The organism is Pantoea sp. DY-5 (genome assembly GCF_019795955.1).
GTDB classification, from domain to species: domain Bacteria; phylum Pseudomonadota; class Gammaproteobacteria; order Enterobacterales; family Enterobacteriaceae; genus Pantoea; species Pantoea leporis.
Window position 1 is genome coordinate 230,686 of record NZ_JAIMIE010000002.1, and the last position, 114,602, is coordinate 345,287.

Below are 114,602 nucleotides of genomic sequence, written 5' to 3' on the forward strand. Positions count from 1 at the left end.
ACTGCGGATACGGCGTAATGGCCGCCCGTTCTCATCAAATTCTGGGGTGATGACGTCATTAATCATGTTGAAGCCTGCTGGTTAGCCTGTTCTGGGAAACGGGCATTATGCAAAGTTAGGAAGCAGAAGCAAGCCTTTGCAATGTTCCGGTTTACACCCTGAGGTCTCTGTGCTGGAATTCCTGCCTGATTGTAGAGTAAACACGGAAAATTTCCTTCTTATGATGCAAGCGCCGACGTTCGCGCAACAAGTGCTGGATTGGTATCAGCGCTTTGGTCGCAAAACCCTGCCGTGGCAGCAGGAGAAAACGCCGTACAAGGTATGGCTCTCTGAAGTGATGCTGCAGCAAACCCAGGTTGCTACCGTCATTCCCTATTTTGAACGCTTTATGGCGCGCTTCCCGACGGTGGCCCATCTGGCGGCTGCACCGCTGGATGAAGTGCTGCATCTGTGGACCGGACTCGGCTATTACGCGCGTGCGCGCAATTTGCACAAAGCCGCGAAACAGGTGGTGGAGATACACGGCGGCGAGTTCCCGCGTAACTTCGACGATGTCGCGGCGCTGCCGGGCATTGGCCGTTCTACCGCAGGCGCGGTGTTATCGCTGTCGCTCGGGCTGCACTTCCCGATTCTGGATGGCAACGTAAAACGCGTGCTGGCGCGCTGCTACGCGGTGGGCGGTTGGCCGGGTAAAAAGGACGTCGAAAAACGGCTGTGGCAGATCAGCGAAGAAGTGACGCCAGCGGCAGGCGTCAGCCAGTTCAATCAGGCGATGATGGACCTTGGCGCGTTAGTATGTACTCGCTCACGCCCGAAATGCGAAATCTGCCCGCTCAACGGCGGATGCGTCGCTTATGCCAACAGTAGCTGGGCTGAATATCCCGGCAAGAAACCCAAGCAGACCTTGCCAGAACGTAGCGGCTGGATGCTGATGATGCAGGATGGCGATGACGTGTGGTTAGAGCAGCGCCCGCCGGTTGGCCTGTGGGGCGGACTGTTCTGCTTCCCGCAGTTTACAAGTGAGCAAGCGCTAACTGACTGGCTAACTGAGCGCGGCATTCATGTTAAACCGCAGCAGCTCACCGCATTCCGCCACACCTTCAGCCATTTCCACTTAGACATTGTGCCTATGTGGCTCGCAAAGCCTTCCGCTGGGTCGCTGATGGATGAAGCGGGCGGTCTCTGGTATAACTTAGCGCAACCACCGTCAGTGGGTTTGGCGGCGCCGGTTGAGCGCTTGCTGCATGAATTGCGCCATCCCCAGCAGCTTACGCGTCGAGCAGACGTGACCGAAGAGGAAGAGTAATGAGCCGCACCATTTTTTGTACTTATCTGCAACGCGACGCTGAAGGTCAGGACTTTCAGCTCTATCCTGGCGAATTGGGTAAGCGCATCTTTAATGAGATCTCCAAAGAGGCCTGGCAGCAGTGGATGTCCAAGCAAACCATGCTGATCAATGAGAAGAAATTGAGCATGATGAACCCGGAAGATCGCAAAGTGCTGGAGAAGGAGATGATCAATTTCCTGTTCGAAGGCAAAGATGTGCACATTGAAGGTTACACCCCGCCAGAAAAATAACCGTTCAGGGCTTCCCTTTGAGGCCCTCTTTTTCGATTCAGGCACGCATTAACAATGAATAAAAAACTGATAGCGCTATTGGTGATTGCACCACTTTTGGTCTCCTGCTCCGGACAAAAAAAATCGCAGTTTCATGAAGAGTGGGTCAAGGACACCAACGGTTTCGATATTTTGATGGGTCAGTTTGCCCACAATATTGAAAACATTTGGGGAATCAATGAAGTTCTGATCGCCGGACCGAAAGATTACGTCAAATATAGCGACGGCTATTACACCCGCAGTCACATCAACTTTGACAGCGGTAGCATCACCATTGAGACCATTTCCGGCACCGATCCGATGGCCAGCCTGCGTCAGGCGATCATCACCACGCTGTTAATTGGCGAAGATCCGGGCAATGTCGATCTCTACTCCGATGCCAACGATATTCAAATCAGTAAAGAGCCGCTGCTGTACGGCCAGGTGCTGGATAATACCGGCCAGCCGATTCGCTGGCAGGGCCGCGCCGGCAGCTTTGCTGATTATCTGATTCAAAACAAACTGCAGAAACGCACCTCCGGATTGCACGTCATCTGGTCGGTTACCATTCCGATGGTGCCAAACCACCTCGACAAACGTGCGCACAAATATCTGCCGATGGTGCGTAAAGCCGCTGAACAATATGGCGTGGATGCGTCATTGATTCTGGCGATTATGCAGATTGAATCGAGCTTTAACCCATATGCGGTGAGCCACGCTGATGCGCTGGGGTTAATGCAGGTGGTGCAGCATACCGCCGGTGTTGATGTGTTCCGTATGAAGGGCAAAGGTGGCAAACCGAGCCGCAGCTATCTGCTTGATCCTGAGAATAATATTGATGCGGGCACCGCGTATTTGTCGCTGCTACAGAGAAGTTATTTAGGTGGGATTCAGGATCCGACTTCACGACGTTATGCGGTAATTACCGCCTACAACGGCGGTGCGGGCAGCGTGCTGCGCGTGTTCTCCAGCGATAAGGATCGCGCGTTCTCGTCGATTAACGGTATGTCGCCAGCGGAAGTTTATCAGACGCTGACCACCAACCATCCATCGGCAGAATCACGGCGTTATCTGTATAAAGTGAGTCAGGCGCAGCGGAGTTATCGTCGGTTTTAAGATAAGGTATTGATTTAAAAAGGTGGGCATTTATGCCCACCTTACGTGTAGGGTCGCCATTCATGGCGACCTTTTTTTAATGACGAATCAAATCTCACACCATCATATTCGCCACCAGATGCTTACGCCCGCTCTCATCTTCCTCGGTGTAAACCCCTTGCAGCTCTGGCGAGAAGCCCGGCAATAAATTAATGCCCTCTTCCAGCGCGAGGAAATAGCGCTGCACCGCGCCGCCCCACACTTCGCCTGGCACCACGCACAACACGCCCGGCGGATATGGCAACGCGCCTTCGGCCGCTATGCGCCCTTCAGCATCGGCAATCTTCACCAGCTCCACTTCGCCACGAATATAGGCCTGATGCGCATCCTGCGGATTCACTTGCACCGGTGGGAAACAGGCTGAGCGGAACATCGCTTTCTGCAGATCCTTAACGTCAAAACTTACGTAGAGGTCGTGCATCTCCTGACACAAGCGGCGCAGCGTGTAGCCTTTGTAGCGCTCAATATTCTTGCGATACACGCTCGGCAGCACTTCCGCCAGCAGTGCATCCTCGCGCACGTGCTGCTCAAACTGCACCAGCATCGCCACCAGATGCGCCATCTTCTCTGGCGTTTCCGCTGGCGTCAGCAGGAACAGAATCGAGTTGAGGTCGCACTTCTCCGGCACGATGCCATTCTCGCGCAGATAGTTGGCCAAAATGGTGGCTGGAATACCGAAGCTGGTGTACTCACCGCTGGCAGCATCGATGCCGGTGGTGGTGAGCAGCAGCTTGCAGGGATCAACCAGATACTGTTGCTGCGCGTAGCCTTCAAAACCGTGCCACTTCGCGCCCGGTTCAAGGCTGAAGTATGCCGGATCGGCGGCGATGGCTTCCGTTTCCGCCGCTTGCCACAGCTTGCCGTGCACTTTCTCCGGCAGGAACGGCTGGATCAACTCGCAACGTTCCAGAATCGCTTTACGCGCATCAATGCCGATGGTGACGCACTCGTGCCACATGCTGCGCCCCGCCTCGCCTTTGTGCATGCGGGCGTTGATATCCAGTGCAGCAAACAACGGATAGAACGGGCTGGTTGAGGCGTGCAGCATAAACGCATTGTTGAGGCGCTTGTGCGGACAGAAACGCTGCTGCCCACGGATGTGATTGTCTTTCTTATGGATTTGCGACGTCTGTGAGAAACCGGCCAGCTGCTTGTGTACCGACTGCGTGACAAAAATGCCCGGATCGTTCTCGTTCAACTCCAGCGTCAGCGGCGAACAGCCGGCCATCAGCGGAATAAACTGCTCGTAGCCAACCCACGCCGAATCAAACAGGATGTAATCGCACAGATGTCCGATGCGATCGACCACCTGACGCGCGTTGTACACCGTGCCGTCGTAAGTGCCGAGCTGAATAATCGCCAGGCGGAATGGACGTTGATCGTTGGCACGATCGGGCGCCACTTTGGCAATTTGATCACGCAGATAAGCATCGTCAAAACAGTGCGCATCAATGCCGCCGATAAAGCCAAACGGATTACGCGCCGCTTCCAGATACACCGGCGTGGCGCCCGCCTGAATCAGTGCGCCGTGATGGTTGGATTTGTGGTTGTTGCGGTCAAACAGCACCAGATCGCCGCGCGTCAGCAGCGCGTTGGTGACCACTTTATTGGCGCTGGAGGTGCCGTTAAGCACGAAGTAGGTTTTGTCGGCGTTAAACACTTTCGCCGCGAACTTCTGTGCATCTTTGGCTGAGCCTTCGTGGATCAGCAGATCGCCGAGCTTGACGTCGGCGTTGCACATATCCGAACGGAAGACGTTCTCGCCGTAGAACTCATAGAACTGACGTCCCGCCGGATGTTTGCGGAAGAAGGCACCACCCTGATGTCCCGGGCAGGCAAACGTGCTGTTCTGCATATCGACGTAGCGCGTGAGCGTGTCGAAAAATGGCGGCAGCAACTCGGCTTCATACGCCTGCGCGGCGTCCTCAAGCGCGTCCCACTCTTCTGGCGCGCCGTTGATTTCGCCGGTGACGCCCGGCAGCTTCAGCACTTCTTCATCGAACGCATTGGCGACAAACACCGGCAGATTAAAGCCGACCTTGCGCAATAGCGTCAGCACGCCACTGCGCGTGTCCGACAAGGTGATCACGACCGCAGCGACATCGGTAAAGTCGGTATTGTCCAGCGTCACCACGTCGCGCGCAGTGTTGAGACTAAGGGTTGGCGCTACAGCAACGCTGGCAGCAATTTTCAATGGGTTCATAACACAAATCCCTGAGAGAGGATGAGTGGGTGCCGATGGCACAGCAATGAGGAGGTTTCCTCGGCGAAGTCAATCTGGGAGTTGAACACTAACTGGGGCGCAATCATGTCATCTTTTTTTTGCCGGAACAACCCGCGGCGGGTAGGGGTTGGGTAAGGGCAAAAAAGGAGTACTATTACCCCACTTTCCTCAACCAGCCGGAGGCTGCATGTTCAAGGCATTGGTCATTGAAAATGATGAACAGGGATATCGCACATCCCTGAAAGATCTGTCAGAAAAACAACTGCCCGATCAGGATGTCACCCTCGAAGTAAGCTACTCCACGCTCAACTACAAAGACGCGCTCGCCATCTGCAACAAAGGCCCGATTGTGCGGCAATTCCCGATGGTGCCGGGCATCGACTTTGTTGGTCGGGTGATCAGCAGCCGCCATGCTGAATGGCAGCAGGACGATGTGGCGCTACTCACCGGCTGGGGCGTAGGCGAAAAGCATTGGGGCGGACTGGCGCAGAAAGCCAGCGTCTCGGGCGACTGGCTGGTGAAAGTGCCGGCTGCACTTAGCCCGCTACAAACCATGGCAATTGGCACCGCGGGCTTCACCGCCATGTTGTGCGTGCTGGCGCTGGAAAAACAGGGCATCACGCCACAGCACGGCCCGGTTTTAGTCACCGGCGCGAGCGGCGGCGTTGGCAGCTTCAGCGTCAGCTTGCTGGCACGTCTCGGCTATGAGGTGATTGCTTCCAGCGGTCGCGCCAGCGATAGCGATTACCTGATCAACACGCTGGGCGCGACGTCGATTATCGATCGCGCAGAGCTGAGCGAGCCGGGCAAACCGCTGGCGAAAGAGCGCTGGGCGGCGGCGATTGATAGCGTCGGCAGCCACACGCTGGCCAATGTGTTAGCGGGCATCAAGCGCGATGGCGTGGTAGCGGCGTGCGGCATGGCGCAAGGTTTGGATCTGCCGACCAGCGTCGCGCCGTTCATCCTGCGCGGTGTGGTGCTGGCGGGCGTGGATAGCGTGATGTGCGCAAAACCGCTGCGTCAGCAGGCGTGGCAGCGCCTGGCGGAACTGGTGGATGGCGACCTGCTACAGCAGTTAACCAAGGTGATTCCGCTGAGCGAAGCGCGTGAAGGTGCTGAGCAGCTGCTGGCGGGTAAAGTACGCGGCAGATTGATCGTCGATTGCCGCTGATGTTTTCGTAGGGTCGCCATTCATGGCGACCTTATACACATCAATCACGGCCAGGTGGGCATAAATGCCCACCCTACGAAACATTATGCACGTAATTGAATCTGCGGCCTGCCCTTCTCATCCTGCACCACCACATCCAACTCCGCCTGATACCAGCGCGTCAGCGTGTGTTCGGTCATCACCTCATTGGGTGCGCCTTCCGCCACCAGCTTGCCCTGATGCAGCAACAGCACGCGATCCGACCACAGCGACGCGAGATTAAGATCGTGCAGCACGGTGCAGACGCTGAAGTGTCCGTTGCGCGTCAGGCGATGCAGCAAACGCAAACTGTGCTGCTGCCAGAACAGATCCAGCGCGGAAGTGGGTTCGTCGAGAAACAGCCAGCCGCGCGGGCCATCATCGTGCCACAGCTGAGCCAGCACGCGCGCCAGCTGCACGCGCTGCTGTTCACCACCGGAAAGCGATCGGTAATCACGCTTTGCCAGCTCAAGGCTGCCGGTAATCTGCATCACCTCGTCGACAACCGCTTTGGATTGACTGCGCGGCCAGGGCGCGCGGCCCATCGCCACCACATCGGCGGCGGGCAGCGGAAAACTGACGCTATTTTGCTGACGCATCACCGCGCGGCGCTGCGCCAGCGGTTCGCGCGGCCAACTGTTTAGCGGTCGATCGCCGAGCCAGCACTCGCCCGCTTGCGGCGTGAGAAAGCCGGTCAGCAAGCGCAGCAGCGTGGATTTCCCCGCGCCGTTGGGGCCGATCAGCGCGATCATTTCACCAGGCTGCAAAGTCAGGGAAACGTCGTCGATCAACGCGCGTGAGCCGTGGCTAAATCGCAGCCCGCGCGCCTGCATGCAGTCATTCATTCATCCCCCTTTGCTCACGCAGAATCAGCCAGAGAAACCACGGGCCGCCCAGCAGGCTGGTTAACAGGCCCACCGGCATTTCCGCCGGCACCACCACGGTGCGCGCCAGCGTATCGGCCAGCAGCAGCAAAATCGCGCCCGCCAGCGCCGAACCGGGCAGCATCCAGCGATGATCGCTGCCGAGACAGAAACGCATCAGGTGCGGCACCACTAAACCGACAAAGCCGATAATGCCACTCACCGCCACGGCGGTGCCTACCAGCAACGCGCTCAACACCAGCAGCTGACGCTGCGTGCGCTTAACGTCGATGCCCATGTAATGTGCATCCTCTTCGCCGAGTTGCAGCAAATTGAGACGACGCGCGCGCAGCTGAATCGCTATCAGCGCCGGCAGAATCAGCACCGCGCACACCGCCAGGCTCGGCCACTGCGCCGCGCTCAAACTGCCCATGCCCCACAACGCCAACTGACGCAACTGCTGATCGTTACTCAGCCACGACAGCACGCCGACCGCCGCGCCGCATAAGGCATTGATGGCGATACCAACCAGCAGCAAGCGCGACAAATTGCCCAGCGCCAGACGGCTAAAGCTGAAGATCAGCAGCGTCACCACCAAACTACCCATAAAGGCGGCGAGTGTTGGCAGCCACAGCGCCAGCAGCGGCGGCAAGCCGAGCGGGATAACGATCGATATCGCCACCGCTAAACCCGCTCCGCTGCTAATGCCGAGCAAACCGGGATCGGCCAGCGGATTGCGAAACAATCCCTGCATCACCGCGCCGGACACCGCCAGCGCCATGCCGAGCAGCACCGCCAGCAGCACGCGCGGCAGACGGATGTTGATCCAGATTTGCCACGCCATATCGCTGAGCGGCGCACGCAACAAAGTGCGCATTGAAAGCGGCATCGCGCCGAAGTTGGCCGCCATCAGCATTAATATCAGCGTGCTGATGGCCATCAAACCGAGCCAGCGCATTACGGATGTATTCGCCATATTTTTCCCCTAAATAATTCAAGGTGCAGGAAGGCAGCAAGTGTTCGAATCCCCAGGAGCTTACACAAGTAAGTGACTGGGGTAAGAACACGCAGCTAACGCGCCTGCGGCTTGAAGTATGACGGGGAAGCCGCTTCGGCTGCGTGGCGCAGTTTGATAATCGCGCCCGGCGTATCAAGGCCAAAGCTCAGCAGCGCCATCTCATCCACCACCAGCAACGCGCGATGCTGACCGGCTGGCGTCAGTGCCAAACCGGGCAGCGACCACACTTTCTCTTCGCCGCCCAGCGTACGCAGGCCATCTTCACCCACCACGATCAAATCCGGTGCCGCCGCAACCACGCCTTCCTGCGACAGCTGCTGATAGTGCGGCACCGCTGCCATCGCGTTGATCAGACCCGCGCTGCGAATCGCGCCGTCCGCGCCAGTTTGTGCGCCCGCCGCCTGAGTGCGCATGCCGCCGTGCGCCATGATAAACAGCACTTTGATCGGCAACGGTTTTTGTGGGATCTGAGCGCGCTGCTTGTTGACCTTCTCGATCAGCGCGTTGGCTTCCTCTTCACGATGCAGCGCATTACCGATGGTGGCGATTTTTTCCGCGATGGCGTCGAGGCTGTTTTTGCCGGTGACATCCACCACTTTTACGCCAGCTTGCGCCACTTGCTGCAGCACCAGCGACGGTTTTGCCAGCTCGCTGCTCAGCACCAGCGTCGGTTTCAGCGCCAGAATCCCTTCGGCATTCAACTGCCGCATATAACCAACATTCGGCAGCTTGTTGGCCTGCGCCGGATGCTGGCTGGTGCTGTCACGCGCTACCAGATCCTGCTGCGCATCCAATGCATAGATGATTTGCGTGACGTCACCGCCAATCGAGATCACCCGCTCGGCCGCAACAGCGGGCAGCGCCAGCGCAGTTAGCAGCAACAGAAGTTTTCTCATGCTAACGCCTCCAGCGACATCACCTGCTCGCGCCAGCGCGCCTGCTCCGGCGTGCCTTCGCTGCGCTGACCGTACAACTGCGCGATCTGCGTGCCGTCGGCGGCAAACAGTTCCAGGCTGGTGACAAAGCCGTCGCCGCTCGGTTTGCGCGTCACCCAGCTTTCGCTGATGTGATCCGCCATCAAATGCAGCGTGAAGGTGGGATTGAAGATGTTGATCCAGCTATCCATCGGCATCAGTTTCTGCACTGCGCCGGTGAAGATCTGCGTGCAGCCACGGTTGCCGATAAAAATCATAATTTCGTTGCCATCCTGCTGCGCCAGATCCAGCAGCTGCGCCAGCGAGTCATTGCTCACCTTACGCGCCAGATCGTCCGCCACCGCGCGGAACGCCTGCGGGCGCGAGATGTTGTGGCGCTTCAGCAGACCAAAGAACTGATGCACATCGGTGATGGCGCGCCATTCGGCTTCCACTTTGCTGGCATCAACCGCACTGCTGTATTGCGGCGCGCTGGCGGGCTGCGGATCTAACACCGCTGCGTTCTCCAGCACAAACGCCGCAATCAGCGCATCCCACGCGGCGAAATCGGTGTTGTCGGTGGTGTAGATTTTCAGCACCGCATCAGCGTGGCGATCAAAAATCTGGATGCTTTGACGTTCACCGTGGGCGCTCTGCTCACGCAGGAAGAACGCGCTGTGCCACTGATGCGGGAACAGACGCTGATCGAGCGCGCGCGGGTTGAGAATCAGTCCGGCGTGTTCGCCGAGGTGCAGGTTTTCATATTTGCCCACCTGCTCGTGAACCGCATATGCATTGCGGGTGATGCTTTTGGTTTCACCTACTGCCGCCAGTGCTGCCAGCAGCGCAGGGAAATCAGCTTTTAACGCCTTTGCATCCTGGCCGACACGCGCTTCACACAGCTGCGCTTCGCCAATGCCCATCAGCGCGGCGAGATCGCGCGCGTACTTTTTCGGATGCTCGCCTTTCAGCGCCAGATAGTGATCGTAACGTGAGTTCATTGCCTTGCTCCATGAAAATGCCCTGCGCTGCCGCAGGGCGAAAAGGGATTAGAAATCGACGTTCACACCCAACTGGAAGGTGCGGCCTGGCATCACCGCCAGGTTGATGTCGTTGCGTTCCTGGGCGTTGCTGCTGGTCAGCGTGCGGCTGCTGGTGTAATCCCAGTATTTGCGATCGGTAATGTTGTAGATACCGCCGCTCAGCTTGACGTTTTTCGTCGCCTGCCAGTAAGCCGTTGCATCCACCATGCCGTAACCTGGCACGCGCATATATTCCGTGGTGGAATCGGTGATCGCCGTGCCGGTGTTGGTGTAGCTTTCGCGGTTGGTCGCCGTAGCCTGCTTGCCTTTCACGAAGGTGGCGGTCAGCGCGGCGCCGTAGCCGCGCGTTTTGTCATCCCACGCCAGGCCAACAATCGCTTTCAGTGGCGCGACGCTATCGAGATCGATGTACTTGTCACCGGCGTAGCTGGACTTGGATTTACCTTCGTTATAGCCCAGCGCAAAGGTGCTGCTCAGGCCATCGACCTGCGGGAACCAGGTGCCGTAATTCACTTTGGTGGATATCTCAGCACCATAAATGTAGGCCTTATCGCGGTTTTCAGCCTGATAGCTGGTGTAGATGTTGCTCGGGACGTTGACGAACATCTCCGGATTGGTGGCGCGGCGATAGCGGGTGTAGGCGATGAAGTTTTTGTACTGGTTATAGAACACCGAGGTGTTGACCGTTACGCCTTCTGTCGCCTGGCCTTTCAGGCCCCACTCGAAGTTGTTGCTGGTTTCGGTTTTCAGATCGGTGTTACCAATCAGCGCATACTGCGCGCTCCCCGCATAGCTGGAACCCAGGTTCCATGAGCCATACAGCTGGCTGGTGGTGGGGAACTGCACGCCGCGTTTGTATTGCAGATAGGTGGTCAGCGCTGGCGTTAAATCGTACTGGAAGGTCAGCGATGGCAACACCTGCGTATCGGAATTGGTTTTGCCGTACAGCGCATCAACCTGCTCTTCGGTCAGCACCGTGCTGCCGGTGGTGAGATCGCCGAGATTTTTCGGCTTGGTGCTTTGATACATTACGCGCACGCCGGGAATGACCGCGAAGTTGTGGCTATCAAGATCGAAATTGATCTTATCTTGCAGGTATCCTGCCACCGCGAAAGTGCGGCTGTCAGACTGCGGTTGGGTGATGGCGCTAAAGGCGCTCGGCGCTGGTTCCTGGCGGAACGGACGCTCGCTGTTGTCCAGGCGCGCATTGACACCGGCACTCAGCTCGTGGCGGCCCAGCGTTTTGGTGCCGCGCGTGTCGAAGCCATAGCTATCGACGTTGAAATCGGAATAGACAAAGCCGTACTGGCTGGCGCTGGTCGGCAGATAGGTATTGTCGTGCGCCTGAGTTTGCTGCCAGTAAAGGCGCGTGGTCAGCGTATCGATAAAGTCGTTGTACGGCGTCCACTCATCCGCCAGATTGATGCCCCAGCGGCGCGTATCGCTCTGCTGCTGCGCGGTGCCCCAAACGGTGTTGCCGCTGGTGTCCCAGGTATCGTAATGGCTGTGGTTGGTTTTGTGATAGTAATCAAAAGTGGCGCTCAGCTTATGCTGATCGTTCGGCTGCCAAATACCGGACGTCATAAAGGCGTCAGAGTGCCAGTTGGCCGGATAGGCCTGTTTCACATCGCTGTTGTTGCGGGTTTCCTGGCCGTCGCGACGGCTGTAAACAAACAGGCCGCGCAGCCCATCATCGCCAGCGGCGGCGGTGATGCCGTTATGCCAGCTACGATTCGATGAGTCGTAATCGCTCTGGTAACCGAAATAACTATTTTTGTCGCTGCTAAGGTAATCGTCAGCGGTTTTGTTGTGGAACGAGACGTTACCACCAATCGAGGTATTCGGCTGATCCACCGCCGTGGCACCCTTCTCAATATCAACGCTGCCGAACAGGTAGGGATCGATGTAATCGCGGCCAATACCAAAGGTGTTGTTGCCGGTGCGGCTAACGTAAGGGCGGCCGGTGGCATCCGGAATCGGAATGCCGTCGATATCCATGCCGACGCGATTACTCTCCAGACCACGAATGTTGTAACCGGTGTAACCCGCGCGGTCGAAACCGCTTTTGCCGGCAGAGGATCCGCCGCTGGATCCGGTGGCGCTGATCAGCGGCTCATAACGCATGATCGAACCGAAATCGTTCGCACCGCGTTTTTGCAGCTCTTGTGCTGTGATGGTGGTTTTATTGCCGGCCTGCTGTTTTGGCGCGGTGACGGTGAGAACCGGTTCATTGCTGGTGCTATCGCTGGCGGCAAAGCTGCAAGCGGCATGAATAGCTGAAGATAAGATGGCAACTTTGAAAAGACGTTGCTGGGCTTTTCCCTGAAAGAGTGAAGACATGCGCGAAATACCTGGTTAATTGTTAGTATTCGCTCACTTGCTTGCTGCCGGAAAGTACGGACCTTGGTTAAAAGACCGTAAAAATTATGGACTTATTTTTTGTAATAAATGATGTCGAAAGGAATGTAATGCAAGTGGTAATCATTATCAACTAGCAGTAAGCTAAGATGTATCTTGGACCGCACATTTTGTTAACTTCATTATCTAAATGAGACACGTTATGTCACAGAAACCAGCGATTACCATTCATTACTGCACACAATGTAACTGGCTGCTGCGTTCCGCCTGGATGGCGCAGGAGTTGCTGCATACCTTTGCCGAGGATTTAAGCGCGGTAACGCTACAGCCGGGAACCGGCGGCGTGTTTGAGATTACCATTGATGGTCAGGTGATTTGGGAGCGTAAGCAGGAAGGCGGATTCCCGGATGCGGCAGCGCTGAAGCAGCGCGTGCGCGACCTCTGCTGGCCGGATCGCGCGTTGGGGCATGTGGATAAGAAGAAGAGTTGATTTGGGTTGGTGCGGTTTTCTGGACGGTCGCCATGAATGGCGACCCTACGTTCGACCTTCTAACTTTTAGCGATCTTTTCCGCCGCTTCATGCAGCGCGCTGATCACTATCTCCAACGCCTCATCCGAAATATCTTCCTGCGCCAGACGATGATTCAGGGTGTGTTTGATCAGATGAATCGCCTGCTCAACCTGCGGAATGCTGCGGTTATTCACCAGAATCGCCAGCGAGGTTAAGCGCTCGATAATCGCATTCACATTGTCACGATTCTCCGCCAGCAGCGCCTCGCCGCCTTCATTCAGCGCATAGGCTTTACGCGATGCCTGCGCATCGACCACGCGAATCGCATCCATCTCTTCGAGCAGCGTCAGGTTAGGATAGATAATGCCGGGGCTGGGTGAATATTCCCCTTTGGAGAGCTCTTCAACCGATTTGATCAGCTCATACCCGTGCGCAGAGCTGATGGCGAGAAAGTGCAGCATTAACAATCGGATATCGCTGGCATCCAGCATCCGCTCCCGACGCTTCTTGCGTGCGCCTGCACAGACGGTGCGCTGTGCGTGATCGGACTGCCATGGAAAATCCCGCTGCTGTTTCATTGCCTTCCTGAGCGCTAATTAAGGGAGGTTGATAGTAGTCTGCCACCAGGCAAAATTCAACACAGGCGGCAGCGCGCGCGGCGTTGGCGTTATTTCTGATGCCAATAAGCTACGGCGCGCACGAAATCGGTATGTGCACCGCGTCCCTGGGTGAAGTAATCGCTCAGCAGTTTCACCGCTTCGCCCTCGCCCGTCAGCCAGATGAAGTATTCAGTGGCAGGCAGCGCAATCCTATCCAGCTGCGCCTTAATCGGTGCCAGGTTATCGGCCTGCATGGTGCCGCTGCCCAACCAGCTCACCTGCACATTTGGCAGATCACCGAGATAATCGCGGCCGGTGGCTTCATCGGCATAGGCCAGCAGGTGAATTTCCTGCGCCTGGATTTCGCTGTAACGACGTTTAAAGGCGGGCAGACCGGTCTCATCACAGACGTAAATCTGGCAGGCGTAATCCGCCGGGATCACCAACGAACCGCGCGGGCCGCCCATCGCGATTTGATCGCCCACTTTGGCTTGGTTTGCCCAGCTGCTGGCAACGCCGCCATCGTGGATGTAGAAATCGATGGTCAGAGAATCGACGCCGTTAAATTCCAGCGGCGTGTAATCACGCGCGGCAGGACGCACGCCATTCGGCCAAACGATGCCTTCATCGGTGATCTGCGGTAGCGCCAGCTCTGCACCAGCATGTTCCGGGAAGAACACTTTGATGTGATCGTCAAAAGATGGCGAGTTGAAGCCGGCCAGATCGCTGCCGTTGAAAACAATGCGCCAGAATTCACCGGCAATCAGCGTCTTGCTGACCACGCTGATGTGGCGGAAACGCAGTTCATTGCGCACACGACGTGGCGCGCGTTCGGAAGGGTGAGTTTGCAAGTGGTGTCTCCCTAAAAGATAGTGAAAGTCATTCTCATCTGATGGGGAGAGAATAGTTATGATATATCTTCGATGCAATGCCGAAAAATGCTATCTGTGTGTTTGGTCGCCACTATGGCGTATGTAGGGTTCGTGCGGGCTTCACAAAGGTCGCCATAAATGGCGACCCTACGGGAGGAACGTAGGGGCGTCATTTATGACGACCTTTATAGAAGATGCAGCAGATTGGGATTGTGTTGCGGGAGGAGATTACGCCTGGTGATTGCCGCAGGTAACGAAACTGCCATCATCCTGGGTATGGTTTGGCAGCACATTGTCGCCCAGAATTTCATGCTGCGCACAATGCGGTTGATGCGGATGCAGTCCGCCCGGCGGTGAAAATGGCTCAGCCATCTGCGCACTTGCCAGCGAAGAAAACGCTACAAGCGCTGTCATGAGGAACAACGGTAGAAGTCGCATAATTTTTTGTCTGTTCACTATAGCGGCCCGGAATGGACCAGAAATGCAGGTGATTATCCAGCCTGATGTGTGGCGGCTGGTGATTTACGCGGCCAATCAGGTTTCGATGAAGAATTTTACGCCTATTACGCCAGTGAGTTTATAAAATCGTGCGGTTTGTCACGGTTTACCGCACGAATTATGCATTACTTATCCGCCACCGGAATATAGAAGGTGCCTTGCAGCAGATCGGGCGTACTGTATTTCAGATCCAGCTTGAGCAAATCTTTGCCCGCACGGCGTGCCACGCCCAGCGCTGGCAAGTGGTTGTAGTAAATCTCCGCGGTGAACGCGTTGATCTCTTCCGGCGCGCCGTGCCAGTCAATCTCCGCATACAAACCACTTTCGCCGGTCCAGTTCTGCACGTTGCGCGGCAGCACATCAGCGTACTGACTCTCCAGCGCCTGGAACAGGCTGATGTGCTGCTGATCGGCAGAATGTACGCCCGGACTGAACTGGAAGCCCAGCCAGCCGCGATTCACATGCTGGCCGGCAAAGGCGATGAAATCGCGCGTGTGCTGCGCCACCACATGATTGTGGTGATCGATGTATTCCCCGAAGCGGCATTCCCACTCAATCACTTCGCCACACAGCTGAATCTCCGGCTTCTGCGCCAGACGCGCATTGACCCACTCGCGCTGCGTGGAGATGCGGCTGTGGAAATCCTTCATCAGCATTTCCGGAATGCGACGATAAGCACCCGGCGTCATCGAGAAGTGACTTTTAAACACGCGGGTAAAATTCTGCTGATTATCAAAACCGAAGCGCACCGCAATATCGATTAGCGGCATGCTGGTCAGACGCAGCGCCATCGCCGCCATGGTCAGACGACGTTTGCGCGTGTAGGACGCCAGCGTTTGTCCGGTCATCTCTTTGAACATGCGCTGCATGTGCCATTTGGAGTAACCGGATTTCAGGGTAATCAGATCGATGTTGAGCTCGTCGGTCAGGTTCGCTTCTATCCAGTCCACCAGATCGTTGATGTACTGTTTTTTTACATTCAGGCTGAGCATGATTTTGATGGTCGAATGAGGTGGTTAACGTCATGAATTTGCGTTATTCGTCACATAAATATAACAAAAACGTATTACTAACGTAAGGAAGAGTAAACGTACCGAAGCGGGAAAAGCATTAATTGCTTAGGTTACTAACGTTTTTTTGTGTGCGGAAAGGAAAAAGGTCGCCATGAATGGCGACCCTACGGGGATATCAGCGGGTTCTGTCAATGCCGGAACTCAATGCGAACGCATGCCCGCTGCCGTCATCATCATACGAAACAGTGATGCCACCACACCAAGTGCCAGCACGCTTGCGCCGTAAATGATTACCAGCCACATCACCTGCTTCCACCACGGAATCTTAGTTTCAGAGTGAGTTTTCATGTTGCTGACCTCGGTTTTCATATCAATGGTATCCTTCGTCGGCTTTGATTTTTCCGCGGAACACGTAGTAACTCCAGAAGGTGTAACCCAGAATGACCGGAATAATCAGCAAGCCGCCCACCAGCATAAACGCCTGACTGCTCGCCGGAGACGCCGCCTGCCAAATGGTGATCGACGGTGGAATGATGTTCGGCCAGATGCTGATACCGAGGCCCGAGAAGCCAAGGAAAATCAGCGCCAATGTCAGGATGAACGGCGAGTAATGCGCTTCACGTTTGATGGCGCGCACAATCCCCCACGAACACAGCACCACCAGTACCGGAACCGGCAGGAACCAGAACAGGTTCGGACGCGAGAACCAGCGCTGCGCGATATCCGCGTGCGTCAGCGGCGTCCAGATACTGATAATGCCCACCACCAGCAGCAACGTCAGCGTCAGCGGCGTCGCCAGCGCAGACATCTTACGGTGCAGATCGTGTTCGGTTTTCATGATCAGCCAGGTACAACCCAGCAGTGCATAGGCGATGACCAGACCGACGCCGCAGAACAGCGGGAACGGCGCTAACCAGCTCATCGCTGAACCCGCATATTCACGGCCCACCACCGGGAAACCATTCAGGATCGCGCCCACGGCCACGCCCTGACTGAAGGTGGCCAGCAGTGAACCGGCGATGAATGACTTATCCCAGAACGCACGGTGTTCTAGCGTGGCTTTAAAGCGGAACTCAAACGCGACGCCACGGAAGATCAGGCCAATCAGCATCGCCGTCAAAGGAATCGACAGCGCATCCAGCAGCACCGAGTAGGCCAGTGGGAACGCGCCATACAGCGCCGCGCCGCCCAGCACCAGCCAGGTTTCGTTGCCATCCCAAACCGGGGCAACGGTATTAACCATCATGTCGCGTTCGATGGGATCTTTATTGAACGGTAACAGCAGGCCAATGCCGAGATCGAAACCATCCATCACGATGTACATCAAGGTGCCAAACACGATGATGGCAAACCAGATAATTGAAAAGTCGATCATCTTAGTGCTCCCCACTCTTTTCGCTATGGGTTTTGGCCGCCGACAACGGACGCGCTGGCGTGTGATGCTGACCCGGGCCACCGTGATCAACCTCTTTACCTTCGCCGGTCACCGGACCCTCTTTGATCAGACGCATCATGTAGAGGTAACCGACACCAAACACCGACGAGTAGACCAGAATGAACGCCAGCAGGCTGATGCTCATGTGCATATCGCCATGCGCCGAGACCGCATCAATGGTGCGCTGCACTCCATATACCACCCACGGCTGACGCCCAATCTCGGTGGTAAACCAACCGGCCAGAATGGCGATCAAACCCGATGGCCCCATCAGCAGCGTGAACCACAGGAACGGACGCGAGTGATACAAACGGCCTTTGAAACGCAGCCACAAAGACACCACGCCGAGCGTAATCATCAGCAGGCCCAGCGCCACCATCACGCGGAATGACCAGAAGATAATGGTGGAGTTTGGACGGTCCTCTTTCGGGAAGCTCTTCAGCGCAGGGATTTGCTTCTCCAGGCTGTGCGTCAGAATCAGGCTGCCGAGGTACGGGATTTCCAGCGCGTACTTGGTGCGCTCCTGCTCCATATCCGGCACACCGAACAGAATCAGCGGCGTGGCTTCACCCGGCTTGTTTTCCCAGTGTCCTTCAATTGCCGCGATTTTCGCAGGCTGATGCTCAAGGGTGTTCAGGCCGTGCGCATCACCGATCATCGCCTGAATCGGTGCGACGATCAGCGCCATCCACAGCGCCATCGAGAACATTTTACGAATCGCTGGATTGTCGTTACCGCGCAGCAAATGCCATGCGCCCGACGCGCCAACAAAGAAGGCGCTGGCCAGGAAGGCACCGACCGACATGTGGAACAAGCGATAAGGGAACGAGGGGTTGAAGATAATTTTCAGCCAATCTTCCGGTACCACGATGCCGTTCTGGATGATGTAGCCCTGCGGCGTATGCATCCAGCTGTTTGACGCCAGAATCCAGAAGGTGGAGAAGATGGTGCCGAGCGCGACCATGCAGGTTGCAAAGAAGTGCAAGCCCGGACCGACGCGGTTCCAGCCAAACAGCATCACGCCAAGGAAGCCCGCTTCAAGGAAGAAGGCGGTTAACACTTCATAGGTGAGCAGCGGGCCGGTGATACTGCCAGCAAACTGCGAGAAACCGCTCCAGTTAGTACCGAACTGGTACGCCATCACCAATCCGGATACCACGCCCATGCCGAAGTTAACGGCAAACGCTTTCGACCAGAAATGGTAGAGATCGCGATAGGTCTCGTTACGGGTTTTCAGCCACATCCCTTCAAGCACCGCCAGGAAACTGGCGAGACCGATGGTGATGGCTGGAAAGATAATATGGAAGGAAACAGTAAATGCGAACTGAATCCTGGCCAGATGAAAGGCGTCTAATCCAAACATTGCTTACCTCATTGCCACAAATTACACCGAATTTTTACTTATAATTAACAAGCAGAGCGCAGCGGTTATTTCGCCGTGCTTAAAGAAATGTCGCGCCAATGTAAAAGGAAGTGGTGCGAACAAAAAGATACAGGGGAAGTCGGTAAAACTATAACAGTGTTTTTTGATTTCGATCATTGTTTTCAGCAGAAACTAATACTTTAAAAATCACGACGTTAAGGTTAATCACCCTCATTCATTGTGACAATATTGTTATTGTTTTCCGCCTATTCCCGCTGTGCTTATCAGGTAAGCACTTCATTTATTTATTTTTTAGTGCGAAGAAAAATGGCGTTATTTACGGTAAATACGTTGAGCATGTAAATATTTCCGGACAGCGCAGGATGATCAGGATTGTTAATTAAAAGCTAATATTTTTAGAACAAAAAGATATATTTCTGCTGTTTATTAAACAGGTGATGTAAACGCAGTGACGTTAACCTACTGCGGCATGGTATTTGCCAGCGGCGACAAGCTGTGCTTTTTTAGAGCAGTAATCAACCAGTTAAACAGCGAAGGAGAGGTTATGGCCCGTCTTACTGCACAGGATTTCCCTCAGGAACTGCTCGAGCTTTACGATTACTACGCCCACGGCAAAATCAGCAAACGTGAATTTATTGCGATGGCGGCGAAATTCACCATCGCTGGCATGACCGGCGCCACGCTGCTCAGCGCCATGAGCCCCAATTATGCGCTGGCGCAGCAGGTGGAATTTACCGATCCAGCGATCAAACCGGAATACATTCACTATCCGTCACCACAAGGTCACGGCGAGGTGCGCGGCTATCTGGTGCGACCGGCCAATGCATCCGGCAAAGTGCCTGCGGTGGTAGTGGTGCACGAGAATCGTGGCCTCAATCCCTATATCGAAGATGTGGCACGACGGGTAGCGAAAGCCGGTTACATCGCGCTGGCACCCGATGGTTTGAGCTCGCTGGGCGGTTATCCGGGGAATGATGATGAAGGCAAAGTGATGCAGGCCAAAGTCGACCCCACCAAGTTGATGAATGACTTCTTCGCCGCGATTGATTTCCTGATGCACCACGAAGAGGGCACCGGCAAAGTGGGTATCACCGGCTTCTGCTACGGCGGCGGCGTAGCCAATGCGGCGGCCGTCGCGTTTCCTGATTTGGCCTGCGCGGTACCGTTCTACGGCCGTCAGCCTAAAGCGGAAGATGTGCCGCGCATCAAAGCGCCGCTGTTGCTGCACTACGCCGCGCTGGATAAAGGCATCAACGAAGGTTGGCCAGCCTATGAAGAGGCGTTGAAAGCCAATCACAAAATCTATGAAGGCTATGTTTATCCCGGTGTGAATCATGGCTTCCACAATGATTCGACGCCGCGTTATGACAAAGCCGCCGCCGAATTAGCGTGGAGCCGCACGCTGGGTTGGTTTGAGAAGTATTTACGCGCTTGAGGGTGCGGCGGTCGCCATAAATGGCGGCCCTTCTCAATGCGCCTTCAAAATCCGATGCACATTGCTCTCCAGCCAATCCGCCAGTCCGGTCACCTGCCCTTCCACTTCGCGGCCTAACGACGTTAAACGATACTCAACGTGCGGTGGCACCACGTCATAGGCAATGCGTTCAACAAAACCATCCTCTTCCATATGGCGCAGCGTCTGCGCCAGCATACGTTCGCTGACGCCACCAATCTTGCGGCGCAGCTCGCTAAAACGCAGGGTTTCTTCGCGCAGCGCCAGCAAAATCAGTACGCTCCAGCGGCTGGTAATGCGCTTCAACACGTCGCGTGACGGGCAATTCACGTTCAGCAACTCACCGCGCGTAAATTTTTCACTCAACTTTTCAGACATTTAACTCAGCTTCTCCAAACTAACCAATCTGTAAGTACTTACTAAAAGTTAGTTTATCGCTTAGGCTGTTTTCATACCAGTTCAACAGGAGAACAACATGATTGCGATTACAGGTGCCACAGGCCAACTGGGCCGTCTGGTGATTAATGCGTTATTGAAAAAAGTGCCGGCTAGCGAAATCATTGCGGCGGTGCGTTCGCCCGAGAAAGCGGCCGATCTGCAGGCGCTGGGCGTAACGCTGCGAGCGGCGGATTACAGCCAACCGGAAACGCTGCAAAGCGCCTTTGCCGGTGTCGATAAACTGCTGCTGATCTCTTCCAGTGAAGTCGGCCAGCGTGAAGTGCAGCACAAGGCGGCGATCGATGCGGCTAAAGCCGCCGGCGTTGGCTTTATCGCCTACACCAGCTTACTGCATGCCGATACCTCGCCGTTGGGTTTAGGCGTTGAGCATCGTGCGACTGAAGCCCAGCTGAAAGCCTCGGGCATTCCTTTCGCGCTGCTGCGTAACGGCTGGTACACCGAAAACTACGCGGCGAGTATTGCGCCCGCGCTGGCGCATCATGCCTTTATTGGTGCGGTCGGCGAAGGTCGCATCGCTTCCGCGGCGCGCATTGACTATGCGGCGGCAGCGGCCGAAGTGATTAGCCGTGACGATCAAGCGGGCAAAGTGTATGAACTGGCTGGCGATGACAGCTACACACTGGCGCAGTTCAGCGCCGAGATTGCTAAACAGTCTGGCGAGCAAGTGGATTATATCAATCTGCCACAAGCCGAATTTGCCGCCGCGCTGAAAGGTGCCGGTTTGCCAGATGGCTTGTCTGAGATGCTGGCGGATTCCGATGCCGGTGCCGAAAAAGGCGGTTTGTTCGATGATAGCCATACGCTGAGCAAACTGATTGGCCGCCCAACCACGCCGTACGCGGACGTGATTAAGGCAGCGTTGCAGAAGTAAGGTTGACCAGGTCGGCATTTATGCCGACCTGGTCAATCACCGCTGCGTTTGCCATCAATTGATCAAGTCATCCCACGCTTTTCCGCGCAAATTTTAGCGATTTTCTTAAATACAGATAATTCTGTGCAGCTATTTAAACATCCATCCTAAAAGCCGCTTTCATTTCCTGAAATATAGTGCGTTGTAATCGCTGAAAAATCATAAAAACACCGGATCCATCGACATGATTTATTACGTTCATAGATAAATCGCATTGTTGTTTCGCCCGTTCAGAGCTCTATAATTTGTTCTTTACGCATTCAAGAATTTACCAGGAGGCTGCTATTAATACTAACCAACAGCAATATAACGCTTTCGAGGATCGACGCGCTGATGCTGAACTGGAGTATCAATATAATCCTCACGAGTTCGTTCGCGAAGGTATGCAGGATTCAGAGCCGGAACCCGAGCTGATTGAAGGTTTGCCCGCGCCGGATGCGCTGACGCCTGCCGATCGCTACATGGAACTGTTTGAGCAGGTGCAGACGTCGCACATATTTGCCGACAGCAAAACGTTTCCGGACTGCGCACCAAAATTCGATCCGCTGGATATTTTAATCCGTTTTCGTCGTCGTAAACGCGCAGCGGATTTTGATCTGGAAGCATTCGTGCACGAACATTTTTATTCACCTCAGGTGAATGAGAGTTTCTATGTTTCCAATCCAGATAAAACCTTAACCGAACATATTGATGATCTGTGGCCGGTGTTAACCAAAATGCCGCAGCAACATTTAGCGCACTCATCGCTGCTGCCGTTGCCGAAACCTTACGTGGTGCCCGGCGGCCGATTTGGAGAAACCTATTACTGGGATTCCTACTTCAGCATGCTCGGCCTCGCCGATGCAGGCCGCGACGATCTGCTGCGTCATATGGCGGATAACTTTGCCTGGCTGATTGATAACTACGGCCACGTGCCGAACGGCAACCGTACTTACTACCTCAGCCGCTCGCAGCCGCCGGTGTTTGCGCTGATGGTTGAACTGTTTGAAGAGGATGGCATTCGCGGTGCGAAACGCTATCTCGATCAGCTGATGAAAGAGTACCAGTTCTGGATGGATGGCGCGGGCGAGCTGATGCCGCATCAGGCTTATCGCCATGTGGTGCGCATGCCAGATGGTTCGCTGCTGAACCGTTATTGGGACGATCGCGACACGCCGCGCGATGAGTCGTGGCTGGAAGATATCGAAACCGCGAAGAAATCGGGTCGTCCGGCCAGCGAGGTTTATCGCGATCTGCGTGCCGGTGCCGCATCGGGCTGGGATTACTCTTCCCGCTGGCTGCGCGATCCGCAGCGCCTGGCGAGTATCCGCACCACGCAATTTATTCCGATCGATCTCAATGCTTTCCTCTACAAGCTGGAGCTGATGATTTCGACGCTGTCACACGCCAAAGGCGAAGAGCTGACGGCGCTGGCATGGCAGAAAAAAGCCGATGCGCGTAAGCAGGCGATTCATCGCTATCTGTGGGATAACACCGCCGGGGTGTACCGCGATTACGACTGGCGCCGCGAACGCTTTGGCGCATTCACTGCCGCTGCGGTGGTGCCGCTGTTCCTTGGCCTCGCCTCGCCTGAGCAGGCGCACTTGCAGGCCGTGGCGTTGCGCCATCTGTTACTGACGCAAGGCGGCTTGTTAACCTCGATGGTGGAGAGCGGCGAACAATGGGATAAACCCAATGCCTGGGCGCCGTTGCAGTGGATGGCGGTGGTCGGTTTGAATCACTACGGTGAAGAGACGCTGGCGACAGAAATTGCCGTTAACTGGCTGAATACGGTAAATAATTTCTATTCACTGCATCATAAGCTGGTGGAGAAGTATGACATCAGCGGCGATCGCGCCCGTCCGGGTGGCGGCGGTGAGTATCCGCTGCAGGACGGCTTCGGCTGGACTAATGGTGTGACCCGCAGGTTGATGACCATGTATGGGCATTTGCTGGCGGATTGATTAATGCGCACTGTAGGATCGCCATTTATGGCGACCAAATGCGCAATATGTGAAACGGTCGCCATAAATGGCGACCCTACGGTTTACCCCGCCAACCCAAACCCCTGCTTACCATTCTTCTTAATCTGATACATCGCCTCATCGGCTCGTGTCAGCGCCTCATCAAAGCTGTCACGCTCCTGCACTTGCGTAATACCAATTGACGCACCAATCTGCGCGTGGCCGTTATCAATATCAAACGGTGTCAGCGCGGCATCCAGCACTGCCTGCATCATAATGCGCACTTTCGGATAGTCGATCAGGAACGGCATCAGCAGCACAAACTCATCGCCGCCGAGTCGGCCAATCACTACATTTGGTGGCACCACGTCGATAATGCGCTGGCTCAGCTGAACCAACACCTCATCACCACTGCGATGTCCCAGCGTATCGTTGACGTGTTTGAAGTTATCGAGATCGATAAACGCCACGCACAACGGCCCCAGCGCTTTCATCTTGCTGAACTGCGTATTTAGCGCATGGCGATTGGTCAGTCCGGTAAGCGGATCGTGATGCGCCAGCGATGAGAGCTGCGCTTCGTACTGCTTCTCTTTGGTCATATCGATGTGCGTGCCGGTGACTTTGATCGGATTGCCCGCTGCGTCCCATTCGGTAACGCGTCCACGATCCAGTACCCATTTGATATTGTCGTTTTTGCCCAGCATGCGGTGCAGCGCTTCGTAGTAAGGCGCACGCCCTTCGATGTGATCGTAAAAGGCTTTCAGCACTTCATCAGCGTCATCCGGATGCAGGCAATCGCGCCATACATCGAACTGCGCTTTGGTCTCTTTCGGCTGAAAACCGAGCATCGCTCCCCATCGTCGGTTAAAAATCACCAGCTTGCCGCTGGGAATATCCAGCTGCCATAAACAAAGACCGGTTCCGTCCAGCGCTGCACTCAGCTTGTTACGCGCGTCATGCGCTATACGCTTTAAACGCGCATTGTGCTTTTTCAGGTTATGAATCTGCTGACGCAGCGCTTCTTCTGACATGGTTGGCTGAAGGAGAGGAAATAAGCACTATTTTGCCTACCAGGAAATTTCTGTAAATAAAACCAATGAAAAGCCGATTAGCAGCGGCAAATTGGAGAAACTTCAGGAGTAACGTCGAAAGTTTCCTGTCAAAACAGCCGACTAAACTTACTTAAGTGCCCGTCTTTAGTAAGTACAGTCGCTATTTATAAGAAATTCCTTAGTTGCTATTTAATTACTGTTTAGGTTCGTGCCGCTGTGAGTTGTCACCTGGCGCAGCAAAGGCGTGCCAGTAGGTTGCACCGCCGCGTCGCAGTGCAAGATGCAGGATTAAAATTGAGAACGGGTTCGTGGGTAAACGCATTCTAAACATGATCTTCCTTATGGGCTTCTGTTTCTCCGCCTGGAGTGCCTCCCCTTTAAATTTCACGCCGCGTTATGGTCTGGTTTCCCCTGAAGTGACGCTGAATGAAGAGAGCCAGCAGTGGCTAAAACGTCATCCCGTGCTGCGCGTCGGTATATGGAGCCACACGTTACCGCCCTATTCGGTTGAATTTGAAGAAGAGACCTTTGAAGGTCTGTCCGCCGACTATCTGGCCATCATCGCGAAAACGCTGAACCGCCCGGTCGAAGTTAAACGCTATAACACCCGTCTCGATCTGGTGAACGCGCTCAATAACAATCAAGTCGATTTAATTCCTTACTACCCGCAGGCTGCTAATCACGAAACCAAACTGGCACTGAGTATTCCCTATTCGCTGGCGCAAAGCGTGTTGATTAGCCGCCGCCAGGCAAAATTTGATCGTCAGCTAAATGACAGCCGCTATCGCCTGATGTACTACGGTGACGACGAACTCAAAGCGCTGCTCCATAAACGCTATCCCGAAGCGACTTTAGCGCCCGCCACACCGCCACTCTGGGCCTATACTGACACCGCTTTCAATGAGGACACGGTGTTCTGGAGCAACTCTGCCACGCAACGCTATTTGTCGCAGCGCGGCTTGCAGAACATTATTGAAGGGCATAGCACGACTTACATGAATGATGTGGATGCGCGCTTTGCCACCCGCGCGGACAATGATTCGCTGATCACCGCCATTAATGAAATCCTTAAAAATATCCCGCTACGTAACGCCGTACAAATTGCCGAAGCATGGGGGCTTGATTACCGGTCGGTGGTGAAGAATCATCCATTGGACCTTAGCGAAGCTGAGGCTAAATGGCTGGCTGGTCACCGCGATATCACGGTGAATTACGATCCTGCACATCTACCTTTCACCTTCCTGGATGGCAAACAGCGTGTTGCCGGATTAAGCGTTGATTTGTTAAATCTCATCTCGCAACGCACCGGTATTCGTTTTCATTACAATCCCATGCGTGGCTTGAGCAATATGCGCGATGCTCTGGTGAACCAGCGAGATGCACTCATCGTGGTGAGTGATGCGGCTTCACAGCAGAGTAAACACATCAAGTACACACGTTCGTACATTTATTCGCCTTGGGTGGTGATGACCCGCAGCGACAGTAACTGGCGCAGTTTCGAGGAAATGGCAGGGAAACGCATCGGCATCTACGAGCGTTCTTATTATCGCTTTGATCTGCGTCGCCGCTGGCCAACCATCGATTTTAATGAAAATGCCGTTTCGCTCGACTCCCTCGGACAGCTCCAGGAGAAGCAGGTTGACGGCTTTATCGTGCCCTACGAATCAGCGCAATATTTGCTGAATAACCACTTTAATGACCGCTTTAAAGTGGCGTTCGTTGCGCCATTGCCGATGTTCCGTATGGCTATGGCGACCAACGCAACGGATGAGCATTTGCTCTCAATCCTAAATAAAGCGCTGTACGATATTCCACAGCCGACCATGCAATCGCTAATGGAACGTTGGATCAAGTACACGCCTCCCGCCACCAGTACGTCCTGGCAGAGCTATCGCAGTTACGTGCTGCGTATTGCTGCGGTGGCCGGCATTTGCCTGCTGTTTTTCCTGTGGCGCAACCACTTGCTGAAATCGTCGCTGGCGAAGCAGCGCCAGCATGAGCGCGAAATGAGCAACCAGCTGCACACCATCGAAACGTTGCTGGAAGATGTACGCAAAGCAAAACGTGCCGCACTGCGCTCCAGCGAGGCAAAAAGCACTTTCCTTTCGCATATGAGCCACGAAATCCGCACGCCGCTGGCGGCGCTGATTGGGCTTTTGGAAATTGAGCATTTAGGTCAAAGCGACGAATCTCAGCGTCAGAAGAATATCGATCTGGCGTGGGAATCCTCCCGTTCACTGCTCTCGCTGGTCGGCGATATTCTCGACCTGGCGAAAATCGAATCCGGTCATTTCAGCATTCGCCACATGCCGATGTCACTGAGCGATGTGGTTTATGACACCGAAGCGCTATTCCGTCAGGTAGCACTAAATAAAGGGTTGTCGCTCAATGTCATGCTGGATATCGATCAGGACTGCGTGCTGTTTGATCCGGTGGCGTTGAAGCAAATTCTCGCCAATTTGGTGAGTAACGCCATTAAGTTTACCGCGCAGGGTGAAATTGAGGTGGCGCTGTATCAGGCAAATACCAGCAAACCCGAATACGTGCTGGAAGTGTGTGACAGCGGCATTGGCCTGACGCCCGAACAGCAAAAAGCGATATTTGAGCCCTTTATTCAGGTTGAACAAAACACCAATCGTGTTAGCGGCACTGGGCTGGGTCTCAATATTTGTCGTCGCCTGGCGGTGATGCTGGAAACTGAACTGCACGTTGAGAGCGAGCCCGATGTCGGAAGCGTATTTATGCTGCGCTTTACCGCCCAACCTGCCACTGCGTTTGAAGCAGAAAGCGAACATCCACCGCTGGAAGCACTGGCGCAGATTTCGTTACGTATGCTGATTGTTGACGATAACGCCACCAATCGTCTGTTGCTGGCACAACAGTTGCGCTACGCCGGACATCATGTGCTGGTTGCGGAAGGCGGCGAAGCGGCGCTGGCGCTGTGGCGTGAACATGAGATTGATCGCGTGATTACCGATTGCAATATGCCTGGCATGGATGGTTTCGAATTTACCCGCCAGTTGCGCATCGAAGAGAAATTACTCAATCGCCGCGCGGTGCCGATCTACGGCCTGACGGCGATGGCGGAAGAGCGTGTCGCACAACTTGCGACGCAGGCGGGCATGAATGGTTGTCTGTTTAAACCACTGGAGCGCACGCAGCTGCTTAAAGTGGTAACCGGTGCGCCGACCAGCCAGATACGTTCTGACGCCTTACTCACACTGGAAAACCTGGCAGCCAACGATCCGCAAGCCTGGCACGATCTGGTGACAACAGCCCAGCAGCAAAACGCGCGCGATCTCGCACAGCTGCAGCAGGCCGTTGAGGAGATGAATTTCGCCAGCGCGCGCCACGCGGCACATCAACTGCTTGGCAGCGCAAAATTGCTGCACGCCGATGCACTGCAACGCAGTTGTCTTGCGGCGGAACAAGCAGCAGAACAACAAGATGGAGCATGCTTAGAGCAGCAATTGCCAGCCGTGATCGCTGCTGTCGCTGAGTTGGAAAAGCTGTTCCAAAACGCACTCGAAAACACCCCATTGATGAGGTAAACCCATGAAAGATAGCACCATTTGGCAAGTTGCCGTATTAGATGATCACCCACTTATTGGCAAAGCGATACAGTATCGATTAGCGCAAGAGCCCGAGCTGGAGTTGGTTGGCACTTTCGCACAGCGCCAGCAGTTGATGACTTTCCTGCAGCGCAATGCCGTCGACGTGTTAGTGCTGGATTATATCCTTGGCGATGATGAGCTGGATGGCTTGCAGATGGTGAAGCAGCTACGAATGCGCTATCCGCAGCTTAAAATTCTCGTCTCCTCCGCCGTCGAAAAACCGGCGATTGTGCAGCTATTGTTGAAAGCCGGCGTGCATGGTTTTGTCGGTAAAAGCGAAGATCAGGAAGTGCTGATCAAAGCGCTGCATCAGGTATGCCGCAACAAACGTTTCCTCACCGCAGACATGCTGCTAGAGATGGATAAGTTCAAAGAGAGCGATAAGGAGATGCACGATTATCTGCTACCGCGCGAGATGTGTGATGACATTACGTCGTTAATGCGTGAGCTGAGCCCACGTGAGATCGAAGTGATCCGCTGCTATCTGGATGGGTTGAGCATCACGCAGATCGCAGGCAAGTATGCACGAAGCCGTAAAACCATCAGCGGGCAAAAACAGACTGCGCTGCGCAAATTGGGTCTGCGATCTGATTTGGAATTATTTAAATACAAAGAGCATTTCAGTGAAATTGTGCTGCATCACTAATGCAAAAATTGTGTTCTGTGACGCGGATCAAGGCTTATTCACCGCACCGCGCTGTCATGATGTTTACTAGAATGGTAGTTTATCAGTTATCACATACACGATAACGGTGGATGACATTATGCAACTGACAATGCGTTGGTTTGGTCCGAAAGAAGATAAAGTTTCGCTGGAATATATTCGTCAGGTGCCGGGCGTGCGCGGCGTTGTGGGCGCGCTGTACGACGTACCGGTGGGCGAAACCTGGCCGAAAGAGAAGATTAACGCGCTGGTTGAGCAGGTTCATGCCGCCGGGCTAACCGTGGAAGTGATCGAAAGCGTCAACATTCACGATGACATCAAAATCGGTCTGCCGAGCCGCGATCGCTATATCGAAAATTATAAGCAGAGCATCCGCAACCTGGCCGAGGTCGGCGTGAAGGTGATTTGCTACAACTTCATGCCGGTGTTCGACTGGATGAAGACCGACATGAACTACGTGCTGCCAGACGGCTCGCTCACCATGGCGTTTGAGAAGAAAGGCATTGATAAGAGCCTCGACGAGGTGGTGCAGGAAGTGCTGGGCAACGCCAATGGTTTCGCCCTGCCGGGCTGGGAACCGGAACGTCTGGCAAAAGTGCAGGATCTGTTTGCCCAATACAAAGATGTTGATGACGCGAAACTGCGTGAAAACCTCGCTTACTTCCTGAAAGCGGTGATCCCGGTGTGCGAAGAAGTGGGCGTCAAGATGGCGATTCATCCGGACGATCCACCGTATTCGATCTTCGGCCTGCCGCGCGTGGTGAAGAACCGCGACGATCTCGACTGGATCTGTAACGTGGTCGATTCCGAGGCTAACGGCATCACGCTATGTACCGGATCGATTGCCGAAGATCCGAATAATGATGTGTACGCCATTCTGGCCGAGTTCTCGCGCCGCAAACGCATCCCGTTCGCGCATGTGCGTAACATCAAGATCATTCAGGATAAAGATTTCTACGAGTGCGCACACCCAACCGAATACGGTTCGCTGGATATGTATAAAGTGCTGCAGTCGATGCATGACAACGGTTTCGATGGCTACATCCGTTCTGATCACGGCCGCTTTATCTGGGGCGAAACCGGCCGTCCAGGCTACGGCTTGTACGATCGCGCGCTGGGCACCACCTATCTGCTGGGATTGTGGGAAGCGCTGGGTAAGCGCTGAGTTTTACGCAGTGCGCATAAATGCGCACATTGCGCCGTCGTAAGGTCGCCATTCATGGCGACCTTTTCACGTTAATCTCACCGCACAACCTGGCAAACTCTCCATCCCAACTTGCCGTTAAATATATACAGTTAAACTGTACATATTCAGCGGAGACTCACCATGTCAGAACAAAACAAAGCCGTTGTACGTCGTTTCAATCAGCAGGTGATTGCCGAAGGCGATCGTCAGGCTTTCAATCAACTTGTCGGCGAAAACTTCATTAACCGATCAGCGCCAGCCGGCGCGCCCAGCGATCGCGAAAGTCTTTGGCACACCTTCGATCAGATCCTGCGTCCCGCTTTCTCCCATCTTCAGGTGCACATTGAAGATCAAATCGCCGAGCGCGATTGGGTCACCACGCGCAAAATCATAACCGGCGTCCACAGCGGATCGCTGATGGGCATCGCGCCCACCGGTTTAGCGGTAACGATCGCGGTGATCGATATGGTGCGAATTGAAAAGGGAAAATACGCGGAGCATTGGGGCATGAACACGCTGGCGGCAGTAATGACGCAGCTAAAGCAGTTTGCGTAATGCAGCCAGCCCTTTTTGCAGATCGTCGCGATCCTGCTGGTCGAGCGTTGCATCGATGCGCGCAGCAATCCACTCGGCACGCTGTTGACGTGCGGCCGCCAACGCAGCGCGTGCCTGATCGCTCAGCACGATCACCTGCGCCCGTGCGTCCTGCGCGCTTTTTTGCCGCAGCACCAAACCTTGCGCCTCCAGCTCATTTACCACCAAACGCATACTTTGATGTTTCACGCCGCGCAGCCGCGCAAGATCGGCGATGGAGAGCGCGTCGTGGCTATCGAGCAGATCTAAGGTTTCATATTGCGAGGTGCGCACGGTCGCGGTGCTGACGCGCACGTTACGAACGAAGTGACTAACCAGCTGACGGAGCTCTTCCGCCAGCTGCTGGGTTGCAATTTCAGTGCTCAAAGGGGCGATTCCTGCGCGCTATCATTGGCCCCATTATAGGAAACCTATTGCCAGGCTTTAAACAACAAACTGGCATTCACGCCGCCAAAGCCAAAACCGTTGGATAGCGCATAGGTCATCGCCGTCGGCTGTGGTTTCAGCGCCACCAGATTCAGCCCAACGGCCGCTTCATCCGGATGCTGCAGATTGAGCGTCGGCGGAGTAACCTGATCGCGCAGCGCCAGAATCGAGAAGATCGCTTCCACACCACCCGCCGCACCAAGCAGATGTCCGGTGGCCGATTTGGTGGAGGTGATCGCCACCTCGCTGCCAGCAAACAGCGAACTAATTGCTGCCAGTTCGCCCTTGTCGCCGACCGGCGTCGACGTAGCATGTGCATTGATATGCTGCACCTCGCCCGCGGTAATGCCTGCCTGTGCCAGCGCGGTTTCCATCGCCCGGCGTGCCCCTTCACCATTTTCCGGACCGGCGGTGAGATGGTAAGCGTCCGCGCTGGTGCCGTAACCCACCAGCTCCGCCAGCGGTGTCGCGCCGCGCGCCTCCGCATGTTCCAGCGATTCAATCACCAGCAATCCCGCGCCCTCACCCATCACAAAACCGTCGCGGTCGCGATCAAACGGACGCGAAGCCTGCTCTGGACGATCGTTAAAGCCGCCCGACATCGCTTTCGCTGCGGCAAATCCGGCCAGGCTCACGCGATGGATCGCCGCTTCGGTGCCGCCGCACAGCGCAATATCCGCTTCGCCGCTGCGAATTAGCCGTGCTGCATCGCCAATCGCCTGGGCACCCGCCGCGCACGCCGTCACCGGCGCGCCAATTGGCCCACGAAAACCATGTGCAATCGAAACGTGTCCGGCAGCCAGATTGGCGAGAAACGAAGGAATGGTAAACGGCGACAAGCGACGCGGCCCACGCTCGGCGGTGGTTTCAACCGCGTTGGCGATTTCGTTAAAGCCGCCGATGCCGGTGGCGATCACCGTGGCGGTGCGCTGCTGTTGCGCACTGTCCTGCGGGAACCAGTTGGCTTGCGTCAGCGCTTCATGCGCTGCCACCAGCGCGAACTCGATAAAGCGATCCATTTTCTTGCGATCTTTGGCGGCGATAATCCCGTCGGGATTAAAACCGTGCTGGGGATCCTGCTCTAGCGTCGGCACCTGTCCCGCCACTTTGCAGGTGATATCCTGCACCATCTCCGGCGGCAAGGCGCTGATGCCCGATTTTCCCGCCAGCAGCGACTGCCAAACCGCTTCCGTGCCGCAGCCCAGCGGCGATACCAGCCCCATGCCGGTAATGACAATTCGTTTCATTTTTCATTCCTTAATCTGCGGATGCTTACTTGCGCGTTAGCGTTATGACTGCGGCTGGTGCAGCGGCGGCGGCGCAAATTTCTGGGTGTTATCTCCAGCGCGTTTTTTCTGCAGATAATCATGGCGATAGTGCATCATCGGCTCCGCTGCCGGGCCGGGCACCATCTGATAGTTATCCAGCGTCAGCGGCTGGCCGTTTTCGCTATCGACCAGCTGCATCTTCACCGGACGCTGCGTAGCGCTTTCCACCAGCTGCATCTGGCGACCTTCCGGCGAGAAATGCGTGCTGCCCCACTCGGTGAGCGCCAGAATTACGTCGCGAAAATCGCGACCGACGGCCGTCAGGTGATATTCGAAGCGCGCCGGTCTGGTGCTGTAACACACCTTCTCCAGCAAGCCATCGTCCACCAGCTCTTTCAGCCGCCGCGACAATATGTTGGGCGCTACACCGCTGCTTTTCTGGAACTCATCGAAGCGCGTAAAACCGGCCAGCGCATCGCGCATAATCAGTATGCTCCAGCCATCGCCAATGCGCCCAAGGCTGCGCGCGATGGGACAAGGCATGTTGTGGAGCGTTTGGTTTTTCAAGGTTAGCTATCCCGCATCGGTTTGATGGCGGATACTGTTGCAGAGTGACTTTCATTTTGCAAGTAACTTGCAGAATGAAAGTGATTTGGCGGTGGCTTCTTTGCACAATAAAGTGCGCCGCTACGGTTGGGCGCACTTGATCGTAGCGGCGCGATTTATCGCGCGGATTTGGTCAGGTCCGTACCCGCAATCTCGCCTCAATCTTATCGGCGATCTTGGTCACCACATAGGCAATCACCATGTAAAACACCACCGCCACCAGGAAGGCTTCGAGGTAGTAGAAATTCAGCGCCGCGGTCAGTTGCGCCTGGGCGAAGATATCCACCACTTCGATGGCAAACGCCAGCGACAGCGCTTTCATGATCACCATAAAGGCGTTCGCCAGATCGGGAATCGCCGCCACGATAATCTGCGGGAACATCACGCGGCGGAACAGCTGGCCGCCGCTGTAACCGAGCGACAGCGCCGCATCCGATTGTCCGCTATCAAAGGAGTTGAGCGCGCCCTTCCACACTTCCGCCTGAAACGCTGCAACACAGGCGCTTAGGGCAACGATGATGATCACCCAGTTCGGCAGCGAGTGCGCATTCACTTTCACGCCAATCAGCGTGGCGACGAAATCCAGCGCCGGCGGCAAACCGTAATAGGCGAGGAAAATCACCACCACCATCGGTACGCCTTTAAAGGCAATTTTGTAGGCGATCACCAACTGGCGCAGCACCGGAAGGCGGCGATGTTCAACAAAGGCAAACAGCCCGCCGAGCAGCGTTGAACAGATAAACACCGTCACCGCCATCAGCAGCGTCACCGGCACCGCATCGAGAATGCTCCAGAAGTCCGGCAGTAAAACCTCAAGATCAAACATGGTTTCTCTCCCTTATCAGACGCTGGTGAATTTGACGCGTGCAGCAGTTTTCGAGCTGTACTTCGCGTGACGTTGTTCGAAGAAACGGATAATCAGCCAGGCCACGCCGCACAGCAGCGAATAGAGCACCGCCAGCACCAGATAAGTGCCGAACTGATATTGGTTGTAGTCGCGTTCCATGATCAGATGCGCAGTCGCCATCACATCCGCCGCACCGATGTACATCACCAGCGCCACGTTATGAATCAGATAGATAATCGCATTGCCGTAACCCGGCAGCGCATAGTGCACCGCTTGCGGACCGACAATACGCAGCATTTTCTGGCGGAAGCTGTAGCCCATGCTGTCGGCGGCGTCATGCTGGCCGCTCTCCACGGCGAGAAACGCCGGGCGCATCACTTCCGACAGATAACCGCCGTGATACAGGCTCAGGCCAATCATCGCCGCGATGTTGGCGGTGACAAAATCGCTGAAGCCAAACTGCTCGGCCACCAGCGGCAAGCCATAAAACGCGACAAACAGCTGCAGCACCACCGGCACGCTGCGCGCGTATGAGACGTACAAATCCACAAACTGGCTGATAACCGGGATGCGGCGCACGCGGAACACGGTGGCGATCAGCGCCAGGAAGAACCCGACGATCATCGCGACAAACATTATGCCAAGCGTCAACGGCAGCGCCGAGAGCAGCTCGGGAATCATCGAAGTCAGATTCACAGTGAAACACTCCTGCTAAAAAAGAGCCGGTGAATGCGGCGTAGGGGCGGCCTTCGGCCCGCCCTTTTCAACGCATCATCGAGCACGGTGAATCTCTTACTTCATGTACTTCGTGACGTCTTCGCCAAACCACTTCTGCGCCAGCTTATCCAGCGTGCCGTCCGCTTTCAGCTGTTGCAGCGTTTTGTTGATGTCATCGTTCAGCGCCTGGTTCTCGGCAGAACGGTGAATCAGCACGTAAGTGTTGTTGATGGCAACCGGCTCGCTGGCTTTGATCGCCAGTTTCTGGTTGTCGATCACCGTTTGCTCGCCGAGGTTCGAAGGCAGGATCAGCGCATCATATTTGCCACGCTGCACCTCTTTCAGACGATCCGGATAAGGCACGCCAGCGCTCGAAGCTTTGATCTCAACTTTGTCGTTCGGGTTGTCCTGCTGCCACTGCGTCACGAATTTGTACACGCCGCCGCCTGCAGTAACCGGCACAATCTTCTTGCCGACCAGATCTTTCATGCTGTTGATGGTGCTATCGCTGCGGCTGTAGATCTTCATCAGGCTGGCACCGATCGGCGCATCCGGGATCAGGAACTGTTTGCTGCGCGTTGGCGCTTTGTAATAACCGCCGGTCGCCATGTCATATTTGCCGGTGGCGAGGCCGGTTTCCTGGGCGATATCCGCCGCACCTTCCATCACAAATTTGTACTGCGGCAGTTTGGCGTTGATGGCTTTCAGCACATCCGGCTCATAGCCCTGCGGCTCGTGACCAATCGCGCCCCACGACAATGGTTTAGATTCCGCTGCGGTAGCAATTTTGATGGTGCGCACCGCGTCGGCGAAGCTGTTACCGCTGATGAGCGCCAGCGCGATGATGCCAGGCGCGGCCAGGCGACGTAATGTGGTTTTGATTGCAGGCATGTCGTTGATTCCTTTAATTATTAGAATACGCGTTCTGAATTGAGGAACTGAGCAAGTCGCGGCAGGGTTGGATTATCAAACATCTCAGTCGGGCTGCCCTGCGCGGCCACCACGCCCTGATCCATAAAGACGATGCGGTTCGAGATACTTTTGGCGAACTGCATTTCGTGCGTCACCAGCAGCGAGGTAATGCCGGAAGACGCCACATCTTTAATCACTTTCAGCACCTCGCCCACCAGCTCCGGATCGAGCGATGAGGTCGGTTCATCAAACAGCATCACATCAGGGCGCACCGCCAGCGCGCGGGCGATGCCGGTACGCTGCAGCTGGCCGCCGGAAAGCTGCGATGGATAGTGATCGAGTTTGGCGCCCAAACCCACGCGCTCCAGCTCCTGCACGGCGATATCGCGCGCTTGCTGCTTGCTTTTGCGTTGAATGACGATCAGCGGATCCATCACGTTTTCCAGCACCGTCATGTTTTTGAACACGTTGAACTGCTGGAACACCATCGCGGTGCGCAGGCGGATCGCCTGGATCGCCGCTTTATCCGGTGCCTGATAATCCATGCGGATCTGATCGAGCTGAATGGTGCCCGACGCCGGTTTCGCCAGATAGTTAATGCAGCGCAGCAGCGTGGTTTTGCCGGTGCCGCTTGGCCCGATGATCGACACCACATCGCCGCGTTTCACCGACAGATCGACACCTTTCAGAATCGGCGTGCTGCCGTAAGAGAGCGTAATATCGTTGAGTTCTAACATGCAGCAGCCCTTATTTGTGCAGGTCAGCATGGCCAAGCACATGCATCAGACGGTTGGCCCAGCCAAAAATGGCGATGGCGTGGATCAGATCGATAATCTCCTGATCGTTCATGCCGACCGCGCGCAGTGCCGCCATATCTTCGACGCTGGCTTCTGACGGCGTCACCGACAGGCGGCGGGCAAAACGGTAGATCGCCGCATCACGCTCGCCGAGCACATCCGCACGATCAAAGTAGATGGCGCTCACTACCGCATCGCTCTCCGCCAGCTGCGCATGGCGACGCGCATGCACCACCGCGCAATATTTGCAGCCGTTAACGATCGACGCGCCCAGCGCGCCGAGTTCACGATCCGCGCGATCCAGCCCGCCATCGACATACATAATGGCGTTGAACAGCACGGTACGCGCCACGTAGCTGTCGGGATCGTGCGCTAACGTGCGCACATATTCGGAGATCTTCTTATTCGATGGCGTCACTTTCATCGCATCGAGCTGCGCGGGCGTGGCCTCTTCTACCTCAACCGGCGCGATATACGGATGCCAGTGCAGCGGCTTGAGATTAACCGACGGAATCATGCAGACCTCAACAAGCGTAATCCGGCCGCGACGCGCGTCTGGAAGTTAATAAAAGCAATCAGCTCGGAGAGCGCCACAATCTGTGGATGAGTCAATCCGGCTTGCTCCAGCAGGCGGATGTGCTGCTCGGTGGCGTGCATTGGCTGCTGGGTGACGAGATCGGCGTGGCGCGCGATGGTCGCCAGCGGTTCTGGCAGCTCGGTGGCGCCTGCCGCCATCGCCAGCAGCGCCTCTGACGGCTGCAACGCCGCCAGCTGCGTCTGATAATCCTGTTGCAGCGCGGCATCGTTATTCAGCTGCGCCATGCGCTGCGCCAGCGCAAAACGTACATCCGGCGCTAAATCCTGATCGTCGTTGGGTGCCAGCACCGAGATGCGGCACTGCTCCGCGCCGTCAACAAATTCCGGGCGCAGGCGGCGCGTGCCGTACAGCGCATCTTCAGCGTTTAAACCGACTGCGCGATCAATTGCGTCACTCACTGCGCGTTCTCCTGGTTGAGTAAGGGCGTAGAATCCACCCATTCATCGCCCTGCAATTCAGGGGTGTCAAAAGCCTGTAAGTTGGCGTAATGCTGCTCGACGTCTTCGGCAAACAGCGAAGCGGTAATGCCGCGCACCAGACGATCGGCACCGGCGCTCACCGCCGGGATATCGCCGGAGACTTTGCCGTGCGTCAGCATCGCGGCATCGTTGAAGCAGTGAATGTGCGCCAACAGCGGGCATGCGCCTGGTGTCAGTTCGCGGAATTCAAAGGCGGGGCCGAGATCCGGCGCTTCCAGCAGATTGGCTCGCGGCGCGCCCATTTCGGGCTGATAACGTCCGTCGCGCCAGCTGCGGATATGTGGCGCGAGCGCGGCAAACTCCGGGCGGTCGTGGAAATCGTTGCTAAAGCCGGTGGCCGCAATGAGGTAGTCGTAGCGCAGCGCGCCTTGCGTGGTTTCGATCAGCAGCCCATCGGCCTCTTGCTTAACCGCTTTGATGCCGCAATCTAGCAAGAAGCGAGCATTGGCATGACGCGATACGCGCAGCGTCGAGGAGCGCGGTGGCGGCGTTTGCGTGGTGGCGGTGTAATCGACAAACTTCCACTTCCACGCGTCCGGCAGCTGATGCATGCCGTGCACCACGCCCTGACTGCCGATGCCGGTCATTTTGTTGATGCGCGGCATCTGCTTACGACGAATCAGCAGATCCACCGCGCCCGCGCCGTTTTCCAGCGCGGTGGCGGCGTTATCCATCGACGATGCGCCCGCGCCAATCACCGCGATGCGTTTGCCTTTTAGGGCTGAGAAATCAATGTCGTCGGCGGAGTGCGCCCAGAACTGGCGGCTAATACCTTGCAGGAATTCCGGCACGGCGAAGCCGCCAAGACCAGAACGTCCGGTGGCCAGCACCAAACGGCGCGTGTAAATGCGGCCGGTTTCGGCACCGCTAACATCGAGCGCAATCAGATCGCCAGCAAAGCCAATATGGGTGACGCGCACTTTGTTGCGCACCGGCAGATTCAGCACCTTGCGATACCAAATCAGGTAATCCATCCACTGCGCTTTGGGAATTTTATCCAGCGCTTGCCAGGCTTCTTTGCCCCACTGCGCGGTGAACCACGCGCGGAACGTCAGTTGCGCCATACCGAGCGCCGGGCCGTGCAGGGATTTCGGTGAACGCAGCGTTTCCATGCGCGCAAAGGTCACCCACGGACCTTCCAGCCCGGCGGGTGCGGCGTCATACGCCACCACATTGCTGATGCCGCTGAACTGCAATTTCGCCACCGCCGCCAGCCCGCACATGCCCGCGCCGATCACCACCACGTCACGCACGGGTGCGCCATCCTGCGTGCGCTCGGGCACCCAGGATTTAGCGGGCAGTTCAAGATATTCCAGATCCTGCTGAAGCTGAGCTTCCAGCGCGGCAAGGCCATCGGCGGCATAAGTCATACACGTTTTCCCAGAAATAAGCGGCGGCCAGAGTGCGGACGAAACCACCAAAGCGCGTTAGTGACTATGCATTTCCATTATCCTGATAACACATAGTTAACGGTTAATAATCACTAAATCACATAGTAAGAGCTAAGGCTTCGCATAATCCTCTTGCCCTAAAACAGAGTCAATAATCGCGCTCAGCTTTTGACCAATGGATTTCTTATATCTTATGCCAGAAATGTTATAAGCGGGTTTTGCGAACGTGCGTAGGGTCGCCATTCATGGCGACCTTGCTAATAACCGCACTAATTTTAATCCTGATTAATCAACCGCATAATACGCGGATGCTCGCTGGCGGGCAGACGCTCAAAACCCGGCAGCAAATCGGCGGCCGCGCTGGCTAACGCCTCAACCAGCGCCTGCGCGGCAGCTGAAATCTGTCTTCCCTGCGGCGTGATCACGCCAAAGTAGTAGGGAATATCCTCCTCAATTGGACGGATCGCCACACCGGCGAGCGGCATGCCCCAACCGGTGACCGGTTCGAGAATCGCCACGCCCAGCCCGGCGCGCACGCAGCCAAGAATATTGGCGGAAGAGTTGGTTTCGATGGTTTCGTGCAGCGGCGTTTTGACCTTTTTCAGCGCTTTTTCGTAGCGTCCGCGCAGCCGCTGCGGGCTCCACGGCGCAATCAAACGGCGTCCCGCCAGGCTGCTCAACGACAGCTGAGATTGTGCCGCCAGCTCGTCATTCTCCGGCAAAGCTACTACGCACTGCGACTGTCCAATCCAGTGCAGCTCTACCGCGTGATGCTCCAGCGGCAAACTGCATAAACCGAGATCGGCTTCGGCGGTGATCACCGCATGCGCCGTCTGCACCGCCGATTCGCTGATGATCTGCACTTTGTTCTGCAAATTGAGCGCGGCCAGCGCCTGCGGCAGCAAACCCGCCGCCAGTGCAGGCGTGGCGGCAATGCTCAGCGGGCGATGTTGCTGATGGGCGATCTCCTGCGCGCGCAGGCGAATCTGCTGCAGCGAGAGCAGCGCTTTCTGCACGTATTGATGCAGTTGTAACGCCTCTTCCGAAGGGTGAATGCGCGGACCGTTGCGGATAAACAGCGGATAACCCAGCGATTGTTCCAGTTCCTGAATCAAACGCGACACCGCCGGTTGCGAGCGATTGAGCGCCTTCGCCGCCGCCGTGACGCTACCGGCAGAGATCACTGCCGAGAAGGCTTCCAGCTGCCGCAAATCCAGGTCGTTTAAAATGGTCATCGCGCGATTTTTCCCTAACTCATTGATCGTTCCCGACATTGGCGCGGGAAAGTTTTCATCATAGAGAGAGTCGTGGGAATTAGCCACCGGCTGGATGAGGCTATAATTTCGCCGTCAGCTCACGCTGATGCTCATGCAGCAAACCCAGCATATCCAGTAGAAAACTATCTTCGTTGCCCTTCCGCCAGGCAATACTCAGCGGCAAACCTTTAATCTCTTCCGGCAGATCCAGCGCGATATAGCTGACGCTGTCGCTGTTCATGGTGCGATACGAAGCGGGCACTACCGCTAATCCCAGCCCGGCAGAAACCAGGCTTAGAATGGTTTGCTTCTCTTCGGCAAACTGGGCGATGTGCGGCGTGAATCCCGCCTGTTTAAACAGACTCATGGTGAGATCGTGACTGTGCGGGCGTGTGCGCCGGTCTGGAATGATCATCGCTTCGTGTTGAAAATCAGCCACCGCCACCCGTGCGCGCTGCGCCAGCACATGCTGAATCGGCACCGCCAGCACGCAGCTTTCGCGGGTAATAAAGCGCACCGCCAATGACGCATCAATACTTTGCGGCTCGCGAATAAAAATCATATCCAGCCAGCCCGACTTTAATTTCGGAATTAAATTAATGGTTTTGTCTTCAATAATATGAATATCGCTGTGCGGATGCAGCGGCACAAATAAATTAAGTAATGCCGGAACTAATCCACGCGCGGCACTATCAATTGCGCCAATACGTAATGTGCGACGTTCATCTTTTAATCCCACTTTAAAACGTTTAGCCAGTACATCAAATTGATCGATTAATTTACTGGCATCGTCAAAAAAGAGCGCGCCTTCGGCGGTTAATGAAACATTACGCGTCGATCGATTTAACAGACGCACGCCAAGGTCCTCTTCCAGTAAACGAATGAAGCGAGAAAGTGACGCAGGCATCATTTCCATCTTTTGTGCGGCGCGGCCAAAATGCAGTTCTTTACCCACCGCAACAAAGCAACGCAATTGATTTATATCCACATTCCCCTCACCCGTTGATTATGCAAATAGTTTATATAATCCACATCTGATGATAAGCCAAAGCAAAACTGCATACTGAACTCGATTACAAAAAAATAACACCACCCTACACAATCTGGAGCACTTTAATATGAACTCTCACCTCGAAAAAAGGGTGATGCGTAAAGTGACGTTACGCATTGTGCCCTTCATCATGCTGCTCTACTTCATCGCTTTTCTCGATCGCGTCAATATTGGTTTTGCTGCATTAACCATGAATCAGGATTTAGGTTTCTCGCCCACGGTATTTGGCTTTGGTGCCGGGATCTTTTTCCTTGGTTATTTTCTGTTTGAAGTGCCGTCGAATTTAATTCTGCATAAAGTCGGCGCCCGCATCTGGATTGCACGCGTCATGATCACCTGGGGATTGGTTTCCGGCTGCATGGCTTTTGTGCAGGGCACTACCAGCTTTTACGTGCTGCGCTTTCTGCTGGGCGTGGCGGAAGCCGGATTCTTCCCCGGCATCATACTCTATCTCAGCTACTGGTTCCCGGCGGCGAAACGGGCGCAGGTCACCGCCATCTTTATGGCTGCCGCGCCGCTTTCCACCGCGCTGGGATCGCCAATTTCTGCTGCGTTATTGGAGATGCACGGCCTACTGGGCTTTGCCGGTTGGCAATGGATGTTTGTGCTGGAGGCGATTCCGGCGCTGCTGTTCGGCATCGTGGTGCTGTTTTACCTCACCGACCGCCCGGCAAAAGCCAAATGGCTGACCGATGAGGAGCGTGCATGGCTGGAAACCACCATGCAGGCCGAAGAGCAGGCGCGCGCCGTGAAAAATAGCCACAGCAGCGCATGGCGCGGATTGATGGATAAACGGGTGTTAGCGCTGGCGCTGGTTTACTTCGGTACGTCAGCGGGTTTGTACACGCTCGGCATCTGGTCGCCGCAGATCATCCGCAGCTTCGGCGCATCCTCGATGGAAATCGGCTTCCTTAATGCCTTCCCGGCGGTGATCGGCGTGATCGGCATGATCCTGTGGGCGCGTCACTCCGACCGCACCAAAGAGCGCAGCTGGCATGTGATTGGTGCCTGTTTGCTGGCGGCGGCTGGCCTGATTTATGCCGGTAACGTCAGCACGCTGTTCACCGTGATTATCGCGCTGACGCTGGTCACCGTCGGCATCAGCGCCTCAAAACCGCCGCTGTGGAGCATGCCGACCTTATTCCTGAGCGGCCCGGCGGCGGCGGCGGGCATCGCCACCATCAATTCCATCGGCAACCTTGGCGGCTTTGTCGGCCCGATGATGATTGGCGTAATCCGCCAGCAAACCGGCAGCTATACGTGGGGCCTCTATTTCGTGGCTGGACTGCTGGCGCTTTCGGCCATTGTGGTTCTGCTGCTCGCCGCCAGCGGTAACCGACCGCAAACGGCGAAAATCCCTCATCCTCATACTCATTGATCTGGAGAAACAACATGCGTAACTACTCGATTGCCGCAATCCCTGCGGATGGTATTGGCCCGGAAGTGATCTCTGCTGGCGTGGAAGTGCTGCACGCGTTGACGCGTCACGATCCTCATCTCAAATTCAACGTGCAGACTTTTGACTGGGGCTCGGACTACTACAAGCAACACGGCGTGATGATGCCGGAAGATGGCCTGCAAACGCTGAAGACGTTTGATGCGATTTATTTTGGTGCGGTCGGCGCGCCTGACGTGCCGGATCACATCACGCTGTGGGGTTTGCGTTTGCCGATTTGTCAGGGCTTTGACCAGTACGCCAACGTGCGTCCGACCAAAATTCTGCCGGGTGTCACTTCACCGCTGCGCAATCGCGGCCCCGGCGATCTCGACTGGGTGATTGTGCGGGAAAACTCAGAAGGCGAATATTCCGGTAACGGCGGCCGCGCGCACCGTGGTTTGCCGGAAGAAGTCGGCACCGAAGTGGCGATCTTCACCCGCGTTGGCGTGACGCGTATTATGCGTTATGCCTTCAAACTGGCGCAGTCGCGTCCACGCAAGCTGCTGACGGTGGTGACCAAATCCAACGCCCAGCGTCACGGCATGGTGATGTGGGATGAGATTGCCGCCGAAGTGGCGCAGGAGTTCCCGGACGTACAGTGGGACAAAATGCTGGTGGATGCGATGACGCATCGCATGACGCTGCATCCGCAGAGCCTTGATACCATCGTCGCCACTAACCTGCACGCCGATATTCTGTCGGATCTGGCCGGTGCGCTGGCGGGCAGTTTAGGCGTGGCGCCCACCGCCAATATCGATCCTGAACGTCGCTTCCCGTCGATGTTCGAACCGATTCACGGCTCGGCGTTTGATATCACCGGCAAAGGCATCGCCAACCCGATAGCCACGTTCTGGACAGCGGTGCAGATGCTGGAGCATCTCGGCGAACGCGACGCAGCGGCGCTGATTATGCAAGGCATTGAATATGTCTGCGCTAAGGGCATTTTGACACCGGATGTGGGCGGCACGGCGAACACGGCTGAGGTAACGCGTGCGGTGGTGCAGTTTATTGAGACGAAAGCTACTGTGGCAGAAACAGCGTGATGTAACCTGGTGCGCATGAATGCGTGCCGGGGCATTGTTGTGGTCGCCATGAATGGCGACCCTACGACGGCATCAACATTTTGCTAAACATTTCGGTTTGCACCTGCCGCGCTTTTCATTAAAAGTCTTTGCATCCTTCTGTTTTCGCAGGACCTCGCATGATCGACTCAGGCAGAGAAGCCAGACCAAACTCCCATCGCACCCTGCTGTTAGCGTTGTTGGTCGCCGTGACCTTCTTTATGGAAAACCTCGATGCCACGGTGATCACGACTGCGATTCCGCAGATGGCGCGCGACTTCGCTTCCAGCCCGGTGGCGCTGAACATTGGCGTCAGCGCCTATTTACTGGCGGTGGCGATTTTCATTCCGATGAGCGGCTGGCTGGCGGAGCGCGTTGGCGCGCGCACGGTATTCGCTAGCGCGATCCTGATTTTCACCCTCGCCTCAATCCTGTGTGGCTTAAGCGACACGCTCGCGATGTTCACGCTGAGCCGCATTCTGCAAGGCATTGGCGGTGCGATGATGGTGCCGGTGGGTCGCATGGTGGTGCTGCGCGTCACCGAAAAAAAGGAGATGGTGAAAACCATTGCCTTTATTACCTGGCCGGGCTTGATTGCGCCGGTGCTTGGCCCGCCGCTGGGCGGTTTGATTGTCACCTACGGGCATTGGCCGTGGATTTTCTGGCTCAATATCCCGCTCGGTATTATCTCCATCATCGCCACCGCTTATCTGGTGCCGCAGTTCAAAAGCGAACAGCTGCGACCGTTTGATGTGCGCGGCTTTGTGCTTACCGCCACCGCCTGCACCTCATTAATTATCGCGCTCGAAGCGCTCGGGCAGATGCATCTCAGTTTTGGCATTCCGTTGCTGCTGCTGGGCGCGCTGTGCAGCTGGCTGGCGTATCGTCACAGCTTCCGCCATGCGCAGCCGCTGCTGCCGTTTAGCGCGATGAAAATTGCCACCTTTCGTAATGCGGTGATTGGCGGCTCGTTCTTCCGCGCCTCGATCAACGCGGTGCCCTATTTGCTGCCGCTGCTGTTTCAGCTGAGTTTTGGCTGGAGCGCGGCGCAGGCCGGTGCGATGGTGCTGTGGGTATTTGCCGGAAACCTGGCGATGAAGCCGGCGACAACCTGGTTAATGAAGCGCTGGGGCTTTCGTCGCGTGCTGATGTTCAACGGCGTGATCAGCCTCGCGGCAATGCTCGGCTGCTTGCTGCTCACTCCGTCGCTGGGCTACTTCGCCATCGCCGCGATTCTGTTTATTGGCGGGCTGTCGCGCTCGTTGCAATTCAGCTGCTACAACAGTTTGGGCTTCGCCGATGTGCCGCAAAACAAGATGAGCGATGCCTCGGTGGTGTTCAGCATCTTCTTCCAGTTCAGCATGAGCGCGGGTATTGCGCTGGCGGCGCTGTTCCTGCGCGCATCCATGTTGTGGCAGGAGCATAGCGAAATTGCGCAAAGCGATATTCATATCGCCTTCGCCGGCGTCGCATTGTTGGTGCTGCTATCGCTGTTTGACGTAACGCGACTGGAGAAAAATGCCGGTGCGCAGGTGCTGGTAAAATAATCCCAATGCACTATTTACCGTTAAAAAGGGTAAATAGTGCGCTTCGCTTAAAAATAATCACTTTCACATAAGCAATTATATTTTTTAAAGCCCTTTTAAGATAATGGCTAATGATCTATCCGCCACTCTCTCCTTAGGGAAAAATGAAAACATCAGGAATACTGATTCATTTCATCACATTGAAATAAAAATAACTCACAAGCGCAGCGGTTAATTATTCTACCCCCCTATTAATCGCGAAGATTTAATTATCATTTAGCAAAATCAATATATTAAATGCATGAAAAATAATTGAACAATTTCAACATCGATAAGATAAATCCTAATTGCTTTTGGTTGTACGTTTGGCTTTTAGGGCTAACCTTAAGTAGCAAGTGAAATACGCGTTATCCCCTTTATCTGAGGTATTGATTATGACAACACCACGTGGCGGTTCTGGCAATTTTGCCATGGACCCGGAAAGAGCCCGCGAAGCGGGTAAAAAAGGCGGCCAATTAAGCGGCGGCAATTTTCGCAATAATCCAGAACGTGCGATTGAAGCAGGACGAAAAGGCGGTAAAAAAAGCCGTCGAGTCGTCGATAAATCTCCCGCATAACGTTATTGCGGCTGGCCGGTAATTCGGCAACAGCCGCAGTATCCTTTTATTTATTTGTCAGGAAAATATTATGAGCCACAACAGCGAAGAGCACTTTCTCGATTGGGTAAAAGATGCCCATGCCATGGAAAAACAGGCTGAAAGCATGCTGGAAAAAATGGCCTCGCGCCTTGAACACTATCCCGAACTTAAACTGCGTATCGAACAGCATATTGTGGAGACTCGTGAACATCAGACGCTGGTGCAGAGCGTGATTGATCGCTACTCCACTTCCCAATCGGTATTGAAAGATCTTGCCGGCAAAATCTCCGCTTTTGGTCAGTCGATTGGCGGCGTGATGGTGGAAGATGAAGTGGTGAAAGGCGCGATCAGCGGCAATGTGTTTGAACACCTTGAGATTGCCAGCTACACCTCACTGATTGCGGCGGCGCAGCATCTTAACGATCACGAAAGTGCCGATATCTTCTCTCGTATCCGCGAGCAGGAAATCGCCATGGCCGACTGGACCTTGACGCATTTACCTGACGTGACCGAACAGTATCTGATTCGCTCCGCTACGCCCGGCGTTGAAGCCAAGAAGTAGCTCCCGCACGATTCTTCCATTTTTCGCAACAATGACTTCGCTAACCCGGCTATTCTGCCGCTAAATTGTCTGTGCGAACCTTATGGCAAGGCTCGGGATTATCCCGAGCAACACCTAAGGAACCGCAACATGAAACTCTATCACTTCCCGCTTTCTGGTCATGCTCACCGCGCACGTCTGTTCCTGTCGCTGCTGGATTTACCGCATGAAGTCATCGATGTCGATCTCAAATCTGGCGAAAACAAAACGCCGGAATTTCTCGCTATGAACCCGTTTGGTCAGGTTCCGGTACTGGAGGATGACGGCGTGTTTATTGCCGATTCCAATGCCATTCTGGTCTATCTGGCGAAGAAAACCGGCCGCAGCGAATGGCTGCCGGAAGATGCGCTGGGCGCGGCGGCGGTACAGCGCTGGCTCACCGTGGCAGCCGGTGATATCGCCTTTGGTCCAGCCGCGGCGCGTTTGATTACCGTGTTTGGCCGCCCGTTCAATCCAGAAGAGGTGATTGCCCGCGCGCATCTGGTGCTGTCACGCATTGAGCAGCATCTCGAAGGTCGCGAGTGGCTGGTCGGCGATCGCCCGACTATCGCCGACGTCGCGCAGTACAGCTATATCGTGGGTGCGCCAGAAGGCAATGTCGATCTCTCTGGCTATCCGGCGGTGAACGCGCTGTTGCGTCGCATCGAAGCGCTGCCGGGCTTTGTGCCCTTCCCTCAAACTGCGGCTGGCCTGCGCAGCATCGCCTGAGTCCACCATCATGAGCAATAAACGGCCGGTTTGGCATCAGGGTGAAATTGCGCTTCAGCAACAGGCGGGCGTGGCGGAACGCATGGCGGACATCGGCCAGCGCGTGATCCGCGATCACATGCCCGATCAACACCGCGACTTCTACGCGCAGCTGCCGTTTATTGTGGCGGGCAGCGTGGATGCGCACGGCGATGCGTGGGCCACGCTGCTGGAAGGCCAACCCGGTTTTATCTTCTCGCCGAATGCCACCACGCTGGATATCGAGGCGCGTCCGCATCAAGGCGATCCCGCGGCGGCGGGCATGCAGGATGGCGCGCCGGTTGGGCTGCTGGGCATCGAACTGCACACGCGGCGACGTAACCGCATGAACGGCTTGCTGCAGGCGATTGGCGGTGGTTTTCGCGTGCAGGTGGAACAGAGTTTTGGCAACTGCCCGCGCTATATCCAGCTGCGTGACTTTCACTTTGCACATCCTCCCGCCGAACCGTATCGCGGTGACGTGGAAACCCTGAGCGCGCTGGATGATGCCGCGCGCGCCAGCATCGGCGCGGCGGATACCTTCTACGTCGCCACCTATGCCGAACGCCAGGTTGATGCCTCGCATCGCGGCGGCAAACCGGGTTTCGTGCGCGTCAGCGAAGATGGTCTGCTGACCATTCCCGACTTCAACGGCAATCTGTTTTTCTCCACGCTGGGCAACATTCACCAGAATGGCAAAGCGGGATTGCTGTTTGTCGATTACGCCAGCGGCGACACGCTGCAACTGAGCGGCGATGCCGAAGTGATTCTTGACTCGCCCGAGATCGCCGCCTTTCAGGGTGCCGAGCGGCTGTGGACGTTTCGCCCGCGCCGTATCGTGCGTCGTCGTGCCGCCCTCGCCTTACGCTGGTTAACGCCGCCGGATGGCATCGCACCCAGTTCACTGATGACCGGCGACTGGCAAACCGCCGACGAACGCCTGCGTGCAGCAGATCTGGCATCGCGCTGGCGTCCGTTCAAAGTGATTAAGGTGGTGGATGAGAGCGCCACGATCCGCTCGTTTCATTTAGTGCCGGATGATGGCGCGGGTCTGTTGCCGCATCTGGCCGGTCAACATCTGCCGATTCGCCTGCAGCTGCCCGGTACGGATAAGCCGTTGATGCGCGCCTATACGCTTTCGGTCGCGCCGTCGGAGAATTTTTACCGCATCAGCGTCAAGCGCGATGGCGTGGTTTCGCGCTATCTGCACGATCATCTCCACACCGGAGATACGCTGGAAGCGCGTGCGCCGGCGGGTGATTTTACTATCGACGCCAGCGAACCGCGTCCGGCGGTGCTGCTTGCCGCTGGCGTGGGCATCACGCCGATGCTGGCGATGCTGCGCCATCTGATTTACGAAGGAGAGCGCAAACAGCGCCTGCGCCCCACGTTTCTGTTCCAGTCGGCGCGCAGCAAAGCCGAGCGCCCTTTCGTGCGCGAACTCGACCAGTTGCTGGCGGCGGCGCACGGCGCGGTGAAGCTGGTGCGCGTGCTGAGCCAGACGGCGGACGCAGAACCGGATGTTGATTACGACTTCGCCGGCCGCATCGATATGGCACTGCTCTCGCAGGTGCTGCCGTTTAACGATTACGACTTCTATCTGTGCGGTCCGCCGCAATTTACCCAGGCGCTGTACGACGGGCTGCGCGCCCTGAATATCGCCGACGATCGCATTCACGCCGAAGCCTTTGGGCCGTCGTCGCTGCAGCGCACCAACGATATTGTTAAAGAAGAAAAACCGCTGTTGCCCGTAGCAACCCAATCGGTGCCGGTGAAGTTCATGGATTCACTGAAAGAGGCGCGCTGGACGCCGGATGCAGGTTCGCTGCTGGAGCTGGCAGAAGCGCGTGGCCTGAGCCCGGCGTATAGCTGTCGTGCCGGACATTGCGGCAGCTGTAAAACTAAACTGCTGCAAGGCGCGGTGACTTACCCAACGCCACCGAGCGCGCAAGTGGCGGATGATGAAGTGCTGATCTGCTGCGCGCGGCCTGCGCAGCAGGAGGATGAGGTGCAGGCGATTCAGCTGGCGCTGTGAGATTTATCACGCTTTGTTTTTGTAGATATCAGGCCGGGTAATCGTCCACGCGTGATTCGGCTGGTTAACCGGTTGATAGCCAAACTTTTCATACAGCCACGGCGCCGTGCTGGTGAAAAGCGTAATTCTGCGCAGCCGCGCAAAAACCGGATGCGCATGTATACACGCCATCAACCAGCGTGCCAGGCCGTTTCCCTGATACGCGTCGAGCACGTAAACATCGCACAGATAGGCGAAGGTGGCGTAATCCGTGATTAACCGCGCAAAGCCAATCTGTAAGCCTTGATGGTAAAGACCAAAGTTAAGACTGTTTTGTATCGAGGCATAAACCGTCTCTTCATCAATGCCTGCTGCCCATGTCGAGGTGGTGAGATAACGGTGTATGGCGGCGAGGTCCAGTTTGTTTTCATCCGTGCTGATCAAATAACCCTCTTTGTTCCACTCTTCTATGACGCACTCACTCATCTCTGCGGCCTACGATAATTTGGTTGGGGTGTGAAAGAATTTATGAAGGATTGTTGTGGGCGACAAGCGATTTTTTATTTGGACATAGCTGCTGTGGTTAGGCTGATTTCTGGAGTTAACCTTTTTACAGTCTTATCAATAATTCAATTGACAGTGCTGATTTTATCAAAAAAATTTTAGAGATAAATATTTATATGCAACTGTTTTATATGAAATAAAAAAACCAAAAAATACGCCATTCAAAGAACCATTAGTTCAAAACGTTAGATAAACCCATAAGAATCACTAATAATTATTGGCACTACATTCCATTCATTGTTACTATCACCCACAGTTATTACATGGATATTGAGGGAACGATGGCACTGAATGGAACACTTATTCTGAACGGCGCGGATTACGCACCATTAAACATCTATGGCGTCGGCGTTTTCATGGCGTTTTCTGGTAACGGCGCTTATCGAAATCGAGGTGGATGCGGCGCAGTTTCGGGTGACGGCCCATTGCCACCCGGGAAATACTGGGTTGTCGATCGCGGCGCGGGTGGTTTCTTTGGTAAGCGAAAGGCGGAATTACAGGACGCATGGAACAAGTACACGAAAGGCGTGGCCTTTGGCCGAAGTGAATGGTTTGCACTCTATCGGGAGGATGCAGCCATTGACGACGAGACATGGTATGAGGGCGTGCGCCGCGAATTATTCCGGCTTCATCCGGGAACCGTGTCAGAAGGTTGCATCACCATTCCCCACAACTCCGATTATGCGCGTATCCGCCAGGCGTTTATGAACACATTAATGGTGCCCGTGCCAGGCAAGCCTTCGCTGATGGCCCGAGGATTAATTGAGGTCGTAGCCAATGGCTCAAACACTTGCCCGTAGGGTCGCAAAATGCGTTTTCTTCATACTAATAACGCTTGTTGTTGGCAGATCGCTCGGTGGCGCTGAAACGTATATCTCACAGGATTTCGCCCGAAAGGTTGCCGTGTTTATCAGCGGCGAATCCAACATTGAAACTCTCTACGACGCCTATTTCTACATTGATGTTGTCATCGTGGTGTCCATCACCACGGCTGTTTACTTAATAACCATGAAGTTAATTAAAAAAATAAGGAGCTAATGAAATGCCTATCCCTCCGTATATGTGGCTTAAAGACGATGGTGGAGCAGATATTCGAGGATCTGTCGATGTTCACGACCGTGAAGGCAGCATTGAAATTATCGGCATGAGCCACGGCATTAACCTGCCGGTGGATGGCTCTAACGGTAGGATCACCGGTACACGCCAGCATTCATCAATGATGATTGAGAAAGAAGTGGATAGCTCCACGCCTTATCTGTACAAGGCAGCGGCCACCGGACAGACGTTAAAAAACGCGGAACTGCGCTTTTATAACATCAGCGATGCAGGTCAGGAGGTTTGCTATTACACGGTGCTGATGGAAAACGTGAAGGTCACTGGCGTTAACTGCGGCGTGGCAAATGTGAAGCTTGCAGGCAATGACAAACTAAACCATACGGAAAGCGTCAGTTTGCAGTATGAAAAAATCACGTGGCGTATTGTGGATGGCAACATCCAGTACACGGATGCATGGAATGAGCGTCCAACCGCTTAGAACAACCTTTTCTGCTTTTGAGATGCAGAGACTCAAGCACCGCATCGAGCCGTAATCGTCACAAAATTGTATGAAGAGTGATGAAACCCAGAAAAGCAAAAACCCAGCCATAAAGGCTGGGTTTTCAGAATGTTGGTGCCCGGACGCGGAATCGAACCACGGACACGGGGATTTTCAATCCCCTGCTCTACCGACTGAGCTATCCGGGCAACGGGGCGCATTAAACCCTACTCGCGCAGCACCGTCAAACGCTTTTAGGCAAAAATCGGCTGACTGATGCCTTTTAAAGCAACCTCCAGACCAACAGGTAAAAAATTATTCGCCTATCGCTGTTATAGGTGAATTTTTAATCGCTTGTGCCGATAACCGTGCTGACATCCTATACCAATAATAAGGTTCTCCCATGTTCAGCACTATTACATCAGGAATACTGTCACGCCTTGCGTGGCAAAAACGCGGTCACAGCAGGGCAACGCTTAGTTCATTACAAGATGCCATCGCCATGGTCGAATTCACCCCAGAAGGAAAGATCCTTACCGCCAACGAGCTGTTTCTCGAGCGCATGGGTTACACGCTCAAAGAGATTGTTGGTCAGCATCACAGCATGTTCTGCACCGCCGATATGCTCAACTCACCGCAATACCGTGACTTCTGGCGACGCCTGAATCGCGGCGAAGGCTTCAGCGATAAATTCCTGCGTGTGGCAAAACACAGCCGTCCCATCTGGCTAGAGGCGAATTACGTGCCGGTGCAGGATCGCAGCGGTCGCGTGATTAAAATCGTCAAGCTGGCGAGCGATATCACCGCGCGCATCATGGACGCACAAGAGCAGCGCGCCATGACCACCGCAATTGAGCGTTCGATGGCGGTGATTGCCTTCAATCTCAAGGGCGAAGTGTTGATGACCAACGACAACTTCCTGAAAACCATGGGATACAGCGCGTCTGAGGTGATTGGCGTGCATCACAGCCAGTTCTGCCCGCCAGAGATGCGCAACAGCGACGAATATCGCCGCTTCTGGCACAAACTGAATCAGGGCGAATTTATCTCTGGCCAGTTCCAGCGCGTGAATAAACGCGGCCAAACGGTGTGGCTGCGCGCCACTTACAACCCGGTGTTTAACGAAACCGGCGAGTTGTACAAAGTGGTGAAGTTCGCCACCGATGTCACCGCGCAGGTGGAGAAGAACCAGCAAGAGCGCGAAGCGGCGCAGCAGGCGTATCAAACAGCGCTGCAAACCAGCGAAAGCACGCGTCTCGGCGCGACAGTGATCGAGAACAGCGTGCAGACCATGAATGATTTGGCGGGCGAGCTGCACGGCATTTCCGGTGATATCAACGATTTGAGCGAATCGTCGGATCGCATTGGCGCCATTGTCGAGAGCATTCGCCGGATTGCCGATCAAACCAACCTGCTGGCGCTGAACGCCGCGGTGGAAGCGGCGCGTGCCGGTCAGCATGGTCGCAGCTTTGCCGTGGTAGCCAATGAAGTGCGCACGCTGGCGGCCAACATTAACCGCGCCACCACCGAAATTGAGAACATGGTGCAGAAGAACCATACGCTGGCGGAGAAAGCGCTGAAAGGCATCGCCTCCAACCTGAAACGCGCCGATCAGGGCGTGGGGTTGGCGAAAGAGGCTGGCGGCATGATGGCGGATATTCGTGACAGTTCCAGCGAAGTGGTGCGCGCGATTGGGCATGTTACCGCGACATTGCGAGAGGAGTGATGCGTTGCAGGTCGCAATGCACCGCGACCCCACAAACCAGGCGGCATGACAACAACCTGCCAAGGCCGCATAGTTTACTGCGCCGCCGTCGCCACCGGCGGCGGTGAGGCTTCCGGCATAAAGATGTGGTCGAGAATATTGCGCATCAGCGGTGCCGCCGTGACGCCTTCGTTGCCGCCGTTTTCCAGAATCAACGCCACCGCCACTTTGGGATCGTTAAACGGCGCAAACGCGGTGTAGAAGATGTGGTCACGCAGGCGCATCGGCGTCATTTTGGCGTTATACACCTGATTCTGCTTCAGGCTGAACACCTGCGAGGTGCCCGATTTCGCCGCAATGCCGTAAGGCGCGGTGTGGAAGTATTTGTAGCCGGTGCCGTTCGGCGCATTCGCCATGCCAAACATGGCGTGGCGCACCAGCGACCAATACGGCGATTTGGCATCACCAATCTGCGGCTGCGGTAATTTTGCCTGATACGGCTGCACCACCGTGCCGCGCTGCGATTTCTCCAGCAGATGCGGATTAATCACGCGGCCATTATTCAACAGCGCCACCAGCGCTTTCACCATCTGAATCGGCGTCGCCACCCAGTAACCTTGCCCAATGCCAACCGAAACGGTATCGCCCTGATACCACATCTTTTTGTGCACTTTTTGCTTCCATTCACGGCTTGGCAATAATCCGGCGTACTCTTCGTTGAGATCGATGCCGGTCGATTTGCCATAGCCAAACTGGCTCAGCATGGTGTGGATACGATCGATACCCATCATAAACGCCACCTGATAGAAGAAGCTATCCGCCGACTCTTCGATCGCTTTCGTCACGTCCAGCATGCCGTGACCGGTTTTTTTCCAGTCGCGATATTTACGATCGGTACCCGGCAGCGTCCAGGTGGGCGCGCCAAATAGGGTAAAGCTCGGCGTGATGACTTTGGTCAGCAGCGCCGACATCGCCATATAAGGCTTCACCGTGGAAGCCGGCGGATACAAGCCTTGCGTGACGCGGTTGATCAGCGGCAGGTCTTTATCCTGCAGCAGGGCTTTATAGGCTTTGTAGCTGATGCCTTTGACGAACGGATTGGGATCGTAGCTCGGCGCGGAAACCATCGCCAGCACGCTGCCGTCGTGCGGATCTTCAATCAGCGCCGCCGCGCGTTGCCCGGCTAACTGGCTCTCGACGTACTGTTGCAGATGCAGATCGAGCGTCAGCGTGATGTTCTGACCGGCCACCGGCGGCACCTCTTTCAGCACGCGCACGATGCGGCCGTGGTTATCCACTTCCACTTCCTGATAGCCGGTTTTGCCGTGCAGCAGCGATTCGTAATAGCCTTCAATGCCCTGCTTACCGATGTTGTGGTCCGCCGCGTAATTCTCGCCAACGCCTTGCGCATTCAGGCGTTTGTAGTCGTTATCGTTGATTTTCGAGACATAGCCAAGCACGTGCGCCAGGTCGGCACCGTAAGGATATTCACGGTCCTGATAGGTATCGACGGTGACGCCGCTAAAGCGGAATTGATTGACGGCGAAGCGCGCGACTTCTTCGTCAGTCAGTTCCGCTTTCAGTTCAACCGGCTTGTAGCGGCTGTTCTGTTTGAGCTCGTGCTCGAAGGTTTCAATCTCTTCCGGCGTGAGATCGACAATCGGCGTCAGCTCTTTCAGCGTTTCCTGCATGTTGTCGATTTTGTACGGCGTGATGTGAATGTCGTACCAACTGACGTTGCGCACCAGCGGAATGCCGTTGCGATCGAAGATCAATCCACGCGTGGGCGCGATGGGGATCATTTTGATGTCGTTTTCGTTGGAACGCGTCTGGTAATAGCTGTGCTGATCGACCTGCAAGCGATACAGGTTGATGCCTAAAATGGTAAAGCAGATGACAACCAGGGCAAAAGCGACAATCGCACGGCGGGCAAACAGCTTTTCTTCTGCTTCGAAATTACGGAAATTCATCAGGTGGGCTTAGTCTCTTTGTTATCACGCTAATGATAAGCAGAGATTGTTTCAGAGCCAGCACGAAGATGCACAAGCCTGGGTAAAAGTGTGTCAGATGTTTACGGGGGGAAGCCAGGTCGCCATGAATGGCGCCCCTACGACGAATGTAGGGTCGGCATTTATGCCGACCTGGTTAACGCAGTGATTAATCGCCCAGCAGCACTGACTCCAGCGCGATCTTAATCATATCGTTGAAGGTGGTCTGGCGCTCAGCCGCCGTGGTCTGCTCGTGGGTGCGGATGTGGTCCGACACGGTACAGATGGTCAGCGCTTTCGCACCAAACTCTGCTGCCACGCCGTAAATACCCGCCGCTTCCATCTCCACACCCAGAATGCCGTACTTCTCCATCACGTCGAACATCTGCGGATCTGGCGTATAGAACAGATCGGCGGAGAAGATGTTACCCACACGCGCATCAACGCCCAGCGCTTTCGCGGCATCAACGGCGTTACGCACCATGTCGAAGTCAGCAATCGCCGCGAAGTCGTGATCCTTGAAGCGCATGCGGTTCACTTTGGAATCGGTGCAGGCACCCATACCAATCACCACGTCGCGCAGTTTCACGTCTGCGCGCACTGCGCCGCAAGAACCGACACGGATAATCTTCTTCACGCCGAAATCGGTGATCAGCTCTTTGGTGTAGATCGAGCAGGATGGAATGCCCATGCCGTGACCCATCACCGAAATCTTGCGGCCTTTATAAGTCCCGGTGTAACCCAGCATGCCGCGCACGTTGTTCACTTCCACCACATCTTCGAGGAAGGTTTCCGCAATGTGCTTTGCGCGCAGCGGATCGCCTGGCATCAGCACGACGTCCGCGAAATCACCCATTTCTGCATTAATATGAGGCGTTGCCATGGTTATTTTCCTTATTAAATTTGGGGCGCTGTTTTACAGCATGCTCTTGCCGTAGTCCATGCTGGACAGGCCAAAATATTTTGCGATGGTCTGGCCGATATCCGCGAAGGTATCGCGGTATCCCAGCGATCCTGGCTTCACATTCGGGCCGTAGATAAGAATCGGAATGTGCTCACGCGTGTGCTCGGTGCCTTTCCAGCTTGGATCGCAGCCGTGATCGGCGGTGAGGATCAGAATGTCGCCCTCTTTCACCAACTCCATCAGCTCTGGCAAACGACGATCGAACAACTCCAGTCCGCCCGCATAACCGGCGATATCGCGACGATGTCCCCACGTTGAGTCAAAATCAACGAAGTTAGTGAACACAATCGAAGTATCTGGCGCTTTCTTCATCTGTTCGATGGTGGCGTTGAACAGCGCGTCTAAGCCGGTGGCTTTGACCTTCTGCGTGATGCCCTGCTCGGCATAGATATCGGCGATTTTACCCACCGAAATCACTTCACCGCCCTTCTCGTCAACCAGCTTTTTCAGCATGGTCGGCGCTGGCGGTTCCACGGCCAGATCGTGACGGTTGCCGGTACGCTCGAAGTTACCCGCTTTGTCGCCAACGAACGGACGCGCAATCACGCGGCCGATGTTGTAGCCGCCATTGGTCAGCTCTTCACGGGCGATTTCGCACAATTCGTACAGGCGATCGAGGCCAAAGGTCTCTTCGTGGCAGGCAATCTGGAACACCGAATCCGCCGAGGTGTAGAAAATCGGCTTGCCGGTTTTCATGTGCTCTTCGCCGAGCTGGTCGAGGATCACCGTGCCCGATGAGTGACAATTTCCGAGATATCCCGGCAGATCGGCACGTTTCACCAGAATATCCAGCAGCTCCTGCGGGAAGCTGTTCTCTTTGTCGCTGAAATAGCCCCAATCAAACAGCACCGGCACGCCGGCGATTTCCCAGTGGCCCGACGGCGTATCTTTACCGGACGACAATTCGCTGGCGTAAGCATACGCACCGATGATTTCCGCGTTGGGATCGAGGCCTGGCGGGAAACGACCGGTAGAGAGCTCAGCCGCTTTGCCGAGGCCCAGTTTGGTCAGGTTAGGTAAGTGCAGCGGGCCTTCGCGACCTTCATTGGCGCGGCCTTCGAAACAGGCTTCGGCGATATGGCCGAGCGTGTCCGATCCTTCATCACCGAATTTATCGGCGTCTTTGCTGGAGCCGATCCCGAAGGAGTCGAGAACCATAATAAAAGCACGTTTCATGCAAGTCTCCTGCGCAATGCGCGATGACAAGTCAAAAAAAAGCGATCAGATCAGTATACCCGAACGGCCGCTGCCTGGCACGAAGAAGCGCCAGTTATTCGCTAATGCGACGATAAACTACCGGCGTAATCGCTGGCGCAGTATCGCTCAGCGTGATGGCTGCTTTAACGGCGGCGGCGGCCTGCTGCCACTGCGCTTCCGACGCGGCGTGGATAATCGCCAGCGGACGCTGTGCGTCAATCTGCGTGCCGAGCGTGATCATGTCGCTCAGGCCCACGCTGTAATCAATGCTGTCGCTGGCGCGCTGGCGGCCACCGCCGAGCGCAACTACCGCCATGCCGAGCGCTCGCGTATCCATCGCGCTGACGATACCCGCGCCATCGGCGAATACCGCTTTGCTCAGGGTTGGCGCTGGCAGATAGCTGTCCATGCGCTCGATGAAATCCACCGGACCCTTTTGCGCCGCCACCATGCGGGCAAACACTTCGGCGGCTTTGCCATTATCCAGCACCTGCTGCAGCTTTTGGCGCGCATCGGCGTCATTTTCGGCCAGTTTGCCGGAGATCAGCATTTCCGTGCACAGCGCCATCGTCACTTCCAGCAGACGCGGATTGCGCGCCTCGCCGGTCAGGAACTGCACCGCTTCACGCACTTCCAGCGCATTACCGGCGGTGGAAGCCAGCACCTGATTCATGTCGGTGAGCAGCGCGGTGGTTTTACAACCTGCGCCATTGGCGACGCCGACAATCGCCTGCGCCAGATTTTCTGAGGCTTCGAAGGTCGGCATAAAGGCGCCGGAACCCACTTTCACGTCCATCACCAGCGCATCTAATCCTTCTGCCAGCTTTTTGGCGAGGATCGATGCGGTGATCAGCGGAATGGAGTCCACGGTGGCAGTGATGTCGCGTGTAGCGTAGAAACGTTTGTCGGCCGGTGCCAGCGAGTTGGTCTGGCCAATAATCGCGATGCCGACGTCTTTAATAATCTCGCGGAAACGATCGTCGCTCGGGAAGATATCGAAGCCCGGAATCGCTTCCAGTTTATCCAGCGTGCCGCCGGTGTGGCCGAGGCCGCGCCCGGAGATCATCGGCACATAACCGCCGCACGCCGCTACCATCGGGCCGAGCATCAGCGAAGTAACATCGCCGACGCCGCCGGTGGAGTGTTTATCAACAATCGGGCCGTTGAGATTCAGCGATTTCCAGTTCAGCACCGTGCCGGAGTCGCGCATCGCCATGGTCAGCGCCACGCGCTCGTTGAGCGTCATATCATGGAAATAGATGGTCATCGCCAGCGCGGCAATTTGACCTTCAGAAACGCTGTTGTCGCGCACGCCGTTGATAAAGAAGCGGATCTCCGCTTCACTCAGCGCCTGGCCGTCGCGTTTTTTACGAATAATTTCTTGTGGCAGGAACACGGTTGCCTCCCCGGAATAGAGAGGTCGCCATAAATGGCGACCCTACGAACATCGATATGAACTTAGTAACCCGCTTTGCTGGTCGCGGTTTCGTGGCCCAGCGTATTCAGCAGGCTTGCCAGCAGGCTGGAGGCACCGAAGCGGAAATGACGCGCATCCGCCCAGCCTTCACCCAGAATGTCGTCCGCCAGCTGCAGATAAAGCGCCGCGTCTTCTGCAGTGCGCACGCCGCCCGCCGGTTTGAAACCAACCTGCTGCTTCACGCCTTTGTCGCGGATCACTTGCATCATGATCGCCGCCACTTCTGGCGTCGCGTTGACCGGCACTTTACCGGTGGAGGTTTTGATGAAATCGGCACCCGCATCGATAGCGATTTCCGAAGCGGCACGAATCAGCGCTTCGTCTTTCAGCTCGCCGCTTTCGATAATCACTTTCAGCAGCACGTTCGCCGCCGCGCAGGCTTCTTTACAGGCTTTTACTAGCTCGAAACCGATATCGCGGTTGCCGGCAATCAGCGCACGATACGGGAACACCACATCCACTTCGTCAGCGCCGTAGGCGATGGCCGCGCGGGTTTCGGCCAGCGCGATCTCAACGTCATCGTTGCCGTGCGGGAAATTGGTGACGGTGGCGATGCGGATTTCCGGCGTGCCCTGCTCGCGCAGCGCTTTACGTGCTGCCGGGATGAAACGCGGATAGATGCAGATGGCAGCGGTGTTACCGGCTGGGGATTTCGCCTGACGGCACAGCGCGATCACCTTCTCGTCGGTGTCGTCTTCGTTCAGGGTGGTTAAATCCATCAGTTGCAATGCGCGCTGTGCTGCTGCTTTCAGGTCGGTCATGATGCTCTCCAAAATTCAGATCGGCGGGCACAACCCACCGGGGAATGTGATAATTCTAACAACTACCGTGACGATGAATTGCGCTTCACGTCACACTAAAAAGAAAACCTGTCATTTAAATACAATTATTTAGTGACATTCATCACAAATAACCGCGAATCGAGCGGGAATGCGCCGTGATGGTCATTGTTATTATTATCACAAAAATGGGCGTAAAAGTGTACTCTCAGCTTTATTAATGTAGCCAATCAGGCGTAAGGCAGCGTAAATGCAGAATCTGTCGGGGGAGAATCAGGCGGGCAAAGCGAACAACTGCTGGCTGTTATGCCACAGCGCGTCGGCGATCGCTTCGGGGGATTCGCTGCGCAGCTGACACAGCACGTCAAACACGTTGCGCGCCCGCTCCGGACGATTAGGCTGGCCCTGAAAACCGTGCAGCGGCATATCGGGCGCGTCGGTTTCCAGTAATAACGCCTTGAGCGGCAGGTTGGCGATGGTGTTGCGGGTTTTACTGGCGCGTTCATAGGTGATGGTACCGCCAACGCCAATTGCATAACCAAGCTGGATAAAGCGCTCCGCCTGCTGCTGGCTGCCAGCAAAACCGTGTACCACGCCACGGCGCGGCAGATCGTGACGACGTAAATGCAGCGCCAGCTGATCGTGGGTGCGGCGCGAGTGCAGGATCACCGGCAGATCGTACTGCTTCGCCAGCTGGAGCTGCTTATTGAGCAGGCGCGTCTGTTTGGCAAATTGCGCATCCTCCATATAGAGATCGAGACCGATCTCGCCGATCGCCACACGCTTGCTATTCGGCTTTTTCAGCCAGCGCTCTAACTCATCAAGATGCGCATCTTCCTGATGCTCAGCAATATTGATTGGATGCAGACCCAGCGCGGCATATAGCGCCGGATGCTGCTGCGCCAGTTGCGTCACAAGCGCGAAACGGCTGGCATCCACGCTCGGTACAATGATGCGTTCCACGCCGGCTTGCGCAGCGCGTGCAATGCTGGCGTGCGCATCATCAACGAACGGCGGGAAATCGAAGTGGCAATGCGTGTCGATAAACTTCATGCCAGCGAGCCTTTATCAAAATCGGCATCGTTTTCCGCCAGCGCGGGCGTAATCAGCGGGCGATTGTCAGGCGCATTCGCCACCGCTGCCGGCGGCGTAACCGTGGTTGAACGCACCAGCGGCTCAGCATCGCTTAGCCATTGACCAAGCGTGGCGAGGAAATAGCGCCCGCTGCGGCGGCCTAAATGGTAATCCTGATTCAGCGATGACAAGCGGCTGCCAAGCGCCATGCTCGCCAGCGGTTTCGGCGGACAGATTTCGATGATGCGCAGATTATCCGGCGGCTGCTCGATGAACTGCTGAATTTCGCGATAGCTCTCTTCATGCTGATGCAGGATGTTGATCATCGGCTGCAATGCGCTGTCGGACAAAAAGCGTTCCATGCGTTTAAACCACTTCGGCGTGTAGGACACCTGCGACGGCACGGTGCGAATCACCACAATGGTATCCGCGCCACGGCGCGCGGCTTCACGCACCGGAATGGCATCGCTGATGCCGCCGTCGAGATAGCTGACGCCATCCATCTGCACGCCGCTGCGGTAAAAACCGGGGATCGCGCTGGACGCTTTTAGGATGTCGTGCCAGTTGGTGCTGATCGGGTTGAAGTACTCGGCGCGGTAATCATCGCTGCGGCAGGCGCACATATAGAATTCGCTGCCTTTGGCAAACAGCCCTTCGGCGGTGTTGAGCGCCAGCGGGAATTCCTGTTTGGTGATATCGATCAGCCAATCGAGATCGATAAGATGCCCGCCGCGCACGAATCGTAGCGGATCAAAAAACAGTTTGCTGGTGGTGTAACGGGAGATCACGCGTCGCGCGTAGCCAGGCTGGCCACAGACAAATGCCGAGAGGTTTTGCGCCCCGGCCGAGGTGCCGAGTAACAGTTGAAAAGGATTGAAGCCTGCGCGTTGAAATTCGTCCAGCACGCCTGCGGTAAAGATGCCGCGCTGACCGCCGCCTTCGCACACCAAGGCGATTTTATTTGATTTGAAAGGAGTTAAAGCCAGCGGTTCGAATGAACCTAATGTCAACGGAATACGTGTGCCCAATGGATGTCCCTCAGTGTTGCTTGCTCTGAGGGAGTCGCCGAAGCAGCATCCCGGAGAACCAGTCATTGTCGTTCCCTGACCAATTGCTTCTGCAATCGTTGCGGCTTCGTAGTATGCCGCACAAGACCGGTCTCCGCTTTAGGTGACTCGCGGGTTAGCGTCTATTGAGACGCAAGTAGTCAGGGTCGTTTGCGCCCGGTAAACAGGCTCACGAGGAACAGAATAATACCGACAATGAAGACAATTTTAGCTGCCCATGCTGCCGTACCCGCCAGACCGCCGAAACCTAATGCCGCAGCAATCAGAGCGATGACCAGAAAGATAATACCCCAACGAAACATAAGCCTCTCCTTTACCATTGTGAAAATCGAACTGCTTATTTACACCTTTGTTTTTATTACGAAACGGCACCTGCTGGTGCCGAGTCGCTCGCGTTAAGATTTCACCTTCAGGTCATTCTTCACGCTTTTCACGCCTTCAATGGCTTTGGCGATCTTCTCAGCACGATCGGACTGTGCCTGATTCGCCACTTCCCCTGATAACTGCACCACGCCGTCGGTGGTTTCCACCTTAACGTTGCGTGATGGCACGATATCATCTGCTAAAAGCTTAGCTTTAATTTCGCTGGTGGTTGCGGTATCGCCCGCATAACCTTTCAGAGAAGCATTTTTGCTGTCTTTAACGTGTAGTTTGTCGCTGACGGATTTCACACCTTCGACTTTCTGCACCAGCGCGACGGCTTTTTCAGCCTGATCCTGAGAAGCTACGAAGCCACTCAGTGTCACCACGCCATCGTGCGTTTTGACGGAGATATCCGTGCTTTTAATTGCGTCATCATCCACCAGCGCCGCTTTGGCTTTAGCCGTGATGCCGCTGTCATCCATATAGCCATCGACTTTTTTCATAGAGCTATCGATCTTCGCACCCGCGCTGTCGGAGGTTTGCTGTGCTTTCTGCGACAGTGATTCATCTGCAAACGCCGCACCGCTCAGCAGAGCAGAACCGGCCAGGGCAGCAATCAGGGTTTTAGCAATCTTAGTCTTATTCATCGATATCATCCTTCTATCAGTTAACTCATCCGTTATCGCGGATGCGCCAGCAACGAACGGCGTTGCTGAGTTACTGGACGTAATGAAACCCGAAAGGTCTCTTTTCTCGTCCGACAGGATAATAGTAGTAGGGATTACAGCTTTTGCTGGCTCTTGTGGTTGATATATCGCCAAAAAGAGAAAAAAACAGCGGAATTAGGAGGAGTCTGTAACAAACAAAACAGGGCCAGTGAAAATCACAGGCCCTGCTGGTAACGGCGATTAGTGCTCGCGCGTTTTGCGGAATCTCACGTCAGGATAGCGTTCCTGAGTGATGTTGAGGTTCACCATGGTTGGCGCGATATACGTGAGGTTATCACCGCCATCGAGCGCCAGGTTCACTTCATTTTTACGCTGGAAATCGTCGAATTTCTTCGCATCATCACACTCAACCCAGCGAGCGGTTGAGACGTTGATGGCTTCGTAGATCGCTTCAACGTTGTATTCGCTTTTCAGGCGTGCCACCACCACTTCGAACTGCAGCACACCGACCGCGCCCACAATCAGATCGTTATTGTGCACCGGACGGAACACCTGCACCGCGCCCTCTTCCGACAGCTGAACCAGCCCTTTCAGCAGCTGTTTCTGCTTCAGCGGATCGCGCAGACGGATACGGCGGAACAGCTCTGGCGCGAAGTTCGGAATGCCGGTGAACTTCATGTTTTCACCCTGCGTAAAGGTGTCGCCAATCTGAATGGTGCCGTGGTTGTGCAGACCAATGATGTCGCCCGGATAGGCTTCTTCTACGTGCGAACGGTCGCCGGCCATAAAGGTCAGTGCATCGGAAATCACCACATCTTTACCGGTACGCACCTGACGCAGCTTCATGCCTTTTTCGTACTTGCCGGATACCACACGCATAAAGGCGACGCGGTCGCGGTGCTTAGGGTCCATGTTTGCCTGGATCTTAAACACGAAGCCGCTGAATTTCTCTTCCTTTGCTTCCACCAAACGCGCGTCGGTGTTGCGCGGCATTGGACGCGGCGCCCAGCTAACCAGGCCATCCAGCATATGATCAACGCCGAAGTTACCCAGCGCGGTGCCGAAGAACACCGGCGTGATTTCGCCACTCAGGAACAGCTCCTGATCGAACTCGTGCGAAGCGCCCTGTACCAACTCCAGCTCATCGCGCAGCTGCTGTGCCAGATCTTCGCCTACTGCTGCATCCAGTTCTGGATTCGCCAGCCCCTTAACAATGCGCACTTCCTGAATGGTGTGGCCTTTACCGGTTTGATACAGGTAAGTTTCGTCGTTGTAGAGGTGATAAACCCCTTTGAACAACTTGCCGCAGCCAATCGGCCAGGTAATAGGTGCGCAGGCGATCTTCAGCTCACTCTCCACTTCATCCAGCAGCTCCATGGGATCGCGGATGTCACGGTCGAGTTTGTTCATAAAGGTGATGATTGGCGTATCGCGCAGGCGCGTCACTTCCATCAGCTTACGGGTGCGATCCTCAACACCTTTCGCGGCATCGATCACCATCAAACAGCAGTCAACCGCCGTCAGCGTACGGTAAGTATCTTCAGAGAAGTCTTCGTGTCCTGGCGTATCCAGCAGGTTCACGAGGCTGTCGCGATACGGGAACTGCATCACCGAGGTGGTGATGGAGATACCACGTTGTTTCTCCATCTCCATCCAGTCCGATTTCGCGTGCTGGTTGGAGCCGCGACCTTTGACGGTACCGGCGGTTTGAATCGCCTGTCCGAACAGCAGCACTTTTTCGGTGATTGTGGTTTTACCGGCGTCCGGATGCGAGATGATCGCAAAGGTACGGCGGCGCGCCACTTCTTCTAAAAAGGAGGCATTAGACATTGAGTGAATTCTTCTTCAAGGGCAACACGCGGACAGCGCGCTGCGAATAAATCGTTTCGGGGTCATTCCACGGGAAAACGCTGCCAATGGCGACGCAGTGGCGTCGGTTCACAGCAAGAGGTGTGCGATCTACATTGGCGGCAGTCCTGAATCCCGTCAGCATTGAGGCGGCATAGCATACAATATTTCGCCGAGTGGGGAAATCGTCGCATGGTAGTGCCCTTGTAGGGTCGCCATTCATGACGACCGATTCACATTTCAGCCCAACACCCGCACCACCGCCGCCTTAAAGATCTTCACCCCAATCTCCAGCGAACTCAGCTCAAAGCGCATCTCAGGATGATGCAAACCCGGCACCAGATTGGTTCCCAATCCCCAGAAACCGGCTTTCACCTGCGGATTTTTTACCGGGTAATAGAAGAAATCTTCGCTGCCCGGCGTGGTTTTGGTATCCAGCAAACCCTGTTCGCCCAGCACATCGACAATCGCCGCGCGAATCACCGCCGTGGCTTCCTCATGAATCTCTGCTGCTGGCATCTCTTTCAGCACCACCACGTCCGCCGTGGCACCCAGCGCCGCCACGCTGTGCTGAATCGCCAGCGTCACTTTCTCTTTCAGCACCGCCATTGGCGCGTTTTCCTGCGAACGCAGATCCCACACCACGCGCGCCTCATCCGGCACCGAGTTGGTCACGCCCGCATCGCACAGAAAGCGTGTAGCTTTCACGCTCCAGGTTAAACCCGGCGGCAGATGGATGGCGTTGACGGCCTGCACCGCTTGCACCGCGGCATCCAGCGCGTTGACGCCCAAATGCGGACGCGCCGCATGCGCCGGTGCACCTTTGATGGTGGCTTCCAGCGTGCTGCAGGCGGAGTAGATCACCGCTGGCGTCGCTTGCCCCACCTGACACTCTTCCAGCGGACGCACATGGAAGCCGAGAATCATCTCCACATCCTCCAGCGCGCCGCCCTCAATCATCGCCAGCGCACCCGCACCGAGCTCTTCAGCCGGCTGGAATAGTAGCTTGAGCCGCCCTTTCTTGATCGCGCCCTCTTTCATCAGCTCTTGCGCTGCCGTCAGCACCACCGACGAATGACCATCGTGGCCGCAGGTGTGGCGCGCACAGGCTACGCCATCAATGATATGACCGAGCGCATCCATATCCGCACGCAGCGCCAGCACCGGACCGGGCACGCCGCTGTCGATTTCCGCCACCATGCCGGTGGTGTTATTGATGCCGCGCGTCACTTTAATTCCGGCGCTTTCCAGCTGATCGGCAATATAAGCAGAGGTTTTGAATTCCTGAAAACCCAGCTCGGGAATTTCATGCAGAAAATGGTAATGCTCTAAGACGTTCGACACCGCTAAGCTCCTGACAAGTAAAGGCAAGCCTCAGCATCGCCCGATGCGCAGCTATAATCAATCAAGCGTGAATGAAAATTAGTCAAATATGAGAACTCTTCGCATTCAACATGTGGAATAATTCCATTTACAATCAATAAGATAAATTCAACCTTTTTGCGAAAAACCCTTCACAAAAAAGTATAGATTGATGCATAATTCGCCGTACTTCACCTGACAAATTAAAAAGGACTCAGCCATGTTAACTGCTGAAATGACCTCACGTTTAAACGACCAACTGAACCTCGAATTCTTCTCTGCCAACCTCTATCTGCAGATGAGCGCCTGGTGCAGCGATAAAGGCTATGAAGGTGCCGCTTCATTCCTGAAAATGCATTCTCGCGAAGAGATGCAGCACATGCAGAAGCTGTTCGACTACGTCAGCGATGCCGGCGCTTTGCCGGTGCTGGGCAGCATTGCGGCTCCGGCGATTAGCTGGACTTCACTGAATGACGTGCTGGAAGAAGCGCTGAAGCATGAGCAGTTGATCACAAAAAAAATCAACGAGCTGGTGCACACCGCATTAACTACGCAGGATTACTCCACCTTCAACTTCCTGCAGTGGTACGTTGCCGAGCAGCATGAAGAAGAGAAGCTGTTCAAAACCGTGCTGGATAAACTGGCGATGGTCGGCAACAAAGGCGAAGGCCTGTTCCTGGTGGACAAAGATCTCGGCCACATGTCCGTCGACGGCCACGGCGCATAATAATAAAGATTACACACAGCAAAATAGAGAACGCCCGACATGTCGGGCGTTTTTTTATGCCTATTCCAACTCTTTCAACCGCAACTCCGATGGCTGCGGACGGCCAAAGAAATAACCCTGAAACAGCGTACAACCCTCTTCACGCAGTTTGGCGTACTGCTCGCCGCTCTCCACGCCTTCGGCGGTGATCTGAATATCGAGGCTGCGGCTCATGCCGGTAATGGCGCGGATAATCGCCAGCGCCTCGCGGCTGTCGCCCATATCGTTGATGAACGACTTGTCGATTTTGATTTTGTCGAACGGGAACGAGCGCAGATAGCTAAGCGATGAATAACCGGTGCCGAAATCATCCAGCGCAATCTGCACGCCGAGAGCTTTCAGGCTTTGCAGCGTGCGGATGTTGCCGAGCGTGTCGTCCAGCAGCACCGACTCCGTGATCTCCACTTCCAGCCGATGCGGGGCAAGCCCGGATTCACGCAGCGCACCTTCCACCACCGACACCAGCGAGCTGTTCTTAAACTGCAGCGGCGACAGGTTCACCGACACCGATTGTTCGGTGTTCCAGCTCTGCGCTTCGCGGCAGGCTTCATACAGCGCATAAGCGCCGAGCATATGAATCAAGCCGGTCTCTTCAGCGATCGGGATAAAATCGTTCGGCATGATCAGCCCTTTAATCGGGTGATGCCAACGCATCAGCGCTTCATAGCCGATGATGCCCTTCTCGTTGGTGATCGGCTGGTAATAAAGCTTAAGCTGACGACCAGAAATCGCATCACGCAGATCGTTTTCAATCACGCGACGGCTGCGCGCCTGATTGTCCATCTCAATGGTGAAGTGTTCGAAGCGATTGCGGCCATTACGTTTGGCTTCGTACAGCGCCATATCGGCGCAGCGCAGCATATGTTCCGGCGTGTTAGTGGCTTGCGAGGTAAGCGCAATGCCGACGCTCAAGCCCACCGACAGATTATGCCCTTCAACGTTAATCGGCGGACGGATCGCCTCGATCAGCCGCTGCGCCACCACCGCCGCTTCATCGGCAGCACGCACATTGGGTAACACGATGGCAAACTCATCGCCGCCAATGCGCGCCAGCGTATCGTGATCGCGCAGCGCGCTGCGCAGGCGTTTCGCTACCACGCGCAGCAGGTCATCACCAATCTGGTGGCCGAGCGCATCGTTGACGTTTTTGAAGTTATCGAGATCGAGACACAGCGTGGCGCTGACCTGGTGGTTCTGACTATCGACGCGCAGCGCTTCACTCAGCTTCTGGCGGAACAGCACGCGGTTGGGCAGGCTGGTGAGATTGTCGTGATGCGCCATATGACGAATACGCGCATCGGCTTCGCGCTGATCGGTCACGTCCTCGACAATCAGCATCACGTAGTTCTGACGCATATCTTTGCCGCTGATGGTGGTGGCGCGCGTATGCAGAATGCGCTCGCCACCCGCTGTCAGCAGCAGCTGTTCGCGCGAGTGAATGCCTTCGCTGCGCAGCGCCACATCCGCCAGGCTGTTGAAGTAATCACCCAGCTCCGCCGACATACATTCGTGCGGGCGCTTGTGCATGATCAGCGCTTTGTTGATGCCAAACAGCTGCTCAGCTTTGTCATTCACCATCAGGATTTCACGGCTGATGGCATCTTCAACGATCACGCACGAGGGAATATTGCTGATGATGGTGTCGAGAAAACCCGACAGCTCCGACATTTTCGCGCTCTGCGACTGCGCCAGATCCCGTGCGCGCAGCAGTTGCTGCTCGTTCTCACGCCGTTCGGTGATATCGCGGGTAATTTTGGCGAAGCCGATCAGTTTGCCGTTTTCATCATAAATCGCTTCGATAACAACGTGGGCCCAAAATGCCGAGCCATCTTTGCGGTAGCGCCAGCCTTCATCTTCAAAACGCCCGGTTTTCAACGCAATGCCGAGGTTAGCTTCGGGCGCATTGGCATGACGTTCCGCTGAACTGTAAAACACCGAGAAGTGCTGACCGACAATCTCGTCAGCCAGATAACCTTTAGCGCGCTGTGCACCGTTGTTCCAGTTCACCACGCGGCCCTGCACATCCAGCATATAGATGGCGTAATCGCGCACGCCTTCTACCAGCAGACGGAAGTTCTTCTCCTGCTCGTATTGTTTACGCAGCAGCGCCTGTTGTTCGGTGCAGTCGCGGGTGATTTTGGCGTAGCCAATCAGCTTGCCGGCATCATCACGGATTGCGTCAATGATGACATGTGCCCAAAACGCGCTGCCATCTTTGCGGTACCGGTAGCCTTCGTCTTCGAAACGACCGGTTTTGAAGGCGGTGGTGAGGTTTTTTTCCGGGATATGGTTTTTACGATCCTGGGCGCTGTAGAAGCGTGAGAAATGCTGTCCAACGATCTCTTCAGCAACGTAGCCTTTCGCGCGCTGTGCGCCTACGTTCCAGTTTTCCACGTTGCCGTCCAAATCGAGCATGTAGATGGCGTAATCACTAACGCCTTCCACCAGCATGCGGAAGCGCTGTTCCTGCTCGCGCTGTTTGCGCTGTTGTTCCTGCTGCTCGGTGCAGTCGCGGGTGATTTTGGCAAAGCCCAGCAGCTCACCAAACTCATCGCGGATAGCGTCAATCACCACATGCGCCCAGAACGCGCTGCCATCTTTCCGGTAACGCCAGCCTTCGGTTTCAAAGCGCCCGGTTGCTGTCGCGGTCGCCAGTCCGCGCTGTGGCGCGCCGTTTTTACGATCGTCTTCGCTGTAGAACAGCGCAAAATTCTTCCCTACGATTTCATCGGGCGTGTAACCTTTGGCGCGCTGCGCGCCGCTATTCCAGTTCGCCACCGTGCCATCGGGTTTGAGCATGTAAATGGCGTAATCCACCACGCTCTGTACCAAAAGTCGGTACATGACGTCAGAGTTATTATTCATTGTTATTCGCCTATTGCTGGGCTGGTATCGTCGAAACTTAAGAAAATTCTTAATTATCAAGCAGACTTAAGCGCAAATACGCAGCGCTGACAAGCGCTATTCATCCGCAGACAAATGTTGGTAGGTATGTTATCGGCAGTGGCGAGAAAATGTTCAGTAGGATACTTCACAAATCATCATACGTTGACGGCAGGCTGGCGTTACGCTTGCCACGGTAAAATGCCGTGCGGCAGGCGTCGCGTCAGGCGTGTGGCAACCGCCATTAATAAGCAAACCACCACAATCATCAGGCAGCCGACCGCCGCCGCCAGCGACGCGGATCCGCCTTCATCAAGGAATACGATGGTCGGTCCGATGGTTTGCGTTTGCGAGGTGACCAGCAGCACCGAAACCTGGATTTCATTCAGCGCGGTGAGAAACACCAGCACGCTGCCCGCCAGCGCCGACGGTGCCGCCAGTGGCAATAAGATGTCGCGCATGCGGCGCAGAAAACCGGCGCCGCACAAACGTGCCGCTTCATCTAATGCCGGTTCCAACTGGGCGAATCCGGCCAGCGTTGGGCGCAGCACCAGCGCGAGGAAGTTCGCCAGATAGGCGGCAAGGATGATCCACACCGTGCCATACAGCGAGACATTAACGATCGGCAGCGGACGCAGGAAAAACAGCATCGCCGCCACGCCGGTGACAATGCCCGGCAGCGCGTAGGTCAGTTCACTCGCCAGCCACAAACCGCGCACTAATTTGGTTCGCCGCCAGCTGAGGAAATAGGCGAGAAACAGCGCGCAAACCGTCAAAATCAGCGCCGCCAGCGTGGTCAATCCGAGGCTGGTGAGAAATGCCTGCCGCACCGCCGGATAACCCCACAACGCGGCGCGGAAGTTCTCCAGCGTCAGCTTTTGCCAGCTGAGCGCCTGGCCAAAACCGCTGGTGAGCGCGGTGATCAACAGCGCGCTGAGCGGCAACAGCAAGGTCAGCGCCATCCACAGCCAGGCGACGCCCTCAACCGCCATACGCCCGCGCCCCAGCGATTGCTGCCACAGGCGCGGTGCACCGTTGACGCGCACATCATGGCGTCCGCCCAACCAGGCGCTGGCCGCCATGCCCGCCAGCGTAATTACCGCAATCAATAACGCATACACCGCGGTGTTTGGCAGCGCGCTCGGACCAATGCCATTCAACTGCTGATACACCAGCGTGATCAGCGTTGGCACGCGCGCCGGAATCCCCAGCATCGCCTGAATACCGAAGTTGCCCGCCGCCGCAACGAAGGTCAGCGCGGCACCGGCAAAAATCGCCGGGCGCGCCAGCGGCAGCACAATGGTGAACAGGATGCGCGCGCGTGACGCACCGCTGGCCTGCGCCGCTTCCACCAAATCGGCGGGCAAACGACGCAAACCGGCGCGCACGGTGAGGAACACCAACGGCGCATTGTGCGTGCCGAGCAGCAGCACAATGCCGGTCAAGGAGTAGAGCGGCTGCTCGCCGGGCGCAAACCACGGCAACTCCAGCGTGGCGAACAGCAGCGCCAGCGGACTGCTCGGAGCCAGCGCCTGCAGCCAGGCCAGCGCCGTCACCTGCGGCGGAATCATCAGCGGCAGGATAAACGCAAACACCCACGCGGTTTTGGCGCGCAGATCGCTAAGCGCCACCAGCCACGCAGCGGCGGTGCCGAGCACCACGGAAATCAAAGTAGAACTGAGCGCGATGAGCAACGTATTGCCGCTGGCGATCAACACGCGATCGCTCGCCAGCAGGCGCGTTAAGCGTGCTATATCCGGCACGCCGCTGGGCGCAATGGCGGCCCACACCAGCCGCATCAGCGGCGCCACCGACAGCAAACCAATCAGCAACACCAGCAGCGCCAGAATCAGCCGTTCGCTGTTAACGCGCGGCGCTTTGCGCGTCACATTGCGCCATTCGTTGCTCAACACGCTCATGCTTAGCCACCAAACAGCGCGGTGAACCGATCGCGCACTGCCGCATCTTCTTTGATCGCTTTCGCCACGTCCGGCGACAGCAGCTTGATTTTATTGATCGGCGTGAAACCTTCCGGTGCTGAGACGCGATCATCCACCGGACGGTTGCCCTGCTCGACCACCAGCTTCTGGCCTGGCTCGGAAAGCATAAAGTTAACGAAGGCTTTGGCGGCCGGCAGGTTGTGCGCGGTTTTCATGATGGCAACCGGTTCGGTGACATATGACACCCCCTCTTTGGGATAGACCAGATCCACCGGTGAACCCTTTTTCTTCGCCAGAATCACGTCGGCGTCGGTGATGATGCCGTACTTATCCAGCCCGCTGGCGACCGCCTTCAGCGCCGGGCCGTTGCCGCCCTGCGGCGCGATGCCAATGGCCGCCAGCTTCTTGTAGAAGCTCCAGCCAATCGACGGCGTGTTGATATCGGTGTGCAGCTTGTAGAGCGCCGCGCCGGAGTAAAGCGGGCTTGGCATCGCAATCTGCCCTTTGTTGGCTTCCACCGCCAGCGCGTTCCAGCTATCAATCGGCTGCGCATGCTGGGTGTTGTAGGCAATCACCGTGGCGATGATTTTGGTGCCGAAGAAGGTTTTGTCTTTGTCGTAGAACGACGGATTGATGTGGCTGAGCGGCGCATCGCTGTAGCTGTAGAGATGGTTTTCGTTTTTCAGCGCGCCGAGGTTGATGGCGTCGGCAATCAGCAGCACATCCGGCTTGGCTTCGCCGCTCATCATTTCGGTGCGCAGCACGTTCATTAACTGCGTGGTGCCGTTGCGCGTCCACTCGACCTGCACATTGGGATAGGCGGCTTTAAACGCATCCATGGTTTGCTGGGCAATTTCGGGTGCCTGCGAGGTATAAACCACCAATTTCCCTGCTGGCGCCTCGTCGGCAAAGCTGGCGGCAGAGATCACGAATCCACTGGCTAACATCAACACGCTGAACGACGTACGCATAGTATTTCCCTAAAGGTTGAAGAGGTTAAGAAGGAAGAATCCAGCCGTCGCGCAGCGCCACCCCCACGGTGGCGTCGACAACGGGTAAAGGTTGATCGGCCAGCAGCAGCGTGATGCTGCATTCGGGCGCGGCCAGCGGCGTCACGTTGAGCTGATGGTGGCCGCCACGATAGATCACCCGCTGCACGCGCGCGGCAAACTGCGGTTCGCCTGGCGCGGCTAAGTGGAAATCCACCGCGTGAAAACTGGCTTGCGCCTGCGGTTGCGGACGCTGATGCGGTGCGCAACGTAACGGCACGCGCAGGCCGCACAGCGTGGCAAAGGCGCGGCCCTCGCCGAGCGGTTCGATATCGCGGATTGGCAGCACTTTGCCGTCGTCAATAAAGCGCGCGACCATGGCGTTCGCCGGTTCGCGCCACAGCGTTTGCGGCGTGGCGAACTGCATCACACGGCCGGCGTCCATCACCACGATGCGATCGGCCAGCGCCATCGCTTCATGCTGATCGTGGGTGATGTAGAGCAAGGTGGCGTGACTGTGATGATGGAAGCGGCGGAACTCCTCTTCCATGGTGGCGCGCAGGTGGACATCGAGGTTGGCGAGCGGCTCATCGAGCAGAACTAAGGTCGGTTGCGCCACTAAACAGCGCGCCAGCGCCACGCGCTGACGCTGACCGCCGGAGAGATCGGCGGGACGACGGGCGGCGAACGCTTCCAATCCCACCAGCTCCAGCGCCTGCTCCGTGCGGCGCTCGCGCTCGGCACGCGCGACGCCGTTCACTTTCAGGCTGTAGGAAACATTTTCCGCCACCGTCATATGCGGCCACAGTGCGTAGCTCTGGAACACCACGCCAAGCTGACGATCTTCCGGCGGCAGATGCACGCCCGGCGCAGCGAAGCAGCGTTCGCCCACGTGGATCTCTCCGGCATCGGCGGTTTCAAAACCGGCCAGCAGGCGCAGCAATGTAGTTTTGCCGCAGCCCGACGGGCCCAATACGGCGATGAATTCTCCCTGCGCAATCTGCAGCGAGATGTCTTGCAATACCGGCTGCGCCGCAAAGGATTTGCGCAGCCCGCGCAGTGTGATTGATGCCATGTTTCTGGCCTTTCGCTAACCGTCCGGCTAAGACCCTACGACACTGTGATGACGATTCCATGACATTGAAGCGGGTCGCCCTAAATGGCGTAATGCTTGTCTGATAAGCAGCGCGCTGACATCGCAGGGGTCTCGCCCGCTAAGCATCCAACAGTTTCAGAATGCCTGGCTTGGTTTTTCGAGAGTCTGCATTTCTGCGCATCTGGTTGCCATGAATGGCAACCCCAGGAGATTCATAGCGATTTTGAGTTAAGGATACGCACCACTGCTGCAGCGCGGGTGTTGGGGCGACATCCTAACCCGCTGAACGAATGAGGGATTCCAGGGCGAGCCGCAGGGATGCGGCGAGAGGTGGCGCTGAGCAGGAGCGAATCGCCACCGGTCCGTCAGGAATCGTGAATGAGTGAAGGCACCGCGAAGCGGCGGGTTGGGCTGGCGCAGGGCCCGGGAGTGCAGAGGGCGCGGCCAGGCGTCCTCTGCTCGGTCGCCGCACCGAAGTGCTGCAACTGCCCAGGTTCAAGGCGAACGAAAGCCGCTCCGTGCTTAACTGAGCGGCATGACGCGATTCACAGATGCATGCCGATATAACGCTCATAACGCGCGGGCTTCACCCGCGTCAGATCCACCAACACCAAACCATCGATACAATTGTTGAAATCGGGATCGCTGCCGAAATCGATAAACTGCACGCCGCCCGGCTCGCACACCTCGGAGTATTGCTTGTAGAGCGTGGGAATGGCGGTGCCGAGATTCGCCAGCAGATGTTTCAACCGGCGTAAATCTTCGCTGTAGTTATCGCCGGTGAACTGCGCCAGCACTTCCGGTAGCGAGGCCGGATAAGGGCGGCGTGAGGTCGCCAGCGGCAGTTCGGTAGGGAAATACATGCGATAAAACGCTACCAGCAGATCGCGCGCCGCCAGCGGCATGCCGCCCGAGATCGAGACCGGACCAAACAAGTAGCGGGTTTCGGGATACTTAGCGATGTAGGCACCAATACCCATCCACAGATAATCGAGGCCGCGCTTGCCCCAATAGGCGGGCTGAATAAAACTGCGACCCAGCTCCAGACCCTGATTGATGATTGGCAACATGCGCTCGTCGTAGTGGAACAGGCTGTCGCTGTAGATGCCTTCCAGCCCACGACGCTCCAATTGCTCGGCGCCCGGAATAAAGCGATAGGCACCGACGATCTCCAGCGCATCGTCATCCCACAGAATCAGGTGATAGTAATCGTCATCGTATTTGTCGAGGTCGCGACGCCGCCCGCAGCCCTCGCCCACCGCGCGGAACGCCACTTCACGCAAGCGCCCGAGTTCGCGCAGCAGCGGCACCCAGCTGGCACCGTTGCGTCGCCACAGGTAGATCTGCTTGCCATCCGGCAGCGTGCCGAGTCGCTCGCTCTCCATCAGCGCTTTCTTCAGTTCGGCACGATCTTCCGGGCGCGCAATCGCCGCTTCGGTCTGGAACAGGCCGCGTCGTCCCTGACCAATGCGATACAGATGTTTGCGCAGCCGCTTCGCCAGCTCTTTGCCCGGCGTGTGGCCATCATGCCAGTTGGCAAACGGGATCTGCTCGCCGATGTGCAGCTTGATGCGCGAACCGCGCTGGCGAAACATTTCACGCACCAGCATCAGTAACGCCAGCGGCGAGGCAATTTTGGCGGCGGCGTAGAACGCCAGGCTGTTGCGCCCCACCACATGCACCGGCACGATTGGCGCACGAGCGCGGGCGGCGAGGCGTAAGAAGCTGTGATGCCAGTGACGATCGCGCACGCCACGGCTGGAAAGACGCGACACTTCGCCCGCCGGGAAGATGATCAGCACGCCCTGATTATCGAGATGCTGCTGCATGTGCGTCAGCTGTTCGCGGCTGGTGCGGTTGCCCATGTTATCCACCGGCAACATCATGTTGTTGATCGTCTCCAGCATCATCAACATGCGGTTGGCGACAATTTTCACATCGCGTCGCACCTGCGAAACCGCCGCCAGCAGCGCTAAGCCATCCAGCGCCCCGAGCGGATGGTTGGCAACAATCACCACCGGCCCACGTGTGGGAATCTGCTCCAAATCGCGCTCGCTCAGTTCACAACGCACGTCGAGATGATCCAGCACCTGCTCCACCATATCCACACCTTTGAGGTGACGATAGCGGGCGGCAAAGGCCTGGAATTCATGTTCGCGAACCGCCCATTTCAGGGCGCTTTTCTGCCAGTTCGCCGGTTGATGACTTGGCCAGTAAGTATCGAGAAGCTGATCAACTGAAAACATCATTCACCTTTTATACGCAGCGGTTTATCGCCTCGACGTTAAAACGGCTTGTTTTCAGATTTATGACTGCTGTACAGCCAGAGCGTAAAAAGCAGCTGCCTGCTTTGTTCTAACGCATAAAAAACAACAACTCACCTTAAAATCCTAAATTCGAGACATGGCTTAAAGCTAATTCTTAAGCAGCGTGAATTAATCTGGTCACACCAGTATTTCGTGTTTAATCATTGGTGTTTTAACTTTGCATTTATTTTTTATTTTCTCCTTTGGACTACACATATGATTCACTCAGTATTTATTGTTGATGATCACCCGTTGATCTGTACGGGTATCCAGGCGCTATTGCAGTCATATCATTACTCCATTGTCGGAATAGCCGAAAAAGGCGATCTCCTGATTACTCAGCTTCATCAGTCACGTCCAGATGTCCTTCTACTCGATCTCACCATGCCCGGCCGTGCGGGAATTCCACTGATTGCAGATATTAAGCGCGCTATGCCAGAGCAAAAAATCATTGTCTTTTCCGCTTCAGAAAGCCTTTTTTATCAAAGGTGTTGTTTACAGTTGGGGGTGGAAGGGTACGTTTATAAACGCGGAGAGCTAGAGACGCTTCTTAGCGCAATAAAAGAAGTTGAGCGCGGCAACCGGTTTTATCCGATCACGCATACGGTCGCGGACATGAATGAGTTCATTGAGAGTGAAAAATTGATGAGCCTCACACGCCGGGAATTGATGGTATTAGTTAAGCTGGCATCAGGAATGAGTAATAAAGAGATTGCCTCCCAATTGCAGCTAAGCAGTAAAACTGTGAGTACTTATAAAATAAAAATTTTGCACAAGCTTGGATTGAAAGGGATTAGCGGGATTAATATGACGGCAAAATTGAATGAGTTAGTGTGAAAGACCAGGTCGCCATTCATGGCGACCCTACACAGTTATAGCTTTAACGGCGGCAGCTGTGAGAAGACGCTGAGCAGACCTTTGCTCCACAACTGCCGAATTTGTGAAAAATAGGGATGCTGTTCGGTGATGTGATATTGCTCGCTGTCGCTGAAACTGTCGGTGCGATACACCATCACATCCAGCGGTAATCCCACCGAAATATTACTCGCCAGCGTGGAATCCATTGAAATCAGCGCGCACTGCATCGCCTGACTGAGCGATGTTTCGTAGCGCAGCACGCGGTCGATAATCGGTTTACCGTACTTGCTCTCACCAATCTGGAAATAAGGCGTATCAACGCTGGCTTCGATGAAGTTGCCTTGCGGATAGATCTGGAACAGACGCGGCTCCTCGCCACGAATCTGCCCGCCCAGCAGCAGCGTGCCGCCAAACTCCTCGCCATCGCGCTTGATCACCTCGCGCAGCGTTTCGCCCACCATCAGCGCAATGTCATACAACGATCGTCCATTCAGCAAATTCGGTTGATCGTTATCGCCGTTGTTGCGTCGCAGCAGGCTCAGCACGCTCTGCGTGGTGGCCAGATTGCCGGCGCTTTGCAGCACCAGCGTGCGTTCATCATCGACCTGAAACACATGCAATTTACGGAACGAGGAAATATGATCGACGCCCGCATTGGTCCGCGAATCGGATACAAAAATCATCCCTGAAGATAAACGCATTGCCACACAATAAGTCATAGTTACGCCTGTTCTGATTACTGCTGCGCATGCACCTGAAGCACCGCAGCCACCGCCAGCATATCTTCACCGCCGCCGCCCAGCCGCATACCGCGCACCGGACAGGCATCGAGATAATCCACACCAACCGCCAGACGTAAATGCTGGCGCGTGCTGCGGGTATTATTGGTGATATCAAAGCTGTGCCAACTGCCATCCAGCCAGGCTTCAACCCAGGCGTGAGTGGCAACGTGCTCAACGTTTTCAGTATAGAGATAGCCGCTTACATAGCGCGCCGGAATTCCCAGAGTGCGACAGCAGGCGAGAAACACGTGGCTGTGATCCTGGCAAACGCCACTGCCGGCGGCAAATACTTTCGCGGCGGTATCGGTTACCTGGGTGCTGCCGGGACGATACGGCATCTTCAGCAGCAATTCATCCATCAACTTTTCCAGGCTGGCGAGCGGCTTTTCCGGCCGCCAGTAGCGCTGGGCAAACTCGCGGATCTCGGGATTGGGCAGCGTCAGCGGCGTGGCGCGCAGAAACACCAGCGGCGACAACGCGCACTCCGGATCGGGTGCCCACTCGCCGGCATCAAGGATCTCCACCACACCGCGCGCGGCGATATCGAGTTGCTGATGCGGCGTATCCAGTGTTAGCACATGCATCACGTTGCCGTAAGCATCCTGCGTGCAGGTGGCTGCGCAGGGCAGCTCCAAATCCCACGAGATAATTTGCTGATGCACCGAATTTTGCGGCGTCAAACGCAGATACTGGGTGCTGAGTGTCACCTGCTGCTCGTAGGCGTAACGGGTTTTGTGCTCGATGTTCAGTCTCATTTCGCCTCCAGATAGGTGTGATTGATGCTGTCTGCCAGCGCGTTCAGGCGCGTCAGGAATGCATTGAGCCAGTGCGTTAACCCTTCCTGCGTCAAGCTTTCCCAGGTGCTGAAACGCATCTCGGCCAGCAGCACGGTGATCAGATAACGCGGACGATCTTCGCCGCTGCTGCCGATCTGTTCGAGCTGGGTGGCGATCTCATCAATACAGGAGTGCAACGATCGCGGACTTTCGCTGCGCAGGATCAGCATCTCATTCACCAGATCCGGCAAAAGCTGCTGCTTGAAAATGGCGTTGTAGGCTTCACGCGCCGATACCGCGCGCAGCAAGGTGTCGAGGCGATAATATTCGCGCACCGAATCGGACTGCTGCTCCAGCAGTTGCTGATTGACGCTCAGCAAACGCGCGGTGCCGTCGCTGCGCTCCATCAGCGTGCCGATGCGGATAAAACTCATGGCATCGCCGCGCAGCAAGGTGCCGAACATCGCGCCACGAAACAGGTGCGAGCGCTCTTTCACCCAATCGAAAAAGCTATCGGCGTTGGCGCTGGTGATGCCGCGCCGCCGCGTGTTGCGCATCTCAATCCACGTCGAGTTGATGCTCTCCCACACTTCCGACGACAAACTGCCGCGCACCGCATGCGCGTTGTTCCACGCCTCCTGCCAGCAGCTGAAAATGCTGCACGGATTGCGGTCGTCAAGGGCGAAAAAGTTGAACAGCTGCGGCATGGTGAAGCGGCCGTTGAGGGTTTCAAACAGTTCACGCGTGCCGGTGAGATTGAGCGGCAGCAGCAGATCGTCGCCCTGATCACCGCGCACCGGCATTAACGACAAACGGTTGGTGACGTCCAACACGCGTGCGAGTTGTTCTGCGCGCTCAAGATAGCGCGCCATCCAATAGAGGCCACTGGCCGTGCGGCTTAGCATGATGCGTCATCCTCCAGAACCCACGTGTCCTTGGTGCCACCGCCCTGCGACGAGTTCACCACCAGCGAACCTTCGTTCAGCGCCACGCGGGTTAAGCCGCCGGGCACCAGACGAATATCCGCGCCGCACAGCGCAAACGGGCGCAGATCAATGTGGCGCGGCGCGAGGCCGTTGTCGATAAAGGTTGGGCAAGTGGAGAGCGACAGCGTGTCCTGCGCGATGTAATTTTCTGGCCGCGCTTTAAGGCGATCGCGGAAATCACTCAGCTCCTGCTGGCTCGCTACCGGCCCGATCAACATGCCGTAACCGCCCGCGCCGTGTACCTCTTTCACCACCATTTTTGCAAGGTTGGCCAACACATAGGTGAGATCCTGCGGTTTGCGGCATTGCCAGGTTGGCACGTTATTGAGGATCGGATCCTCATCGAGGTAGAAGCGGATCATATCCGGCACGTACGGATAGATCGATTTGTCATCGGCGACGCCGGTGCCGATCGCGTTCGCCAGCACCACATTGCCGGATCGATACACCGACAATAAGCCCGGCACGCCGAGCATCGAATCCGGGCGGAACGCCAGCGGATCGAGGAAGGCATCATCAACGCGACGATAGATCACATCGACTTTGCACGGCCCGGCGGTGGTGCGCATCATCACCGCGCCATCTTTGACGAACAGATCGGCGCTCTCCACCAGCTCAACGCCCATCTGCTGCGCGAGGAAGCTGTGCTCGAAGTAGGCGCTGTTAAAGCGGCCCGGCGTCAGCACCACCACCACCGGATCGTTGACCGGCGAGCTCTCCCGCAGGGTTTGCAGCAGATGCGAAGGATAACGCTCAACCGGCGCGATGTGCTGCCCGGCGAACAGTTCCGGGTAGAGGCGCATCATCATCTTGCGGTTCTCCAGCATGTAGGAGACGCCAGACGGCGTGCGCAGATTGTCCTCGAGTACGTAATATTCGCCGTCGTTATTGCGCACCATATCCACGCCAACAATGTGCGCGTAGATGTGGCGATGCAGATCGACGCCTTGCATGCAGGGCTGATATTGATCGTTCACCAGCACCTGTTCAGCGGGCACGATGCCAGCTTTGAGGATCAGTTGCTGATGGTAGATGTCGTGCAGGAAGGCGTTAAGGGCTTGTACGCGCTGGCGAATGCCGCGATCGAGCATCGCCCACTCGCTGGCAGGTATGATGCGCGGCACGCTGTCGAAAGGAATTAAACGTTCCGCACCGCCATCGTCACCGTAGACGTTGAAGGTGATGCCGACGCGATGAAACAGCAGTTCCGCCTCTTCGCGCTTGCGCGCCACCGCCTCTTTGTCCGCCTGTTGTAACCATTCCCAGTATTGCTGGTAGTGAGCGCGGTGTTGGCCATCGCTCAGCCACATCTCATCGTAGAAGTGCGATGCTATCTGGTAGCTTTCTTTCATGATTTACCCGGCGCTTGTCTAGAGATATTTCTCTCCTGCACAAACTGTGCCAGAGGCTTGTCCCCGGCATGGCACACGCGCCGCATCAACGGAAATGGCTGTTTTGCACTTTACTGGTGCATCAGCTGCTGCGCGATTGGCAGCCAGATCTCCGTCATCGCGCCTTCGCCACCGGTAAAAGGATCGCGGTGCGGCAGTGGAACATGCTGGATCTTCTCCTTCGACGCACGTAAACGCGACGGCTCATCACGCACGGTTTCCGGGGACATGCCTTCAGGATAGGCGCCAACGGTGAAAAAATCCTCTGAGGCAAACACCTGTTTGTGGCCGACGCCCGCGGGGATCAGCACCGCATCGCCTTCGCGCAGCGTCACCATGCGACCGCTGTCGCCGCCGAATAGCACTTCCGCCCAACCGGCAGCCACGCCCAACACTTCATGGGTGTTTGGGTGATAGTGCGTATAGGGAAAAATCGGCGAACGCCACGCGGCGGGCCAGCCGTTGCGGGTAAAGGTTTTTTCAAACCAGGCGGCGCTGTCTTCGGTTGGGTTTTCATCGTCATACGGCACAATGCCGGGCCAGATGATCAGCGGCAGCGGACTGTTGGGCACGCCGCCCGACGGCAGTGACAGCATCAGATGTTGCGGATTGCTGGAGGATCCAGCAGCGAAGGTGCCGGCGGCGAAAGACATCAGTAACAGCAGGCTGGAGTGGTTGGCAGTCATACTCTTTCTCCGGTTAATCACGATGCTTAATTGTGGCTTACCAAAGTGGCATTGCAATGTGCGCCCACTAACAAAATTTACAAAAAAGAATGATTTAGCTAACTAAAGCCAAATTTATTGGCAACATTATTAACATCGCGTGCTGGTGATTGAGGGTCGCCATTTATGGTGACCTGGCAAGCATGAATGAACTTATTTCGCACAAATTTTAGGCGAAAAAAAACCGGTGGATTTCGCCACCGGTGAATCAAAATTAGCGATTCAAAGGCACTGACAGGTTATCGTAGGCGCTCAGCTATGGGTTTCACGACGTTCTCCCCCTCGCGGCCATAAAACTGGAATAGGGATTCAGCAGCGGCATCGGTTAACACCAGAATTTCAATACGTCGATTGCGTGCACTCATCGGATCGTCTCGATCTCGCGGCATGCGTGACGCCATGGCATTGACCTGCAACACGCGCGCACTCTCCAAACCGCCCCGCTCCAGCGCGCGACGTGCGGCAAGCGCACGATCGCCAGACAGATTCCAGTTGTTATAGGCGGCATTGCCGCTGTACTGCGCGGCATCTGTGTGGCCGCTGATCATGATTTTGTTGTCGATGCGGTTAAACACCGGACCAAGTTCGGTCAACAATTTCTGGAAGAACGGTGTCAACACTGCGCTACCGCGTGGGAACATCATGCGATCCTGATCGTCCTGAATCAGAATGCGCAGCCCTTGTGGCAAGGTTTCCAGCATCAGGTAATTTTGCGCGTTATAGCTGTTGATCATCCGTTGCAGCTGGTTGTGTAACAACACCAACTCCGCATCCGAGCGTGACAGCACGCTGTCTAAATCTTCCTGTGGCTTGCTGCCGGCGTTCAAACTGATGTCAGCCTTACCTTGGCTGACAGTCGCTGGTTGCGTCGGCGGGGAAATTGCCATGGTTTCGCCGATAATCGCCGATCCGCCAGAGTTCTCAACGTCAAAAGGATTGAAATTGGTGCCATCAAAAACCGACGTGCCGTTCAATTGCGCGACAATCTCTTTACGCTCCTCTTCACTCACCGCGCCCATGATCCACAGCACCATAAACAGCGCCATCATCGCCAACGTGAAGTCCGCAAAGGCCACTTTCCACGCGCCGCCATGATGCGCATGGTGTGCCTTTTTGCCGCCGCGTTTGATGATGGTGGTGTGATGCGCATTGTGTTTCATTACGCACCTTCAGTGAGCTGATTGACCCAGCCATCCAGCGTGGCAAACGTCGGTTTGGTATCGAGTGGCAACATTTTACGTCCGGCATCCACCGCCAGCAGCGTCGGCTTGCCCGCCACCTGATTCACCAGCACGGTACGAATGCACTCCAGCACCGCCAGACGTTTTTTCTGGTTCTGCTCCATGGCATTCGCCAGCGGATCCAGCAGGCAGTAACAGAAGAATACGCCGAGGAAGGTACCAACCAATGCGGCCGCCACTTTCACGCCGATCAGCGCGATTGAGCCATCAATCGACTGCATGGTGATAATGATGCCCAGTACTGCAGCACAAATACCAAAGCCCGGCATCGCTTCCGCAACGCGTTGCATTGAGCGTGACGGCTTCAATAATTCTTCTTCCACGGCATGCAACTCAGATTCAAGAATGCCTTCAAGCTCGTGTTCGTTGATCTTGCCCATCGCCATCAGGCGGAAATTATCCGAAATAAAAGAGATAAAGCTTCGATCGGCGATGATCAGCGGATATTTCTGGAAAATTTCGCTATTTTCCGGCACTTCAATATGTGCGTCTAACGCTTTCAAGCCGCCGTCTTGCACCAGTTCCAGCAGTTCATACAGCAGCATTAGTAGCTGCTGCTGAAACTCTGCGGTGTAAATATTGCCTTTAACAGTGCCGCGTACCTGCGACCACATATCTTTCAATACGGTTTTGGAGTTACCAATCACCAACGCACCGGCCCCCGAGCCGAGAATGATTAACAGCTCGCCAGGTTGCCAGAAGGCGCTAAGCAAGCCACCGGCGTGCGTATAGCCGCCAATCACACTGCCCAGCACCACAATTAATCCAATCAGTTTCTGCATGATGTTTTACTCGAAGAATTGTTTGATCTTTTCGCCGATCTTTTTATTGATCTGGCAAACACGGGCTTCAGTCAGATCCAGCACCAAAGCGATCTCTTTCAGGCTCATTTCGTGCTGGTAATAGAGGCTAAGAATCAGCTGTTCACGCTCGCAAAGTGATGCCAGCGCCGTTTTCAGCGTGCGCTGGATGCCCACTTCTTCCTCCAGCGCGCGGCCGCTCAGCGCCTGGCCGAGGCCTAAGCCTTCGCCTGCTAGCAGCTCATCAAAGCTCTCCATGGCACTGGCCGATTCCAGTAGCAGATACTCCTGCACCTCTTCCGCAGTGAGCTTGAGATGCAGACGCAACTCTTCTTCGTTTGGCTCGTGACCGAGATGGCGCGTCAGTTCACGCACCGCATCATTGATTTTGTGAGTTTTCTGACGCAGACGACGCGGACGCCAGTCGTGCAGACGCAGCTGATCCAGCACGGCACCGCGCACGCGCTGCAAGGCATAACCGGCAAAATGATCATCCGGATGGCCGTAACGGCGTAAAGACTCTAATAGGCCCATCAAGGCGATCTGCTCCAGATCTTCCCGATCCATCACGGCATCGGTCTGCGCCGAGAGTTGGCGCACCACACGCTTGACCAGCGGCAGCCACTGCTGAAGATAGCGGCTCTCTTCGACAGGCGTGAGTTCAGCGACTTCATTGAATACGCTCATGACATCCCCTTACTGGAAGACCATTTTGGAGATCATCACGTCGGAGAATGGCTGATCGCTGCCGAACACGCCTTCATAGCGCGCCATCATCTGCATATGGATGTCATCAACGGTCATGGTGCGCACCGCGTCGTATTCCATGCCAGAGAACATCGCGACCAGCACACTTTTCATCTTCGGCAGGTTGTGTTCAGCGGCTTTCAGGCTCTCATCGCTGTTAGCGACGTAGGCCAGATCGAGCAGCAGATAACGCTCTTTGCTGCCGTTGCCTTTCAGGGTGATGACCTGGTTTTTGACTTCCAGATAAAGAACTTGCGTGGGTGCCTCTTTTTTCTCAAACAGCGAAGAGAAGCCTCTGGATTCGCCGGTGCTGCTGGCGGGGTGAATCAGTTCAGTGCCTGCTACAACCAGCGCGGCGGTCAGCACGGAGCTGCTCAACACCAACGCAAAATTGCGAGCGATTGTTTTAGTTTTCATTAAGTTATACCGTTGTCAGTATGGAAAGATCGCGGTGACATTGTTCTTCCGTCACTTCTGCAATGTTGTTACTCAGCACCACTTCCTGTTCGGGCTGTTGACGCGGCGCCTGGCGTTGTTCGCCCTGCTGCTGCGAAATCTGGACGTTAACCGCCACCTGGTTTTGCTCGCTCAGCGCGCCACGTAATTCCTGGCTCACCTGCTGCAATGCGCGGTAAACGTCAGGCTGTGCCGCCTGAATCTGGACCTGCAATTTGCCGCCCTCGTAATGCAGGGCAATATCCAGCTTGCCGAGGTTGGGTGGATCGAGGCGGATGGTGGCTTTCTGCGTGCGCTGATCGACCTGCATCTGCAAGCGATCACCTAAGGCTTCACGCAAAACAGCGGCTTTCTCGTGCGCGGCTTCCGGTAGCGCCAGTGGCGCCTGTGTTTTGAAACCAGGTTGCACGTTCAGCTTGTTTGTAGCGATCGGCTGCTGGCTGTGTGCAATCACCTGCGCGGGTAACATTTTTGCCAGCGGCTCCTCCGGCGATGCCTGCATCATCGCCAAAACCTGCTTGCTGGCATCCCGCGCATCCTGCGGCGTGCGCAGTTTGACCGGTTGGCTAGGCAAAGTTTCAGCCGGCGTTATCACTTGCCCCGCCAGCATGGCCGGTTGGGCAGATTGGGCGTTTTGCGGCAGTACCGCTGGACGCGCCAGCGCCGCCAGTTCAGGCAATTGCTGCGGTGCGCTGTACTGCAAAGGCGTCGGCGTGACGATCGGTGGCTGCGGCGCAATAACCGGCGCGGAGAGCGCGGGATCCAGCAACAGCTGCATCAACTGTTCAGGATCGCCGCTCTCTGGCAACGCATCCTCTTCAGCGACCTGCAGCGGCGGAGCCTGAACCGGTGCTGGCACGCTGCCACCGAGCATAAACATTGGCACCAGCGCCAGCGGCGTATTCGCCAGCTCAGTCGCCCCCGGCGTACCGGGGGCGACTGATGGCGCGCTACTGCCTGACAGAACGAAAGAAGTGAGTGACGGAATCATCAAACACCTCCAACTTCGTCGCCAAACAAGCTGTAAGCCTGTCGGCCTTGACGCTGCGACTGATGCTGCTGCAGTTTGTGGCGCAGCTCATCAATGCGCGTGCGACACTGCGCCGCAACCTGCTGATGGCGCTGCTGGAGCATTTTTACTTGCGCTAACGTGGCTTCGCTCAAACTCTGCTGGCGCAGTTGCAGCAACAGATCGTTGATCTGTTTGTCAATCTGCATGACCTGTAGCCAATCATCATTTTGCGCGGCCTGCTCTAACGCCGTGCTTAATGCCACAAACTGCTGCTGGCTCATGGCTGCATGCCCTCCCAGCCTTCGCGCAGTGTCAACAAAACCCCTTCAACTTCTTCAATCTGGGCAACAGACAAATTGTGGCTGGCGTCGTACAGGCGATAAACGCAATAGTCGTAAAGCGATGCCAAACGTAGCGCCAGTTCGCCACCGCGCTCGAAATCCAGAGCGCTGGTCAGCGCATTGAGAATGTCGATACTTTTGGAAATGCTGCTGGCTTTACGTTCAAAGCGTTTCGCAATTACGTGCCCTTTGGCACGCACCAGCTCATCCTGTAAACCGGTGAACAGCATCAGCACCAGCTGATGCGGCGTGGCGGCGGCGGTGCGGATCGCCAGATCTGCATCGTTATAGCCATGAATTTCGGAAGTATTACCGTACATATTTCACCTTCATTAGCCGAAGAAGTTCCCCAATGTGCTCTCCATCTGCGACATAGCAGCCTGCGCACGCGTGAATTGCTTCAGATAGCGTGCATAACTGGAGTCATAGCGCGTCTGGATTTGATCGGCTTTGGTTGTCAGTTGCGTATTTTGGCGGTCGAGTGAATCCTGACGGCTTTTAATCGAGCCGGTCGAGGTGCTGAGGAAGCTATCAAGACCTTTGTCCATCTTCTTGATCATCCCGTCCGCGCCACCGAACATCGCATCGAGTGCTGCGGGGTTGTCTCGCACCGCTTCAAGGAATTTTTCGCTGTCGATTTCAAGCTTGCCGGCTTTATCCGTTGAGACGCCAAAATCGCTCAGCTTTTTGCCGTTGGTGGTTTGACGCAGCAGTGAAGTCATCTGCTGTTCCAGCACGCGCAGGCCGGAATCGCCCGCCAGTGCGCCGCGCTTCTCTTTATCGCCGCCGCTTTTGGTCAGTTCGTCGAGTTTGGCAAACAGCGCGTTGTAGGCATCGGCAAATTTCTGCGCCTGCTCTTTGGTTTGCGTCTCATCGTTTTCCACGCTGATCACCAGCGGACGAGCAGGATCCGTTTTCTGCACCACATTGATTTCAACGCCGGGAATCACATCTTTAAAGGTGTTGGAGTCACTGGTGATCGCCATTTCACCGATCTTGATAACCGCGTCACGAGCAGCCGAGATCGTTGTGGCGTTGCCGATCGCCTGGCCGAACTCAGACGTTGGATCACTGGTGGTGATCTCAAAGCTATTTTTCTCACCGGTTTTTTCACTGCCCATCAACATGCGGGTTTCACCGTTGACCTTCATCAGTGATGCCGTTACGCCGGGATTGTCTGGATGTTTGTTAATGGCATCACGCAGGTCCGCCATACTCTCAACGCCGGTCAGATCGATATCGATCTCTTTACCATCCACGGCAATCGTCATGGTGCCAGTGGCATTTTTGACTTTGTCATCGGTCATCTCCGCAAATGAGTCTTGCTTTGCGGCGGCAGTTTCATTCACTTCAACCTGGTACAAACCTTTGCTGGCATTGGCGCTGGCTTTGAGGTTGACGTAGCCTTCCATGTTTGGCTTAGCGCTGTTCTTCACCAATTCGCCATTGGCACCAAAGCCTTTCAGCGCGGTACGGAAATCAGTCAGGGCCGTTTTCAGCGCAGTTAACGCACTCTGCTCGTTGGTGACTTTTTTCTGCTGCGCCTGCAGACGAGACTGCATCGCGGCAATGCTGTTAGTGGCGAGGATTTCCGCCCATTGGGACGGCTCCATATTCATGTTCATGCTTTTCTCCTACGGAATGACTTTTTAATAGCAATCAGCGTGCCAGTTTTAATTTTTGTTTTTATTCAAATATTTATGTAAAAATTAAGGAAAGTTTATTTCCGCCTGAGGGGAAGAAATAGTCATCGCAGGCGGAAATAAAAACACCGCCTCAAGAGCGGTGTTTTTTAAATTACAAATAGAGGGATTAGCCCAGCATACCCAGAACCATCTGGCCCATGCCTTTAGATTGGCTCAGCATCATCTGGCTGCTCTGCATCAGCATTTGATGACGGCTCATTTTTGAACCTTCTTCTGCGAAGTCAGCATCACGGATGGTGCCGAGGTTCAGCTCAGTGTTGTCTTTCATGTTTGCCAGGTTAGCCGCAGTGTGACCCAGACGGTTGATGTTGGCACCCAGGTCAGAACGGATTTTGCCAACTGAGCCCAGTGCATCAGTCACTTTCGACAGCATGGCGTTAGCACCTGAAGCACTACCAGAAATACCGCCTGTGGCCAGAGCGGTCAGCTTAGTTGATACGCCACTCAGTGAAGTGCTCAGATCAACTTTCAGGACTTCGTCCTTAGATGCGCCGATCTGGAACTGCATTTCCTTAGTCAGCTTGCCATTACTTGCATTGCCGGTAAGCAATTTCTCAGTACCGTAAGAGGTGTTTTTCATGATGTTGCCCAGTTCTGCATTCAGTGCATCAAACTCAGACTGCATCGCGGTACGGTCATCTTTGTTGTTGGTGTCATCCGCAGCCTGAGTTGCCAGGTCTTTCATGCGGAATAGGATGTTGTTGACTTCATCGAACGCACCTTCAGCGGTCTGCATCATGGCAGTCGCTTTCGCGATGTTGTTCTGTGCAACGCCCATACCACGCGCCTGACCATCGAGGCGGGTTGCGATCTGCAGGCCAGCTGCGTCGTCAGCTGCAGAGTTGATACGTTTGCCGGTGCCCAGACGCTCCATTGCGGTAGACAGTGCAGAGTTTGCACGGTTCATGGAGTTAGTAGAGGCCATAGCTGCTGAGTTTGTAAACATAGTTAACATGAGGTTTATCTCCAAAGGTTGGAATCCGTTGATTCCGTTTCAAGTAACAGGAGAAAACGGCACGCTAATTGAATCTCTTAAATGAACTTAAAATATTTTAGCGAAAAAAATATTATTTTCTCGCTGCAGTTAAAATAAGAGGAAATAAAGGCGACAGCGTTAACATATAAATTAAATCATAAGGCCACGACAATAAAAAACCCATAACAATATGAAGGTAATAACTTTTATTCTATAATCTACATTGAGCCCTATTATTTTGTTTTATTTAAGAGCTGGACTTTTTTTTAAGACTACCTTATCCCGATTAATTGCATCTCAACGCATCCTTGTTAAATTGACGGATTGAAATCACTCGTTTTTGAGACTAATCTTGCTGATTAAAATAATTAACATCTTGCCATGTGTTTTGACGCCGCGCCGATGGGCGATGACGATGCCCAACACACCAAGGGAAACAACGTAACGATGACGTCAGATTGCATTATTAATCACTGGTTACTTGATATTGCCAGTGCTTCATTAATTCACCAGAAGAGCGGCGAACAGCGGCGACTCGGTGAATATCAGCTGAAATTGCTGGTGGTGCTGATTCAGCATGCCGGACAAATCTTATCGCGCGAAGAGTTAAATCAGCTGGTTTGGGAACGCCGCGTTATCGGCAGCAACAGCTTGCCAAATGCCATTCATGCGCTGCGCATCGCGCTGGAAGATGACGGTAAACAGCAGCTGATCATCAAAACCGTGCCGAAGAAAGGCTATATTCTCGAAGCGGAATTTTGCCATTTCCAGCGACGTATAAATGAAGAGGATGAAGAAGAGAGCAGTGTGCAGTTATTGACTATAACGCCGTCGTCATCGATGCCTGCAGAAATCCTTCAGGTATCGCATGAATCCCTGGAAATGCCAGATACGGCATCTTCACCGTCTGCGACAGTGATCAACCCGCCACCGCAGGTTGAATCCTCCCCTGGTTGGATCGCGCTGTTTGGCCTGACGCTGGTGATTTTTCTGATGTTGGCAGGCTGGGTGCTCCAGTCTGCCCTACACGATAAACCGCAAATGGCAGAGATACCGATTGAAGGGGTAACACAGATCCGACTGCTGCACCTGACAAAGACGCCATTGGATATCAGCAGCCTGGAACTGGACACGTCAAAACAGATCAGTGATACGTTGCGTCAGCTCAATACCACCTTGAAAGAGCGTAATGTGCGTATGGATATCTACTATTCTGCCACTGGCAGCGCCGTTAATCTCACTCTGAACCTCAACAGCACTTGTGCGCATCAGCAATTGGCCATGGCAATTTTTAATGCGACTGAGAACCCACAGGCGCTGAATCAATTGTTAACTGAAGAAACGGAGAGAAAGCTGAATGAAATGGCGCCTTGCAACTCTTAGCCTGGCCTCAGTGACCCTGTTGCTGCTGGCTACAGCATCGCTACGCGGCTGGTTGCCATCATTTAGTCACCAGGTATTTGATGCAGACTTCACCGGAAACGATGTAGAGATGGGTATTTATGATGTGGAAAACGGTCAGCAGGAATTTTATCTGCCCTTTTTTGCCGTTAAGTCTGAAAGCGTGATGATGACCTTATCCAGCAAAGCAGCCGATAGTCAGTTTATTGCCAGAATACTGTTAAATCCTCAGGCTGAGACACGCATTGGCATGATTTATAGCTATCAACCGCTGGTTGTTCACTCCATCAAAGATAAGCCGCTATTAAGGAGCATTTTTAACTTCAATGCTCACAACGGCGTTAGCTTTAATAGTGTTGAATTTGAGGGCAATCGTATACTGGTAATGCCTTCAGGATTGCTGATAAACCAGCAGCATTAATCTCAGGCGCGCAGCAACGCTGCGCTGCCCAACACGTTTTTCACGGTAGCGCGCGGCACGTTAGCTTGCGCGCCCAGTGCATCCGCTACACTGCCATAATTACGCTGACCTAACTGCTGCGCGACATCCTGAGCGGCGCTATTCGCCCGCGCACTGCTGAAATTCGACATACTATCAATACGTTGTTGCACCAGCGCTTTGGTGCGGACTAACTGCTTACGCTGATGTGTCAGTTGCTCCAGCGTGCTATCGAGCGCAGGCTGCAACGATTCCAGCTGTGCCGGATTCGCCAGCACGCGCGCCACTTCATCCTCAAGCGTGGTTTCAGCCTGCGGTTTAATTGGGAAAAACTGACTATGTGGATAACGTTCGCCGCCGCCCTGCACGCTCAGATGTTGGTTCACGCGCGACCAATGCTGTTCATCGACCTGAAACTGGACTTCGCGTTGCGCATCCAGCTTGCCGTGAATGCCCCATTTGCCCAGCGCCTTGTTTAGACTCAATAACGTCTGCTGCGGCGTGCTGTCGGCAGCAATCGCCGCCGCGCTAATTTCGCGCTGCTGGCCTGCCAGGGAAAACGTCAGCAGTTCTGGCTGCGGATTATTAACCAACGCCTGGCCATCGCGCAGCTGGAAGTTAACCTGCGATTTCCCCTCTAGCGACACGTGCAGCTGGCGATTAACACTGCCGCCGGAAAGCGTTTGGCGTTGTGCCAGCAGCGATTGCAACGTCTGCGTCTCGGCTAACGCCGTCTGGCGATCGCCGCGACGGCTTATCGCATGGTTCACTTTCAGCAGCTGAGTTTCGGTCGCCTGCAGAAAGTGATCGGCCTGCTGCACACGCGTCAGCTGTTGATTCAGCTGGACGTTATAGCGCAGCGGCTGTGAGGAAATCAGCGGCGCATCGGGAAAGTTACTGGTTTGACGCGTAGCGGCGTTGGCAACATTACTGACCGGCGCTTTTGCGTTAAGCGGTGTGCTTTGTAGCACGGGACGCAAGCCCGATGATAAACGATTCTCCACCTGCATCATGCTCATTACCTTAAGTTAAACAGCGACAGTGAGGAAACCTGGTTGTAGACCTGATAAGAAGACTGCGCCGAAACCATGTAACGATTAAGATCGAGCATCGCAGTAGGCATATCCAAGCCCTGCAGCTCTCCTGCTACTTCATCATGAATCATTTTATTATCCTGATGCGCTTCCTCTAATAACGTCATGTTGTTCTGACGTCCGCCGAGCTCGGTGAAAATCGCCGCAACGTTATCGGAGGTGGATTGCACCTGACCAATCATGGCCGTGAAGTCATCGGCATAGTCTTCTGGCGCAATGGTCGGATCGGACATTTTCTCCAGTAACGACTCCAACTGGTTAAGCAGCTTCATGTCATCGCCAAAGGCTGCCGCCAAATCGGTGTTGGATTTCGTCAGGACACCATGCGCCACCGGCGTGTAGTTACTTTCGTGGTTGCCGGCAAAGGTCCATTCACCGGTAGTCGCATCGCGCACCACGGGTTGCTGATTGGTTTTGGTGCCCGCAAACAGATAGCGACCGCTTTCATCACGGCTGTTCATCTGCTCCACCAGCATATCTTTCATGGCGCTGAGCTCGGTGGCATAACCGGCCATATCGACTGCGCCGTGGCTGCTATTGTTAGCCTCACGCAACTTATCCAGCATGCTCAGTAGCTGCTTACTGCTCGAATCTACCAGCGTTTCCTGCTGGCCAAGGCTGTGTCCCAGACGTTCAATGTTGCGCTGATACTGACCGATCGACGCCTGCTCCCGACGAATCTGCGCCAGTTGCGTGCTGGCAATCGGATCGTCAGAAGGATTGATAACGCGCTTTTGCTCGTTAATCTGCGTCATCAATTTGTTGAGCTGGTTGGTGTTGCGTCCAAGACTGTTCAACATGGTGTTAGAGAAACTTAAGCTATTCACTCGCATGGTATTTTCCTTAGAACAGCGCCAGCAGATCGGTGAAGATTTGATCGCCGGTAGCAATCACTTTCATATTGGCCTGATACGCTTGGGTGTAGTTGGTTAGGCTGATGTACTCTTCGTCGTAGTTCACCGCGCTATAACTATCACGCTGCATCACCGCATCTTCTAACAGTGCAGCCGCTGCCGTGAGCTCGGTTTGATTCTGACGACTTTTAATGCCGATGGTGCTGATCAGCGATGCGCTGGCGCTATCCAGCGTTGAGTCACCAATGCCCGGAATGTTGAAGGTTTGGGTTTTAATACCAATCAACGCCAGCAGGTTTTTATTGTCGCCGGTGGCCGTCGCATCGCTGGAAAATGCCAGTTCATCCCAGGCGAGATCGTTAACCTGCAGCATGCCGTTAGGATTGCTGAGATCGAAGTCAAACAGCGGTTTGCCGGCATTGCCTTTCAGATCGAAACCTAAGGCGAGCTGATCGTTGAAGGCATTGGCCATCGATTCCGCCATGCCAATAATGCTCTCTTCAATACCGTTGAGGGTATTGACCTGATAATCATGCAGCGCGCCAAACGCGCCACCGGTTTTCATATCCACCTGATAGCGGCTGCCAGCAAAATTCAGCTGCAGGAAGGGCTCACCGCTGGCGTCCTTCTCCATCGACAAGCTTCCCACATCACTGCCGCTTACTAACGGCTGACCCGAAGGGAGCATCAAGCTGTATTCGCCTTTCTCATTCTCCTGCACGCGCACGTCGACGTAGCCGCTGAGCTCGTTCACCAGTTCATCACGCTGATCGCGCAGGATGCTGGTATCGCCGCCCATCGCTTCGGTCTCTTTGATGCGCTTGTTGTACTCCGCGATGTTGCCGCTCACGCTGTTGATTGAGACGGTTAAATCACGCTGCTGCTGCTGGCTGTTAGTGCGCTGCTTTTGCAGAAAAGATTGGATGTTGTTGAAACGCGTCGACAGCGCGCGTGCTTCGGTCAACACATCCTGGCGCATCGCCTGGTTGTCCGGCTTCTCACTGGCGCCGCTCAGGGATTTAAAGAAATTATCTAAACCGTCACCGATGCCGCTGGTATCCGTACCCAGTAACTTCTCAAGCGCACCGAGGTAGGTTTGTCCCTGGTCGAAATAGCTGGTTTGCGTGTTGGCACGCCAAACCTGACCGATACGGAATTGATCGGCCATGCGGCGGATATTCGTCACTTCCACACCGTTGCCGCTGGACAAGCGCAGATTTCCCATCGGGCCAATTGCCTGCTGCTCAACACGCTGGCGGCTGTAGCCGTGAGTGGCAGCATTGGCAATATTCAATGCGGTCACGTTCATGCCGATACGTGCTGCGGTCGCGCCGCTATAACCGATATTAATGATGCTCATTTTTTCCTCTCGCACTCACCGTTTCTGCCTGGGCAGAGCGACAAGAATGCTACGTTTATTAAACCTACTTCGGCGATAACTGCTGAATGAGTACGTTGGCGATGCCAGTGCTGCGCTGGCTTGCCAGTTCCTGCGCTAGCGCATCGTCATAAAAATCACGCAGATTGCGCGCTTCGCGGCTGCTGAACATGCCGCTTTCACCGGCAAATGCATCGGTGCCTTTACGCATTTCACTCAGCATGGTGCGCAAGAACATCGCTTCAAATTTCTCGGCCGCCTGCTCCAGATTATTAGTTTGCGCACTGCCCGAGATGCCATTGGCCAGCGGGCTAAATGGCGTTGAGATACGATCAATCATGATTAGATCACCACCAGTTCTGCATCGAGGGCGCCCGCTTCATGCAGCGCCTGAAGAATTGCCATGGTGTCGTCCGGAGCCGCGCCGAGGCTGTTGATAGTATTCACAATGCTGCGCAAGCTGGTGCCTGCAGGAACGGTCACCATCTGGCCGTGACCGCGATCGACGCTGATATCCGATTCCGGTGTCACTGCGGTTTGGCCATTGCTGAACGGGTCTGGCTGGCTGACGTTTGGACGCTCGGCAATGGTGACGGTGAGATTGCCGTGTGCGACAGCGGCGGCACGTACCACAATGCCTTCACCCAACACGATGGTGCCGGTACGCGCGTTGAACACCACGCGCGGCGGCTGTTTACCGGCGTTGATCTGCACTTCTTCCAGCATCGACATAAAGGCCACGCGCGCGGATGGATCACGCGGCGCGTTGACCGAGACGTTGGTGCCACTTTTTGCTACGGCAGTACCAGCACCAAATGCCTGGTTCAGCGCCACGGCGATGTTATTGGCGGTTTTAAAGCTTGGGCGCTTCAGGTTCAGCATTACATCGCTGTTATCCTGGAAATCGCTCGGCACTTCGCGTTCAACCGAGGCACCGTTAGGAATACGGCCTACGGTGGGCGTATTGATAGTGACGCTGGAACCGCTGTCGCCTTCGGCTTTCACGCCGCCGACCACCACATTGCCCTGCGCCAGCGCGTAGACTTCACCATCGGCACCGCGCAACTGCGTTAACAGCAAGGTGCCGCCACGCAGGCTTTTCGCATCGCCAATCGATGAAACGGTGACGTTGATGGTCTGGCCGCGTGCATACATCGAAGGCAGCGTGGCGCTCAGCGCTACCGCTGCGACGTTTTTTACTTTCGGGTCGATTTTTGGCGGCATCTGCACGCCAAACTGGCGCAGCATGTTGGCCAGCGACTGGCCGGTGAATTTCACCTGGCTGCGATCACCGGTGCCGTCGAGGCCGACGACGAGGCTGTAACCCACCAACTGGTTATCACGCACGCCCTGAATATCGACCAGCGAACTCAGCGCCTGCGCTTTGGCGTGATTAGATGCCATCATTCCGGCCGCGAGGAACAGCGGCAGCAGATAGCGAACGGTCATTCTGATCATGTTCTTCACCTTAAATCGGGAACAGCGGATGGTTGAAGAAGCGTGTGAGCCAACCCGCTGAATTGGCATCACTGAGCGCACCGCGCCCGGCATAGGAGATACGCGCATTGGCAATGCGCTGGGATGAAATACTGTTATCGCGTTCAATGTCATCGGCCCGCACAAGGCCGGTTACGCGCATGTACTCATCGCCCTGATTGAGCGTTAACCACTTCTCGCCGCGAATCGCCAGCACGCCATTCGGCAGCACTTTATGCACCGCAACGGAAATCGATCCGCGCAACATGTTCTGCTGCGCCGAGGTGGCGTTACCGTTGAAGTTACGGCTGCCCTTAATTGAGCCGCTTAAATCATCAAAGGTTTTGCCCATCGCCGACGGTACGCCGAGCTCGACATCGTTCTTTTTGCCGAAGTTGGTGCGCGCCTGTTTGCTCGACTGCGTCGATTCATCAAGGCGCACGGTGAGGATGTCGCCCACGCGATAAGCACGACGATCCTGCATCAGCGACCATTGATATTGGGTGTTGTAGAGTCCACCACCGCTAACGCGCGTATCTGGCTGTGCCAGATCCTCTGGCGGCGCATAGGCGGCGTCATCTTTTTGCACCAGCAGCGCCGGACTTTCACAGCCGGTCAGCAGCAGTGCGGCGGTGAGTAAGAAACCGCCGGTGAGTTTTTTTGTCAGTGTCATTGTTGTTATGGCCTTGCAAGGTGGGCGGAAGAACACCTTCCGCCCAAAAAAAATTACATCTGCTGCGTGACGAACTTCAGCATGTCATCGGCAGCCGACACCATTTTGGCGTTCATCTCGTAAGCGCGTTGCACGGTGATCATGTCAACCATCTCTTCCACCACTTGCACGTTGGAACCTTCCAGCGAGCCTTGTTCCAGCTGGCCAAAGGCTTCTTCGCCCGGTACGCCTTCTACCGCTTCACCGCTGGCGGCGGTTTCGCGATACAGGTTGCTGCCGGTTGCTTCCAGCCCGGCTGGATTCACGAAATTCACCAGGGTGATTTGGCCGAGTTCAACCGGATCGGTTTCGCCCGCCACGGTGGCGCTGACGGTACCGTCCTTACCGATGGTGAGATTTTTGGTGCCTTCCGGCAGCTCAATCTGTGGAATCAACGGCAAGCCCTGCGCGTTGGTCATCACGCCATCTGCGCTGATTTTCAGGTTGCCTGAGCGGGTATAAGCGATGTCGCCCTCAGCGGTTTCTACCTGGAAAAAGCCCTGGCCGGCAATCGCCACATCCAGCTCCTGCTGGGTGTTTTTCATCGCGCCCTGGGTGAACTGCTTCTGCGTACCGAGGATCTTCACACCGCTACCGAACTGAATGCCGGTTGGCGTCTGGTTGTTCTGGTTCAACTGGGTGCCCGGCGCACGCTGCGTTTGATAGAACAGATCTTCAAACACCACGCGATCGCGTTTGAAGCCGGTGGTATCAACGTTCGCCAGGTTGTTGGAGATGGCGGCCATTTTGGCGTCCTGCGCCGCCAGACCGGTTTTACTGACCCAAAGAGCTGGATTCATTTCTTCGCTTCCTGTTAGCTGCCGCGGATCAGGCGATTGCCTGCCTGCACGAGGGTTTCTGCGGCTTTCATCATTTTGATTTGCGCTTCAAATTGACGGCTGAGCGAAAGGGTTTGCACCATCTCATTCACCGCCGAGACATTACTGCCTTCCAGATGCTGGCTCGCCAGCTGCACATCTTCGCTACGCGGCGCGGCAAGGCGGTTAGCCGTCAGCCAGCCGTCGTTGCTTTTACGTAGCTGATTGGCGGGAATGTCCACCAGCTTGATGCGCTCGACATCCATCGCCGCCGCCACGTTGCCATCTTCTGGAATGATGGTGATGGTGCCGTCATCGCCAATCGCGACCTGCGAAAACGGTGGCAGCTGAATCGGCCCGTTTTCACCGTTCAGCGGTTTGCCGCCGATCGACAGGTTGCCCATATCATCGATGTCAATGTGGCCATTGCGGGTGTAAAGCTCTCGACGCCCTTCACGCACCGCAATCAGGCCATCGCCTTTGATGCCGATATCCAGCTCACGACCGGTTTCCTGCAGTGCGCCATGCGCCATGTTGATGCCGCCGCTCTCGCTGCGCACCTGATGACGGCTGTTGTAGCCACCACCCGCCACGGCTTGCGTGGTGGCACGTTCGAGATCGGCACGAAATCCTTCGGTATTGGCATTCGCGAGGTTGTTGGAGTGAATCATCTGTTGCGTCAGGCTGCGATTGGCGCCGCTGACGGCGGTATAAATCATGCGATCCATAATTACAGCGCCTGGAACAGGGCGTTCATCATCGAATCATTGGTCGAGATGACTTTGGTATTTGCCTGATAGCTACGCTGCGCGCTCATCAATCCAACCAGCTGTTCTGTCATATCGACGTTCGAACCTTCCAGCGCCGCAGATTTAATAAAGCCGTTTAAGCCACTTTTCGGAACGCCAAGAATCGCCTGGCCGGACTGATTATTTGCAGACCATGCCGTGCCATCTTCGGAGCTTAGGCCATTAGGATTAGCGAAGTTGGCCAGCACCAGTTGGCCTTGCAGCATGCGCTCGCCGTTGCTGTAGGTGGCATAGACTTTGCCATCGTCATCAATGCTCTCACCGTTTTTCTCACCGGCTGCATAACCGTTCGGGCTATTTTTAGATACATTAAACTCCGAGCCATACTGGCTGGTTCCCGCGTAATCCAATGCAATTGCAAGGTCAGCTGCGCCTGGAATTGTCGCGGTAATGTTTGTCGCACGGGTCGGTGACGTCAGTACCCCATTATTGCTGAACTCCAGCGCCTGTGAAGCAGGCGTGGCGGCTTTGCCATCGACAAAGTAGTGCGCTTCCCATTTGTTTTCGGCGGTTTTGACGAAGTACTGCTCCAGGGTGTGTTCACGGCCAAGGGAGTCGTAAATTTTGCTGGTGTAGGTGTTGTTATAGCTTTTACTATCATCTTTATTGAATGTCGTAACGGAGGGCACTTCAGAATTGGCATTCAGGTTGCCAGTAAAGCCCATGCTGTCGGTGGCCTTTGCGGGAATGCTACCTGCAGAAATTCTCAGGTCGCCAATCACGCCCGTTTGTAACTGTCCGCTGGCATCCACCGGATACCCCTGCAGGCGCTTGCCTTTAGAGGAAAGATAGCCCTGGCTGTCCGTTTCAGTGGTGCCATCGCGGGTGTAGCTGAGGTTGCCGCTGCTGTCGCGAGTCATAAAGAAGCCGTTACCAGAGATCGCCAAATCAAGGCTACGTCCTGTTCCATTGAGGCCGCCGTTTTGGGTGATGCTTTGGGAAATGCTATTGACACCGACGCCCATGGCCTGGCCACCAGCATAAAGAGAGGAGAACTCAGCACGCATCGATTTGTAACCCACGGTGCCACCGTTGGCGATGTTGTTACTGATGGCGCTCAGCTGTTTGGTAACCGCATTCAGGCCAGAGGTTGCAATATTAAAGCTCATGAAAAAAATCCTTAGGAAAAGCGACGTAAAGCATTCACGTCAGGAGAAGGGAGCGGCGTAGGCGCCGGATTTTTACTGCTGCCAAACTGACGAAGGGTGTTGTAAGCCACTTCGCCGAGGCCAGGAATATTGATCATCGGTGCACCCGTCTGCGGATCGAAACGCACACTGTTCACGATGCCCGCGATCTCAATCGGGATGTTGGCTTCACCCACATCGGTGACTACGCTCAGGGTGTACTCGCCATCGGCAAGACCAAGCGCGGCGGGATCGATAGTAAAATTGACATCGCCTTGTGGCTGCTTACCCAGCTCGAGCTTGGTCTCTTTACCCGCGCTGTCCTTGATGTGCAGCGTGACGTTTTCCGCCGGATGCTGCAGATTGATACGTCCATCAATGTTGTTGCCTTCCAGCTTGATGCTGTTGCTGCTGGCATATACCTGCTGGCCTACCAGATTCGCCATCCCCATCGCCTGCATGCTTTCGGCCATGTAATAGACGCCGGTCATGGTGTCGTTGAGCGTCTGCATCGATTCCATCTGCGACATCATCGACAACTGATTGATGTACTCCGCGCTGTCGGTGGGATTGGTGGGATCCTGGTTCTGGATCTGCGCCACCAGCAATGTCAGAAACATGCTGCTGGTGCCGCCGTTGCTTTGCGGAGTCTGCCCATAGGTATCCACGCCCGCGCCGCTATTGTTTACGTTATTCACGCTCATACTTAAGCTTCTCCCAGACGCAGCAGGCTTTGCTGCATGCTTTTCACACTGTTCAGCACTTCCACGTTGGTTTCAAAATTGCGGGAAGCGGACATCATGTCGGCCATCTCTTCTACCGTATTGATATCGGGATAGAAGACATGCCCCTGTGAGTTGGCTAATGGATTGCCTGGCTCGTAGCGGCGCACCGCACTGCCGGTTTCCACCACATCCAGTACCTGCACGCGCGCACCCGCCAAAGCAGGTGCATCCATCAGCTTGCTGTTCTGATAGATGGCGGCAAACACCGGACGGCGCGCCTTGTAAGTTGCAGCTTCGCTTGCTGCCGGTGATTCCGCGTTCGCCAGGTTACTGGCGATGGTGTTCAGGCGGACGGTTTGTGCCGTCATCGCTGAACCCGAAACGCGATAAATGTCGTTGAAAGACAAAATTATTTCCCTTCAATGGCCTGCTTCAGGCCGATAAATTTGCTGCTGAGAAATTGCAGGCTGGTTTGGTAATCCAGCGAGTTTTTCGAGAACTCGGCCTGCTCAACGTCCAGCGCCACAGTGTTGCCATCGGACGATGGTTGATACGGCACGCGATACTGAATTTCTGGCGAAGAAGTGAACGAATTTTTCAACATTGAACGTTGCATCTCTGCGGCAAAATCAATATCTTTAGCCTGGTAATTCGGGGTATCCACATTTGCCAGGTTAGCCGTTAACAGCTCTGCTCGCGAAAGTCGAAGCTGTAGTGCGGCGGGATGCATCCCCAGCGCTTTGTCAAAACTTATCCCCACTTGGTGTTCCTCATCAGTTGCGATTCACACGCTTTAAAGCAAACAGCGTGCCAACTTATTAATCTATTGATTTGGTGAGATATTCATGAACACACTGTGTTACACCAGGAAGTTATTTTTCCGTCTAATCCCGCTCAGCCTGCTGATTTTTTCAACACCCATTTTGGCCGCACCTGAAGCGCAAACCGCACGTAAGCAGATCTACAATCAGGCCGTCGCCAACGCGACCGCCGATATCCAGCGCATTGCCAAACAGAAAGGCTGGAAAGATTTCAGCAGCAAACTCAATGTCTTTATTCCTACTGAAGTGAGCCGTTTTCAGCGCTGCCCGCGTCCCTTAACCTCGGCATTACCGGCGGGCGACCGCATGGATTTGGCGCGTCTGCGTTATGACATTCGCTGCGACGGTGCCAACGGCTGGGAAATCGCCGTGACGGTGAAACCGGATGTCTACCTGCCGATTCTGGTGGCGAAAAATATGCTGGATCGCGGCAAACAGCTGGCTGCCAGCGACGTGGAAATGAAGAAGCGTAATATTGTGGGGCTGCGCGACGGCTTCCTTACCAACCCCGACGATGCAGTCGGTTTTACGCTGAAGAAACGCGTGCGTGAGTTGCAGGCGATCGCACCAGCCCATCTCGATCAGCCGGTATTGATCGAACGTGGTCAGCAGATTGTGATGATTGCCGAACAGGATGGCGTGCAGGCTAAGATGATGGGCGAAGCGCTGAAGAAAGGCCGTAAAGGCGACATCATTAAGGTGCGCAATCTGCAAAGCCAACGCGTGGTGAGCGCACGTGTTGATGAGCGTGGCGTAGTAAGAATGCTGGTGGCACCGGGGGCTCCCTAAAAGCGGAATTTAAGTTTCCGCAAGCCGGTGTCGTTGTGCTGGGATATGCCGTAATCGACCCGAGACAGATGACTATGAAAATCACCCGTAATGAAGCTGGCATCACGCCAGTGACTCAATCAGTGACTACATCGCTGAATGATGCACCTGCTGCGCATAAAAATGAACGTGCCGCAGCGCGCAACAACAAAACCGAGCAAGGCCCAATGCAAGCCGCACAGCAGCAATTGCGTGAGATGCCCGAAGTTGATGCTACCTTTGTGAGCGCCATGCAGGATGCCGTAAAATCAGGCCGTTTGCAGGTGGATACCGACACGCTGGCGCAAGCCATGATGGACTTCTATCGCTCATGAACACCACTGCAGAACGGGTAAAAACGCTACTGCGCGATATCAAACAAGACACGCAGCACTACGATGCGCTGACGGCGCTGCTGCAGCAACAACGTGAAGCGATGATCGCCTGTGATGCCATACATCTGCAGTCAGTGAATGAGCAGTTGCTGTCTATATATCAGCAGTTACACGGTTCGGCCCAACGCCGCAGCGAAACCTTGCAGGCGTTGAAACTGGCTTCCGATAGCCGTGGCATCAGCCAGCTTATGCCGTACTTGCCTGTCGCGCTGGCACAGCAAGCGGAAAGCTGGTGGCGCACGCTGGAACTGAGCGCATTGGCCTGCCAGCAGATGAACGAACGCAATGGATTATTGCTGTCGATGCAGCAGGAAACGCTGAATTCTCTGACCGGACAAGGGCAGCAGAACTTCCTGTATCAACGATAACATCCCGCTTGTTGTATAAAAAAGTCGCCAAACTGGCGACTTTTTTGTTTTCCGCTGCAGAGAACCTGAACCGATCGCCATAAATGGCGACCCTACGGGTAATTTGTGCAAATCGGTCGCCATGAAAGGCGACCTGCTGGGTTTTCGTAGGGTGCGCATTCATGCGCACCTGGAAAAGTGATGACGGCCGCTTCATTTACTTCAGCAGTGACAAACCGATTAACAGCGCATTATCTTCGCTCAGCACTGGCAAAGTCTGACGCTCCCACGCAGCAAACAGCGCTGCCAATGCCGCATTATCCAGCTCACACTGTTCAGCCAATAACAGGCCGAAGATTACCTGCATGCCGAACACCCGCTGGCACAGCTGTAAAAACGCCGTTTCCCACTGCGCATCGGAAGTGCCGGGGAATACACCGTGATAAGCATGCCACAGCAGATAGTTGCGCCACATAGTCGTCTTCTGCTGCATAAAGCTTTGTAATTGCACATCTTCACGCAGCTCCGCCAGCAGCGGTAACAACTGTGCATCACTCAACATGGCTAATTCATTTAATTTCATTACCAGCGTCATACCAGTAAGCGGATCGAGGTTAGCATCGATTTCTACCTGCGCCAGCTGACGTAGCGCAGCCAATGGATACGCATCAATAGCCGGTAATGCAAGAAAAGCCTCGGCCAATAGGCCGCTATTCATCAACGTCAGCAGCTCTTCCCCCACCTGAAGAATGTCTTCTGCTTGCTGTAATTGCTGGCATTTGCTCAGCAGCACGCCCACAGCATAAAGCTTCTCTGCCAGCGGCGCTTCCTCGTTACTCAGCAGGAAAATCGCCTGCTGGTTGAGCATTTGTAAGCGCGAGCAGAGTGCCGGCGCATCCAGCGCCGCAGCAGAGCTATGCTGCAGGGCAAAAGCATCGTCATCAAATAAAATGGTGGATGCCGCGCTGTCGCAGCTTAGCTCTGCACTGGCACGCTGCTCTTCACGCCAGCGCAGTTGCAGCAGCGGTTTTTCACCGTTGCAGCCAGCGCAGCGGCACTGCCAGGGTTGCGCCTGCAGGCGAGTCACATATTCCGGGGTATAACTGTTTGCGGTATTCATGGTTGCTCCTGTGCACCGTCTTGCGGCACGATACCTAATTTACGGAAAAAGCGCGCCGTACATGCCTGCCCATCATCATCTTCACTGCGGAAGAACATGCTGGGATAGAGGGCAAACCAGCGCAGGTCCGCAGTATTGAGATAACCAGCTGCTGTCAGCTGATCCTGTAAACGTTCGATTAAAGGTGCATACGCCTGCTGATTTACACAGCAGGCCAGATGCGGCAGCGATTGCACGGTGGGGCTGATAACACCTTCCAGCTGGCTGAGAATCCAGCCCTCATTAAGTTCGGCGGCCAGATGAAAACCATCCCATTCAACGTGGTTAAGCGCGCGCAGCAGGCGATTAAGTGCATCAATACCACGCTGCTGACGCACCCAATGGAGGCGGCTGTCGAGCAGCAAATAGTTTGGCCACTGCTCGCGCTGGGCACGTTGCGTCACGGCCAAATGCGTCAGGCGGGAATCGTTCTCCACAGACTCAATCTGTTCCAGCTGCGCCTGCGATAAGCCGGCATCCAGCAGTCGTTGGCTAAACGCGGCTGCCATGTTGGCATCGTCGCCCACCAGCACCACGCGATGGAAAAAGGCCCAGTTCGGCTGTTGTGATAACGGTGCCTGATGCAGTCGCTGATAAAATTTGCGAACAAAGGTATCGGGCACCGCCTCTTCAAGCGTGGAGCTCTGCGCTTCGCAGGAGGCAAGAACAAAATCTTTATCGAAAGTATTCCTGCTGTGCGACACACAAAGAATCGAGCGCCATGGATCCAGTAGCAGTACCGGTGCGGTGAAGTAATTGGTGAAGCCTTCCTCTTCGGCTAGCGTGGCAAGATCGTCATAGCGATGTTTTTTGAGGAAGTTACGGTGATAGGCAAAAGTGCCATTCAACACGTTACGCTTCCCATTATCGCTGGTCATAAAGATGCGATTAACGTGGCTGTACCAAATTGGGATCACGTTACAGGCCGCAAATAACGCGTTATGGCGACGCATTTCGTTAATGGTGTAACTGAGCTTATCGACGCGATAAAAATCATCGTCGTCCATACAAACAATATATTCGCCGCGCGCCAGTTCATTCACCCGATTGCGCTTGGCGCCAATCGTCATGCGTTCGCTGAGATGGTAATAGCGGATCAGCTCAGGATGCGGCGAGTAGCGCGTCAGCGAGGCAATCAGATCGGCGTTGCTCTCTGGAGAATCATCCAGAATCACCAGTTCACGGCGATCGGCCGGATAATCCTGATACTGGAACATATAGAGCAGATAAGGCAGAAACTCGCGGCGGTTCCACGTTGGCGTCACCACGCTGATAAACGGCAGTTCGCCCCTTTTCAGCGGCTGACGTTTGCTCATCAATTGGTTAAACAGCGGGTTGCTCATGCAAATTTTCCTCGATTGCGCAGCCAGCACTGCATGGCCTGCGCATCAGTGAGTTTCTGCTGCTGTTGTTGACGCGCCTGTGCCAGCGCCTGCTGCTGTTGCTCCAGCACCAGCGACACGGTTTTCTCCTGACACGCATGGCTGATCAGCTCGGTTTGCAGTTCATCCTGCTGTTTTTCCGCCAGTGCCGACGCCTGCGTCTGCCAATCAATCACGCGCTGAATATTGGTTTTATAACGCGCCAGATTGGTCAGCTGCGTGGCATTCGCCCCTTCTGTGCTGGTGCCGCCACCCAAACGATTGAGCGCCGAAATATTATTTTGATAGCGCTGCACCAGCTGCTTTTGCTGCGCCAGCTGGCTGCTGAGATCGTTCACTTTGCGCTCGCGCATTTCGCGCAGCTGCGTCAGGGTAGCGATCATTTTTTGTTTTCTGATCATGCCTTGCCTTATGCCTGGCTCAGGGCCAGCAGGTCATTAATGGATTGCGCCAGCGCGGCGGGTTGATCCACCGTCTGGCACAGGAAACTGGTAATTGCTGGCTGCAGGCGGACCGCGCGATCGGCCTGCGCATCAACGCCCGCAACATAGCCGCCCAGCGGCAGCAGCGGTTTGATCGCCATGTAATCGGCATACAGCTGCTTGAGCATACGCGCTGCCAACTGATGATCTTTGTCGGTGATTTGGCTCATGCAGCGGCTGATGCTTTGCCCGATATCGATCGCCGGATAGTGGCCCGATTCGGCCAGCGCACGCGTCAACACAATGTGGCCATCCAGCACTGCACGCGCGCAGTCAACGATCGGATCCTGCTGGTCATCACCTTCCGCCAGCACGGTGTAAATGGCGGTCATACTGCCGTTCGAGGCACTGTTACCCGCGCTCTCCACCAGCTTGGGAATGATGCCAAACGCCGAAGGCGGATAGCCTTTGGTGGCTGGCGGTTCGCCGAGTGACAGCGCAATTTCGCGCTGCGCCATGGCGTAACGCGTCAGTGAATCCACCAGCAGCAACACGTCATAACCGGCATCGCGATACCACGCCGCCAGCGTGTGGCAGAGCTCGGTGGCTTTCATGCGCATCAGCGGCGATTCATCTGCCGGCGCAGCCACCACCACCGATTTCGCCATGCCAGCCGGGCCGAGCGAGTGGTCGATAAACTCTTTGACTTCGCGGCCACGTTCGCCAATCAGACCAACGATCACCACCTGCGCATTGGTGCTGCGGGTGATCATGCCGAGCAGCACGCTTTTACCTACGCCCGAACCGGCCATTAAACCGACGCGCTGGCCTTTACCGATGGTCAGCAGACCGTTGATGGCGTTGACGCCGACATCCAGCGGTTCCACCACGGCTTTACGCGTCAGCGGATGGATTTGCGTTGGCTGCGTTGGCAGCACCTCATCGCCGCCAAGCTTGCCTTTGCCGTCGATCGCTTCGCCCAGGCCGTTTACCACGCGTCCGAGCCAGCTTTCGCCAATCAGGATGTCGCTCTGTTTTTCCTCGGGAAAAACGCGGGCGCCAGCCATCAGTCCTTCCGGGCTTTTGAACGGCATCAGCCAGGTGACATCACGATCGAATCCCACCACCTGCGCGGCCAGCAACGTGCCATCGGCCTGCTCGACGTTGCAGCGCTGGCCGACGGCTAAGCGGCAACCGACGCTTTCCAGCAGAATGCCGTTAACGCGCACCAGCCGTCCGGCGACACGCGCCAGCGGGATGTTTTCCAGCGATTGCAGTAGAGTGTTGAAGGATTGCGTCATGATGGATCCTGTTAGTTTTTGTGCGGCCTGCCCGGTGCGCATAAATGCGCCGATGTAGGGTCGCCATTCATGGCGATCGGCCTGACACTTACAAATTCTCCTGCAGCACACTCATGCACTGGCTCAAACGTTGATTGCAGCCGATATCCATCTCGCTGGCATCGGTAACAATGCGGCACTCGCCGGGCTCCATTTCGCTGTCGGCAACTAAGCCCCAGCTTTTTACCTTCTTCGGCTCCAGCTCTTTGATACGGCTGAACTCTTCCGCATTCATCAACACACGCAGCTGCTTTGGCCGCTCCGGCAAGCTGGTCAGCGCTTCGTCTACCAGCGCCAGCAGCTGTGAAGGCTGCAACGCCAGCTCAACGCGGATCACCTGGCGCGTCACTTTCTCGACCAGCGCTAACAATTCGCTTTTACGGCGCTCTTCATGTTCATCCAGCTGCTGCTGCAACTGTCTGCTCAACGCATCCAGTGGCTCACCAGCGCTTAGAAAGTGCTCCAGCGCCTGCTGCTTGCCCGCATCAAAACCCTGCTGCTTACCTTCGGCACGCCCACGCTCAACGCCTTCCTCGTAACCCTGGCTGCTACCCTGCTCTAAACCCTGAGCAAAACCATCGCTAATGCCCTGCTGAAAACCATCCATCAGCTGCTGTTGCAGCGTGGCGGAATCGGCAGGCACGCCGGATTCGTCCGTGCGCTGCCAGGCTTTGCGCAGCGGGGGAAACTGATGCAAACGCATCTGTTTGCTGGTCATCGCTTACTCCACCGTTTGTTCGCTAAACAGCTGAATCTGGATCTCGCCGCTTTCCGCCAGTTCACGCACGCGCGTCATGATCTCTTTGCGCACCTGCTCAATACGGCTGATCGGCACAGGACCAAGGCGCGAAGTGGTGTTCTGCAACAGCTGCACCTGACGGCGCGGCATGGCATCGTAAATCGCCTGGCTCAACATCGGCTCGGTGCCTTTCAGCGCCACCGCCCATTGATCCATTGGCACCTCTTCCAGCAGACGCCCAAGGACCGTGCTGTTCTGGCGGCTGAGGATAAAGAACTCGTACATTTCGCTTTTCAGCTCATCCACCACCGCTTCATCACGCATCTCCAACTGCGCCAGTAGCGCCTGCTGATTGCCGCTGATGCGGTTAACGATGTTGGCAGCCTGACGCATGCCCTGCACTTTCGAACCGTGTTCGGACAGCACCGCCACGCCGCGATCGATCAGGCGATCCAGCTCATCCACCACATCGCGGTTGATGTCATCAAGACGCGCCACGCGATAGAGAATTTCGTCCTGACGCGATTCGTCGAGCTGCGCCAGCACGCCAGCGGCGACATCCGGCGGCAGGAAGGCGAGAAAGACCGCCTGCAACTGGAGATGTTCCTGGGCGATCATCGCCGCCAGCTGCGGCGTATCGACCCACTGCAACCGCGCCATCCGATGACGAATCTCATCGCCGTAGATGCCGTTAATGACGCTGCGGGCGATTTCACCGCCCAACGCACGTTCAAGGATGTTGCGCAGATAGCTGCGCGACGCGCCGTTAATGCCGCTCTGTTCGCGGTATTCCTGGAAAAAATTGTTCATCGCCAGGCGGGCATGCGTCAGCTTGACGCCGTGCAGGCGCGCCATGGTTTCCGACAGACGCAGCACTTCTTCACGGCTCATCTTGCTCATCACCTGCGCCGCGGCTTCTTCGCCGATGCTCAGCAGCACGATGGCGGCCTGCTCAAGACGCGAACGCACCTTGGTGGTCTGGTCGCTGCTTTTGCTGTTTTTACTTTCTGTTGCTTCGCTCATTGCTGCTGATCCATTGTTTCAACACTTCGGCGACGCGATCGGTTTCGCTCTGCGCCAGGTTTTGGAGATGATTAATTTTGGTTTCGAGGCCCGAGCTCTGCGGCGGTAAGTTGTCGTCGCCGTTAAAGCTGTTGCCCGGCAATACCGGTGTATCCTCTTCCGCTTCGGCCACGGCTGCTGGCAGCGCGACGCTGGCTTCAGACACCTCGCTAGCGGCCGGTTGGCGCGCCACGCGGCGCATCATCGGCAGCAGACCAAACAGAATCACCAGCAGTGCCAGCAGGCCAATGCCGCCGCGCTCCGCCCACAGCAGCGTGCTGTCGCGTTCCCACCACGGCAGCGCCTCTTCGGGCTGCACTTCCGGCTGATTAAAGGCCAGCAAGGCCAGCGACAATTCATCGCCGCGCTCGCTATCGATACCAGCCGCTTTGGTCAACAAGGCGTTGATTTGCGTTTGGTTATCCGCTGTCCAGCCCTGCACCACCGCCGCGTTTTGATTCAGCACCACGGCCACGGTCAGTTTCTGCACCTGATAGCCCTGATGTTTAATATGGCGAACATCGCGATCCCAGTTGAACTGGCGCTGTGCCTGATTACGCGAGGACATCTGCGGTTGTGCGTTGTTTTGCGCGGGTGCATTGGCCGGACGGTTGCTGAGCGACCCCGGAATACCGACCGCCAGCTGCTCGGTGGTGTTGTCCTGCGCCAGCTGCTCACTCGCCACGCGCGGTTCGTTAAGGAAGCGTTCCTGCGTCTCTTCGACCTGGCTGAAGTCAACGCGCGGCACCACGCTTACGCGGAAGTTTTCATGTCCCAGCACCGGCACCAGCAGGTTGGCAATGTTGCGTTCCACCTGCTCACGCATCTGCTGCACCATCTCGCCGCTATTACGCAGGCCGGTGCGGCCATTTAGCTGGTCAGCGATATTCGCCGACAGCAGCGCGCCTTTTTGATCGACCACGCTTACCAGTTCGGCCTTCATGCCCGGTACGCTGTTCGCCACCAGGCTCACCACCGCGCCAACCTGTTCGTCGCTGAGTTGACGACCATATTTCAGGCGCAGAACCACGGAAGCGGTGCTGTTCGGTTTATTGGAAAGGACAAACGAGCTGGTTTCCGAAATGCCGAGATGCACGCGGGCAAACTCAACGCTGTCGAGCGCCATGATGCTCTGCGCCAGTTCGCCTTCCATGCTGCGGCGCAGACGTACGTTCTGCACGAACTGGCTGCTGCCGAGCATCTCTTCTTTATCCATCAGCTCGTAGCCATCTGGCGTGGCTGCGCGGATGCCTTTCGCGGCCAGCGCCATACGCGCCTTAGGTAAATCATCTTCGCGCACCAGCACCATGCCGCTGTCGGGCGCGACGCGATAATTCAGTCCTTCACCGCTCAGCGTGGCCACTACTTCGGACATCGGCAGGTTCTCCTGCGTGCCGAACAGCGTGGTCCACTTGTTATTGCTCTGCCACAGCAGCGCCACGATCACTGCGGTGATCACCGCTGCAATCGCCGCAGGGAGCAGCCATTTTTTCACTATCGCCTGCAGGTTCGCAGGCAACAGCGCTTGTAATTTATCCAGCACGTCTCAACTCCATTTACATTGGGCTATTGATGACTTCATCGAAGCCCTGTTGCAGCTTGTTACGCACCTGCATCAGCGCCGAGAACGCCACACTGGCTTTCTGACTTTCGATCATCGCGCCACTCAAATCATCGCTCAGGCCCATATCGATGGCCGTTTGCTTCTGCGAAGCGACATGCTGCTGGCGGTCAACGCTGCCGACGGCGCCCTTCAGCACATCAGTGAAACTCGGGGTGCTGAGCGAAGCCATTTGACCGGCTGGCGCGATAGGGCTGGTTTGTGCCTGCAGCTGCATACGTTGCATCTCGGCCATCATGTTGCCCTGTACGCCGATAGCGGGAAGTTTGTCTAACATTGCGTAGTTCTCTTTTATCAGGCGCAGCCGAGGTCAAAGCCTTGCTCGCGCATGGAGGCCAGTCGATAGCGCAGCGCGCGTGGAGTGATGCCAAGAAACTCGGCGGTTTTGGATTTGTTGCCCTGATTGCGTTTCAGCAAATCAAGGATGTACTGCGATTCGGCACGACGACCGTGACTCTTAATCTGGCATTCTTCGGCGTTGGCGGCGTCGCCCAGCTGCTGCACCATCACTTCCGGTAGCAAGGTAGTGCTGACTTTCAGGTTGAAGCAGCCCGCGTGCAGATCGCCATCGGCGCACATAATCAGGCCGCGTTGCATGATGTTTTCCAGCTCACGCACGTTGCCCGGCCAGCTGTAGCTTTCCAGCGCCTGACGGCCACATTCGGTGATGCGCGGTTGGTGTTTGACGAAAGCCTTATATTTTTCAATGAAGCGTTCAGCTAACGGCAGGATATCTGCGGTACGTTCACGCAGCGGCGTGATGTGCATTGGCACCACCGACAGGCGGTAGAACAGGTCCTGACGGAAACGCCCTTCGGCGATCTCCACTTCCAAATCTTTATTAGTAGAAGCAATTAAACGTATATCGAGCGGAATCTTTTTATGGCTGCCGAGGCGCTCAACTTCCTGCTCCTGTAATACGCGCAGTAATTTAACCTGCAGCGCTAACGGCATATCACCGATTTCATCAAGTAATAATGTGCCGCCGTTGGCCAATTCAAATTTACCTGGCTGGCTACTGACCGCACCGGTAAACGCACCTTTTTCATATCCGAATAAAATCGCTTCCAGCATATTCTCTGGAATCGCTGCACAGTTAACACCAACGTAAGGTGCTGACTGTTTAAATGCGTGTTGATGAATATACTTCGCCACGCACTCTTTACCGGTGCCAGTTTCACCGGTAATTAATACCGGCACATTGAATTTTGCTACACGTTGCGCCAGTGCAAACAGATTCACACTCGATGAAGCCTGAGCGATAAAGCGATCATCATTATTCTTTTGCATTGAGTCAGCCATATTCATAATGAAAATTTCCTGAACACCGAGTAAGAGACGCATCTTTATAAGAAAAAGAGTTGCCTTTATTACGCATGACATTTCATACGTTTTCCGAAGGTGAAAGCCAGACTATTCGTTATTAAGAATCGACTTATATCAAGCCCGGTAAAGATGCCGAATTGCTGGTTCCGCCTGTGTTGTGCGCTGAGTATACGTATCGGACTATTCCTAGCTAGCATCTTCGCAGTATTAAAAGATTAATCCATGCTTATTAGTTACTTAACAAATTTAATTAATCTGATTCTCGGTTTTCAATTAATGGATTAATAAGTTTTTCCACCTTGTTTTAATTAGACGGAAACGTTTTAATTTGCACCAGAGAAAACATCTCGCTTAATAAAGATTAGAAGATTCCTATATCAGCAAATTCTTATTAATTAAGACGTGACTGATAAAAGGGAATCACCAGCGGGATCGCATTCATTCTATTAAAGACAGGTTCACCCTGACACACGGAAGCATGAAGATGCGCACGAAATCCAATCGGATGAGAATCTATACCCCAGAAAATCAGCCTGAGCTGATGAAACTGGAAGTCAATAAACTCGGTCGCCCGTATCACAAGGTCCCGAAAGTATTTAAAGATAATAGCGATCGCTTAGACGCCAAGCTGGGTATCTATTTTCTGAAGAAGTTTCGTGTCGATGTCAGTTTGCGCGATATGCAATTTCAGATGGATTGTGCGGTTAAGCAGGCCACCATTTTCAGCAGTGAATTGGGTAACCTGGCATTTCGCCTCGACCGCGCCTTATTACTGAATATTTTACACGACTATTACGGATTATCACGCGACGACCAGCATGAGTTAACGGCCGATAATTTCCCGGTAACCAAAACGGAAGAGCGTTTGCAAATGAAACTGGCCAGCGAGCTGGTGCATTTAATTTGCGGTGACGAGTTATTTACCGAAGCGCTGAACATTAAACCAGACCCGGCATCGTTATTAACCCAATGGTCTTATCGTGTGGATTTCTTCCTTGACGGTTACAGCAATGGCAAGTTCTCGCTGCTGCTGGATGCCGCGCACGTTGACCGTTTACTCAGCACGCTGCGCCAACCTGCCGAGGCGAATCGCAACACGCCAGTGCCTACCCGTCCACACAGCTTTAAGCAGTTGCCGGTGCGCCTGCGCGGACGCTTAGCCACGCTGCCGATGACGGTAGCGGACCTGGCACGTCTGAAGCCGGACGATGTCCTGCCCTTTGCCATGAATGACCGCATTCCACTGCTGGTGGGCGATCAACCGTTGTTTAGCGCCGTAATCTGCGAAGAGCGCGGCAAACTCTTTTTCTCCGAATTCAGTGAACGTACGAGTGAATAACATGAGCGATTTAAATGATTTAGCCACTGCGTTGGACCTCGATTTTAACCTGGAAAACCAGCCTGAAACGGAAGTAGCCGAGCCGGTTACTGCGGTCACGCGTGACGCACCGCGTAACCTCGCGCTGTTCAGCCGCATTCCGGTGACGCTGACGCTGGAAGTGGCGTCGGTTGAGATCTCTCTCGCCGACCTGATTGGCGTGGGCAACGACTCGGTCATCGAACTGGATAAGCTGGCCGGTGAACCGCTGGACGTGAAAGTGAACGGCATTCTGTTTGGTAAAGCCGAAGTGGTGGTGCTGAACGACAAATATGGCCTGCGCCTGATTGAGTTTAACAACAGCGATCTTAGCGAACTGGCGGGCTAATAATAATGCGCAATTCCGGCTGGATTAAAGGAGGGCTGGCGCTGGCTGGCCTGCTGCTGGTGCCTTCATTGGCATTGGCAGAACAGAACGGACTGCCGTTGTTCTCTGCTGTGCCCTCCGCCAATGGCGGCCAGGAGTACAGCGTAAAAGTTGAAATTCTGATTCTGATGACGCTGCTCGGCTTGCTGCCGATCATGATGCTGATGATGACCTGTTTTACCCGCTTTATCATTGTGCTGGCTCTGCTGCGTCAGGCAATTGGCCTGCAGCAAAGCCCGCCGAACAAAGTGCTGACCGGCATCGCGCTGGTGCTGACGCTGCTGGTGATGCGTCCGGTGTGGACCAACGTCTATGACAACGCGGTTGTCCCATATCAGAACAATGAAATCAGCCTGCAACAGGCGCTGAGCACCGGTCAGGTGCCGCTGAAAAAGTTCATGCTGTCGCAAACTCACAGCACCTCGCTGGCGCAGATCATGACCATTGCGAACGCGACCGGCGAGCCGGAAGCGCAAGATCTCACTATCATCGCGCCGGCCTTTGTGCTGAGCGAGCTGAAAACCGCCTTTAAAATTGGCTTCATGATCTACATCCCGTTCCTGGTGATCGACCTGATCGTCGCCAGTATTTTGATGGCGATGGGGATGATGATGTTGTCACCGCTGATTGTTTCCCTGCCGTTCAAACTGATTCTGTTTGTGCTGTGTGACGGTTGGTCGCTGATTGTTGGCACGCTGACGCAGAGCGTACAGGGGCTGGGATTATGATGAATATCGACATCGCCGGCGACATTTTGGCACAAGGTCTGAAGCTGGTGCTGATGATCTCCGCCGTTGCCATCGTGCCGAGCCTGATCACCGGCCTGCTGGTGAGTATTTTCCAGGCGACTACCCAGATCAACGAACAGACGCTGAGCTTTCTGCCGCGTCTGATCATGACGCTGCTGGTGCTGGTATTTGCCGGTAAATGGATGCTGACGCAGCTGATCGATTTCACCCAGCTGATCTTTCAGCAAGCCGCGCAGCTAGTAGGCTAACGATGGATATCGCCATCAACGATCTGATCCAACCGATCTTCGCGCTGTGGCTGCCTTTCGTGCGCATCTATGCCTTTATGCACTTTTGCCCGCTGCTGGATAACCGGGCTTTTTCACGCAAGGCCAAACTCGGCCTGGCGCTGCTACTGAGCATCATTATGACGCCGATGCTGGCGCATAACGTGGTGCTGCGTGATCTGATGTCGGTGCAGAGTTTGATTCTGACCGGCGAACAAATTCTTTGGGGCTTCCTGTTTGGCCAGATGCTGTGGTGGACCTTCTGGGCGCTGCAGACAGCGGGCAATATTTTGTCGATGAACATGGGCCTCGGCATGGCGGTGATGAACGATCCCACCAGCGGCAGTTCCACCATGGTGATCTCACAGATTATTCAGGTGTGGGCCGCGCTGCTGTTTTTCAGCATGGATGGGCATTTGCTGCTGATGTCGATTCTGTTTAGCGGCTTTACCTACTGGCCGATTGGTCAGGCGATTAATGAAGTTTCCCTGCGTACGCTATCGGGCGGCGTTGGCTGGATCTTCAGCGGCGCGCTGCTGCTGGCGATGCCCACGGTGATCATCATGATGCTGGTGCAAGGCGTATTTGGCCTGCTGAACCGCATTTCACCGACGCTAAACCTGTTCGCGCTGGGCTTCCCGATCAGCATGCTGTTCGGCCTGTTCTGCTTCACCTTGCTGATGGGCAATGTCGGCAGCCACTACCTTGAGCTTACCAATCAGGTGCTCGGTATGTTGGAAAAAATGAGGAGCTACTGATGGCCGATGCAGGAAGTGGTGATAAGAGCGAAAAACCCAGCCCGGGAAAACTGCGCAAAGCGCGCGAGAAAGGCGACATTCCTCGCTCCAAAGAGGTGAACCTGGCCGTTAGCCTGGTGATGGCGCTGGTGATGATGGGCCTGTTTTTTCCCTACTATCGGGAGTTAATCCAGGCGTCCTTTCAGGCCGTACGCCAGATGGCCGATCGCATCCAGGATGATGGCGCGCTGCACCAGTTCATGCTGACGCAGGTGCTGATCATCATGAAATTTATCGTCACGCTGATCCCGATCCCGTTCGCCGCCGCCCTTTCAACGCTGGTGCCGGGTGGCTGGATCTTTGTGCTGACACGCATTAAGCCAGACTTTAAAAAGCTCAATCCGATCAGCGGAGTAAAGCGCATGTTCTCGATGCAGCACTACGTTGAGGTATTGAAGATGATCGCTAAATGTTTGCTGATGCTGGCGCTGCTGTGGAGCACCATTACCGGCAATCTGACCGCGATGATGGATCTGCAAGGCCTGTTTTTACGCGACGCCATCAATCAGGGCCTGCACCTGTTCG

At 55.3% G+C, this 114,602-nt stretch carries 115 protein-coding genes, 1 tRNA gene and 1 pseudogene (2 of these 117 only partly in view); 36 read left to right on the top strand and 81 right to left on the bottom strand.

Annotation, left to right across the window (positions count from 1 at the left end; translation table 11 throughout):
* Window positions 1-66, bottom strand: partial view of a tRNA (guanosine(46)-N7)-methyltransferase TrmB gene (gene trmB, locus K5Y30_RS09180; protein WP_008107230.1) — the 5' portion only. Its footprint begins 654 nt before the window's first position; only the first 66 of its 720 coding nucleotides appear in the window; the start codon lies at window positions 64-66; its stop codon lies beyond the left edge, outside the window.
* 154 nt (window positions 67-220) lie between these two features.
* Between trmB and mutY the strand changes: the two genes are divergently transcribed.
* Genes mutY through mltC form a run of 3 tightly spaced genes read left to right on the top strand, consistent with a single transcriptional unit; the run spans window position 221 to window position 2,712 of the window.
* Window positions 221-1,306, top strand: a complete 1,086-nt coding sequence (gene mutY / locus K5Y30_RS09185) for an A/G-specific adenine glycosylase (protein ID WP_222211117.1) — start codon at window positions 221-223, stop codon at window positions 1,304-1,306.
* Window positions 1,306-1,578, top strand: coding sequence for an oxidative damage protection protein (locus tag K5Y30_RS09190; RefSeq protein WP_007890330.1), 273 nt, complete (start codon window positions 1,306-1,308; stop codon window positions 1,576-1,578). Before mutY ends, K5Y30_RS09190 begins: the two co-directional genes overlap by 1 nt.
* Window positions 1,579-1,632: 54 nt before the next feature.
* Window positions 1,633-2,712 carry a membrane-bound lytic murein transglycosylase MltC gene (gene mltC, locus K5Y30_RS09195; protein ID WP_176971521.1) on the top strand — a complete coding sequence of 360 codons (1,080 nt, stop codon included), beginning with the start codon at window positions 1,633-1,635 and terminating at the stop codon, window positions 2,710-2,712.
* A 94-nt stretch (window positions 2,713-2,806) separates the two neighbouring features.
* On the opposite strand, the gene K5Y30_RS09200 is transcribed toward mltC, so the two are convergent.
* Entirely contained in the window at window positions 2,807-4,954 is a 2,148-nt protein-coding gene (locus K5Y30_RS09200; protein ID WP_222211119.1) for an ornithine decarboxylase, read from the bottom strand.
* Between the two features lie 208 nt (window positions 4,955-5,162).
* On the opposite strand from K5Y30_RS09200, the gene K5Y30_RS09205 reads away from it, so the two are divergent.
* Window positions 5,163-6,146, top strand: a complete 984-nt coding sequence (locus K5Y30_RS09205; RefSeq protein ID WP_110868031.1) for an MDR family oxidoreductase — start codon at window positions 5,163-5,165, stop codon at window positions 6,144-6,146.
* Window positions 6,147-6,229: 83 nt separating this feature from the next.
* Here K5Y30_RS09205 and K5Y30_RS09210 read toward each other — a convergent pair whose 3' ends face one another.
* From K5Y30_RS09210 to K5Y30_RS09230, 5 genes and pseudogenes are all read right to left on the bottom strand, one after another.
* Window positions 6,230-7,009: a heme ABC transporter ATP-binding protein gene (locus K5Y30_RS09210; RefSeq protein WP_222211121.1), complete on the bottom strand. Its 780-nt coding sequence runs from the start codon at window positions 7,007-7,009 to the stop codon at window positions 6,230-6,232.
* Window positions 7,002-8,003: an iron ABC transporter permease gene (locus K5Y30_RS09215; protein ID WP_222211123.1), complete on the bottom strand. Its 1,002-nt coding sequence runs from the start codon at window positions 8,001-8,003 to the stop codon at window positions 7,002-7,004. Before K5Y30_RS09215 ends, K5Y30_RS09210 begins: the two co-directional genes overlap by 8 nt.
* A gap of 95 nt (window positions 8,004-8,098) precedes the next feature.
* Window positions 8,099-8,941, bottom strand: coding sequence for a hemin ABC transporter substrate-binding protein (locus K5Y30_RS09220; RefSeq protein WP_222185500.1), 843 nt, complete (start codon window positions 8,939-8,941; stop codon window positions 8,099-8,101).
* On the bottom strand, window positions 8,938-9,960 hold the full coding sequence (locus K5Y30_RS09225; protein WP_222185499.1) for a hemin-degrading factor: 1,023 nt from the start codon (window positions 9,958-9,960) through the stop codon (window positions 8,938-8,940). The genes K5Y30_RS09220 and K5Y30_RS09225 overlap by 4 nt, the downstream gene beginning before the upstream one ends.
* 48 nt (window positions 9,961-10,008) lie before the next feature.
* Window positions 10,009-12,231 (bottom strand): annotated as a pseudogene (locus K5Y30_RS09230) (TonB-dependent receptor domain-containing protein); the annotation flags it as partial.
* Between the two features lie 331 nt (window positions 12,232-12,562).
* Between K5Y30_RS09230 and K5Y30_RS09235 the strand changes: the two are divergent.
* Complete coding sequence (locus tag K5Y30_RS09235) at window positions 12,563-12,850, top strand: SelT/SelW/SelH family protein (RefSeq protein ID WP_101761890.1); 288 nt, start codon at window positions 12,563-12,565, stop codon at window positions 12,848-12,850.
* Window positions 12,851-12,909: 59 nt separating this feature from the next.
* Here the strand turns inward: K5Y30_RS09235 and K5Y30_RS09240 are convergent, their stop codons facing one another.
* From K5Y30_RS09240 to K5Y30_RS09270, 7 genes are all read right to left on the bottom strand, one after another.
* Entirely contained in the window at window positions 12,910-13,449 is a 540-nt protein-coding gene (locus K5Y30_RS09240; RefSeq protein WP_222185497.1) for a PadR family transcriptional regulator, read from the bottom strand.
* An 89-nt stretch (window positions 13,450-13,538) separates the two neighbouring features.
* On the bottom strand, window positions 13,539-14,321 hold the full coding sequence (locus K5Y30_RS09245; protein WP_222211127.1) for a siderophore-interacting protein: 783 nt from the start codon (window positions 14,319-14,321) through the stop codon (window positions 13,539-13,541).
* Between the two features lie 249 nt (window positions 14,322-14,570).
* Window positions 14,571-14,714, bottom strand: a complete 144-nt coding sequence (locus K5Y30_RS09250) for a hypothetical protein (RefSeq protein WP_255433205.1) — start codon at window positions 14,712-14,714, stop codon at window positions 14,571-14,573.
* Between the two features lie 251 nt (window positions 14,715-14,965).
* Window positions 14,966-15,832: a helix-turn-helix domain-containing protein gene (locus K5Y30_RS09255; protein WP_008107201.1), complete on the bottom strand. Its 867-nt coding sequence runs from the start codon at window positions 15,830-15,832 to the stop codon at window positions 14,966-14,968.
* A 222-nt stretch (window positions 15,833-16,054) separates the two neighbouring features.
* The gene (locus K5Y30_RS09260; RefSeq protein WP_222211129.1) at window positions 16,055-16,222 is read right to left on the bottom strand and encodes a DUF2474 domain-containing protein; all 168 of its coding nucleotides are present in this window, start codon (window positions 16,220-16,222) and stop codon (window positions 16,055-16,057) included.
* 1 nt (window position 16,223) lies between these two features.
* Window positions 16,224-17,228 (bottom strand): cytochrome d ubiquinol oxidase subunit II, encoded by a 1,005-nt coding sequence (gene cydB / locus K5Y30_RS09265; RefSeq protein ID WP_064738586.1) that lies wholly within the window; start codon window positions 17,226-17,228, stop codon window positions 16,224-16,226.
* A gap of 1 nt (window position 17,229) precedes the next feature.
* Window positions 17,230-18,651, bottom strand: a complete 1,422-nt coding sequence (locus K5Y30_RS09270; RefSeq protein ID WP_101761884.1) for a cytochrome ubiquinol oxidase subunit I — start codon at window positions 18,649-18,651, stop codon at window positions 17,230-17,232.
* A 565-nt stretch (window positions 18,652-19,216) separates the two neighbouring features.
* On the opposite strand from K5Y30_RS09270, the gene yghX reads away from it, so the two are divergent.
* Window positions 19,217-20,107: a YghX family hydrolase gene (gene yghX, locus K5Y30_RS09275; RefSeq protein ID WP_137386438.1), complete on the top strand. Its 891-nt coding sequence runs from the start codon at window positions 19,217-19,219 to the stop codon at window positions 20,105-20,107.
* A 33-nt stretch (window positions 20,108-20,140) separates the two neighbouring features.
* Here the strand turns inward: yghX and K5Y30_RS09280 are convergent, their stop codons facing one another.
* Window positions 20,141-20,503 carry a helix-turn-helix domain-containing protein gene (locus K5Y30_RS09280; RefSeq protein ID WP_222185495.1) on the bottom strand — a complete coding sequence of 121 codons (363 nt, stop codon included), beginning with the start codon at window positions 20,501-20,503 and terminating at the stop codon, window positions 20,141-20,143.
* Window positions 20,504-20,600: 97 nt separating this feature from the next.
* Between K5Y30_RS09280 and K5Y30_RS09285 the strand changes: the two genes are divergently transcribed.
* Window positions 20,601-21,455 carry an SDR family oxidoreductase gene (locus K5Y30_RS09285; RefSeq protein WP_222185494.1) on the top strand — a complete coding sequence of 285 codons (855 nt, stop codon included), beginning with the start codon at window positions 20,601-20,603 and terminating at the stop codon, window positions 21,453-21,455.
* A gap of 323 nt (window positions 21,456-21,778) precedes the next feature.
* Window positions 21,779-23,437 carry an alpha,alpha-trehalase TreF gene (treF, locus tag K5Y30_RS09290; RefSeq protein WP_222185607.1) on the top strand — a complete coding sequence of 553 codons (1,659 nt, stop codon included), beginning with the start codon at window positions 21,779-21,781 and terminating at the stop codon, window positions 23,435-23,437.
* 83 nt (window positions 23,438-23,520) lie between these two features.
* Here treF and K5Y30_RS09295 read toward each other — a convergent pair whose 3' ends face one another.
* Window positions 23,521-24,468 (bottom strand): sensor domain-containing diguanylate cyclase, encoded by a 948-nt coding sequence (locus K5Y30_RS09295; protein WP_222185493.1) that lies wholly within the window; start codon window positions 24,466-24,468, stop codon window positions 23,521-23,523.
* Window positions 24,469-24,797: 329 nt separating this feature from the next.
* On the opposite strand from K5Y30_RS09295, the gene K5Y30_RS09300 reads away from it, so the two are divergent.
* The 4 genes from K5Y30_RS09300 to K5Y30_RS09315 all read left to right on the top strand — a co-directional run bounded on the left by K5Y30_RS09300 (window position 24,798) and on the right by K5Y30_RS09315 (window position 30,508).
* A complete protein-coding gene (locus tag K5Y30_RS09300) occupies window positions 24,798-28,040 on the top strand; it encodes a transporter substrate-binding domain-containing protein (RefSeq protein ID WP_222185492.1) in 3,243 nt (1,080 codons plus the stop codon).
* 4 nt (window positions 28,041-28,044) lie between these two features.
* Window positions 28,045-28,749: a response regulator transcription factor gene (locus tag K5Y30_RS09305; protein ID WP_222185491.1), complete on the top strand. Its 705-nt coding sequence runs from the start codon at window positions 28,045-28,047 to the stop codon at window positions 28,747-28,749.
* Between the two features lie 118 nt (window positions 28,750-28,867).
* Window positions 28,868-29,932, top strand: a complete 1,065-nt coding sequence (uxuA, locus tag K5Y30_RS09310) for a mannonate dehydratase (RefSeq protein ID WP_222185490.1) — start codon at window positions 28,868-28,870, stop codon at window positions 29,930-29,932.
* A gap of 162 nt (window positions 29,933-30,094) precedes the next feature.
* Window positions 30,095-30,508 (top strand): ester cyclase, encoded by a 414-nt coding sequence (locus K5Y30_RS09315; RefSeq protein ID WP_222211131.1) that lies wholly within the window; start codon window positions 30,095-30,097, stop codon window positions 30,506-30,508.
* Here the strand turns inward: K5Y30_RS09315 and K5Y30_RS09320 are convergent.
* The 12 genes from K5Y30_RS09320 to K5Y30_RS09375 all read right to left on the bottom strand — a co-directional run bounded on the left by K5Y30_RS09320 (window position 30,491) and on the right by K5Y30_RS09375 (window position 40,832).
* Window positions 30,491-30,913: a MarR family winged helix-turn-helix transcriptional regulator gene (locus tag K5Y30_RS09320; protein WP_222211133.1), complete on the bottom strand. Its 423-nt coding sequence runs from the start codon at window positions 30,911-30,913 to the stop codon at window positions 30,491-30,493. The genes K5Y30_RS09315 and K5Y30_RS09320 overlap by 18 nt on opposite strands.
* Before the next feature lie 44 nt (window positions 30,914-30,957).
* Window positions 30,958-32,220 (bottom strand): beta-ketoacyl-ACP synthase II, encoded by a 1,263-nt coding sequence (gene fabF, locus K5Y30_RS09325; protein WP_222211135.1) that lies wholly within the window; start codon window positions 32,218-32,220, stop codon window positions 30,958-30,960.
* Window positions 32,221-32,262: 42 nt separating this feature from the next.
* Entirely contained in the window at window positions 32,263-32,808 is a 546-nt protein-coding gene (locus K5Y30_RS09330) for a helix-turn-helix domain-containing protein (RefSeq protein ID WP_222211137.1), read from the bottom strand.
* Between the two features lie 172 nt (window positions 32,809-32,980).
* Window positions 32,981-33,673: an amino acid ABC transporter permease gene (locus tag K5Y30_RS09335; protein ID WP_217549359.1), complete on the bottom strand. Its 693-nt coding sequence runs from the start codon at window positions 33,671-33,673 to the stop codon at window positions 32,981-32,983.
* Between the two features lie 15 nt (window positions 33,674-33,688).
* Window positions 33,689-34,375 (bottom strand): amino acid ABC transporter permease, encoded by a 687-nt coding sequence (locus K5Y30_RS09340; RefSeq protein ID WP_154155525.1) that lies wholly within the window; start codon window positions 34,373-34,375, stop codon window positions 33,689-33,691.
* Between the two features lie 111 nt (window positions 34,376-34,486).
* Window positions 34,487-35,302, bottom strand: coding sequence for a transporter substrate-binding domain-containing protein (locus K5Y30_RS09345; RefSeq protein ID WP_101761871.1), 816 nt, complete (start codon window positions 35,300-35,302; stop codon window positions 34,487-34,489).
* Between the two features lie 20 nt (window positions 35,303-35,322).
* Window positions 35,323-36,060: an amino acid ABC transporter ATP-binding protein gene (locus K5Y30_RS09350; RefSeq protein WP_222211139.1), complete on the bottom strand. Its 738-nt coding sequence runs from the start codon at window positions 36,058-36,060 to the stop codon at window positions 35,323-35,325.
* A gap of 10 nt (window positions 36,061-36,070) precedes the next feature.
* A complete protein-coding gene (locus K5Y30_RS09355; protein ID WP_137386449.1) occupies window positions 36,071-36,637 on the bottom strand; it encodes a peroxidase-related enzyme in 567 nt (188 codons plus the stop codon).
* On the bottom strand, window positions 36,634-37,116 hold the full coding sequence (locus tag K5Y30_RS09360) for a hypothetical protein (protein ID WP_222211141.1): 483 nt from the start codon (window positions 37,114-37,116) through the stop codon (window positions 36,634-36,636). Before K5Y30_RS09360 ends, K5Y30_RS09355 begins: the two co-directional genes overlap by 4 nt.
* Window positions 37,113-38,567, bottom strand: coding sequence for an NAD(P)-binding domain-containing protein (locus tag K5Y30_RS09365; RefSeq protein WP_222211143.1), 1,455 nt, complete (start codon window positions 38,565-38,567; stop codon window positions 37,113-37,115). The genes K5Y30_RS09360 and K5Y30_RS09365 overlap by 4 nt, the downstream gene beginning before the upstream one ends.
* 296 nt (window positions 38,568-38,863) lie before the next feature.
* Window positions 38,864-39,823, bottom strand: a complete 960-nt coding sequence (locus tag K5Y30_RS09370; protein ID WP_222211145.1) for a LysR family transcriptional regulator — start codon at window positions 39,821-39,823, stop codon at window positions 38,864-38,866.
* A 100-nt stretch (window positions 39,824-39,923) separates the two neighbouring features.
* The gene (locus K5Y30_RS09375; RefSeq protein ID WP_222211147.1) at window positions 39,924-40,832 is read right to left on the bottom strand and encodes a LysR family transcriptional regulator; all 909 of its coding nucleotides are present in this window, start codon (window positions 40,830-40,832) and stop codon (window positions 39,924-39,926) included.
* Window positions 40,833-40,962: 130 nt separating this feature from the next.
* On the opposite strand from K5Y30_RS09375, the gene K5Y30_RS09380 reads away from it, so the two are divergent.
* From K5Y30_RS09380 to K5Y30_RS09410, 7 genes are all read left to right on the top strand, one after another.
* The gene (locus K5Y30_RS09380) at window positions 40,963-42,273 is read left to right on the top strand and encodes an MFS transporter (RefSeq protein ID WP_222185480.1); all 1,311 of its coding nucleotides are present in this window, start codon (window positions 40,963-40,965) and stop codon (window positions 42,271-42,273) included.
* Window positions 42,274-42,287: 14 nt separating this feature from the next.
* Window positions 42,288-43,376 (top strand): tartrate dehydrogenase, encoded by a 1,089-nt coding sequence (locus tag K5Y30_RS09385; protein WP_222185479.1) that lies wholly within the window; start codon window positions 42,288-42,290, stop codon window positions 43,374-43,376.
* Window positions 43,377-43,534: 158 nt separating this feature from the next.
* Complete coding sequence (locus K5Y30_RS09390) at window positions 43,535-44,941, top strand: MFS transporter (protein WP_222185478.1); 1,407 nt, start codon at window positions 43,535-43,537, stop codon at window positions 44,939-44,941.
* A 413-nt stretch (window positions 44,942-45,354) separates the two neighbouring features.
* Window positions 45,355-45,537, top strand: coding sequence for a general stress protein (locus tag K5Y30_RS09395; protein ID WP_110867269.1), 183 nt, complete (start codon window positions 45,355-45,357; stop codon window positions 45,535-45,537).
* 70 nt (window positions 45,538-45,607) lie between these two features.
* Window positions 45,608-46,120, top strand: coding sequence for a ferritin-like domain-containing protein (locus tag K5Y30_RS09400; RefSeq protein WP_222211149.1), 513 nt, complete (start codon window positions 45,608-45,610; stop codon window positions 46,118-46,120).
* A gap of 129 nt (window positions 46,121-46,249) precedes the next feature.
* Entirely contained in the window at window positions 46,250-46,867 is a 618-nt protein-coding gene (locus K5Y30_RS09405; RefSeq protein WP_222185476.1) for a glutathione S-transferase family protein, read from the top strand.
* Window positions 46,868-46,877: 10 nt separating this feature from the next.
* A complete protein-coding gene (locus tag K5Y30_RS09410) occupies window positions 46,878-48,920 on the top strand; it encodes a pyridoxamine 5'-phosphate oxidase family protein (RefSeq protein WP_222211151.1) in 2,043 nt (680 codons plus the stop codon).
* 6 nt (window positions 48,921-48,926) lie between these two features.
* Here K5Y30_RS09410 and K5Y30_RS09415 read toward each other — a convergent pair whose 3' ends face one another.
* A complete protein-coding gene (locus K5Y30_RS09415) occupies window positions 48,927-49,385 on the bottom strand; it encodes a GNAT family N-acetyltransferase (RefSeq protein ID WP_222211153.1) in 459 nt (152 codons plus the stop codon).
* Window positions 49,386-49,744: 359 nt separating this feature from the next.
* Here K5Y30_RS09415 and K5Y30_RS09420 point away from each other — a divergent pair, with 359 nt between their 5' ends.
* Genes K5Y30_RS09420 through K5Y30_RS09430 form a run of 3 tightly spaced genes read left to right on the top strand, consistent with a single transcriptional unit; the run spans window position 49,745 to window position 50,997 of the window.
* A complete protein-coding gene (locus K5Y30_RS09420) occupies window positions 49,745-50,263 on the top strand; it encodes a DUF2778 domain-containing protein (RefSeq protein WP_222185473.1) in 519 nt (172 codons plus the stop codon).
* Window positions 50,241-50,501, top strand: coding sequence for a hypothetical protein (locus K5Y30_RS09425; RefSeq protein ID WP_222211155.1), 261 nt, complete (start codon window positions 50,241-50,243; stop codon window positions 50,499-50,501). Before K5Y30_RS09420 ends, K5Y30_RS09425 begins: the two co-directional genes overlap by 23 nt.
* Window positions 50,502-50,505: 4 nt before the next feature.
* Entirely contained in the window at window positions 50,506-50,997 is a 492-nt protein-coding gene (locus K5Y30_RS09430; RefSeq protein ID WP_222211157.1) for a type VI secretion system tube protein TssD, read from the top strand.
* Window positions 50,998-51,130: 133 nt separating this feature from the next.
* Here K5Y30_RS09430 and K5Y30_RS09435 read toward each other — a convergent pair.
* Window positions 51,131-51,206, bottom strand: a tRNA-Phe gene (locus K5Y30_RS09435).
* A 194-nt stretch (window positions 51,207-51,400) separates the two neighbouring features.
* On the opposite strand from K5Y30_RS09435, the gene K5Y30_RS24915 reads away from it, so the two are divergent.
* A complete protein-coding gene (locus K5Y30_RS24915; RefSeq protein ID WP_222211159.1) occupies window positions 51,401-52,723 on the top strand; it encodes a PAS domain-containing methyl-accepting chemotaxis protein in 1,323 nt (440 codons plus the stop codon).
* Window positions 52,724-52,797: 74 nt separating this feature from the next.
* Here K5Y30_RS24915 and mrdA read toward each other — a convergent pair whose 3' ends face one another.
* The 11 genes from mrdA to K5Y30_RS09495 all read right to left on the bottom strand — a co-directional run bounded on the left by mrdA (window position 52,798) and on the right by K5Y30_RS09495 (window position 65,471).
* Window positions 52,798-54,672, bottom strand: coding sequence for a penicillin-binding protein 2 (gene mrdA / locus K5Y30_RS09445; protein WP_222211160.1), 1,875 nt, complete (start codon window positions 54,670-54,672; stop codon window positions 52,798-52,800).
* A 187-nt stretch (window positions 54,673-54,859) separates the two neighbouring features.
* Window positions 54,860-55,573 (bottom strand): purine-nucleoside phosphorylase, encoded by a 714-nt coding sequence (gene deoD, locus K5Y30_RS09450; RefSeq protein WP_008103284.1) that lies wholly within the window; start codon window positions 55,571-55,573, stop codon window positions 54,860-54,862.
* A gap of 33 nt (window positions 55,574-55,606) precedes the next feature.
* Window positions 55,607-56,830: a phosphopentomutase gene (gene deoB, locus K5Y30_RS09455; protein ID WP_222211161.1), complete on the bottom strand. Its 1,224-nt coding sequence runs from the start codon at window positions 56,828-56,830 to the stop codon at window positions 55,607-55,609.
* 94 nt (window positions 56,831-56,924) lie between these two features.
* A complete protein-coding gene (deoA, locus tag K5Y30_RS09460; protein WP_222211162.1) occupies window positions 56,925-58,247 on the bottom strand; it encodes a thymidine phosphorylase in 1,323 nt (440 codons plus the stop codon).
* Between the two features lie 62 nt (window positions 58,248-58,309).
* Entirely contained in the window at window positions 58,310-59,089 is a 780-nt protein-coding gene (gene deoC, locus K5Y30_RS09465; protein ID WP_192412100.1) for a deoxyribose-phosphate aldolase, read from the bottom strand.
* A 291-nt stretch (window positions 59,090-59,380) separates the two neighbouring features.
* Window positions 59,381-60,160 carry a TatD family hydrolase gene (locus K5Y30_RS09470; RefSeq protein ID WP_222185462.1) on the bottom strand — a complete coding sequence of 260 codons (780 nt, stop codon included), beginning with the start codon at window positions 60,158-60,160 and terminating at the stop codon, window positions 59,381-59,383.
* A complete protein-coding gene (locus tag K5Y30_RS09475; RefSeq protein ID WP_110867276.1) occupies window positions 60,157-61,209 on the bottom strand; it encodes a patatin family protein in 1,053 nt (350 codons plus the stop codon). Before K5Y30_RS09475 ends, K5Y30_RS09470 begins: the two co-directional genes overlap by 4 nt.
* Window positions 61,210-61,388: 179 nt before the next feature.
* Window positions 61,389-61,550: a DUF1328 domain-containing protein gene (locus tag K5Y30_RS09480; RefSeq protein ID WP_007893192.1), complete on the bottom strand. Its 162-nt coding sequence runs from the start codon at window positions 61,548-61,550 to the stop codon at window positions 61,389-61,391.
* 93 nt (window positions 61,551-61,643) lie between these two features.
* The gene (gene osmY / locus K5Y30_RS09485; RefSeq protein WP_101761824.1) at window positions 61,644-62,258 is read right to left on the bottom strand and encodes a molecular chaperone OsmY; all 615 of its coding nucleotides are present in this window, start codon (window positions 62,256-62,258) and stop codon (window positions 61,644-61,646) included.
* 261 nt (window positions 62,259-62,519) lie between these two features.
* A complete protein-coding gene (prfC, locus tag K5Y30_RS09490) occupies window positions 62,520-64,109 on the bottom strand; it encodes a peptide chain release factor 3 (RefSeq protein ID WP_101761823.1) in 1,590 nt (529 codons plus the stop codon).
* 258 nt (window positions 64,110-64,367) lie between these two features.
* Window positions 64,368-65,471, bottom strand: coding sequence for an amidohydrolase (locus K5Y30_RS09495; protein ID WP_222211163.1), 1,104 nt, complete (start codon window positions 65,469-65,471; stop codon window positions 64,368-64,370).
* Window positions 65,472-65,709: 238 nt separating this feature from the next.
* Here K5Y30_RS09495 and ftnA point away from each other — a divergent pair, with 238 nt between their 5' ends.
* Entirely contained in the window at window positions 65,710-66,216 is a 507-nt protein-coding gene (gene ftnA, locus K5Y30_RS09500) for a non-heme ferritin (protein WP_101761821.1), read from the top strand.
* A gap of 60 nt (window positions 66,217-66,276) precedes the next feature.
* Here the strand turns inward: ftnA and K5Y30_RS09505 are convergent, their stop codons facing one another.
* From K5Y30_RS09505 to K5Y30_RS09525, 5 genes are all read right to left on the bottom strand, one after another.
* Entirely contained in the window at window positions 66,277-69,120 is a 2,844-nt protein-coding gene (locus K5Y30_RS09505; protein WP_222211164.1) for a bifunctional diguanylate cyclase/phosphodiesterase, read from the bottom strand.
* Between the two features lie 200 nt (window positions 69,121-69,320).
* A complete protein-coding gene (locus K5Y30_RS09510) occupies window positions 69,321-71,057 on the bottom strand; it encodes an iron ABC transporter permease (RefSeq protein WP_222211165.1) in 1,737 nt (578 codons plus the stop codon).
* 2 nt (window positions 71,058-71,059) lie between these two features.
* Complete coding sequence (locus K5Y30_RS09515; protein WP_255606638.1) at window positions 71,060-72,025, bottom strand: ABC transporter substrate-binding protein; 966 nt, start codon at window positions 72,023-72,025, stop codon at window positions 71,060-71,062.
* Window positions 72,026-72,074: 49 nt separating this feature from the next.
* Window positions 72,075-73,142, bottom strand: coding sequence for an ABC transporter ATP-binding protein (locus tag K5Y30_RS09520; RefSeq protein ID WP_222211169.1), 1,068 nt, complete (start codon window positions 73,140-73,142; stop codon window positions 72,075-72,077).
* A gap of 566 nt (window positions 73,143-73,708) precedes the next feature.
* Window positions 73,709-75,409, bottom strand: coding sequence for a lysophospholipid acyltransferase family protein (locus tag K5Y30_RS09525; RefSeq protein ID WP_222211171.1), 1,701 nt, complete (start codon window positions 75,407-75,409; stop codon window positions 73,709-73,711).
* Window positions 75,410-75,685: 276 nt separating this feature from the next.
* Between K5Y30_RS09525 and K5Y30_RS09530 the strand changes: the two genes are divergently transcribed.
* Window positions 75,686-76,306: a response regulator transcription factor gene (locus K5Y30_RS09530; RefSeq protein ID WP_222185455.1), complete on the top strand. Its 621-nt coding sequence runs from the start codon at window positions 75,686-75,688 to the stop codon at window positions 76,304-76,306.
* A 35-nt stretch (window positions 76,307-76,341) separates the two neighbouring features.
* On the opposite strand, the gene K5Y30_RS09535 is transcribed toward K5Y30_RS09530, so the two are convergent.
* The 14 genes from K5Y30_RS09535 to K5Y30_RS09600 form a co-directional block, all read right to left on the bottom strand.
* A complete protein-coding gene (locus tag K5Y30_RS09535; protein ID WP_222211173.1) occupies window positions 76,342-77,046 on the bottom strand; it encodes a proteasome-type protease in 705 nt (234 codons plus the stop codon).
* A 17-nt stretch (window positions 77,047-77,063) separates the two neighbouring features.
* Entirely contained in the window at window positions 77,064-77,864 is an 801-nt protein-coding gene (locus K5Y30_RS09540) for a transglutaminase family protein (protein WP_101761813.1), read from the bottom strand.
* Complete coding sequence (locus K5Y30_RS09545) at window positions 77,861-78,790, bottom strand: alpha-E domain-containing protein (RefSeq protein ID WP_222211175.1); 930 nt, start codon at window positions 78,788-78,790, stop codon at window positions 77,861-77,863. Before K5Y30_RS09545 ends, K5Y30_RS09540 begins: the two co-directional genes overlap by 4 nt.
* Window positions 78,784-80,223 carry a circularly permuted type 2 ATP-grasp protein gene (locus tag K5Y30_RS09550; RefSeq protein ID WP_222211177.1) on the bottom strand — a complete coding sequence of 480 codons (1,440 nt, stop codon included), beginning with the start codon at window positions 80,221-80,223 and terminating at the stop codon, window positions 78,784-78,786. Before K5Y30_RS09550 ends, K5Y30_RS09545 begins: the two co-directional genes overlap by 7 nt.
* A 110-nt stretch (window positions 80,224-80,333) precedes the next feature.
* A complete protein-coding gene (locus tag K5Y30_RS09555; protein ID WP_222211179.1) occupies window positions 80,334-80,948 on the bottom strand; it encodes a cupin domain-containing protein in 615 nt (204 codons plus the stop codon).
* 278 nt (window positions 80,949-81,226) lie between these two features.
* On the bottom strand, window positions 81,227-82,147 hold the full coding sequence (locus K5Y30_RS09560) for a flagellar motor protein MotB (RefSeq protein ID WP_222185451.1): 921 nt from the start codon (window positions 82,145-82,147) through the stop codon (window positions 81,227-81,229).
* A complete protein-coding gene (gene motA / locus K5Y30_RS09565) occupies window positions 82,147-83,010 on the bottom strand; it encodes a flagellar motor stator protein MotA (protein ID WP_222185450.1) in 864 nt (287 codons plus the stop codon). The genes K5Y30_RS09560 and motA overlap by 1 nt, the downstream gene beginning before the upstream one ends.
* A 6-nt stretch (window positions 83,011-83,016) precedes the next feature.
* Complete coding sequence (locus K5Y30_RS09570; protein ID WP_222211181.1) at window positions 83,017-83,715, bottom strand: FliA/WhiG family RNA polymerase sigma factor; 699 nt, start codon at window positions 83,713-83,715, stop codon at window positions 83,017-83,019.
* A gap of 9 nt (window positions 83,716-83,724) precedes the next feature.
* Window positions 83,725-84,192 (bottom strand): flagellar basal body-associated FliL family protein, encoded by a 468-nt coding sequence (locus K5Y30_RS09575; RefSeq protein ID WP_222185448.1) that lies wholly within the window; start codon window positions 84,190-84,192, stop codon window positions 83,725-83,727.
* A gap of 4 nt (window positions 84,193-84,196) precedes the next feature.
* Entirely contained in the window at window positions 84,197-85,222 is a 1,026-nt protein-coding gene (locus tag K5Y30_RS09580) for a flagellar hook-length control protein FliK (protein ID WP_222211183.1), read from the bottom strand.
* The gene (locus K5Y30_RS09585; protein ID WP_222185446.1) at window positions 85,222-85,524 is read right to left on the bottom strand and encodes a hypothetical protein; all 303 of its coding nucleotides are present in this window, start codon (window positions 85,522-85,524) and stop codon (window positions 85,222-85,224) included. The genes K5Y30_RS09580 and K5Y30_RS09585 overlap by 1 nt, the downstream gene beginning before the upstream one ends.
* Window positions 85,521-85,904: a flagellar export chaperone FliS gene (fliS, locus tag K5Y30_RS09590; protein WP_222185445.1), complete on the bottom strand. Its 384-nt coding sequence runs from the start codon at window positions 85,902-85,904 to the stop codon at window positions 85,521-85,523. Before fliS ends, K5Y30_RS09585 begins: the two co-directional genes overlap by 4 nt.
* Window positions 85,905-85,916: 12 nt before the next feature.
* Window positions 85,917-87,209: a flagellar filament capping protein FliD gene (fliD, locus tag K5Y30_RS09595; RefSeq protein WP_222211185.1), complete on the bottom strand. Its 1,293-nt coding sequence runs from the start codon at window positions 87,207-87,209 to the stop codon at window positions 85,917-85,919.
* Window positions 87,210-87,396: 187 nt separating this feature from the next.
* A complete protein-coding gene (locus tag K5Y30_RS09600) occupies window positions 87,397-88,245 on the bottom strand; it encodes a flagellin (protein WP_222185443.1) in 849 nt (282 codons plus the stop codon).
* A 468-nt stretch (window positions 88,246-88,713) separates the two neighbouring features.
* Between K5Y30_RS09600 and K5Y30_RS09605 the strand changes: the two genes are divergently transcribed.
* Together K5Y30_RS09605 and K5Y30_RS09610 are read left to right on the top strand one after the other, a co-directional pair.
* Window positions 88,714-89,649 carry a transcriptional regulator gene (locus tag K5Y30_RS09605; RefSeq protein ID WP_222185442.1) on the top strand — a complete coding sequence of 312 codons (936 nt, stop codon included), beginning with the start codon at window positions 88,714-88,716 and terminating at the stop codon, window positions 89,647-89,649.
* Window positions 89,624-90,088 (top strand): hypothetical protein, encoded by a 465-nt coding sequence (locus K5Y30_RS09610; RefSeq protein WP_222185441.1) that lies wholly within the window; start codon window positions 89,624-89,626, stop codon window positions 90,086-90,088. Before K5Y30_RS09605 ends, K5Y30_RS09610 begins: the two co-directional genes overlap by 26 nt.
* A 2-nt stretch (window positions 90,089-90,090) precedes the next feature.
* On the opposite strand, the gene K5Y30_RS09615 is transcribed toward K5Y30_RS09610, so the two are convergent.
* From K5Y30_RS09615 to K5Y30_RS09670, 12 genes are all read right to left on the bottom strand, one after another.
* Entirely contained in the window at window positions 90,091-91,119 is a 1,029-nt protein-coding gene (locus K5Y30_RS09615; protein WP_222185440.1) for a hypothetical protein, read from the bottom strand.
* A 5-nt stretch (window positions 91,120-91,124) separates the two neighbouring features.
* A complete protein-coding gene (locus K5Y30_RS09620; protein WP_222185439.1) occupies window positions 91,125-92,033 on the bottom strand; it encodes a flagellin/flagellar hook associated protein in 909 nt (302 codons plus the stop codon).
* 10 nt (window positions 92,034-92,043) lie between these two features.
* Entirely contained in the window at window positions 92,044-93,414 is a 1,371-nt protein-coding gene (gene flgK, locus K5Y30_RS09625) for a flagellar hook-associated protein FlgK (protein WP_222185438.1), read from the bottom strand.
* 64 nt (window positions 93,415-93,478) lie between these two features.
* Window positions 93,479-93,772, bottom strand: a complete 294-nt coding sequence (locus tag K5Y30_RS09630; RefSeq protein WP_222211187.1) for a rod-binding protein — start codon at window positions 93,770-93,772, stop codon at window positions 93,479-93,481.
* Between the two features lie 2 nt (window positions 93,773-93,774).
* Window positions 93,775-94,839, bottom strand: coding sequence for a flagellar basal body P-ring protein FlgI (locus K5Y30_RS09635; protein WP_255606639.1), 1,065 nt, complete (start codon window positions 94,837-94,839; stop codon window positions 93,775-93,777).
* Between the two features lie 61 nt (window positions 94,840-94,900).
* On the bottom strand, window positions 94,901-95,581 hold the full coding sequence (flgH, locus tag K5Y30_RS09640) for a flagellar basal body L-ring protein FlgH (RefSeq protein WP_222185435.1): 681 nt from the start codon (window positions 95,579-95,581) through the stop codon (window positions 94,901-94,903).
* A 53-nt stretch (window positions 95,582-95,634) separates the two neighbouring features.
* A complete protein-coding gene (gene flgG, locus K5Y30_RS09645; protein ID WP_222185434.1) occupies window positions 95,635-96,420 on the bottom strand; it encodes a flagellar basal-body rod protein FlgG in 786 nt (261 codons plus the stop codon).
* 14 nt (window positions 96,421-96,434) lie between these two features.
* Window positions 96,435-97,166: a flagellar basal body rod protein FlgF gene (locus K5Y30_RS09650; RefSeq protein ID WP_222211191.1), complete on the bottom strand. Its 732-nt coding sequence runs from the start codon at window positions 97,164-97,166 to the stop codon at window positions 96,435-96,437.
* Between the two features lie 2 nt (window positions 97,167-97,168).
* On the bottom strand, window positions 97,169-98,356 hold the full coding sequence (flgE, locus tag K5Y30_RS09655) for a flagellar hook protein FlgE (RefSeq protein WP_222211193.1): 1,188 nt from the start codon (window positions 98,354-98,356) through the stop codon (window positions 97,169-97,171).
* An 11-nt stretch (window positions 98,357-98,367) separates the two neighbouring features.
* Window positions 98,368-99,078, bottom strand: a complete 711-nt coding sequence (locus K5Y30_RS09660; protein ID WP_222211195.1) for a flagellar hook capping FlgD N-terminal domain-containing protein — start codon at window positions 99,076-99,078, stop codon at window positions 98,368-98,370.
* A gap of 2 nt (window positions 99,079-99,080) precedes the next feature.
* Window positions 99,081-99,506: a flagellar basal body rod protein FlgC gene (flgC, locus tag K5Y30_RS09665; RefSeq protein WP_222211197.1), complete on the bottom strand. Its 426-nt coding sequence runs from the start codon at window positions 99,504-99,506 to the stop codon at window positions 99,081-99,083.
* Between the two features lie 2 nt (window positions 99,507-99,508).
* The gene (locus K5Y30_RS09670) at window positions 99,509-99,859 is read right to left on the bottom strand and encodes a flagellar basal body protein (protein WP_222185429.1); all 351 of its coding nucleotides are present in this window, start codon (window positions 99,857-99,859) and stop codon (window positions 99,509-99,511) included.
* Window positions 99,860-99,944: 85 nt separating this feature from the next.
* Here K5Y30_RS09670 and flgA point away from each other — a divergent pair, with 85 nt between their 5' ends.
* From flgA to K5Y30_RS09685, 3 genes are all read left to right on the top strand, one after another.
* Window positions 99,945-100,709: a flagellar basal body P-ring formation chaperone FlgA gene (flgA, locus tag K5Y30_RS09675; RefSeq protein WP_222185428.1), complete on the top strand. Its 765-nt coding sequence runs from the start codon at window positions 99,945-99,947 to the stop codon at window positions 100,707-100,709.
* 68 nt (window positions 100,710-100,777) lie between these two features.
* Window positions 100,778-101,062: a flagellar biosynthesis anti-sigma factor FlgM gene (flgM, locus tag K5Y30_RS09680; RefSeq protein ID WP_222211199.1), complete on the top strand. Its 285-nt coding sequence runs from the start codon at window positions 100,778-100,780 to the stop codon at window positions 101,060-101,062.
* Window positions 101,059-101,490: a flagellar protein FlgN gene (locus tag K5Y30_RS09685; RefSeq protein WP_222211200.1), complete on the top strand. Its 432-nt coding sequence runs from the start codon at window positions 101,059-101,061 to the stop codon at window positions 101,488-101,490. The genes flgM and K5Y30_RS09685 overlap by 4 nt, the downstream gene beginning before the upstream one ends.
* Before the next feature lie 196 nt (window positions 101,491-101,686).
* Here the strand turns inward: K5Y30_RS09685 and K5Y30_RS09690 are convergent, their stop codons facing one another.
* From K5Y30_RS09690 to K5Y30_RS09730, 9 genes are all read right to left on the bottom strand, one after another.
* The gene (locus K5Y30_RS09690; protein ID WP_222211202.1) at window positions 101,687-102,589 is read right to left on the bottom strand and encodes a hypothetical protein; all 903 of its coding nucleotides are present in this window, start codon (window positions 102,587-102,589) and stop codon (window positions 101,687-101,689) included.
* Window positions 102,586-103,971: a glycosyltransferase family 2 protein gene (locus K5Y30_RS09695; protein WP_222211204.1), complete on the bottom strand. Its 1,386-nt coding sequence runs from the start codon at window positions 103,969-103,971 to the stop codon at window positions 102,586-102,588. Before K5Y30_RS09695 ends, K5Y30_RS09690 begins: the two co-directional genes overlap by 4 nt.
* Window positions 103,968-104,411 carry a flagellar export protein FliJ gene (gene fliJ / locus K5Y30_RS09700; RefSeq protein ID WP_222185423.1) on the bottom strand — a complete coding sequence of 148 codons (444 nt, stop codon included), beginning with the start codon at window positions 104,409-104,411 and terminating at the stop codon, window positions 103,968-103,970. Before fliJ ends, K5Y30_RS09695 begins: the two co-directional genes overlap by 4 nt.
* An 8-nt stretch (window positions 104,412-104,419) precedes the next feature.
* Window positions 104,420-105,733, bottom strand: coding sequence for a flagellar protein export ATPase FliI (gene fliI / locus K5Y30_RS09705; RefSeq protein WP_222185422.1), 1,314 nt, complete (start codon window positions 105,731-105,733; stop codon window positions 104,420-104,422).
* 88 nt (window positions 105,734-105,821) lie between these two features.
* Window positions 105,822-106,490: a flagellar assembly protein FliH gene (fliH, locus tag K5Y30_RS09710; RefSeq protein WP_222211206.1), complete on the bottom strand. Its 669-nt coding sequence runs from the start codon at window positions 106,488-106,490 to the stop codon at window positions 105,822-105,824.
* A gap of 3 nt (window positions 106,491-106,493) precedes the next feature.
* Complete coding sequence (locus tag K5Y30_RS09715; RefSeq protein ID WP_222185420.1) at window positions 106,494-107,534, bottom strand: flagellar motor switch protein FliG; 1,041 nt, start codon at window positions 107,532-107,534, stop codon at window positions 106,494-106,496.
* Window positions 107,512-109,116, bottom strand: coding sequence for a flagellar basal-body MS-ring/collar protein FliF (gene fliF / locus K5Y30_RS09720; RefSeq protein WP_222185419.1), 1,605 nt, complete (start codon window positions 109,114-109,116; stop codon window positions 107,512-107,514). The genes K5Y30_RS09715 and fliF overlap by 23 nt, the downstream gene beginning before the upstream one ends.
* 13 nt (window positions 109,117-109,129) lie before the next feature.
* A complete protein-coding gene (locus K5Y30_RS09725) occupies window positions 109,130-109,471 on the bottom strand; it encodes a flagellar hook-basal body complex protein FliE (RefSeq protein ID WP_176971773.1) in 342 nt (113 codons plus the stop codon).
* A gap of 17 nt (window positions 109,472-109,488) precedes the next feature.
* Window positions 109,489-110,484: a sigma-54-dependent Fis family transcriptional regulator gene (locus tag K5Y30_RS09730; RefSeq protein WP_255602699.1), complete on the bottom strand. Its 996-nt coding sequence runs from the start codon at window positions 110,482-110,484 to the stop codon at window positions 109,489-109,491.
* A gap of 541 nt (window positions 110,485-111,025) precedes the next feature.
* Between K5Y30_RS09730 and K5Y30_RS09735 the strand changes: the two genes are divergently transcribed.
* The 6 genes in view from K5Y30_RS09735 to flhB are tightly spaced (at most 5 nt apart) and all read left to right on the top strand, a layout consistent with a single transcriptional unit that may run on beyond the window.
* Window positions 111,026-111,859, top strand: a complete 834-nt coding sequence (locus tag K5Y30_RS09735; RefSeq protein WP_255602698.1) for a FliM/FliN family flagellar motor C-terminal domain-containing protein — start codon at window positions 111,026-111,028, stop codon at window positions 111,857-111,859.
* Between the two features lies 1 nt (window position 111,860).
* On the top strand, window positions 111,861-112,226 hold the full coding sequence (gene fliN / locus K5Y30_RS09740; protein WP_137386526.1) for a flagellar motor switch protein FliN: 366 nt from the start codon (window positions 111,861-111,863) through the stop codon (window positions 112,224-112,226).
* A 5-nt stretch (window positions 112,227-112,231) separates the two neighbouring features.
* Window positions 112,232-112,993: a flagellar type III secretion system pore protein FliP gene (gene fliP / locus K5Y30_RS09745; RefSeq protein WP_222185415.1), complete on the top strand. Its 762-nt coding sequence runs from the start codon at window positions 112,232-112,234 to the stop codon at window positions 112,991-112,993.
* Window positions 112,990-113,262 carry a flagellar biosynthesis protein FliQ gene (gene fliQ / locus K5Y30_RS09750; RefSeq protein WP_168197468.1) on the top strand — a complete coding sequence of 91 codons (273 nt, stop codon included), beginning with the start codon at window positions 112,990-112,992 and terminating at the stop codon, window positions 113,260-113,262. Before fliP ends, fliQ begins: the two co-directional genes overlap by 4 nt.
* Before the next feature lie 2 nt (window positions 113,263-113,264).
* On the top strand, window positions 113,265-114,038 hold the full coding sequence (gene fliR, locus K5Y30_RS09755; protein ID WP_222185414.1) for a flagellar biosynthetic protein FliR: 774 nt from the start codon (window positions 113,265-113,267) through the stop codon (window positions 114,036-114,038).
* A protein-coding gene (gene flhB / locus K5Y30_RS09760) for a flagellar biosynthesis protein FlhB (protein ID WP_222211208.1) crosses the window boundary here: on the top strand, window positions 114,038-114,602 show its start. It continues 572 nt past the right edge of the window; 565 of the gene's 1,137 nt are visible here — the first part of the coding sequence; its start codon is at window positions 114,038-114,040; its stop codon lies off the right edge, out of view. Before fliR ends, flhB begins: the two co-directional genes overlap by 1 nt.

Coding starts and splice junctions, on each gene's coding strand:
- K5Y30_RS09560 (WP_222185451.1), bottom strand. CDS start 82,147: ATGAAACACAATGCGCATCACACCACCATCATCAAACGCGGCGGCAAA.
- yghX (WP_137386438.1), top strand. CDS start 19,217: ATGGCCCGTCTTACTGCACAGGATTTCCCTCAGGAACTGCTCGAGCTT.
- fliH (WP_222211206.1), bottom strand. CDS start 106,490: ATGACCAGCAAACAGATGCGTTTGCATCAGTTTCCCCCGCTGCGCAAA.
- flgA (WP_222185428.1), top strand. CDS start 99,945: ATGAACACACTGTGTTACACCAGGAAGTTATTTTTCCGTCTAATCCCG.
- cydB (WP_064738586.1), bottom strand. CDS start 17,228: ATGATCGACTTTTCAATTATCTGGTTTGCCATCATCGTGTTTGGCACC.
- K5Y30_RS09365 (WP_222211143.1), bottom strand. CDS start 38,567: ATGACTTATGCCGCCGATGGCCTTGCCGCGCTGGAAGCTCAGCTTCAG.
- K5Y30_RS09520 (WP_222211169.1), bottom strand. CDS start 73,142: ATGGCATCAATCACACTGCGCGGGCTGCGCAAATCCTTTGCGGCGCAG.
- K5Y30_RS09530 (WP_222185455.1), top strand. CDS start 75,686: ATGATTCACTCAGTATTTATTGTTGATGATCACCCGTTGATCTGTACG.
- K5Y30_RS09405 (WP_222185476.1), top strand. CDS start 46,250: ATGAAACTCTATCACTTCCCGCTTTCTGGTCATGCTCACCGCGCACGT.
- motA (WP_222185450.1), bottom strand. CDS start 83,010: ATGCAGAAACTGATTGGATTAATTGTGGTGCTGGGCAGTGTGATTGGC.
- deoC (WP_192412100.1), bottom strand. CDS start 59,089: ATGACCGACCTGAAAGCAGCAGCACAGCGCGCATTGCAACTGATGGAT.
- K5Y30_RS09480 (WP_007893192.1), bottom strand. CDS start 61,550: ATGTTTCGTTGGGGTATTATCTTTCTGGTCATCGCTCTGATTGCTGCG.
- K5Y30_RS09605 (WP_222185442.1), top strand. CDS start 88,714: ATGACGTCAGATTGCATTATTAATCACTGGTTACTTGATATTGCCAGT.
- K5Y30_RS09280 (WP_222185495.1), bottom strand. CDS start 20,503: ATGTCTGAAAAGTTGAGTGAAAAATTTACGCGCGGTGAGTTGCTGAAC.
- flgG (WP_222185434.1), bottom strand. CDS start 96,420: ATGAATCCAGCTCTTTGGGTCAGTAAAACCGGTCTGGCGGCGCAGGAC.
- fliD (WP_222211185.1), bottom strand. CDS start 87,209: ATGAACATGAATATGGAGCCGTCCCAATGGGCGGAAATCCTCGCCACT.
- K5Y30_RS09225 (WP_222185499.1), bottom strand. CDS start 9,960: ATGAACTCACGTTACGATCACTATCTGGCGCTGAAAGGCGAGCATCCG.
- K5Y30_RS09305 (WP_222185491.1), top strand. CDS start 28,045: ATGAAAGATAGCACCATTTGGCAAGTTGCCGTATTAGATGATCACCCA.
- K5Y30_RS09380 (WP_222185480.1), top strand. CDS start 40,963: ATGAACTCTCACCTCGAAAAAAGGGTGATGCGTAAAGTGACGTTACGC.
- K5Y30_RS09695 (WP_222211204.1), bottom strand. CDS start 103,971: ATGAGCAACCCGCTGTTTAACCAATTGATGAGCAAACGTCAGCCGCTG.
- K5Y30_RS09515 (WP_255606638.1), bottom strand. CDS start 72,025: ATGTTAGCCAGTGGATTCGTGATCTCTGCCGCCAGCTTTGCCGACGAG.
- K5Y30_RS09620 (WP_222185439.1), bottom strand. CDS start 92,033: ATGCGAGTGAATAGCTTAAGTTTCTCTAACACCATGTTGAACAGTCTT.
- flgM (WP_222211199.1), top strand. CDS start 100,778: ATGACTATGAAAATCACCCGTAATGAAGCTGGCATCACGCCAGTGACT.
- K5Y30_RS09395 (WP_110867269.1), top strand. CDS start 45,355: ATGACAACACCACGTGGCGGTTCTGGCAATTTTGCCATGGACCCGGAA.
- mltC (WP_176971521.1), top strand. CDS start 1,633: ATGAATAAAAAACTGATAGCGCTATTGGTGATTGCACCACTTTTGGTC.
- K5Y30_RS09410 (WP_222211151.1), top strand. CDS start 46,878: ATGAGCAATAAACGGCCGGTTTGGCATCAGGGTGAAATTGCGCTTCAG.
- deoB (WP_222211161.1), bottom strand. CDS start 56,830: ATGAAACGTGCTTTTATTATGGTTCTCGACTCCTTCGGGATCGGCTCC.
- K5Y30_RS09350 (WP_222211139.1), bottom strand. CDS start 36,060: ATGTTAGAACTCAACGATATTACGCTCTCTTACGGCAGCACGCCGATT.
- fliN (WP_137386526.1), top strand. CDS start 111,861: ATGAGCGATTTAAATGATTTAGCCACTGCGTTGGACCTCGATTTTAAC.
- K5Y30_RS09600 (WP_222185443.1), bottom strand. CDS start 88,245: ATGTTAACTATGTTTACAAACTCAGCAGCTATGGCCTCTACTAACTCC.
- K5Y30_RS09715 (WP_222185420.1), bottom strand. CDS start 107,534: ATGAGCGAAGCAACAGAAAGTAAAAACAGCAAAAGCAGCGACCAGACC.
- K5Y30_RS09205 (WP_110868031.1), top strand. CDS start 5,163: ATGTTCAAGGCATTGGTCATTGAAAATGATGAACAGGGATATCGCACA.
- K5Y30_RS09585 (WP_222185446.1), bottom strand. CDS start 85,524: ATGAGCCAGCAGCAGTTTGTGGCATTAAGCACGGCGTTAGAGCAGGCC.
- fliR (WP_222185414.1), top strand. CDS start 113,265: ATGGATATCGCCATCAACGATCTGATCCAACCGATCTTCGCGCTGTGG.
- K5Y30_RS09215 (WP_222211123.1), bottom strand. CDS start 8,003: ATGGCGAATACATCCGTAATGCGCTGGCTCGGTTTGATGGCCATCAGC.
- mrdA (WP_222211160.1), bottom strand. CDS start 54,672: ATGAATTTCCGTAATTTCGAAGCAGAAGAAAAGCTGTTTGCCCGCCGT.
- K5Y30_RS09470 (WP_222185462.1), bottom strand. CDS start 60,160: ATGAAGTTTATCGACACGCATTGCCACTTCGATTTCCCGCCGTTCGTT.
- K5Y30_RS09540 (WP_101761813.1), bottom strand. CDS start 77,864: ATGAGACTGAACATCGAGCACAAAACCCGTTACGCCTACGAGCAGCAG.
- K5Y30_RS09660 (WP_222211195.1), bottom strand. CDS start 99,078: ATGAGCGTGAATAACGTAAACAATAGCGGCGCGGGCGTGGATACCTAT.
- K5Y30_RS09255 (WP_008107201.1), bottom strand. CDS start 15,832: ATGCTCAGCCTGAATGTAAAAAAACAGTACATCAACGATCTGGTGGAC.
- K5Y30_RS09400 (WP_222211149.1), top strand. CDS start 45,608: ATGAGCCACAACAGCGAAGAGCACTTTCTCGATTGGGTAAAAGATGCC.
- K5Y30_RS09315 (WP_222211131.1), top strand. CDS start 30,095: ATGTCAGAACAAAACAAAGCCGTTGTACGTCGTTTCAATCAGCAGGTG.
- K5Y30_RS09650 (WP_222211191.1), bottom strand. CDS start 97,166: ATGGATCGCATGATTTATACCGCCGTCAGCGGCGCCAATCGCAGCCTG.
- K5Y30_RS09385 (WP_222185479.1), top strand. CDS start 42,288: ATGCGTAACTACTCGATTGCCGCAATCCCTGCGGATGGTATTGGCCCG.
- fliQ (WP_168197468.1), top strand. CDS start 112,990: ATGATGAATATCGACATCGCCGGCGACATTTTGGCACAAGGTCTGAAG.
- K5Y30_RS09240 (WP_222185497.1), bottom strand. CDS start 13,449: ATGAAACAGCAGCGGGATTTTCCATGGCAGTCCGATCACGCACAGCGC.
- flgK (WP_222185438.1), bottom strand. CDS start 93,414: ATGAGCATCATTAATATCGGTTATAGCGGCGCGACCGCAGCACGTATC.
- K5Y30_RS09635 (WP_255606639.1), bottom strand. CDS start 94,839: ATGATGGCATCTAATCACGCCAAAGCGCAGGCGCTGAGTTCGCTGGTC.
- K5Y30_RS09355 (WP_137386449.1), bottom strand. CDS start 36,637: ATGATTCCGTCGGTTAATCTCAAGCCGCTGCACTGGCATCCGTATATC.
- K5Y30_RS09615 (WP_222185440.1), bottom strand. CDS start 91,119: ATGATGCAGGTGGAGAATCGTTTATCATCGGGCTTGCGTCCCGTGCTA.
- K5Y30_RS09260 (WP_222211129.1), bottom strand. CDS start 16,222: ATGAAAACCGAGGTCAGCAACATGAAAACTCACTCTGAAACTAAGATT.
- fliI (WP_222185422.1), bottom strand. CDS start 105,733: ATGACGCAATCCTTCAACACTCTACTGCAATCGCTGGAAAACATCCCG.
- K5Y30_RS09690 (WP_222211202.1), bottom strand. CDS start 102,589: ATGAATACCGCAAACAGTTATACCCCGGAATATGTGACTCGCCTGCAG.
- K5Y30_RS09210 (WP_222211121.1), bottom strand. CDS start 7,009: ATGAATGACTGCATGCAGGCGCGCGGGCTGCGATTTAGCCACGGCTCA.
- fliJ (WP_222185423.1), bottom strand. CDS start 104,411: ATGATCAGAAAACAAAAAATGATCGCTACCCTGACGCAGCTGCGCGAA.
- mutY (WP_222211117.1), top strand. CDS start 221: ATGATGCAAGCGCCGACGTTCGCGCAACAAGTGCTGGATTGGTATCAG.
- K5Y30_RS09535 (WP_222211173.1), bottom strand. CDS start 77,046: ATGACTTATTGTGTGGCAATGCGTTTATCTTCAGGGATGATTTTTGTA.
- K5Y30_RS09200 (WP_222211119.1), bottom strand. CDS start 4,954: ATGAACCCATTGAAAATTGCTGCCAGCGTTGCTGTAGCGCCAACCCTT.
- K5Y30_RS24915 (WP_222211159.1), top strand. CDS start 51,401: ATGTTCAGCACTATTACATCAGGAATACTGTCACGCCTTGCGTGGCAA.
- K5Y30_RS09285 (WP_222185494.1), top strand. CDS start 20,601: ATGATTGCGATTACAGGTGCCACAGGCCAACTGGGCCGTCTGGTGATT.
- K5Y30_RS09505 (WP_222211164.1), bottom strand. CDS start 69,120: ATGAATAATAACTCTGACGTCATGTACCGACTTTTGGTACAGAGCGTG.
- ftnA (WP_101761821.1), top strand. CDS start 65,710: ATGTTAACTGCTGAAATGACCTCACGTTTAAACGACCAACTGAACCTC.
- prfC (WP_101761823.1), bottom strand. CDS start 64,109: ATGTCTAATGCCTCCTTTTTAGAAGAAGTGGCGCGCCGCCGTACCTTT.
- K5Y30_RS09425 (WP_222211155.1), top strand. CDS start 50,241: ATGGCTCAAACACTTGCCCGTAGGGTCGCAAAATGCGTTTTCTTCATA.
- flgH (WP_222185435.1), bottom strand. CDS start 95,581: ATGACACTGACAAAAAAACTCACCGGCGGTTTCTTACTCACCGCCGCA.
- K5Y30_RS09270 (WP_101761884.1), bottom strand. CDS start 18,651: ATGTTTGGATTAGACGCCTTTCATCTGGCCAGGATTCAGTTCGCATTT.
- K5Y30_RS09415 (WP_222211153.1), bottom strand. CDS start 49,385: ATGAGTGAGTGCGTCATAGAAGAGTGGAACAAAGAGGGTTATTTGATC.
- K5Y30_RS09550 (WP_222211177.1), bottom strand. CDS start 80,223: ATGAAAGAAAGCTACCAGATAGCATCGCACTTCTACGATGAGATGTGG.
- fliS (WP_222185445.1), bottom strand. CDS start 85,904: ATGTACGGTAATACTTCCGAAATTCATGGCTATAACGATGCAGATCTG.
- K5Y30_RS09610 (WP_222185441.1), top strand. CDS start 89,624: ATGAAATGGCGCCTTGCAACTCTTAGCCTGGCCTCAGTGACCCTGTTG.
- K5Y30_RS09295 (WP_222185493.1), bottom strand. CDS start 24,468: ATGTCAGAAGAAGCGCTGCGTCAGCAGATTCATAACCTGAAAAAGCAC.
- K5Y30_RS09190 (WP_007890330.1), top strand. CDS start 1,306: ATGAGCCGCACCATTTTTTGTACTTATCTGCAACGCGACGCTGAAGGT.
- fliP (WP_222185415.1), top strand. CDS start 112,232: ATGCGCAATTCCGGCTGGATTAAAGGAGGGCTGGCGCTGGCTGGCCTG.
- osmY (WP_101761824.1), bottom strand. CDS start 62,258: ATGAATAAGACTAAGATTGCTAAAACCCTGATTGCTGCCCTGGCCGGT.
- K5Y30_RS09370 (WP_222211145.1), bottom strand. CDS start 39,823: ATGACCATTTTAAACGACCTGGATTTGCGGCAGCTGGAAGCCTTCTCG.
- K5Y30_RS09250 (WP_255433205.1), bottom strand. CDS start 14,714: ATGGCTGAGCCATTTTCACCGCCGGGCGGACTGCATCCGCATCAACCG.
- K5Y30_RS09735 (WP_255602698.1), top strand. CDS start 111,026: ATGAGAATCTATACCCCAGAAAATCAGCCTGAGCTGATGAAACTGGAA.
- K5Y30_RS09575 (WP_222185448.1), bottom strand. CDS start 84,192: ATGAAAACTAAAACAATCGCTCGCAATTTTGCGTTGGTGTTGAGCAGC.
- K5Y30_RS09345 (WP_101761871.1), bottom strand. CDS start 35,302: ATGCCTGCAATCAAAACCACATTACGTCGCCTGGCCGCGCCTGGCATC.
- fabF (WP_222211135.1), bottom strand. CDS start 32,220: ATGAAACGAATTGTCATTACCGGCATGGGGCTGGTATCGCCGCTGGGC.
- K5Y30_RS09235 (WP_101761890.1), top strand. CDS start 12,563: ATGTCACAGAAACCAGCGATTACCATTCATTACTGCACACAATGTAAC.
- deoD (WP_008103284.1), bottom strand. CDS start 55,573: ATGGCAACGCCTCATATTAATGCAGAAATGGGTGATTTCGCGGACGTC.
- K5Y30_RS09335 (WP_217549359.1), bottom strand. CDS start 33,673: ATGTTTGATCTTGAGGTTTTACTGCCGGACTTCTGGAGCATTCTCGAT.
- uxuA (WP_222185490.1), top strand. CDS start 28,868: ATGCAACTGACAATGCGTTGGTTTGGTCCGAAAGAAGATAAAGTTTCG.
- flgE (WP_222211193.1), bottom strand. CDS start 98,356: ATGAGCTTTAATATTGCAACCTCTGGCCTGAATGCGGTTACCAAACAG.
- K5Y30_RS09510 (WP_222211165.1), bottom strand. CDS start 71,057: ATGAGCGTGTTGAGCAACGAATGGCGCAATGTGACGCGCAAAGCGCCG.
- K5Y30_RS09220 (WP_222185500.1), bottom strand. CDS start 8,941: ATGAGAAAACTTCTGTTGCTGCTAACTGCGCTGGCGCTGCCCGCTGTT.
- K5Y30_RS09685 (WP_222211200.1), top strand. CDS start 101,059: ATGAACACCACTGCAGAACGGGTAAAAACGCTACTGCGCGATATCAAA.
- K5Y30_RS09730 (WP_255602699.1), bottom strand. CDS start 110,484: ATGCAAAAGAATAATGATGATCGCTTTATCGCTCAGGCTTCATCGAGT.
- K5Y30_RS09390 (WP_222185478.1), top strand. CDS start 43,535: ATGATCGACTCAGGCAGAGAAGCCAGACCAAACTCCCATCGCACCCTG.
- K5Y30_RS09430 (WP_222211157.1), top strand. CDS start 50,506: ATGCCTATCCCTCCGTATATGTGGCTTAAAGACGATGGTGGAGCAGAT.
- K5Y30_RS09630 (WP_222211187.1), bottom strand. CDS start 93,772: ATGATTGATCGTATCTCAACGCCATTTAGCCCGCTGGCCAATGGCATC.
- K5Y30_RS09420 (WP_222185473.1), top strand. CDS start 49,745: ATGGCACTGAATGGAACACTTATTCTGAACGGCGCGGATTACGCACCA.
- K5Y30_RS09555 (WP_222211179.1), bottom strand. CDS start 80,948: ATGACTGCCAACCACTCCAGCCTGCTGTTACTGATGTCTTTCGCCGCC.
- K5Y30_RS09725 (WP_176971773.1), bottom strand. CDS start 109,471: ATGTTAGACAAACTTCCCGCTATCGGCGTACAGGGCAACATGATGGCC.
- K5Y30_RS09340 (WP_154155525.1), bottom strand. CDS start 34,375: ATGATTCCCGAGCTGCTCTCGGCGCTGCCGTTGACGCTTGGCATAATG.
- K5Y30_RS09570 (WP_222211181.1), bottom strand. CDS start 83,715: ATGAGCGTATTCAATGAAGTCGCTGAACTCACGCCTGTCGAAGAGAGC.
- K5Y30_RS09525 (WP_222211171.1), bottom strand. CDS start 75,409: ATGTTTTCAGTTGATCAGCTTCTCGATACTTACTGGCCAAGTCATCAA.
- K5Y30_RS09580 (WP_222211183.1), bottom strand. CDS start 85,222: ATGATTCCGTCACTCACTTCTTTCGTTCTGTCAGGCAGTAGCGCGCCA.
- K5Y30_RS09545 (WP_222211175.1), bottom strand. CDS start 78,790: ATGCTAAGCCGCACGGCCAGTGGCCTCTATTGGATGGCGCGCTATCTT.